Origin of the sequence: Rhodanobacter sp. A1T4, from assembly GCF_014207185.1 — a bacterium.
In the GTDB taxonomy this organism is placed as follows: domain Bacteria; phylum Pseudomonadota; class Gammaproteobacteria; order Xanthomonadales; family Rhodanobacteraceae; genus Rhodanobacter.
In genome coordinates this window covers 1-115343 of record NZ_JACHCP010000009.1, presented here as the reverse complement: position 1 = coordinate 115343, position 115343 = coordinate 1, and the positions used below count along the sequence as shown (strand labels likewise).

Annotated in this window: 99 protein-coding genes, 4 tRNA genes and 1 riboswitch; of the genes, 58 read left to right on the top strand and 45 right to left on the bottom strand. The window is 59.8% G+C overall.

Going from position 1 to position 115343, the window contains the following annotated elements:
- Nucleotides 1-4: 4 nt before the first annotated feature.
- Both HDE80_RS17755 and HDE80_RS17750 read left to right on the top strand, forming a co-directional pair.
- Entirely contained in the window at nt 5-223 is a 219-nt protein-coding gene (locus HDE80_RS17755) for a hypothetical protein (protein ID WP_184673110.1), read from the top strand.
- Between the two features lie 64 nt (nt 224-287).
- A complete protein-coding gene (locus HDE80_RS17750) occupies nt 288-1085 on the top strand; it encodes a MipA/OmpV family protein (RefSeq protein ID WP_184673108.1) in 798 nt (265 codons plus the stop codon).
- A 153-nt stretch (nt 1086-1238) separates the two neighbouring features.
- Here HDE80_RS17750 and typA read toward each other — a convergent pair whose 3' ends face one another.
- Nucleotides 1239-3065 carry a translational GTPase TypA gene (gene typA, locus HDE80_RS17745; RefSeq protein ID WP_184604648.1) on the bottom strand — a complete coding sequence of 609 codons (1827 nt, stop codon included), beginning with the start codon at nt 3063-3065 and terminating at the stop codon, nt 1239-1241.
- A 305-nt stretch (nt 3066-3370) separates the two neighbouring features.
- On the opposite strand from typA, the gene HDE80_RS17740 reads away from it, so the two are divergent.
- Both HDE80_RS17740 and HDE80_RS17735 read left to right on the top strand, forming a co-directional pair.
- Nucleotides 3371-3880, top strand: coding sequence for a peptidylprolyl isomerase (locus HDE80_RS17740; RefSeq protein ID WP_184673107.1), 510 nt, complete (start codon nt 3371-3373; stop codon nt 3878-3880).
- 180 nt (nt 3881-4060) lie between these two features.
- A complete protein-coding gene (locus HDE80_RS17735) occupies nt 4061-4489 on the top strand; it encodes a YidB family protein (RefSeq protein WP_184604644.1) in 429 nt (142 codons plus the stop codon).
- 92 nt (nt 4490-4581) lie between these two features.
- Here HDE80_RS17735 and HDE80_RS17730 read toward each other — a convergent pair whose 3' ends face one another.
- Complete coding sequence (locus HDE80_RS17730; RefSeq protein WP_184673106.1) at nt 4582-4839, bottom strand: GlsB/YeaQ/YmgE family stress response membrane protein; 258 nt, start codon at nt 4837-4839, stop codon at nt 4582-4584.
- A gap of 246 nt (nt 4840-5085) precedes the next feature.
- On the opposite strand from HDE80_RS17730, the gene HDE80_RS17725 reads away from it, so the two are divergent.
- From HDE80_RS17725 to HDE80_RS17705, 5 genes are all read left to right on the top strand, one after another.
- Entirely contained in the window at nt 5086-6285 is a 1200-nt protein-coding gene (locus HDE80_RS17725; RefSeq protein ID WP_184673105.1) for a pyridoxal phosphate-dependent aminotransferase, read from the top strand.
- 93 nt (nt 6286-6378) lie between these two features.
- On the top strand, nt 6379-7365 hold the full coding sequence (locus HDE80_RS17720; RefSeq protein ID WP_184673104.1) for a malate dehydrogenase: 987 nt from the start codon (nt 6379-6381) through the stop codon (nt 7363-7365).
- A gap of 164 nt (nt 7366-7529) precedes the next feature.
- Complete coding sequence (gene prpB, locus HDE80_RS17715; protein WP_184673103.1) at nt 7530-8423, top strand: methylisocitrate lyase; 894 nt, start codon at nt 7530-7532, stop codon at nt 8421-8423.
- 70 nt (nt 8424-8493) lie between these two features.
- Nucleotides 8494-9645, top strand: a complete 1152-nt coding sequence (prpC, locus tag HDE80_RS17710) for a 2-methylcitrate synthase (RefSeq protein ID WP_184604635.1) — start codon at nt 8494-8496, stop codon at nt 9643-9645.
- A 269-nt stretch (nt 9646-9914) separates the two neighbouring features.
- Nucleotides 9915-10703, top strand: coding sequence for an autotransporter outer membrane beta-barrel domain-containing protein (locus HDE80_RS17705; RefSeq protein ID WP_255483917.1), 789 nt, complete (start codon nt 9915-9917; stop codon nt 10701-10703).
- Nucleotides 10704-10821: 118 nt separating this feature from the next.
- On the opposite strand, the gene HDE80_RS17700 is transcribed toward HDE80_RS17705, so the two are convergent.
- Nucleotides 10822-11505, bottom strand: coding sequence for a TerC family protein (locus HDE80_RS17700; RefSeq protein ID WP_184673100.1), 684 nt, complete (start codon nt 11503-11505; stop codon nt 10822-10824).
- Nucleotides 11506-11805: 300 nt separating this feature from the next.
- On the opposite strand from HDE80_RS17700, the gene HDE80_RS17695 reads away from it, so the two are divergent.
- The 3 genes from HDE80_RS17695 to HDE80_RS17685 all read left to right on the top strand — a co-directional run bounded on the left by HDE80_RS17695 (nt 11806) and on the right by HDE80_RS17685 (nt 15706).
- Nucleotides 11806-13257, top strand: coding sequence for a bifunctional 2-methylcitrate dehydratase/aconitate hydratase (locus HDE80_RS17695; protein ID WP_184673098.1), 1452 nt, complete (start codon nt 11806-11808; stop codon nt 13255-13257).
- A gap of 345 nt (nt 13258-13602) precedes the next feature.
- A complete protein-coding gene (locus tag HDE80_RS17690; protein ID WP_184673096.1) occupies nt 13603-14790 on the top strand; it encodes an OmpA family protein in 1188 nt (395 codons plus the stop codon).
- A 148-nt stretch (nt 14791-14938) separates the two neighbouring features.
- Nucleotides 14939-15706, top strand: coding sequence for a pseudouridine synthase (locus HDE80_RS17685; protein ID WP_184673094.1), 768 nt, complete (start codon nt 14939-14941; stop codon nt 15704-15706).
- Between the two features lie 26 nt (nt 15707-15732).
- Here the strand turns inward: HDE80_RS17685 and kbl are convergent, their stop codons facing one another.
- The 4 genes from kbl to HDE80_RS17665 all read right to left on the bottom strand — a co-directional run bounded on the left by kbl (nt 15733) and on the right by HDE80_RS17665 (nt 22760).
- Nucleotides 15733-16932: a glycine C-acetyltransferase gene (kbl, locus tag HDE80_RS17680; protein ID WP_184673092.1), complete on the bottom strand. Its 1200-nt coding sequence runs from the start codon at nt 16930-16932 to the stop codon at nt 15733-15735.
- A 96-nt stretch (nt 16933-17028) separates the two neighbouring features.
- Entirely contained in the window at nt 17029-20679 is a 3651-nt protein-coding gene (locus tag HDE80_RS17675; RefSeq protein WP_184673090.1) for a DUF748 domain-containing protein, read from the bottom strand.
- A gap of 207 nt (nt 20680-20886) precedes the next feature.
- The gene (gene tdh, locus HDE80_RS17670) at nt 20887-21909 is read right to left on the bottom strand and encodes an L-threonine 3-dehydrogenase (RefSeq protein WP_184673297.1); all 1023 of its coding nucleotides are present in this window, start codon (nt 21907-21909) and stop codon (nt 20887-20889) included.
- A gap of 119 nt (nt 21910-22028) precedes the next feature.
- The gene (locus HDE80_RS17665; RefSeq protein WP_184673088.1) at nt 22029-22760 is read right to left on the bottom strand and encodes a hypothetical protein; all 732 of its coding nucleotides are present in this window, start codon (nt 22758-22760) and stop codon (nt 22029-22031) included.
- Nucleotides 22761-22923: 163 nt separating this feature from the next.
- Here HDE80_RS17665 and miaA point away from each other — a divergent pair, with 163 nt between their 5' ends.
- The 14 genes from miaA (at nt 22924) to HDE80_RS17595 (ending at nt 41108) form a co-directional block, all read left to right on the top strand.
- The gene (miaA, locus tag HDE80_RS17660; protein WP_184673086.1) at nt 22924-23871 is read left to right on the top strand and encodes a tRNA (adenosine(37)-N6)-dimethylallyltransferase MiaA; all 948 of its coding nucleotides are present in this window, start codon (nt 22924-22926) and stop codon (nt 23869-23871) included.
- 185 nt (nt 23872-24056) lie between these two features.
- Complete coding sequence (gene hfq / locus HDE80_RS17655; RefSeq protein ID WP_184673084.1) at nt 24057-24338, top strand: RNA chaperone Hfq; 282 nt, start codon at nt 24057-24059, stop codon at nt 24336-24338.
- 57 nt (nt 24339-24395) lie between these two features.
- The gene (gene hflX, locus HDE80_RS17650) at nt 24396-25763 is read left to right on the top strand and encodes a ribosome rescue GTPase HflX (protein ID WP_184673082.1); all 1368 of its coding nucleotides are present in this window, start codon (nt 24396-24398) and stop codon (nt 25761-25763) included.
- Between the two features lie 184 nt (nt 25764-25947).
- Nucleotides 25948-27033 (top strand): FtsH protease activity modulator HflK, encoded by a 1086-nt coding sequence (hflK, locus tag HDE80_RS17645; protein ID WP_184673080.1) that lies wholly within the window; start codon nt 25948-25950, stop codon nt 27031-27033.
- Nucleotides 27030-27899: a protease modulator HflC gene (gene hflC / locus HDE80_RS17640; protein ID WP_184673078.1), complete on the top strand. Its 870-nt coding sequence runs from the start codon at nt 27030-27032 to the stop codon at nt 27897-27899. The genes hflK and hflC overlap by 4 nt, the downstream gene beginning before the upstream one ends.
- A 305-nt stretch (nt 27900-28204) precedes the next feature.
- The gene (locus tag HDE80_RS17635) at nt 28205-29497 is read left to right on the top strand and encodes an adenylosuccinate synthase (protein WP_184604610.1); all 1293 of its coding nucleotides are present in this window, start codon (nt 28205-28207) and stop codon (nt 29495-29497) included.
- 134 nt (nt 29498-29631) lie between these two features.
- A complete protein-coding gene (locus HDE80_RS17630; RefSeq protein ID WP_184673076.1) occupies nt 29632-30612 on the top strand; it encodes a Fic family protein in 981 nt (326 codons plus the stop codon).
- 273 nt (nt 30613-30885) lie between these two features.
- Nucleotides 30886-32433, top strand: a complete 1548-nt coding sequence (locus tag HDE80_RS17625) for a class I SAM-dependent DNA methyltransferase (protein WP_221437690.1) — start codon at nt 30886-30888, stop codon at nt 32431-32433.
- Nucleotides 32430-33701, top strand: a complete 1272-nt coding sequence (locus tag HDE80_RS17620; protein WP_184673072.1) for a restriction endonuclease subunit S — start codon at nt 32430-32432, stop codon at nt 33699-33701. Before HDE80_RS17625 ends, HDE80_RS17620 begins: the two co-directional genes overlap by 4 nt.
- Nucleotides 33698-36907, top strand: coding sequence for a type I restriction endonuclease subunit R (locus HDE80_RS17615; RefSeq protein ID WP_184673071.1), 3210 nt, complete (start codon nt 33698-33700; stop codon nt 36905-36907). The genes HDE80_RS17620 and HDE80_RS17615 overlap by 4 nt, the downstream gene beginning before the upstream one ends.
- 203 nt (nt 36908-37110) lie before the next feature.
- The gene (locus HDE80_RS17610) at nt 37111-37599 is read left to right on the top strand and encodes a DUF6496 domain-containing protein (protein WP_184673069.1); all 489 of its coding nucleotides are present in this window, start codon (nt 37111-37113) and stop codon (nt 37597-37599) included.
- A 35-nt stretch (nt 37600-37634) separates the two neighbouring features.
- Nucleotides 37635-37889: a hypothetical protein gene (locus HDE80_RS17605; RefSeq protein WP_184673067.1), complete on the top strand. Its 255-nt coding sequence runs from the start codon at nt 37635-37637 to the stop codon at nt 37887-37889.
- 265 nt (nt 37890-38154) lie between these two features.
- Nucleotides 38155-39651: an amidase gene (locus HDE80_RS17600; protein ID WP_184673065.1), complete on the top strand. Its 1497-nt coding sequence runs from the start codon at nt 38155-38157 to the stop codon at nt 39649-39651.
- Between the two features lie 236 nt (nt 39652-39887).
- Nucleotides 39888-41108, top strand: coding sequence for a GAF domain-containing sensor histidine kinase (locus HDE80_RS17595; protein WP_255483914.1), 1221 nt, complete (start codon nt 39888-39890; stop codon nt 41106-41108).
- 5 nt (nt 41109-41113) lie between these two features.
- Here HDE80_RS17595 and HDE80_RS17590 read toward each other — a convergent pair whose 3' ends face one another.
- The 3 genes from HDE80_RS17590 to HDE80_RS17580 all read right to left on the bottom strand — a co-directional run bounded on the left by HDE80_RS17590 (nt 41114) and on the right by HDE80_RS17580 (nt 43215).
- A complete protein-coding gene (locus HDE80_RS17590; RefSeq protein ID WP_184673063.1) occupies nt 41114-41341 on the bottom strand; it encodes a hypothetical protein in 228 nt (75 codons plus the stop codon).
- A 305-nt stretch (nt 41342-41646) separates the two neighbouring features.
- Nucleotides 41647-41994, bottom strand: coding sequence for a hypothetical protein (locus HDE80_RS17585; protein WP_184673062.1), 348 nt, complete (start codon nt 41992-41994; stop codon nt 41647-41649).
- A 339-nt stretch (nt 41995-42333) separates the two neighbouring features.
- A complete protein-coding gene (locus HDE80_RS17580) occupies nt 42334-43215 on the bottom strand; it encodes a hypothetical protein (RefSeq protein ID WP_221437689.1) in 882 nt (293 codons plus the stop codon).
- A gap of 511 nt (nt 43216-43726) precedes the next feature.
- Here HDE80_RS17580 and HDE80_RS17575 point away from each other — a divergent pair.
- Nucleotides 43727-45688 (top strand): serine hydrolase domain-containing protein, encoded by a 1962-nt coding sequence (locus tag HDE80_RS17575; protein WP_184673060.1) that lies wholly within the window; start codon nt 43727-43729, stop codon nt 45686-45688.
- A 16-nt stretch (nt 45689-45704) separates the two neighbouring features.
- Here the strand turns inward: HDE80_RS17575 and HDE80_RS17570 are convergent, their stop codons facing one another.
- Entirely contained in the window at nt 45705-46511 is an 807-nt protein-coding gene (locus HDE80_RS17570) for a CHAD domain-containing protein (RefSeq protein WP_184673058.1), read from the bottom strand.
- Between the two features lie 157 nt (nt 46512-46668).
- Between HDE80_RS17570 and HDE80_RS17565 the strand changes: the two genes are divergently transcribed.
- A complete protein-coding gene (locus tag HDE80_RS17565) occupies nt 46669-48264 on the top strand; it encodes an inorganic phosphate transporter (RefSeq protein ID WP_184673056.1) in 1596 nt (531 codons plus the stop codon).
- 100 nt (nt 48265-48364) lie between these two features.
- On the opposite strand, the gene HDE80_RS17560 is transcribed toward HDE80_RS17565, so the two are convergent.
- Both HDE80_RS17560 and gcvP read right to left on the bottom strand, forming a co-directional pair.
- Nucleotides 48365-49408, bottom strand: coding sequence for a PHB depolymerase family esterase (locus HDE80_RS17560; RefSeq protein WP_184673054.1), 1044 nt, complete (start codon nt 49406-49408; stop codon nt 48365-48367).
- Nucleotides 49409-49603: 195 nt separating this feature from the next.
- A complete protein-coding gene (gene gcvP / locus HDE80_RS17555; RefSeq protein ID WP_184673051.1) occupies nt 49604-52531 on the bottom strand; it encodes an aminomethyl-transferring glycine dehydrogenase in 2928 nt (975 codons plus the stop codon).
- A gap of 39 nt (nt 52532-52570) precedes the next feature.
- A riboswitch (glycine riboswitch) is annotated at nt 52571-52685 on the bottom strand.
- A 223-nt stretch (nt 52686-52908) separates the two neighbouring features.
- Between gcvP and HDE80_RS17550 the strand changes: the two genes are divergently transcribed.
- Complete coding sequence (locus HDE80_RS17550) at nt 52909-53316, top strand: VOC family protein (protein WP_184673050.1); 408 nt, start codon at nt 52909-52911, stop codon at nt 53314-53316.
- 14 nt (nt 53317-53330) lie between these two features.
- Here HDE80_RS17550 and HDE80_RS17545 read toward each other — a convergent pair whose 3' ends face one another.
- Complete coding sequence (locus tag HDE80_RS17545) at nt 53331-53795, bottom strand: nuclear transport factor 2 family protein (RefSeq protein ID WP_184673049.1); 465 nt, start codon at nt 53793-53795, stop codon at nt 53331-53333.
- A gap of 106 nt (nt 53796-53901) precedes the next feature.
- Nucleotides 53902-53988 (bottom strand) — tRNA-Leu (locus tag HDE80_RS17540).
- 132 nt (nt 53989-54120) lie between these two features.
- Here HDE80_RS17540 and rnr point away from each other — a divergent pair.
- Genes rnr through HDE80_RS17525 form a run of 3 tightly spaced genes read left to right on the top strand, consistent with a single transcriptional unit; the run spans nt 54121 to nt 57892 of the window.
- The gene (gene rnr, locus HDE80_RS17535) at nt 54121-56859 is read left to right on the top strand and encodes a ribonuclease R (RefSeq protein WP_184604580.1); all 2739 of its coding nucleotides are present in this window, start codon (nt 54121-54123) and stop codon (nt 56857-56859) included.
- Nucleotides 56856-57602, top strand: a complete 747-nt coding sequence (gene rlmB / locus HDE80_RS17530; protein ID WP_184604578.1) for a 23S rRNA (guanosine(2251)-2'-O)-methyltransferase RlmB — start codon at nt 56856-56858, stop codon at nt 57600-57602. Before rnr ends, rlmB begins: the two co-directional genes overlap by 4 nt.
- Nucleotides 57599-57892, top strand: a complete 294-nt coding sequence (locus tag HDE80_RS17525; protein ID WP_184604577.1) for a hypothetical protein — start codon at nt 57599-57601, stop codon at nt 57890-57892. The genes rlmB and HDE80_RS17525 overlap by 4 nt, the downstream gene beginning before the upstream one ends.
- Nucleotides 57893-58023: 131 nt before the next feature.
- On the opposite strand, the gene phoU is transcribed toward HDE80_RS17525, so the two are convergent.
- The 6 genes from phoU to rnt form a co-directional block, all read right to left on the bottom strand.
- Nucleotides 58024-58749 (bottom strand): phosphate signaling complex protein PhoU, encoded by a 726-nt coding sequence (gene phoU, locus HDE80_RS17520; protein WP_184604575.1) that lies wholly within the window; start codon nt 58747-58749, stop codon nt 58024-58026.
- 104 nt (nt 58750-58853) lie between these two features.
- A complete protein-coding gene (pstB, locus tag HDE80_RS17515) occupies nt 58854-59624 on the bottom strand; it encodes a phosphate ABC transporter ATP-binding protein PstB (protein ID WP_255483937.1) in 771 nt (256 codons plus the stop codon).
- 31 nt (nt 59625-59655) lie between these two features.
- Complete coding sequence (gene pstA, locus HDE80_RS17510; protein WP_184604572.1) at nt 59656-60522, bottom strand: phosphate ABC transporter permease PstA; 867 nt, start codon at nt 60520-60522, stop codon at nt 59656-59658.
- A complete protein-coding gene (gene pstC / locus HDE80_RS17505) occupies nt 60522-61541 on the bottom strand; it encodes a phosphate ABC transporter permease subunit PstC (RefSeq protein ID WP_184673048.1) in 1020 nt (339 codons plus the stop codon). Before pstC ends, pstA begins: the two co-directional genes overlap by 1 nt.
- A gap of 157 nt (nt 61542-61698) precedes the next feature.
- Complete coding sequence (gene pstS, locus HDE80_RS17500; protein WP_221437700.1) at nt 61699-62730, bottom strand: phosphate ABC transporter substrate-binding protein PstS; 1032 nt, start codon at nt 62728-62730, stop codon at nt 61699-61701.
- 152 nt (nt 62731-62882) lie between these two features.
- Complete coding sequence (rnt, locus tag HDE80_RS17495; protein WP_184673047.1) at nt 62883-63557, bottom strand: ribonuclease T; 675 nt, start codon at nt 63555-63557, stop codon at nt 62883-62885.
- Nucleotides 63558-63947: 390 nt separating this feature from the next.
- Here rnt and HDE80_RS17490 point away from each other — a divergent pair, with 390 nt between their 5' ends.
- Nucleotides 63948-65294, top strand: a complete 1347-nt coding sequence (locus tag HDE80_RS17490) for a hypothetical protein (protein ID WP_184673046.1) — start codon at nt 63948-63950, stop codon at nt 65292-65294.
- A gap of 163 nt (nt 65295-65457) precedes the next feature.
- On the opposite strand, the gene HDE80_RS17485 is transcribed toward HDE80_RS17490, so the two are convergent.
- From HDE80_RS17485 to HDE80_RS17450, 8 genes are all read right to left on the bottom strand, one after another.
- Nucleotides 65458-66957 (bottom strand): efflux transporter outer membrane subunit, encoded by a 1500-nt coding sequence (locus HDE80_RS17485; protein WP_184673045.1) that lies wholly within the window; start codon nt 66955-66957, stop codon nt 65458-65460.
- Between the two features lie 4 nt (nt 66958-66961).
- Complete coding sequence (locus HDE80_RS17480; RefSeq protein WP_184673043.1) at nt 66962-68155, bottom strand: efflux RND transporter periplasmic adaptor subunit; 1194 nt, start codon at nt 68153-68155, stop codon at nt 66962-66964.
- Nucleotides 68145-71426: an efflux RND transporter permease subunit gene (locus HDE80_RS17475; RefSeq protein ID WP_184673041.1), complete on the bottom strand. Its 3282-nt coding sequence runs from the start codon at nt 71424-71426 to the stop codon at nt 68145-68147. Before HDE80_RS17475 ends, HDE80_RS17480 begins: the two co-directional genes overlap by 11 nt.
- 174 nt (nt 71427-71600) lie before the next feature.
- Complete coding sequence (locus HDE80_RS17470; protein WP_255483909.1) at nt 71601-73001, bottom strand: ATP-binding protein; 1401 nt, start codon at nt 72999-73001, stop codon at nt 71601-71603.
- Nucleotides 73002-73096: 95 nt separating this feature from the next.
- On the bottom strand, nt 73097-73762 hold the full coding sequence (locus HDE80_RS17465; protein ID WP_184604556.1) for a response regulator: 666 nt from the start codon (nt 73760-73762) through the stop codon (nt 73097-73099).
- 300 nt (nt 73763-74062) lie between these two features.
- Entirely contained in the window at nt 74063-74686 is a 624-nt protein-coding gene (hflD, locus tag HDE80_RS17460) for a high frequency lysogenization protein HflD (RefSeq protein ID WP_184673039.1), read from the bottom strand.
- A 10-nt stretch (nt 74687-74696) separates the two neighbouring features.
- Complete coding sequence (mnmA, locus tag HDE80_RS17455; protein WP_184673037.1) at nt 74697-75851, bottom strand: tRNA 2-thiouridine(34) synthase MnmA; 1155 nt, start codon at nt 75849-75851, stop codon at nt 74697-74699.
- Nucleotides 75848-76366, bottom strand: coding sequence for an NUDIX hydrolase (locus tag HDE80_RS17450; protein ID WP_184673035.1), 519 nt, complete (start codon nt 76364-76366; stop codon nt 75848-75850). The genes mnmA and HDE80_RS17450 overlap by 4 nt, the downstream gene beginning before the upstream one ends.
- A 131-nt stretch (nt 76367-76497) precedes the next feature.
- Here HDE80_RS17450 and clpS point away from each other — a divergent pair, with 131 nt between their 5' ends.
- Together clpS and clpA are read left to right on the top strand one after the other, a co-directional pair.
- Nucleotides 76498-76824, top strand: a complete 327-nt coding sequence (gene clpS, locus HDE80_RS17445) for an ATP-dependent Clp protease adapter ClpS (protein ID WP_184604548.1) — start codon at nt 76498-76500, stop codon at nt 76822-76824.
- 66 nt (nt 76825-76890) lie between these two features.
- Nucleotides 76891-79167 carry an ATP-dependent Clp protease ATP-binding subunit ClpA gene (clpA, locus tag HDE80_RS17440; protein WP_184673034.1) on the top strand — a complete coding sequence of 759 codons (2277 nt, stop codon included), beginning with the start codon at nt 76891-76893 and terminating at the stop codon, nt 79165-79167.
- Between the two features lie 117 nt (nt 79168-79284).
- Here clpA and infA read toward each other — a convergent pair whose 3' ends face one another.
- Both infA and HDE80_RS17430 read right to left on the bottom strand, forming a co-directional pair.
- On the bottom strand, nt 79285-79503 hold the full coding sequence (infA, locus tag HDE80_RS17435) for a translation initiation factor IF-1 (RefSeq protein WP_007508585.1): 219 nt from the start codon (nt 79501-79503) through the stop codon (nt 79285-79287).
- Between the two features lie 103 nt (nt 79504-79606).
- The gene (locus tag HDE80_RS17430) at nt 79607-79882 is read right to left on the bottom strand and encodes a polyhydroxyalkanoic acid system family protein (protein WP_184673032.1); all 276 of its coding nucleotides are present in this window, start codon (nt 79880-79882) and stop codon (nt 79607-79609) included.
- A gap of 114 nt (nt 79883-79996) precedes the next feature.
- On the opposite strand from HDE80_RS17430, the gene HDE80_RS17425 reads away from it, so the two are divergent.
- From HDE80_RS17425 to kdsB, 5 genes are all read left to right on the top strand, one after another.
- The gene (locus HDE80_RS17425) at nt 79997-80767 is read left to right on the top strand and encodes an FHA domain-containing protein (RefSeq protein ID WP_184673030.1); all 771 of its coding nucleotides are present in this window, start codon (nt 79997-79999) and stop codon (nt 80765-80767) included.
- A gap of 96 nt (nt 80768-80863) precedes the next feature.
- Complete coding sequence (gene serC, locus HDE80_RS17420; RefSeq protein WP_184673028.1) at nt 80864-81949, top strand: 3-phosphoserine/phosphohydroxythreonine transaminase; 1086 nt, start codon at nt 80864-80866, stop codon at nt 81947-81949.
- Nucleotides 81950-82024: 75 nt separating this feature from the next.
- On the top strand, nt 82025-83128 hold the full coding sequence (pheA, locus tag HDE80_RS17415) for a prephenate dehydratase (protein WP_184604539.1): 1104 nt from the start codon (nt 82025-82027) through the stop codon (nt 83126-83128).
- Between the two features lie 69 nt (nt 83129-83197).
- Nucleotides 83198-84514 carry a 3-phosphoshikimate 1-carboxyvinyltransferase gene (aroA, locus tag HDE80_RS17410; protein WP_184673026.1) on the top strand — a complete coding sequence of 439 codons (1317 nt, stop codon included), beginning with the start codon at nt 83198-83200 and terminating at the stop codon, nt 84512-84514.
- Nucleotides 84515-84741: 227 nt separating this feature from the next.
- Nucleotides 84742-85518 (top strand): 3-deoxy-manno-octulosonate cytidylyltransferase, encoded by a 777-nt coding sequence (gene kdsB, locus HDE80_RS17405; protein WP_184673024.1) that lies wholly within the window; start codon nt 84742-84744, stop codon nt 85516-85518.
- Nucleotides 85519-85596: 78 nt separating this feature from the next.
- Here the strand turns inward: kdsB and fabV are convergent, their stop codons facing one another.
- On the bottom strand, nt 85597-86799 hold the full coding sequence (gene fabV / locus HDE80_RS17400; protein WP_184673022.1) for an enoyl-ACP reductase FabV: 1203 nt from the start codon (nt 86797-86799) through the stop codon (nt 85597-85599).
- Between the two features lie 162 nt (nt 86800-86961).
- On the opposite strand from fabV, the gene HDE80_RS17395 reads away from it, so the two are divergent.
- From HDE80_RS17395 to HDE80_RS17365, 7 genes are all read left to right on the top strand, one after another.
- A complete protein-coding gene (locus tag HDE80_RS17395; protein WP_184673020.1) occupies nt 86962-87468 on the top strand; it encodes a low molecular weight protein-tyrosine-phosphatase in 507 nt (168 codons plus the stop codon).
- Between the two features lie 9 nt (nt 87469-87477).
- Nucleotides 87478-89319, top strand: coding sequence for an excinuclease ABC subunit UvrC (gene uvrC, locus HDE80_RS17390; protein ID WP_184673018.1), 1842 nt, complete (start codon nt 87478-87480; stop codon nt 89317-89319).
- A gap of 102 nt (nt 89320-89421) precedes the next feature.
- Nucleotides 89422-90042 carry a CDP-diacylglycerol--glycerol-3-phosphate 3-phosphatidyltransferase gene (gene pgsA / locus HDE80_RS17385; RefSeq protein ID WP_184604529.1) on the top strand — a complete coding sequence of 207 codons (621 nt, stop codon included), beginning with the start codon at nt 89422-89424 and terminating at the stop codon, nt 90040-90042.
- Between the two features lie 72 nt (nt 90043-90114).
- Nucleotides 90115-90190 (top strand) — tRNA-Gly (locus tag HDE80_RS17380).
- A gap of 148 nt (nt 90191-90338) precedes the next feature.
- Nucleotides 90339-90414, top strand: a tRNA-Gly gene (locus HDE80_RS17375).
- A 97-nt stretch (nt 90415-90511) separates the two neighbouring features.
- Nucleotides 90512-90585: transfer RNA gene (locus HDE80_RS17370), tRNA-Cys, on the top strand.
- 185 nt (nt 90586-90770) lie between these two features.
- Nucleotides 90771-93011, top strand: coding sequence for a beta-glucosidase (locus HDE80_RS17365; RefSeq protein WP_345776474.1), 2241 nt, complete (start codon nt 90771-90773; stop codon nt 93009-93011).
- Here the strand turns inward: HDE80_RS17365 and HDE80_RS17360 are convergent.
- A complete protein-coding gene (locus HDE80_RS17360) occupies nt 92980-93144 on the bottom strand; it encodes a hypothetical protein (protein WP_184604527.1) in 165 nt (54 codons plus the stop codon). The two genes, HDE80_RS17365 and HDE80_RS17360, sit on opposite strands and share 32 nt — an antisense overlap.
- Before the next feature lie 176 nt (nt 93145-93320).
- Between HDE80_RS17360 and HDE80_RS17355 the strand changes: the two genes are divergently transcribed.
- The 4 genes from HDE80_RS17355 to eat all read left to right on the top strand — a co-directional run bounded on the left by HDE80_RS17355 (nt 93321) and on the right by eat (nt 98013).
- Nucleotides 93321-94169, top strand: coding sequence for an alpha/beta hydrolase (locus tag HDE80_RS17355; protein ID WP_184673016.1), 849 nt, complete (start codon nt 93321-93323; stop codon nt 94167-94169).
- A gap of 310 nt (nt 94170-94479) precedes the next feature.
- Nucleotides 94480-95868: an ethanolamine ammonia-lyase subunit EutB gene (locus HDE80_RS17350; RefSeq protein ID WP_184673014.1), complete on the top strand. Its 1389-nt coding sequence runs from the start codon at nt 94480-94482 to the stop codon at nt 95866-95868.
- Nucleotides 95868-96671 carry an ethanolamine ammonia-lyase subunit EutC gene (gene eutC, locus HDE80_RS17345; protein WP_184673012.1) on the top strand — a complete coding sequence of 268 codons (804 nt, stop codon included), beginning with the start codon at nt 95868-95870 and terminating at the stop codon, nt 96669-96671. Before HDE80_RS17350 ends, eutC begins: the two co-directional genes overlap by 1 nt.
- Nucleotides 96655-98013, top strand: a complete 1359-nt coding sequence (eat, locus tag HDE80_RS17340) for an ethanolamine permease (RefSeq protein WP_255483907.1) — start codon at nt 96655-96657, stop codon at nt 98011-98013. Before eutC ends, eat begins: the two co-directional genes overlap by 17 nt.
- Here the strand turns inward: eat and HDE80_RS17335 are convergent.
- Entirely contained in the window at nt 97997-99922 is a 1926-nt protein-coding gene (locus HDE80_RS17335; RefSeq protein WP_184673008.1) for an alpha/beta fold hydrolase, read from the bottom strand. The genes eat and HDE80_RS17335 overlap by 17 nt on opposite strands.
- A 115-nt stretch (nt 99923-100037) precedes the next feature.
- Between HDE80_RS17335 and HDE80_RS17330 the strand changes: the two genes are divergently transcribed.
- Nucleotides 100038-101048, top strand: a complete 1011-nt coding sequence (locus HDE80_RS17330) for a DUF4105 domain-containing protein (RefSeq protein WP_255483906.1) — start codon at nt 100038-100040, stop codon at nt 101046-101048.
- 28 nt (nt 101049-101076) lie between these two features.
- Here the strand turns inward: HDE80_RS17330 and HDE80_RS17325 are convergent, their stop codons facing one another.
- Nucleotides 101077-102282 carry an MFS transporter gene (locus HDE80_RS17325; protein WP_184673006.1) on the bottom strand — a complete coding sequence of 402 codons (1206 nt, stop codon included), beginning with the start codon at nt 102280-102282 and terminating at the stop codon, nt 101077-101079.
- A 212-nt stretch (nt 102283-102494) separates the two neighbouring features.
- Entirely contained in the window at nt 102495-104372 is a 1878-nt protein-coding gene (locus HDE80_RS17320) for an aspartyl protease family protein (protein ID WP_184673004.1), read from the bottom strand.
- Nucleotides 104373-104499: 127 nt separating this feature from the next.
- Between HDE80_RS17320 and HDE80_RS17315 the strand changes: the two genes are divergently transcribed.
- On the top strand, nt 104500-104943 hold the full coding sequence (locus HDE80_RS17315; protein ID WP_184673002.1) for a helix-turn-helix domain-containing protein: 444 nt from the start codon (nt 104500-104502) through the stop codon (nt 104941-104943).
- Here HDE80_RS17315 and HDE80_RS17310 read toward each other — a convergent pair.
- On the bottom strand, nt 104895-105497 hold the full coding sequence (locus HDE80_RS17310; protein WP_184673000.1) for an NUDIX domain-containing protein: 603 nt from the start codon (nt 105495-105497) through the stop codon (nt 104895-104897). The two genes, HDE80_RS17315 and HDE80_RS17310, sit on opposite strands and share 49 nt — an antisense overlap.
- Nucleotides 105498-105580: 83 nt before the next feature.
- Between HDE80_RS17310 and HDE80_RS17305 the strand changes: the two genes are divergently transcribed.
- The 4 genes from HDE80_RS17305 (at nt 105581) to HDE80_RS17290 (ending at nt 109411) form a co-directional block, all read left to right on the top strand.
- Nucleotides 105581-106336: a DeoR/GlpR family DNA-binding transcription regulator gene (locus tag HDE80_RS17305; RefSeq protein ID WP_184672998.1), complete on the top strand. Its 756-nt coding sequence runs from the start codon at nt 105581-105583 to the stop codon at nt 106334-106336.
- Between the two features lie 619 nt (nt 106337-106955).
- Nucleotides 106956-107504 carry a helix-turn-helix domain-containing protein gene (locus HDE80_RS17300; RefSeq protein WP_184672996.1) on the top strand — a complete coding sequence of 183 codons (549 nt, stop codon included), beginning with the start codon at nt 106956-106958 and terminating at the stop codon, nt 107502-107504.
- Nucleotides 107505-107550: 46 nt separating this feature from the next.
- Nucleotides 107551-108465, top strand: coding sequence for an alpha/beta hydrolase (locus HDE80_RS17295; protein ID WP_184672994.1), 915 nt, complete (start codon nt 107551-107553; stop codon nt 108463-108465).
- 289 nt (nt 108466-108754) lie between these two features.
- A complete protein-coding gene (locus HDE80_RS17290) occupies nt 108755-109411 on the top strand; it encodes an alpha/beta fold hydrolase (RefSeq protein ID WP_255483904.1) in 657 nt (218 codons plus the stop codon).
- 162 nt (nt 109412-109573) lie between these two features.
- Here the strand turns inward: HDE80_RS17290 and HDE80_RS17285 are convergent, their stop codons facing one another.
- From HDE80_RS17285 to HDE80_RS17265, 5 genes are all read right to left on the bottom strand, one after another.
- Nucleotides 109574-110005 (bottom strand): UPF0158 family protein, encoded by a 432-nt coding sequence (locus tag HDE80_RS17285; protein ID WP_184672992.1) that lies wholly within the window; start codon nt 110003-110005, stop codon nt 109574-109576.
- Between the two features lie 520 nt (nt 110006-110525).
- The gene (locus tag HDE80_RS17280; protein ID WP_184672990.1) at nt 110526-110864 is read right to left on the bottom strand and encodes a hypothetical protein; all 339 of its coding nucleotides are present in this window, start codon (nt 110862-110864) and stop codon (nt 110526-110528) included.
- Nucleotides 110865-111194: 330 nt separating this feature from the next.
- On the bottom strand, nt 111195-111746 hold the full coding sequence (locus tag HDE80_RS17275; protein WP_184672988.1) for an STM3941 family protein: 552 nt from the start codon (nt 111744-111746) through the stop codon (nt 111195-111197).
- Between the two features lie 682 nt (nt 111747-112428).
- Nucleotides 112429-112851 carry a hypothetical protein gene (locus HDE80_RS17270; protein ID WP_184672986.1) on the bottom strand — a complete coding sequence of 141 codons (423 nt, stop codon included), beginning with the start codon at nt 112849-112851 and terminating at the stop codon, nt 112429-112431.
- Nucleotides 112852-112905: 54 nt separating this feature from the next.
- Nucleotides 112906-113310, bottom strand: a complete 405-nt coding sequence (locus tag HDE80_RS17265; RefSeq protein WP_184672984.1) for a hypothetical protein — start codon at nt 113308-113310, stop codon at nt 112906-112908.
- A gap of 147 nt (nt 113311-113457) precedes the next feature.
- On the opposite strand from HDE80_RS17265, the gene HDE80_RS17260 reads away from it, so the two are divergent.
- Nucleotides 113458-113826, top strand: coding sequence for a hypothetical protein (locus HDE80_RS17260; protein ID WP_184672982.1), 369 nt, complete (start codon nt 113458-113460; stop codon nt 113824-113826).
- Nucleotides 113827-113995: 169 nt separating this feature from the next.
- Here HDE80_RS17260 and HDE80_RS17255 read toward each other — a convergent pair whose 3' ends face one another.
- From HDE80_RS17255 to HDE80_RS17245, 3 genes are all read right to left on the bottom strand, one after another.
- The gene (locus HDE80_RS17255) at nt 113996-114400 is read right to left on the bottom strand and encodes a hypothetical protein (RefSeq protein WP_184672980.1); all 405 of its coding nucleotides are present in this window, start codon (nt 114398-114400) and stop codon (nt 113996-113998) included.
- A gap of 67 nt (nt 114401-114467) precedes the next feature.
- The gene (locus HDE80_RS17250) at nt 114468-114824 is read right to left on the bottom strand and encodes a hypothetical protein (RefSeq protein WP_158752837.1); all 357 of its coding nucleotides are present in this window, start codon (nt 114822-114824) and stop codon (nt 114468-114470) included.
- Nucleotides 114825-114873: 49 nt separating this feature from the next.
- Nucleotides 114874-115191, bottom strand: coding sequence for a hypothetical protein (locus HDE80_RS17245; RefSeq protein ID WP_184672978.1), 318 nt, complete (start codon nt 115189-115191; stop codon nt 114874-114876).
- Nucleotides 115192-115343 lie beyond the last annotated feature (152 nt).

The window sequence follows — 115343 nt, the reverse complement described above, 5'->3', positions numbered from 1 at the left end:
CAGCATGACGACGTCGCGTACCCGGGTCGAGTGGGAGCGAGCAGTCGTGCTTTCCGTTGCCAGGGGCATCGAACCGGATGCCGACAAGGTCATGCACTGGTTTAGCAGTGACGTGATCTGCGAGCTGGGCGGCAAGACAGCTCAGCAACTGGTCGAGGAGGGCGCCACGGCACGGCTGCTGGACATGCTGGTGACGATTCGAAGCGGTCACCGTGATCGCTGATATTGCGAGACGTTCCGTGCTCGCGAAACAACCTTTACAGCGATTACTCAAGGAAAGTTGTCCGATGAAAAAACTATGTTCCTGCCTCTTGATCATGCTGATGCCGGCAAGTGTATGGGCTCAATCGACGACCGCGTCGGACGATCAGGCGGATGCGGCAACAGCCTCGCGCTGGCGGCTTGGCTTGGGAGTGGCTGTTTCCGACAATGCCTATATCGGGCAGGGCTCGAAGGTGACGCCGTTTCCGCTGGTCGACTATGAGGGTGACCGCTTTTTCTTCCGCGGGATTACCGGTGGTATCCATTTGTTGAAGTCCGACGGCTTTGTCGTCGATGCCATCATCACGACCGGTTTCAACAACATCGATGCATCCGATTTCGACCGGGCCGCTCTGGCTCGCCGTGGCATCAACCGAAATGACCTGGAGGATCGCGATCGCAGCATCGATGCCGGTTTCGCCGCGTCATGGACCGGTCGCCTCGGGCAGCTGAAGGCGGTGGCCAAGACCGATATATCGGGCAGCAGCGAAGGCGCGGAATATTCGCTGGAATATGGCTATCCGCTGCAGTGGGGCGGCTTCCGGATTACCCCGACGGTCGGTGCCACTTTCCTGTCGTCCAAGGTTGCCGACTATTACTACGGCATCCATCTGGACGAAGTACGCCGCGGTGTGCCTGGCTATGAACCGGGCGGTGCGTTGATTCCGCAAGTGGGCGTCAATTTGACCCGGCCCATCGGCGCAAAGTGGGCGCTGATGATCGGTGCCAGATACAGCGTATTGCCGGACAAGATCAGCAATAGTCCGCTGATCGATGGCAGCCACGGAAGCTCCGTGCTGGTTGGTTTCAGCCGCGCACTCTGATTGGCCGCTGGCGGCGTTGTCTTTGTCCTCGCTGACCTTCGGGCGGCGGGGAGTTTTTCAATGCGTTGGTTGAAATGCTGGAACGTGGCGTAATGAAGTCCACGACATAAAAAAGCCGCCTTTCGGCGGCCTTTTTATGGATTGCGCGACAACTCAGCTGCGCGAAGAACGCTTGCGATCGCTCTCGGTGAGGTGACGCTTGCGCAGGCGGATTTCCTTCGGGGTGATTTCCACCAGCTCATCGTCCTCGATGAACTCCAGCGCCTGTTCGAGCGAGTACTTGATCGCCGGTGACAACTGGATCGCATCGTCCTTGCCCGACGCGCGCATATTGGTCAGCGGCTTGCCCTTGATGACGTTGACGGTGAGGTCGTTGTCCTTGGCATGGATACCGACCAGCTGGCCCTCGTAAACTTCGTCGCCTTCGGCCGCGAACAGCTTGCCGCGATCCTGCAGCGGTCCGAGCGAATAGGCGGGCGTGGAGCCGGTGGCGTTGGAGATCATCACGCCGTTCTGGCGCTTGGCGATTGCACCGTCGGCCTTCGGGCCGTAATGGTCGAATACGTGGAACAGCAGGCCGCCACCCTGGGTCAGCGTGCGGAACTCGGTCTGGAAGCCGATCAGGCCACGCGCCGGGATTTCATAGTCCAGACGCACGCGACCGCGGCCGTCCGATTCCATGTTCTTCAGCTGGCCCTTGCGCATGCCCAAGCGCTCCATCACGCCGCCCTGGTGAACCTCTTCGACGTCGACCACCAGCTGTTCGATCGGCTCCATCATCTTGCCGTCGATTTCCTTGATGATCACTTCGGGACGCGACACGGCCAACTCGTAGCCCTCGCGGCGCATGTTCTCGATCAGCACCGACAGATGCAGCTCGCCGCGACCGGAGACCAGGAACTTGTCCGGGTCCGAACCTTCCTCGACCTTCAGCGCCACGTTGTGCAGCGTTTCGCGCTCGAGGCGCTCGCGCAGCTGGCGGCTGGTGATGAACTTGCCGCCGCTCTTGTCCTTGTTGCCGGCGAACGGCGAGTTGTTGACCTGGAAGGTCATGCTGATGGTCGGCTCGTCAACGGTCAGCGCTTCGAGCGCCTCGGGTGTATCAAGCTGGCAGACCGTGTCGGAGATGCTCAGGCCTTCCAGGCCGGAGATCGCGACGATGTCGCCGGCTTCGGCCTCGGCCACTTCGCGGCGTTCCAGGCCCATGAAGCCCAGCACCTGCAACACCTTGCCGGTGCGCTTCTTGCCGTGACGATCGACCACCGAGACCTGCTGGTTGGTCTTGATCTTGCCGCGCTGGATGCGGCCGATGCCGATCAGGCCGACGTAGCTGTTGTAGTCGAGCTGGCTGATACGCATCTGGAACGGGCCGTCCGGATCGACGTTCGGCGCACTCACGTGCTGCATGATCGCTTCGTACAGCGGGGTCATGTCGCCTTCGCGCGCTTCGCTGCTGAGGCTGGCGTAACCGTGCAGGGCCGAGGCATAGACCACCGGAAAGTCGAGCTGCTCGTCGGTGGCGCCGAGGCGATCGAACAGATCGAATGTCTGGTCCAGCACCCAGTCCGGGCGCGCGCCAGGGCGGTCGATCTTGTTGATCACCACGATCGGCTTGAAGCCCATGTCGAACGCTTTCTGCGTCACGAAGCGTGTCTGCGGCATCGGGCCGTCCATCGCATCGACCAGGATCAGCACCGAGTCGACCATCGACAGCACGCGTTCCACTTCGCCGCCGAAGTCAGCATGTCCCGGTGTGTCGACGATGTTGATGCGGTTGTCGCGCCACTGGATCGCGGTGTTCTTCGCCAGGATGGTGATGCCGCGCTCTTTTTCCTGGTCGTTCGAATCCATCACGCGTTCAGCCAGCACCGTGCGATCGGAGAACGTGCCGGACTGCTTGAGCAGGCAATCGACGAGGGTGGTCTTGCCGTGATCGACGTGGGCGACGATGGCGATATTGCGCAGTTTTTCGATAGACATAAAAGACTCGGCCGGCGCCGGATGGGCCGCCTGATGGTTTAACAGAAGGATTAACTTGTCGATTATACGGACTTATGTGTCAGCTTGCCTGCGGTTTCGTCAATTCGTTCATTCGGTGGCTTTGGCGGTGCCGCGCTGCGTCACTGGGCCGGTCAGGAGTGGTCCGTCGATTGGTCAGCTCTCACCACCGTTGCCCGACCTCATTCCGGGGCATTTATGGGACCCTTCACGCGACTGCGGTATTCTTCCCGCCCCATCGCCGTGCCGGACACGGTGATGTTGTCAAGGAACCCCGAGGATTTGCGATGACCATCAACGTTACTTTCAGCACCAACCGCGGCCCGATCCATTTGCGTCTGCACGATGACAAGGCACCGCTCACGGTGGCCAATTTCGTCAATCTGGCCAAGCGCGGCTACTACGACGGCCTGTCGTTCCATCGCGTGATCGCGGACTTCATGGTGCAGGGCGGTTGCCCCGAAGGCAGCGGTCGCGGCGGCCCTGGCTACAAGTTCGAAGACGAATTCAACGCGTCGCTGCGTCACGACAAGCCCGGCGTGCTGTCGATGGCCAACGCCGGTCCGCGCACCAATGGCAGCCAGTTCTTCATTACCCATGGCGCCACGCCATGGCTGGATGGCAAGCACAGTGTGTTTGGTGAAGTGATCGGCGCGGAAGACCAGAAGGTGGTCAATGCCGTCCAGCAGGGCGACACGGTGGAGAAAGTGACGGTGGAAGGCGACGTCGATGCCTTGTTGGCTGCGCACGCCGACCGCGTGAAGGAATGGAACGCAGTGCTCGACAAGCGCGCCTGATTCCGTTGCTGTCCGATCTGTGACATTTAGATCTTTGCGATAGCCGCCATGCAGCAAACGAGTCACCCAGACCGCCGGTTCAGCCGGCGGTTTTTTTGCGCGCTTGTCATGGCGGCGACCGCGGCGCCGGCCTATGATCGGCGGGCAACAGACATCATCCACTCTTGAAGGAGAACGACCATGTCATTCCTCAACGATTTGCTCGGTGGTCAGGGACAACAGGCGGGTGCAGGGTCATTGATTTCGGCGGCTGGTCAGCTGATCGATCGCGCCGGCGGCGTGCAGGGCCTGGTCAGCACCCTGCAACAACACGGACTCGGCGGTGCGGTGCAGTCGTGGGTGGGTACTGGCGCGAATCAGCCGATTTCGAGCGACCAGCTCGGTCAGGCGTTGCAGAACGGCGGCCTCGGCTCGGTGGTACAGGAACAGGCGGCCAAACTGGGTGTGGATCCGAATGAACTGCTCGGCAAACTCTCACAGGTGTTGCCGCATGCGGTCGATCATCTGACACCCGATGGGCAAGTGCCAGACGCCTCGCAGGGCGGTGGTTTCAATCTGGGAGCACTGGAAGGCTTGGCCGGCAAACTGTTCGGCGGTTCGGCAGCCTGACTTAGTTGGCTTGCTCGGTTGGCTTGCAAAGCGGCGGGATCATTCCCGCCGCTTTGTTTCAAGCGAAGTGCTTATCTGCAACTTCCAATAAATTACATGTGGAAGGCGTAGCGAAGAATCAACAGCAGCACGATGGCGCCAACGATGGACATCAGAAAACCGGCGGGATGGAATTTGCTGCCCGGCGGCGGTCGGCTTATCAGATTGCCGATCACGCCACCGATCAACGAACCCACGATGCCGACAACCACAGTCATCCAGAATCCCAAGTGTTCCGCGCCGGGAATCAGCGCACGGGCAATCAGACCGATGAAAAAACCAACGATGATGGACCAGATCAGATGAAACATATCCGTGTGTCCTCCGCGAGAGTTGGGTAGATCTTTCTGAGGTTGGTTGGCCTGCATTTCGCCGGCCGGTGCCCCCGGGCTGGGATGTGTCGAAGCGCTGGTGGCGTGCGCATCATGCATGGGCTACCCGAGGAATGCACCGGTTGGCGTACACCGGCTTTTCTGTAGTCGATGGATGACGCGCTGCCGCATGCTAAAATTCTCAGGTTTTCTGCGTTCATATCCTTAAAAGGAACAGAGAAAGTCATGCCCCAACTTGCCCAACGTGTCGGTCGTGCCAAACCCAGCGCGATCATGGTCATTGCGGAAAAGGCAAAACAGCTCAAGGCTGCCGGCCGCGACATCATCAGCTTCTCGATCGGCGTGCCGAACTTTTTGCCAGGTGAGCATGTGTATGCCGCGGCGCGCGACGCTTTATCGCACGATAGTGGACAGTACGGCAGCAATCGCGGTCCCGATGACTTGCTGGATGCGTTCCTCAAGCACATCGAGGCGCTGGGTTTCAGTGGTTATGGCCGCACGAATGTTTCGATTGGCATCGGTGCCAAGCAAGTGCTGTACAACCTTGCTGAAACACTGCTCGACGAAGGCGACGAGATTTGTTTTCCGGCGCCCTACTGGACCACGTACCACGACATCGCCGACATCGTCGGTGCCAAGGTCAACGTGCTGCCATGCCCTTCGGTGCAGAACTACAAGCTTGCGCCTGCACAATTGGAAGCGGCATTGCAGCGCAAGCCGAAGATGTTTCTGTTCAACAACCCGTCAAACCCCACCGGCATGGTCTACACGCGCGAAGAAATCGCCGCGCTGGCTGACGTGCTGGCGAAGTATCCGGACACCTGGATTGTCACCGACGATATCTACAACTCGATGGTCTTCGACGGTATCGGCTATCACAACTTTGTGCTGGAAAAGCCCGAGTTGCGCGAGCGGTTGATCTTCATCGACTCCGTGTCCAAGACGTATGGCATGCCAGGCTGGCGCGTGGGACTGATTGCCGGGCCAGAGTCGGTGGCAAAAGCGGTCACTACGCTCAACTCCAATCACATCACCAGCCTGCCGGAAGTGATCACCGCCGCCGCGATTGCCGCCTTTAGCGGACCGCAAGACATTCCGCAGGCCAAGTGCGCCGAATTTGCCGGCAAGCGTGATGTGGTGGTCGACGCGCTGCGCGCGATTCCCGGTGTCATTTGCCCGCGGCCGCAAGGGGCTTTCTACGCGTTCCCGGACATTTCGGTGGCGTTCGGCAAGCGCCACAACGGAACGCTGATCAGCAACGACGTGGAATTCTGCGCTGCGCTGCTTGAAGCCAAGGGCGTCGCCTGCGTGCCGGGTTCGGCGTTTGGCGAGCCGCGGGCGCTGCGCATTTCCTACACCTGCCCGACGGCCCAGCTCGAGCCCGGCCTGCAACGCATTCAGCAGTTCTTTGCAGAACTGGTCTGAGCGCCTCGATACCTGCTGCGTGACCTGCGCGCGTCCCTACTAGATGTGTCTTCCCCCCGTAATCACTCATCGCTCACTCAAGGAGCCAACCCCATGAAAGCACCCGTTCGAGTTGCCGTCACCGGCGCCGCTGGCCAGATCGGTTATGCGTTGCTGTTCCGTATCGCTGCTGGCGACATGCTGGGCCCGGATCAGCCGGTGATCCTGCACCTGCTGGAGATCACGCCTGCGCTGCCAACCCTGCAGGGCGTGGTGATGGAGCTCAACGACTGCGCGTTCCCGACGCTGGCCGGTGTGGTTGCTACCGATGACGCCAACGTCGCGTTCAAGGATGTCGACTACGCGTTGCTGGTCGGCGCCCGTCCGCGCGGCCCTGGCATGGAGCGCAAAGACCTGCTGGAAGCCAATGGCGCGATCTTCGGTCCGCAGGGCAAGGCGCTGAACGATCACGCCAAGCGCGACGTGCGTGTGCTGGTGGTCGGTAACCCGGCCAACACCAATGCGCTGATTGCCCAGCAGAACGCGCCGGATCTCGATCCGAAGTGCTTCACCGCGATGGTGCGCCTGGACCACAACCGTGCCCTGAGCCAGCTGGCCGAGAAGACCGGTGCACACACTACCGACATCAAGAAGGTCACCATCTGGGGCAATCACAGCTCCACCCAGTATCCGGATCTGCACGAGACCACCGTGAAGGGCAAATCGGCGCTGGAGCAGATTGACCAGTCCTGGTACGAAAGCGATTTCATCCCGATCGTGCAGCAGCGCGGCGCGGCCATCATCAAGGCGCGTGGTGCGTCGTCGGCTGCATCTGCTGCGTCGGCTGCGATCGATCATATGCGCACGTGGGCACTGGGCACCGTCGACGGTGACTGGGTTTCGATGGGCATCCCCTCGGACGGTTCGTACGGTATCGCGCCGGGCGTGATTTTCGGCTACCCGGTGACGGTGAAGGGCGGCAAATATGAAATCGTGCAGGGCTTGAAGATCAACGCCTTCTCGCAATCACGCATCGACGCCACCGAAAAAGAACTGCGCGAAGAGCGCGCCGGCGTCGAGCATCTGTTTGCCAAGAAGTAAGCGCAGCGTTTAGTTTGAAGCACGGCGGGTCGGCTTTTCAGTCGGCCCGCTTTTTTGTTGCATGTCACAAGGGACCCGGAGAAGAGCTCATCGATTGCCGCTGACGCAGTGCGGGAGCGTGTAATTTGCCGGTGCGCTAAAATGGCATTTTGGATAAAGCAGCCATGACGAAGAACGCATCTCCCGGCGCCCGTTTTCGCGCGGCAGTCGCTGAAGAACAGCCGCTGCAGGTTGTCGGTGCGATTACCGCCTATGCAGCACGCATGGCCGAGCGCACTGGCTTCAAGGCAATTTATCTGTCCGGCGGTGGTGTCGCTGCCAATTCATTGGGTATGCCCGATCTCGGCATCAGCACGATGGAAGATGTGCTCACCGATATCCGCCGCATCACCGATGTCTGCGAACTGCCGCTGCTGGTCGACGTGGATACGGGGTGGGGCGGGGCGTTCAATATTGCGCGGACCGTTCGATCGCTGATCAAGGCCGGTGCAGGTGCGTTGCATATCGAGGATCAGGTTGCGGCCAAACGCTGCGGTCACCGTCCCGGCAAGGCCATCGTCTCGAAAGAGGAAATGGTTGATCGCGTGAAGGCTGCAGTAGATGCACGCACCGACGATCAGTTTGTCATCATGGCGCGTACCGACTCCATTGCAGTCGAAGGTCTGGCATCGGCGATCGAACGCGCGCAGGCCTGCGTCGAAGCGGGCGCAGACATGATTTTCCCCGAAGCTATCTACACACTCGAGCAATATCGCGAGTTCAAGGCAGCTGTGAAGGTACCCATTCTCGCCAACATCACCGAATTTGGACAGACTCCGCTGTTTACGCGCGACGAACTGGCCGGCGCGAACGTTGACATCATCCTGTACTGCTGCGGCGCCTATCGGGCGATGAACAAGGCGGCGCTGAATTTCTACGAGACGGTGCGTCGCGATGGCACGCAGAAGGCTGCAGTAACGACCATGCAGACTCGCGAAGAGCTATACGACTATCTCGACTATCACGCTTACGAGCGCAAGCTCGACGAGCTTTTTGCCGACGGCAAATCCGGCGACTGATTGCACAACGCGCTTTTCCTTCTTGCTTCGCCGGCCTACCGGCGCAGTTTCATCGATCGAGGGTTTATCCATGAGCGAAACCACGCAAACCGTGCCAAAGGCCAAGAAATCCGTCGCGCTTTCCGGCGTACCGGCAGGCAACACGGCACTGTGCACTGTCGGCCGCAGCGGTAACGACCTGCATTACCGCGGTTATGACATCCATGATCTGGCGGCCAAAGGCTGTTTCGAGGAAGTGGCCTATTTGCTGGTTCACGGTGTGCTGCCGAACTGGACCGAACTGAATCACTACCGCGCGCGCTTGAAGCGGCTGCGTGGACTGCCGGCGCCGGTAAAGAGTGCGCTGGAGCTGCTGCCGGCCGCTACGCATCCGATGGACGTGATGCGCACCGGTTGCTCGGTACTCGGCACGGTGCTGCCGGAAAAGGACGATCACAACGTCACGGGCGCTCGCGAGATTGCCGATCGCCTGATGGCAAGCTTCGGCTCGATGCTGCTGTACTGGTATCACTTCAGCCATAACGGCAAACGCATCGAAACGCAGACCGACGATGACTCGATTGCCGCGCACTTTCTGCACCTGCTGCACGGCAAGAAGCCCAGCGATCTGCATGCGCATGCGCTCGACAAGTCGCTGGTGCTGTACGCCGAGCACGAGTTCAATGCCTCGACGTTTGCGGCTCGCGTCATTGCCGGTACTGGTTCGGATATGTATTCCGCACTGACCGGTGCCATCGGCGCACTGCGCGGACCGAAGCATGGCGGCGCGAACGAGGTGGCGATGGAAATCATTGCGCGCTATCGCAATGCCAATGAAGCGGAGGCGGATATTCGCGCCCGCGTCGAGCGCAAGGAGATCGTGATCGGTTTCGGCCATCCGGTGTATACCGTGTCCGATCCGCGCAATGAGATCATCAAGGAAGTCTCGCGCAAGCTGTGCACGGATGGTGGCAATCCCACGCTGTTCGAGGTGTCCGAGCGCATCGAGAAAGTGATGGGTGAGATCAAGAAGATGTTCCCCAACCTCGATTGGTTCTCTGCCAGCGCCTACCACATGATGGGCGTGCCCACGGCGATGTTCACGCCGTTGTTTGTGATTGCCCGTACCTCGGGCTGGAGTGCGCATGTGATCGAGCAGCGCGAGGATGGCAAGATCATTCGTCCCAGCGCGAATTACATCGGACCGGAAGACCAGGCCTACGTGCCGATCGACAAGCGCTGAATTGATCGGCAGACGTATAAAAGGGGAGCCCATCGGCTCCCCTTTTACATGTGCTGCAATGGATTTCTGCATGTGCGCGAGTGGCATCGATTCTGCAGAACTGCGTGCAGATATCGCGCGCAACGAAAGGAAATCGGCTCCTCCACAGAGTCTGCACACGGCTCTCTTTAAATTGGCATTTCCTGCACTGCTCAGTACGGAAACGCCCAATGAGTTCACTATTTAAATTTAATCCTTCACGGCCTCGTTTGCGCCGCCATCACCTTTTGATGGCGCCCCTTCTTTTGGCGAGTTCCGCATCGTTCGCCGACGTGTCGCCAGCCCTCGATCGCTTCGACCTTTCACTCGGCGGCTACTACGCCAACACCGACACCACGATCGGTGCCGGCGACAAGAGCGGTCAGTTCAAGGGCAATGTGAATCTCGAGCACGATCTTGGCTTCGAAGACCACAAAACCGTTCCGCGTGTGAAGCTCGATTTTCTCATCGGTGATCATCAGGGGTTTTCGTTCGACTACTTCAGCATCAATCGTTCGAGAACCAAGACGCTCAGCGACGATATCAGCTACGGCGGCAACGACTACGACGCCTCGGCTTCGGTTCGCGGCAAACTCGATTTCGACTTCGGCAGCGCGGCGTATCGCTGGTGGTTTGGCAGTGGCAACGATGTCTTTGGCCTGGGCATCGGTGCGGCTTATTACCGTGTGCGCGCAGGCATTAGCGGCATTGCCACGCTGGATGGCGAAAGCGCCCAGGCTTCGACCAGCTATAGCGAAACCGCTGGAGCGCCTCTGCTACAGCTAGGCTGGCGCCATGCTTTCAACGACAGCTTACGCATGTACTTCGACGCGTCGGGCGTCAAGAAAAACGGCGGCGATCTCAACGGCCATATATATAATGCCGCCCTGGGCCTGGAATGGTATCCCTGGAAAAATCTCGGATTTGGTGCGGAATACGCGTATACCCGCATCAAGCTCAACGACGAGCAGGATAGCTACAACGCGAACCTGGACTTGAAGCTGCACGGTCCGTCGGCGTTCGTGAAATTCCGCTTCTGATGGCTACCGCTGAATGATTGACCTCGAAAGGTCACGGTTTCCTGACCGTGACCTTTCTTGAATGCCGAAGATTTCTCAGCCTGAAGTGATCAGCCTTGAAGTGATCAACATGCAGTAATCAGCACGAAGTGATGCGCCGTCGACAACGCTGCATCAACCAGCCACCGCTGCACAGGCTCACCACCAGCAAGACCTGCAGGCCGTATGCTGCCCAGTCATGGGCATCAAACCATCCGGAAATCAGATGGTCGCCAGCGATCATATGTGCGGCAGTCCACGCGATGGCTGCTGCGCCCAAGTAGATGATGATGGGGAAGCGCTCGATCAGTTTCAGGATCATCGTCGAGCCCCATACAATCAGGGGCACACTGATCAACAGTCCCAGCACGACCAGCCCGAGGTGGCCCTTGGAGGCGCCAGCGATCGCGAGTACGTTATCCATGCCCATGAGTGCATCGGCAACGATAATGGTGCGCAGCGCGCCCCAGAAACTCTTCGACGCGCTGATTTCATGCTTGGCATCATCGTTCTGCTGCAGCAGTTTCCATGCAATGGGAAGCAGCAACAGACCGCCTGCGAGCATCAGTCCCGGTAGCTCGAGCAGATGAATCACTACCGCCGTGAGCAGCAGGCGTATGGCGATGGCCCCAAAGCTGCCCCAGAACACTGCCTGTTTCTGCAGAGCTTTGGGCAAGCTGCGTGCGGCCATCGCGATGACAATGGCGTTGTCGCCGGCCAGCACGAGATCGAGCAGAATGATGGCCATCAGGCCAGAGAGAAAGTCGGTGCCGGTCAGTTCCATGAGCGTTTCCATGCGCGTCAGACAATGCGGCGAAAACGAGTGCGCGCGACCCGTTTTCACCGCAAAAGTCTCGTTCGCAACATGGCTGCCGCAGTGACCGGAGCAAGGCATTGCTCGTGTTGACGATCACTGCACTGACGCGATGACGACTGCGTCGGGAACTACTCCCTTTTGGGATGTGCGGTTCGATTGTCGGTGTGGATACCGTCAGGGTCAAGCGTTCGACGTCTGGCGGGCAAGAATGCTGTGGCGTGCGACAGTCGGCTAAAATGGCGGCTTTCCCTGCCGCGAGAACAGTTCATGAGTGCGCACGATATCCGTTCTGCCGTACGTCCCGATCCGGACCAGCCACTGGTCGACATCGCCGATTACGTGATTGATCACGCGGTCGATTCAAAAGAGGCATACGACACGGCGCGCTATATGCTGCTCGACTCGCTGGGCACCGCGATGCTGGCGATGAAGTTTCCCGAATGCGTGAAACATCTGGGTCCGGTCGTACCGGGCGCAACCTTGCCCGGCGGCGCCCGTGTGCCGGGTACCAGCCACGAGCTGGACCCGGTGCAGGCGGCGTTCGCGATCGGCACGCAGATCCGCTGGCTGGATTTCAACGACACGTGGCTTGCCGCGGAGTGGGGTCATCCTTCTGACAATCTGGGCAGCATCCTGGCCGTTGGTGATTACCTCAGCCGCAAAGCGGAGCGCGAGGGTGGCCAGCCGCTTACCGTGCGTGACGTCCTGGGTTATGCGATCAAGGCACACGAAATCCAGGGCTGCTACGCACTGTTGAACAGCTTCAACCGGGTGGGGCAGGACCATGTGATTCTGGTTCGCCTTGCCTCGACGGCTGTTGCCACGGCGATGCTTGGCGGCGGCAAGGAGCAGATTGTCACCGCCGTCTCGCACAGCTGGATCGACAACGGTGCACTGCGCACGTACCGTCATGCACCAAATACCGGCCCCCGCAAGAGCTGGGCCGCTGGCGATGCCTGCCGTCGCGCGGTGACTCACGCTATTAATGCTGTGTATCGCGGAGTTGCCGGCTATCCCTCGGCGCTGTCAGCCAAGACCTGGGGCTTCTACGACGTGGCCTTCAAGGGCAAGGCGTTCGAATTCGAGCGTCCGTTCGGCAGTTACGTGATGGAAAACGTGTTGTTCAAGATCAGCTATCCGGCCGAGTTCCATGCCCAGACGGCAGTGGAATGTGCGATGGAGCTGCATGGACAGGTAGCCGGGAAAATCGACCAGATCGAAAAGATTGTCATTGAGACCCAGGAAGCCGGTTGCCGCATCATCGACAAGACCGGGCCGCTGGCGAACTACGCTGACCGCGATCACTGCATCCAGTACATGGTCGCCGTGCCGCTGATCTTCGGCCGCCTGGTGGCTAGCGACTACAATGACGAAATTGCCTCGGATCCGCGCATTGATGCGCTTCGCGACAAGATGGTGGTCAGCGAGAACCCGCAGTTCACCAAGGACTACTTCGACCCGGATAAGCGCTACATCGGCAATTCGGTGCAGGTGTTCTTCAAGGACGGCACCAGCACAGACAAGGTATCGATCGATTATCCTATTGGGCACCGCAAACGTCGCGCGGAAGGTATTCCGGTGCTGCTCCGGAAATTCGAATCGGCCATGCGTGACCATTTACCAGCGCATCGTGTCGAGGCCATTCTCGAGGCGACCAAGACCCCGGAAACGTTGGACGCTATGCCGTTACATCATTTCCTCGGCCTCTTCACATTGTAAAGACGAGGTGACTGGAATATTAAGCGTGTGCGAAGGGAATCAGTGACTTGATTCGCTGGGTTGAATGAATTGGTTTAGCGCTGGCGTGGTTTTGAGGGATTATCTCGGTGGGTTGTCAATATCAAAGCCATCGAGGTTTCCTGAATGAAGTCTCACCGGGGTGATTAAGTTGCCAATGTGTTAACGTGCCAACCACTTAACGAATTTGCTACACTCTCCACCGCTTGTTGCATGAACGCCAGGCACGGGCTTGAAACCCTGAATGACGTACTTTAGTTCCGATACGCGATTTCCGGTTTGATTTGAACGGACGCGAAAAAAAACCTAAAAATGAGGAGACACCTGATGAATCGTAAGGGCTTATATTTTCTGATCGCGCTGGCCCTGGGCGGCGTAGGTGCCGTTCATGCGCAAGACGCAGCCGCTCCAGCCGGTGACAGCTCCGCCTCGACAGCTCCGGTCTCGAGCTTTGATGACCGTTGGTACATCGCGCCGACCGTCGGCGGTTACTACAACGATGACAAGCGCAACACCAACAGCCGTCAGTTCTACTACGGTCTGGGCTTTGGCAAATTCTTCACCCCGAACCTGTCGATCGACCTGTTCGTTGACCGCACCAAGCGCAAGATCGACAACGGTCCGGCAAACGGTGGTGGTCAGAGCAGCAATTCGTGGGCCAATAACAACGTCGGCGTTGCCGCTCGTTACTATGTCGGTGACTGGAACGCGTTCCGTCCGTACTTGCTGGCCGGTGTGCTCGGCAGCCACCATAACAGCACATATGCCAGCGGCTGGTCCCCGGCAGCTGAGCTCGGCGTTGGTGTGTCCAAGACGGTTACCGACAGCACAGATATTCGTGTCGAAGCCGGTTACCGTTATGACTGGGATGACAAGACCAGCGAGAACGCTGCTTTTGCCAATACCGGCAACAACAGCAACCGCAACGGTTATGGCGACGCATTCCTGGGCCTGAGCATCGTCTCGCGCTTTGGCGCTCCGCCGGCCGCTCCGGCTCCGGCCGTTGCTCCGCCGCCGCCAGCACCTGACTGCTCGAAGACCGTCGTCAACGGCGTGAACCTGTGCGACAACAAGTGCCCGAACCTGCCGGAAGGCACGATCGTTGGACCTGACGGTTGCCCGCAGAAGGTTGTTATCGACCTGCGCGGCGTGAACTTCAAGTTCGACTTCCCGAAGAAGGGCCACGTGAAGGCAAGCGAAATCGGCAAGGCACTGGCCGTTCCGACTGCTGACTCGTTGGCAGTGCTGAACCAGGCTGTGGATACCCTGCAGCGTTACCCGCAGGTGCACGTGACCGTTGCTGGCTATACCGACAGCAAGGGTACCGATGCGTACAACCAGAGCCTGTCGGAGCGTCGTTCGCAGATCGTGTACGACTACCTGACCAGCCACGGTATCGATGCTAGCCGCCTCGACGGCCCGATTGGTCACGGCAAGAACGATCCGATCGGCGACAACGCCACGGATGCCGGTCGCGCCCAGAACCGTCGTACCGAACTGCAGGTCAAGCAGTAATAGACCGCAGCAAGTAAGTAAAAAAACCCGGCTTCGGCCGGGTTTTTTTTATGCGCGATTGCCAAAAATTCGTTTATGAGGTCCCTGTCTGGGGAGTGTCGTTGATCAATCCTTGTAGTGCCGCAGTCAACGCCGATACGCTACCTGGATGCCTCGCCCCATTTCTCGTTCCGTGCAGACAACCGTACCCGCCAAATCACCGCGACACGGTTTGGCGCGTGTGCTGTCCAAAATGGGTGTCTCTTCGCGCAGTCAGGCCGAACAGTGGATACGCGAAGGTCGGGTAAGCCTTGACGGTCGGGTAGAGCGCGACCCGCAGTTTCCAACCTTGATCGATCGATCCGTGATTGCGGTGGATGGGGTCGACGTCAAAGCTGCCGCACATGTCTATGTGATGTTCAACAAACCGCGCGGGTTGGTCGTCAGCGCCATTGACGAACGCGGTCGGGACACCGTCTACACCGCACTGGCTGCGGCGGGTTTGCCGTGGCTTGGGCCGGTCGGGCGACTGGACAAGGCTAGCGAAGGCTTGCTATTGCTCAGCAATGACACGACATGGGCGTCCGGTATTACCGATCCAGTGACCCACCTGGACAAGACGTATCACGTCCAGGTGGCCGGGCAACCGGATGATTCAGTGCTTATCAAAATGCTCTCGGGTGTCAACGAGTCGGGCGATTTGCTGAAAGCAAAACGCGCGGTCTTGCTTCGTGTCGGTGAAAAGAACGCCTGGCTCGAAGTCGTGCTTGACGAGGGCCGCAATCGCCACATTCGTCGTCTACTCTCCGCACTGGGATTTGACGTGCTGCGATTGATCCGCGTCGCTATCGGCCCACTCGTGCTGGGCGACTTGGCCAAAAGTCAGTGGCGCCAGCTCACTGCCCAGGAAGTGCGTGAGCTGGATACACGGCGATAACAGTAAACGTTGTTCCGCGGTAAAGGTTATCCGCCGATCACGCCCAGCTGCTTTCCAACCTTGGTGAATGCGGCAATCGCCTTGTCCAGATGCTCGCGCGTATGCGCTGCGCTCATCTGCGTACGGATGCGGGCCTTGCCCTGCGGCACTACCGGGAAGAAAAATCCGATGACGTAGATGCCTTCCTCGAGTAGCGCCGATGCCATGGCCTGGGCCTTTGGTGCGTCGTAAATCATCACCGGCACAATCGGATGCACGCCAGGGCGAATATCGAAACCCGCCGCGCTCATCTGCTCGCGAAAGTAGCGTGTGTTGTCCTGCACCCTGGTGCGCAGATCGCCAGCGGAGGCCAGCATCTCGAACACCTTGATGCCAGCGGCGACTACATGGGGTGGCAACGAGTTGGAGAACAGGTATGGGCGCGAACGCTGGCGCAGCATCTCGATCACTTCCTTGCGGCCGGTAGTGAAACCGCCCAGTGCACCGCCCAATGCCTTGCCAAGGGTACCGGTGAAGATGTCGATCTTGTCCATTACACCATGTACTTCCGCCGCACCACGGCCATGCTCACCAAGAAAACCAGTGCAGTGGCATTCGTCGATATGCACCAGTGCGTTGTATTTCTTCGCCAGCGCGGTGATTTGATCCAGCGGCGCGATAAAGCCGTCCATCGAAAACGCGCCGTCACTGGTGATCAGCTTGGTGCGCGCGCCAGCGGCGTCAGCGGCCTGCAGCTGTGCTTCCAGATCGGCCATGTCGCAGTTGCCATAGCGGAAGCGCTTGGCCTTGCACAGGCGGATGCCGTCGATGATCGAGGCGTGGTTGAGCGCGTCGGAGATGATGGCATCTTCTTCGCCAAACAGTGGCTCGAACAGGCCACCGTTGGCATCGAAGCAGGCGGCATAGAGGATGGTGTCCTCGGTGCCAAAGAATTCGGCGATCTTCGCTTCCAGCTGTTTGTGCAGATCCTGTGTGCCGCAGATAAAACGTACCGACGCCATGCCGAAGCCGTGCGTGTCCAAGGCATCCTTGGCAGCCTGGATCACATCGGGATGATCCGCCAGGCCAAGATAATTATTGGCACAAAAATTCAGCACCTTGCGGCCATCGGCCAGAGTGATTTCCGCCGACTGCGGTGAGGTGATGATGCGCTCGGCCTTGAACAAGCCCTGTTCGCGGATGGATTCGAGTTCGCTCTGGTAGCGCGCCTGGCCGGGGTAGCTCATGGGGAATTCCGACGGTGAGAAAGCGCCCATTGTGAGCCCTCGGCGCCCATCGGAAAACCTCAGGCGTTCGTATCGTCCGGCAACGCTTATCAAACCTCAGTGCAAGCCGAAATCCACACGTGTGGTAAGCCCCTTGTCGTCAATGCCTTTTGCGTCGAGTTTCGGTGCCAGTACGAAAAGTCGCTTGTCGGGAACCTTGCCGCGAAGCCAGCTGCGCACGGCATCTGCACGCTGCTGGGCCAGATGACGCATCGCATCCGTATCCGTCGGAACATTGGCTTCCAGCATGCTTTTCATCGTATCGGGTGGCTGCGATTTGGTCAGGCCGATCAAGTCGCGTGGCTTTTTGAATTTGGCGTGTTTGTACGCTTTCGCCAGATACTTGTTGTAGTCATCGGGGCTCAGTGGCGCTTCGGCAGCGGGCGCCTTGGCATCATCCTTGTCACCTTCGTCGTCGCGCTGTTCGGCTCTCACCAACTGGTCGACCGTCACGGTGCGCAGGCCGCTTTCGTCCTTAGTCGGGTCGGTACGGCCGATGATGTCGAGGTTCAACGAGGGCTTGTCTGTCAGCGCTTTCACGATAAGGGTCAGCCTCTTCTGGGCGTCTGCACTTAGTTCACTGCTGCCCGGAGCAAATTCCACATAACCGAGATCCTGCCCGGAGCTGCCGCTGAATGCCGAAGCGAGCAGCCGGAACGGTGCAGTCACGGCCCGACCGATCAAGTTGACGAACGCGTGCCAGACCAGCCCGCCGATACTGAACTTCGGATCATCCAGCGAACCGGATACCGGCAGATGTACGTCGATGCGACCCTGTGAATCCTTCAGCAGTGCCACCGCCAGCTTGACGGGCAGGTGGCTGATGCCCTTGCCCTCGATACGATCACCGAAGGTCAGCTGATCGATGAAAATATGGTTGTCGGCCGAAAGCTTGCGTTGGTCCAGCTTATAGTGGACGTCGGCATTGAGCCGGCCCTTGGTGATGGGATAACCGGTGTATTTACCCGAATAGGCGCTGAGATTCGTCAGCTCGATGCCCTCGGCCTTGCCGCTGATGTCGAGAAACGCCACCGGCGCGAGCGGGTTGATCGAACCCTCGATATCCACTGGCGAGTTGTCGTCGAGCTGACCTTGCAGGCTAAGGTCAGCTGGCGGCCCGGCATCGGTACCAAAGCCACCGATCTTGCCGGTGAGCTGGGTGATATTGGCGGTGTAGTTGGGCTTGATGAAGTTGTCGGTGTAGTTGAGCTGGCTGTTGGCTACGGTGATGGCACCGATATGAACCTGTGGCGCTGGTATGTTGGCCGCGATTGCCGGGCTGGGTGTGCTCGCTGCTGGCGCCGGCACGGTCTCGGCTCGGGTCACCGACACCGGCGCGGCGGCAGCGGGATTGGTGATCACATCCTGCGTATTCAGCCGTCCATTGGCGTTGATGATCAGTCGTGCGTAGACCTGATCCAGCGCCAGCGTACCGATGGAAATCTTGGGTGCACCATCGCCAAGTTGCACGTTCAGGCCACTCAGTGTGAGCGCCTGCCAGCGCAGAAAATCGTCGCCGCTAACCTTGTCCTGCACGCGCACGCGTCCCAGTGTGACGCGGCCGCGGTAGTTCACTCGCGATTGGTCGCCGTGTTCCATATAACGCACGCGCCCATCACTGCTAAGCAACGCGCTGCTGACAAGTACATTGAGTGGCACGCTGCCGTAATTCTCGAATGGTGCCAGGTCAAGCCGTGTGGTCTTGATCTGCAACTGTGCATTCAGCGGCTGCGGCGTCACAGTGCCGCTGACTTGATAGTTGCCGCTTTTGCCGATCGTGCCCGATGTGTCGAGCTTCAGCAGCTGATGCATATCGTCGGACAGACCGTCGGCCTTCAGCCTGATCTTGCTGACCTTCAGCGTCTGTGGCTTGCCTGGTGTCTTGTGATCAGTCAGCGCCAGCGCACCGTCATCAAGAGTGAAATGATCGATATGCCAATGCCATACACCGGAATCGTTGGTTCCCTTGGGTGCTTTTTTATGACCAGCAGCGGCTCGTGTCGATGACGCTGATGTGGAGGAGCCCGCCGTCGAGGAAGCGAGTTCGGCCAGATCAATATTTCCATTGGCCAATCGCTGCGCGTTAACCGTCAGTCCCTGCATGCTCACCGTACCGAGCTTTGCCTGCTGCTTGATCAAGTCGAATTGGTCGAGACCCAGTTGCAGGTTTTTCCAGTGAACCTCCGAATCCTTGTGCTTCTTCGGCATCAGCGCGACATCGCTCAGCGTGATCTGCGTGGTGCTCAGTTGTGCATCGAATGGGCCACTCCACTGCGCTTGTAATTGGCCGTGCGCAGCAAGTTTGCCGCTAATGCTGGCGGCCAGCGTAGGGTCGCCAATGGCCTGTAGCGGCGCAATATCCACACCATCCAGGCTTACGGCACCGTGGAATTGGCTGGCTGCAATATCGACCGTGCCCTTCGCTTTCAGACTGCCGCCATTGAGCTGCGCGGCCATATCGATAGTGGCCGCCGGTGCTGCTACGGTCGACAATCCACTGATGCTGCCGTGCAGATTTTCCACGTTCAGCTGCGTCGGTGACGTGCCTGTTCGATCGACGTAGACCAGGTGACCACCGGTCAAGTCCATCCGCGCAATGCGTACGGCGGTTGTGCTGCCATCCGTTGGCTTGCCGCCGCCGAGCAACGGATCGAAGTTGCTGTGTCCACCGGCGAGGCTGACGTAGTGCAGTTCCGGCTGATCGAGCCGCAACGTACCAAGCGTGTAGCGCGATAACAGCGGTTGCACGTCGGTCAGCTGCGCCTGCGCCTGTTGCAGACTGAGCAAGGGCGTCGAGTCTTTGCTGTTCGCGGCCAGTTGATCCAGCTGCAGTGTGCCGGTGAGGCTGAGTTGCGGTGTCTTCGGATCGGCGATGAAGTGCAGATCCAGTTCACCCGACAGCTGCCCCTTTGCCACTGCCACTGGTAGCGGCGTAGGTACATAACCGAGGTAGCTGGGCAGGTCGAGATGATCGATATGGAAATGCATCACCGACTCGCGCGTGCTGGCGAATGGTTTGATCTGGCCGGCCAACCTGACTGCGCTGCCATCTACCGTCATGGCCAGCAGCGGCTGCACAAAAATATCGGTGTCGCTGGGCAGGCTGGCGATAAACGGAATGCCCAGCTCCAGCTGGGCGATTTCGTGATGCGCCTTCAGTACACCGTCGTCGAAAACAATATCGCCCTGATGCACGCTGATGTTGTAAAGAGCGAATCGCGCCGGCGACGCGTCCGGTTTCGCGGGACCGCCCGCAAACCTGTCGATCAGGTCGGAGAAGTTGAAGTGCTGCGGTGCATCCCGTGACAGCAGAATTCGCGGTCGATCAAGCTGCAGCTGATCGAGAATCGGCGCAAGCCGAAACAGCGAACTCCACGAGGCGTTGATGACCAGGTGATCGACATCGACAAAACGGCTGTGACCATCGCGATCGCCGATATGCAAACCGTCCAACGCCAGCCGCAGCGTGAACGGATTCAGATGCACCTGCTGCACGGTGACCGGTCGTTGCAATGCAATGCTCAGTCGACTCTGCAGCTGGCTGCGAATCAGCGGTGGTGCCGCAAAAAAGCCGAGCAGGCCGAACGCCACCAGCACGATGGCAATGATGCGTACTGTCTTGCGTGCCCGATGGGATCGATAGAGTTTGCCGGCTGGCTCGCGCCAGGCGGTGGGATGTGACCATGAGAGCAGCTTCCATTTCCGCATTTGACCGTGCTCCAGCTGTTTGCGAGTCGTCGCGCGCGGCCGGCATGGCGGCGCACCTGTCCCTTCGCTACGGCTCCCTGACTTCCTGATGATAAGTCTACGCCCGCCGCGCGTTGGTCGTCCGTTTGTCAGTGCGCTTTTTCACACAGCCAAAACGACAACACCCCGTCGAGGCGGGGTGTTGTGTTGAGGACTAAAGCGCCGGACTCAGTGCCAGGAACAAACCACCTTGCCGCATACGCCAGCATCCATCAGGTCAAAGCCCTTCTGGAAATCGTCGATGGCGATCTGATGCGTCAGCACCTTCTGCAGCGGAAAGCCGGTCAGCACCATCTGGGTCATCTTGTACCATGTCTCGTACATGCGACGGCCATAGATACCCTGCAGCGTAAGGCCCTTGAAGATCACCTTGTCCCAGTCGATGCCCGCACCGCGCGGCATGATGCCGAGCATAGCGATCTTGCCACCGTGGTACATGCAGTCGAGCATGTCGCCGAAGGCTCGTGGGTTGCCGCTCATTTCCATACCGACATCGAAACCTTCGATATGCAGGTCGGCGATCGCTTCCTTCAGCGACTGCTTGGAGACGTTGACCACGCGCGTGGCGCCCATATCGGCGGCCAGCTTCAGGCGATAGTCGTTGACGTCAGTGACGACGACGTTGCGTGCGCCGACATGCTTGGCGATGCCGGCGGCGATGATGCCGATCGGGCCGGCGCCGGTGATCAGCACGTCCTCACCAATCAGGTCGAATTCCAGCGCGCAGTGTGCGGCATTGCCATAGGGATCAAAAAACGCGGCCAGCTCGGATGGAATTTGATCCGGAATCGGCCACAAGTTCGAGGCCGGCATGGCCATGTACTCGGCGAATGCGCCGTTGCGATTCACGCCAATGCCTACAGTGTTTGGGCAAAGGTGCGTGCGCCCGCCGCGGCAATTGCGGCAATGGCCGCAAACGATATGTCCCTCGGCCGAAACGCGGTCACCAATCTTGTAGCCAGTGACGCCGGGACCCATTTCGACGATGCGACCGACAAACTCATGTCCGATGGTCAGGCCTGGCGTAATCGTACGCTGCGACCACTCATCCCACTTATAGATGTGCAGGTCGGTGCCGCAGATCGCGGTCTTTTCCATCTTGATCAGTACTTCGTTGGGGCCGATCTCGGGGATTGGCACCTCTTCCATCCAGATACCCTGTTCGGGCTTGCGCTTGACCAGGGCTTTCATTGTCTGCTGCTGCATGGGAGATCCAGGGATGGGAGTGAAGGCAATCTCGAATTATAGATCGCCTCGACCTTCCGGCGCCCTGATGCGCCGCATCATTGGTCAACAAATCCTGCGAAGGTTCAGATATCCAGGCGGTCGTAGCTGCGCTTGAACACGATGGGTTGCTTCACCGTTGGCGTGGTCCATCGCTCGGTCACCGTCAGATGATGGCCATCGGACGACTTCACCCAGTACTGGTCCAGATGCGTGCCGCCATCGAACTGCATGGTAATCAGCAGACCATCAGGGTAACTACGCGTTTGCACCACCGCACCGCCATTGAGCGATTGCTGCGCGACCCCATCGAGCCTCGCCTCCAGTCGATCGCTGTCACTCAGCGCCACCTGCACGTGCTTCGCGTCCTGCTGCACGTTGAGTATGGAGTCGTTGGCAAGCAGGGGCGGTGGTGTATCGACGATCGGCGACGTGCCGTCGCTGCTTGCCTTGCTCTGGTTGCGGTTGCCGCCGTGGCCGTGGCCGCCACCACCCGTACCTCCGCCCATGCCACCACCACCTCCCATGCCGTGTCCGCCGCCGCCACGGCCGCCCTGCGAATTGGAAGCAGTGCTTGCCGCGGGGGTGCTGCTTGACGAGGCGCTGGCCGGCAGTTGGGCGGCGGCTTCTTCACGTTTTCGCTCGACACGCAGGCGTGCGGCTATGTCCTCCGGGCTATCGCTCTGTTGATCATTCAATCGCCAGATGCCGCTGAAATCAGGCGGGGCCGGCGATGCAGCCCGCGCACGTTCCATCACGGCAAGCATGGTGCCGGCAAGTAGCAAAAAAGAGAGGCATAGCGACTTCGACAATGACATGGGCGGCTTCGTGATGATGGTGTCGGATCGTTCCCGTCACGCCTGATGCCGGCGTGGCGTGCGCCTCGATTAAGTACGAACGTATAGCAAAGCATGCAAACGCCCGGTCCGGGACATCCGTTGACGGTGCATCGATTGCGTAACAGACCTTTACAATGCGTCGATGCCCATCGATCAGCGCCCGCTTGCCATCTTTCTGATGGGTCCCACCGCCTCAGGCAAAACCGCGCTGGCGTGCGAGCTGAGCGAACGCTTTCCGCTTGATCTGATCAGCGTGGATTCCGCACTGGTCTATCGCGGGATGGATATCGGCACGGCGAAGCCGGATGCAGCCACGCTGGCGCGCTATCCCCATGCGCTGATCGATATCCGCGATCCATCGCAGCCATATTCCGCCGCCGACTTTTCCACCGATGCGCCGCCGGTGATGCAGCAGATAAGCGCGCGGGGCAGGGTACCGCTGCTGGTCGGTGGCACGGGGCTGTATTTCCGCGCCCTGCAGCAGGGGCTCTCCGATCTACCCGATGCCGATCCGATTGTGCGTGCACGACTATTCGCCGAAGCGCAGCAGATCGGCTGGCCGGCGATGCACGCGCGTCTGGCCACGCTCGATCCAGCGGCCGCGTTGCGCATCGGCGCCAACGATGCGCAACGCTTGCAGCGGGCGCTGGAGGTGATCGAAATCACTGGCCACCCGCTATCCGAACTCCAGCAACGCGGCCATACGCGCTTTCCCTGGCGCGTGCTCAAGCTGGCGCTGCTGCCGGAGGATCGCGGCGTGCTGCACGCGCGCATCGCACAGCGGTTCGACACGATGCTGGCTGAGGGCTTTCTCGACGAGATGCAAACACTACGTGCCCGCGGTGACCTGCACGCCGATCTGCCAGCCATCCGCGCCGTCGGCTATCGGCAGGCTTGGGAGCACCTGGAGGGGGCCATTGATGCTGCCGAGTTCCGCGACCGTGCGATCTTCGCCACCCGCCAGCTGGCCAAGCGACAAATCACCTGGCTGCGCAGCGATGTGGGTGCCCGCGTATTCGATCCGGATCGACCGCATCTGCTTGCCCGCGCGGCCGATGCCGTGCAGCTTTTTCTGGGCCAGCTTCCCTAGGTAATTTGGCTCAATCGGGAGCATCGTGAAAATCCGCAGGCGTCTCAGTTCCCCAGTCTGCGGTGCCCTACGCAAAAAGCCCCTTTCATCAGGCATTTAAAAGCGGTTAAGATCGAGGTCATGTTGGGCCGAGGCGCCTTTGGCGTTTTTTCTCGGACCTGGTCGCACCAAGGGGAGAATAAGAAATGTCCAAGGGACAATCGTTGCAGGATCCGTTTTTGAACGCGTTGCGTCGCGAGCGCGTGCCCGTAGCCATCTATCTGGTCAACGGCATCAAGCTGCAGGGCACGGTCGAGTCGTTCGACCAGTTTGTGGTGCTGCTGCGCAACCAAGTCAGCCAGATGGTCTACAAGCACGCCATCTCTACCGTGGTGCCCAGTCGCAACGTCAAGATCGGCAACGGCCATGATGGCCCGGATGGTCACGACGGCCATGCCGATGCGTCCTCGGCTGACTCCGACGCTTGATTGACGGGGCGTCAGCCCGCATGAAGTGGGTAGGTTTCCATCAGGCCACACCCAGACGTGTTTGATAGACAGAAAAGAGGCGATCGCGCCTTGCTTGTGCTGCCGCACTCCCGTGCCGAGCACGATACGGTGCGTCGCGGCGAAGAATTCGCCGAGCTGGTGAAGTCGGCGGGTGCCGAGGTGCTCGGTACCATCGCTGCCCGTGTCGAGAATCCCAACCCGCGCTATTTCATCGGCACCGGCAAGGCCGACGAAGTAGCCGAGGCTGCGCGGGCGGTCGGTGCCGATCTGGTGCTGGTCGATCACGAGCTGACGCCGGTGCAGGAGCGCAACCTTGAAGAGCACCTGGGCATTCGCGTGGTCGATCGCGCCGGCCTGATCCTCGACATTTTCGCCCAGCGGGCGCGTTCGCACGAAGGCAAGCTGGAAGTGGAGCTGGCTCAGCTCAAGCACATCGCTACACGGCTGGTGCGCGGCTGGACCCATCTTGATGCCCAGCGCGGCGGCGCTATCGGCAACCGCGGCCCGGGTGAAACCCAGCTCGAGCTCGATCGCCGGCTGCTCGCCGAGCGCGTCAAGATGCTCACCAAGCGGCTGGAAAAAGTGCAGACCCAGCGCACCCAGCAGCGCCGCGCGCGTCTGCGCAACACCGTGCCGCGGGTCGCGCTGGTCGGTTATACCAACGCCGGCAAGTCCACCTTGTTCAATGCGCTGACCACCGGCGAGGTTTACGCCGCCGATCAGCTGTTTGCCACACTCGATCCCACCGTGCGAAAGCTGGAAGGCCTGACCTGCGGCCCGGCTGTGCTGGCCGACACGGTCGGCTTTATCCGTGAGCTGCCGCACGATCTGGTTGCCGCCTTCCGCGCCACCCTGGCCGAGGCGCGCGATGCCGATCTGCTGCTGCACGTGTGCGACGCCTCGGATGACGAGCGCGACCGCCTGCATCACGTGGTCGATACCGTGCTCGAAGAAATCGATGCCGGCGGCCTGCCGCAGCTGCAGGTGATGAACAAGATCGACCTGGTACAAGGTCAGCCTGGCGACTCCGCGGGTGATGATCAGGCGGTGGCTCGTACTTTGCCGTCAAGCATCACACCGCGCATCGATCGCGACGCCGCCGGTAAACCGACGCGGGTCTGGTTGTCCGCCGCTACTGGTGAGGGCATCGAGCTGCTGCGTCAGGCGCTGGGCGAGCTGCTCGGCGGCGAGCGTATTCAGTCTGGGCTGCAGTTGCCGCTTTCCGCGGGTCGCTTGCACGCTCGGCTCAGGGCCGCCGGTGCGATCACCGGCGAAACGGTGGACGAGCATGGCTGGCAGCTGCGCATCGATGCCCCGCGCAGCGTTATCGCCCCGCTCAGTGGCGGCGATGCCACCGAGACCCAGCTATTGCGTGAACTGCTGGCCGAGGCACCCTCGCCGTAAGCCACTGAGCCCCAAGGTCGCGGACGACGGCAACACACTCTGGTAGAATCCACGGTGTTTGTGCGGCCAAAAACCTTTCGGGCAGCACCCCGTTTCGACAGTATTGGCTACCTCACATGCGCTATCCCCCTCAACGTGTGTTCCGGCCGTGGTTGCCGGCCTCCCGCCTCCAAGGAGACTGACAGTGGCATGGAATGAACCCGGCGACGGGCAGAAGCGTGATCCGTGGGGCAAGAACAACCGCAAGCCGGACGGCAAGTCGCCACTGGACGATCTGTTCAAGCAGGCCAAAAAGCTGCTCGGCTCGCCCAAGCAGATGTCGCGCAACCTGATCACGGGCGTCATCGTGCTGCTGGTTGTGGGCCTGCTGCTGAGCAGCTACACCGTCATCGAGGCCCGCCAAGTTGGCGTGGTGCTGCGTTTTGGCGGTTACTCGCGCACGCTCGGCCCGGGTTTCCATCTCAAGCTGCCGCAGCCATTCGAGTCGGTCGAAAAGGTCGACATCGCCCGCGTGCGCTCGGTCAATGACAAGGTCACCCTGCTGACACGCGACGAGAACATCATCGCGGTGGATTTCACCGTGCAATACCAGGTGACCGATGCGCAGAAATATCTGTTCTCGCTCAACGATCCGGACGGCACCGTGCAGGCGGCAGCCGAAGCCGCCGTGCGCAGCGTGATCGGTGGCAGCACCATGGATCAGATTCTTTCTGGCGGCGGCACGCCGCTGGTGGGGCAGGCCAAGCAGGCTGTGCAGAAAACCTTGGATGCCTATAGCGCAGGCATGCAGGTCAGCGACGTCAGCTTCCAGAGCGTGGCGCCGCCGAAGGACGTGAAAGACGCTTTCGACGACGTCAACAACGCCCGCGAAGACAAGCAGAGCAGCGAAAACGCCGCCCAGGCCTACGCCAGCAAAGTGCTGCCCATCGCCCGCGGCGACGCCTCGCGTATCGCGGCCGACGCCGAAGGCTACAAGGCCGAGCGCATCGCCCGCGCCGAGGGTGACACCACCCGCTTCAACCTGATCCTGAAGGAATACAAGGGCGCGCCCGAAGTCACCCGCCGCCGTCTGTACCTGGAAACCATGGAGCAGGTGATGGCCAACAACACCAAGGTCGTCGACGGCTCCGGTGGGCACAACATCATCAATCTGCCGGCGGTCAGTGGCGATACCACCAGCACGGTTCCAGCGACGTCGGCCACCGTCAACGCGGTTGTGCCGGCATCCGTCGATGCACCGGTAACCGACGACAAGGGCAAGCAGCCATGAACAGAATCATTATTGCTGCTGTCATTGCGCTGCTGATCATCCTCGGACTCAACAGCCTGTTCGTGGTCAAGCAGGGGCATAGCGCACTGTTGCTGCAGTTTGGCCGTGTGCTGCGTTCGGATTACCAGCCGGGCCTGCACGCCAAGATTCCGCTGATGCAGCAGGTGGTGGAATTCGATAACCGCATTCTGTCGCTCGATGCGCAGCCGCAGCAGTACATCACTGCCGAAAAGAAAAGCGTCAACGTCAACTTCTATGTGAAGTGGCGTATTGCCGATGCTACCGCCTATTACGGTGCCACTGGCGGTGATCCGTTGCAGGCAGCGCAGCGCTTGATGCCGCTGATCAACGACGCTCTGCGTGCGCAGTTCGGCGAGCACAAGCTGGACGAGATTATCGACGGTGGCAGCCAGCAGATTACCGAGCAGTCGCGCACCGTGGCCGACGCCGCGGCGCGCAAGAGCCTCGGCATGGAAGTGGTCGACGTGCGCATCAAGGGCATCGACCTGCCGGACGAGGTCAACGCCGCCGTCTACAAGCGCATGCGCGCCGAGCAGGTGCAGGTCGCCAACCAACTGCGCTCGGCCGGACAGGAAGAAAAAACCAGAATCCAGGCCGATGCCGATCGCCAGATCGTCGTACTGAAAGCCGATGCCGAACGCGACGCCGAAAAAGTACGCGGCGACGGTGACGCCCAGGCCGCCGCCATCTACGCACAGTCGTACGGTCAGGACCCGGAGTTCTACAACTTCTACCGCAGTCTCATTGCGTACAGCACCGCATTCAAGAACGGCAAGGGCGTCTTGATCCTCAAGCCCGATTCGGAATTCCTGCGTTACTTCGACGATCCGTCGCCGAAGCACTGAGCCGTCGGCGATCCCGGCAACACAAGCCGCATCGTAAACCGTGTCAAAGAACTCGCCCCTTCAACGGGGTAAAACATTTCGAGACTCAAGCGAAAAAATCATGGGTAAGTCAGTAGTCATTCTTGGTGCCCAGTGGGGGCGAGCCGGGGTTTAACGGAATGCCTTGAAGGGCATTCCGTTCCGGCGAGCGCCGGAGGCAGGATGCCGTAGGCCGGGTGACTTGATGAGCGATGGATCGCGAATCTAGTCACCGACGTCGCCCCACCGCGGGGTAAATCATTCTTGAGACATGAGCGAGAAACATCATGGGTAAGTCAGTAGTTATCTTGGGTGCCCAGTGGGGCGACGAAGGCAAGGGCAAGATCGTCGACCTGCTGACCGAGCGCGTCGGCGCCGTCGCCCGTTTTCAGGGTGGCCACAACGCCGGCCACACGCTGGTGATCAAGGGCAAAAAGACCGTGCTGCATCTCATCCCTTCGGGCATCCTGCGCGACGACGCGCTGTGCCTGATCGGTAACGGCGTGGTGCTGTCGCCCGCCGCACTGATGGAAGAGATCGCCGAGCTCGAGGGCAATGGCGTCGAAGTGCGCTCGCGCCTCAAGATCAGCCCGGCCACGCCGCTGATCATGCCGTACCACATCGCCGTGGATAAGGCGCGCGAGATCGCGGCCGGCGGTAAGGCCATCGGCACCACCGGTCGCGGTATTGGGCCGGCGTACGAGGACAAGGTCGCCCGCCGCAGCATCCGCGTGGCCGACCTCATGTACCCGCACGAACTGCCGACGCTGCTGAAAACCGCCGTCGATTATCACAACTTCATCCTCACCCAGTGGCTCAAGGCCGAGCCGGTCGATTACGACACCGTGCTCAAAGACGCGCTGGCCTGGGGCGAATACATCCGCCCAATGGTCGACGACGTCGCCACGATCCTGCATGACGTGCGCAAGAGCGGCGGCAACATCCTGTTCGAAGGCGCGCAGGGCGCACTGCTCGATATCGATCACGGCACCTATCCGTACGTCACCTCCAGCAACACCACCATCGGTGGCGCGCTGGCCGGTACCGGCGTCGGCGCCAGCGATATCGACTATGTGCTGGGCATCTGCAAGGCCTACGCCACGCGCGTCGGTAGCGGTCCGTTCCCGACCGAGTTGAACGATGAAATGGGCGAACGCCTGCGCAAGGTCGGCAACGAGTTCGGCGCCAGCACTGGCCGTCCGCGTCGCTGCGGCTGGATCGATCTGGTCGCGCTCAAGCGCGCTACCCAGATCAACGGCATCAACGGCCTGGCCATTACCAAGCTCGACGTGCTCGACGGCCTGGACACCATCAAGGTCTGCATCGCATACGAGTACCGCGGCAAGCGTCGCGAGCTGGCCCCGCTCGATGCGGATGGCTGGGACGAGTGCAAGCCGGTCTACCTGGAATTCCCCGGTTGGCAGGAATCCACCGCCGGTATCCGCGACTGGAACCAACTGCCGCCCGCGGCCCGCGCCTACTTGCGCGCCGTGGAAGAACTCTCCGGCTGCAAACTCGCCCTCGTCGCCACCGGCGCCGACCGCGAAGACACCATCGTGCTGGATGATCCGTTCGCCTGATTGTTTCACTAGAGTGGTTCACGCAAAGAGGCCCCGCACAGCGGGGCCTCTTTGTTTCCGATGGCGTATCCAATAGAGCAGGATGTCGCTGTTACGATGGTGGAATTCCAGACATCATCCGGTGCCATTGCGAAATGCCTCGCCGTTATCAGCCGCCGTTTCAGATTTCCACGACCGCACTCAACTTGGTCGCGCAGATCAGTGAATTGCTGGGGCGCTGGTCGGTGTCGGCTCATGCTGCACTGGCGCCGCAGTTGCGTCGCGACAATCGCATTCGCACCATCCAGGCATCGTTGGCGATCGAGAACAACAGTCTGAGCCTGGAACAGGTCACGGCGGTACTCGCTGGCAAGCGCGTGCTGGGTCAGCCACGCGAGATCCAGGAGGTGCGCAATGCCTTTGTCGCCTATGAACACATGGCGGATTGGCAGCCGGATTCACGCAACGACCTGCTGAGCGCCCACGGACTGCTGATGGCGGGGCTGGTGGATGCACCGGGTCTAATTCGCCGGGGCGATGTCGGCATCTATCGTGGTGACAAGCTGGTGCACATGGCGCCACCCGCCAGTCGTGTCGGCACCCTCGTTGATCAACTGCTCGGCTGGCTGGAGCGCACCGACACGCATCCGCTGATCGCCAGCTGCGTATTCCACTACGAATTCGAGTTCATCCATCCCTTCGCCGATGGCAACGGGCGCATGGGCCGACTGTGGCAGACACTGATGTTGAGCCGCTGGCAGCCGCTGCTGGCGTACCTGCCGGTGGAAACGGTGATCCGTTCGCAGCAGCAGGATTACTACGCGGCGCTGGCCGCATCGGACAAGGCATCCGACGCAACGCCGTTCGTGGAATTCATGCTGCGGGCTCTGCATACTGCCATGACGGAAGCTGTTTTGACCGGAGCACCTGATCAGGTGTCGGGGAAAATGTCGGGCAAAGTGTCGGGGAAAATCCTGGTCGCCGTCCGCAGCAATCCGGACATCACGATCCCCGAACTGGCCAAGCTGGCAAGAGTCAGCTCGCGAACGATCGAACGGAACCTGCAGAAGCTGCAGAAGCAAGGCCTGCTGCTGCGCGTCGGGCCAGCCAAGGGCGGTCATTGGGAGCTTGGCTGACTCCCGTATTGGAGTGGCTAGATCTATCCCCGTGAGCCGTCATTCCCGCGAAGGCGGGAATCGCCCTTCAACGACGAAGCCGATCATCTACTTTGATTGTTCTGTTCTAGCCATTGCCAAACAAAAGCCCGCAACGCGGGGCTTTTTCATTGATGCGCACACCGATGCTGTAAGCCCAAGCTGACAGACCGTCAGGCATTCGGGATACTGCGGTTTGGATTGGAGTCCGGCAGGGTGCTGGGCTCTTCGAGAATGTTCAGGAGTACGTGGAACGTGGCAGCCGATCTAGTCGCCGTCGAGAACCGTCTGTGGGCCACCGCAGACCAGCTTTGGGCCAATACGGGTTTGAAGCCCTCCGAGTTCTCCACGCCGGTGTTGGGCCTGATCTTCCTGCGCTATGCGGACAAGCGCTTTACCGATGTGCAGGCGGTGCTCACCGCCAAGGGGCTAACGCCGGACGATCTGGAGCCGTTCGAGTATCAGGCCGAAGGCGTGATGTATCTGCCAGACGAAGCGCGCTTCTCGCATCTGCTCACGCTCACCGAAGGCGACAACCTGGGCAAGGCCATCAACAATGCGATGGCGCTGGTCGAGGCGCACAACGAGGATCTGAAGGGCGTGCTGCCACGCAGCTTCAACAAGCTGCCCAACCCCACCCTGGTCGAGCTGCTGCGCCTGCTAGCGCCGCTGGAGCTGGAGGGCGATGCGTTCGGCAAGGTGTACGAATACTTCCTCGGCAACTTCGCGATGAAGGAGGGCCAGAAGGGCGGTGTGTTCTACACGCCCACCAGCATCGTGCGGTTGATCGTGGAAATCATCGAGCCGTATCACGGCCGCATCTTCGATCCCGCCTGCGGCTCCGGCGGCATGTTCGTGCAGTCGGCCGAGTTTGTGCGGCGTCACCACAAGAACGCCACCAGCGAGCTCACCGTGTTCGGCACCGAGAAGGCCAGCGACACCGTCAAGCTGGCCAAGATGAATCTGGCCGTGCATGGCCTGTCCGGCAAGATTGTCGAGGCCAACAGCTTCTACGAAGACCCACACAAGAGTGTGGAGCGCTTTGATTTTGTGATGGCTAATCCGCCGTTCAATGTCTCCGGCGTGGACAAGGATCGCCTGAAGGACGATCCGCGCCTGCCACTGGGCCTGCCCAGCACCGACAACGCGAACTACCTGTGGATTCAGTACTTCGCCTCCGCGCTCAATGCGAAAGGCCGCGCCGGTTTCGTCATGGCCAACTCGGCCGGCGATGCGCGCGGCAGTGAGCTGGAAATTCGCAAGAAGCTGATCCAGTCCGGCGCGGTGGATGTGATCGTCAGTATCGGTTCCAACTTCTTCTACACCGTCACGCTTCCTTGCACGTTGTGGTTTCTCGACATGGGCAAGGCGCGTGATGAGAAGCGACGCGATCAGGTGCTGTTTCTCGACGCGCGGGCGGTCTTCCGGCAGGTGACGCGGGCGGTACGCGACTTCACCGACGAGCAGGTCGAGTACCTCGCCAATATCGTGCGGCTGTATCGCGTCGAGAAGCCGGAGCTGGATGCGGGCAGCAAGGCGTTGCTCAAGGACGTGTTCCCGAAGATGCGCTATGCCGATGTGGCCGGGCTGTGCAAGGTCGCGACGCTGGAGGAGATCGAGGCGCAGGGATGGAGTTTGAATCCGGGGCGGTATGTGGGCGTGGGGGAGCGGGCGGCGGATGAGTTCGATTTCGAGGAGCGGCTGCGGGAGTTGAACGAAGAGTTTGAGGTGCTAGCTGGAGAAGCTCGAACGCTTGAGCTGCGCATTGCCGAGAACATTGCTGGGATAATCACACACCAATGAAGCTGATATCTATCGGAGAGTTGGAGCGACTTGGGGCCATCCGCGAAATTCAAGATGGAAATCATGGCGAACTTCACCCAAAGTCAGCTGAATATGTGAAGAGCGGCATCCCGTTTGTGATGGCAAGCAACATTCGTGATGGTCGATTGTTGCTGGACGCATGCGAGCATCTGCCCAAGTCGCGTGCAGATAGCTTACGGATAGGTTTTGCGCTTTCTGGTGACGTGCTCCTCACTCATAAGGGAACTGTGGGCGAAGTAGCCTTAGTACCTGATGTGCCGGACTACCTCATGCTCACTCCGCAGGTGACTTACTACCGAACGGAGGAATCAAAGCTCTCAAATCGCTATCTCGCTTTTGCCTTCCGGTCTACGTACTTCAAGGATCAGCTCGGCAGCATCTCGGCTCAGTCAACACGACCCTATGTCGGGATTACGGCTCAACGTCAGCTGAAAATCCAATATCGAGAGCTTCCGGAACAGCGTCGTATCGCCTCCATCCTTTCCGCCTACGACGACCTGATCGAGAACAGCACGCGGCGCATCGCGATTCTGGAGGAGATGGCGCGGCGCATCTACGAGGAGTGGTTCGTCCGTTTCCGCTTCCCCGGTCACGAGGTCGTGCGAATGGTTGATTCCGAACTGGGACTGGTGCCAGAGGGATGGGGGATCGTTGCCGCGACGCAGGTGATGGAGATCAACCCGACCACCAAGGTTTCCAAGGTGGGCCAGAAGCCATTCTTGCCGATGAACTGTCTATCCGACGGCTCCATGCTGATTGGCAGTCCGGGTGAGCGCGAAGGCAACAGCGGCTCAAAGTTTCGCAACGGCGATACTTTGTTCGCGCGAATCACACCCTGCCTGGAAAATGGCAAGACGGGATTCGTCCAATTTCTGCCCGACGACGAGGCCACGGCGTTTGGCTCCACAGAGTTCATCGTGCTCAGATCTCGAACTCTCTCACCAGAGTTTGTGTACTTGCTGGCGCGATCGGAACCGTTTCGCGAGAACGCAATCAAGAGCATGTCAGGCGCATCGGGAAGGCAGCGGGTACGTGAGGCGTGTTTCGATTCGTTCCTGTTGGCGCAGCCCACTCGCGAGCTGCTCTCGCAGTTCGAGAGCGTGGTTCGTCCGATGTTCAAGCTTGTAAAAGCTCTCGCGCTGAAGAACACCAACCTCCGCACAACCCGCGACCTCCTTCTCCCCAAACTCATCTCCGGCGAACTGGACGTCTCCGCCATGCCCGCGCCCGAGTCCATCGCCGCATGAAGCCCGTCTCCGGCATTCGCGAGGTCGCCGCGAGTTACGGCGAACTGCTGCTGGTGGAGCAGCCGTCGATTGCGTTGCTGGAGTCGCTGGGCTGGACGTATGCCAACCTGTTTGCAGAAACCTTCGGTGCGGCGGGCACCGAGGGGCGCAGCAGTGAACATGAGGTGATCTTGCTGCGTCGCCTGCGCGCTGCGCTGGAGCGGCTGAATGTTGAGCTGCCCACGGCGATTCGCGCCGAGGCGCTGGATCAGGCGGTCGAGCAATTGGCTCGCGACCGTTCCCGACAGATCGCGGTGAATGCCAACCGCGAGTTTTATCAACTGCTCAAGGATGGTGTGCAGGTCACCGTGACGGACGAGCACGGTGGACAGGTCAGCGAGACCGTGCGCGTGATCGACTGGATCACACCGACCAATAACGACTTCTTTCTCACCTCGCAGATGTGGGTGGCCGGCGACATGTACCGCCGCCGTTGCGACCTGCTTGGTTTCGTCAACGGCCTGCCACTGGTGTTCATCGAATTGAAGAAGCCGTCGGTGCCGCTGAAGAGCGCGTTCGACGACAACCTGCGCGACTATCGCGGCCAGTCGATCCCGCAGCTGTTCCATCCGAACGCTTTCATCCTGCTGTCCAACGGCTCGGATACGCGGGTCGGCACGCTCACCAGCGCGTGGGAGCATTTCTTCGACTGGAAGCGCGTACTGGACGAGGACGAGCCGGAGCCGCCGCGGAAGGTGTCGCTGGAAGTTGCCTTGCATGGCCTGTGCGAGCCGGCGCGCCTGCTGGACTACGTGGAGAACTTCACGCTGTTCGAGGAAGGCAAGGGCGGCTTGATCAAGAAGGTGGCGAAGAACCACCAATTTCTCGGCGTCAACAAGGCCATCGCGCGGCTGGTGGAGTTGAAAGCGGAGCAGGGCGCGGAGCGCAAACGGCTGGGCGTGTTCTGGCATACCCAGGGTTCCGGCAAGTCGCTGTCGATGGTGTTCTTTGCCGACAAGGTGCTGCGCAAGCAGTCGGGCAACTGGAGCTTCGTGATCGTCACCGATCGCGAAGAACTGGACGAGCAGATCAGCAAGACCTTCAAGGCGACCGGGGCGACGACGCGCGAGGATGTGCGCGCCAGCAGCAGCGAGCATCTCAAGGAGCTGCTGCGCGGGCATGAGCGTTACATCTTCACCCTGATCCAGAAGTTCCGGAATGAACCGGGCCTACCGTATCCGTTGCTGTCGGAGCGCTCCGACATCATCGTGATCACCGATGAGGCACACCGCAGCCAGTACGACATCTTTGCGCTGAACATGCGCCATGCCTTGCCCAACGCGGGTTTCATCGGCTTCACTGGCACACCGCTGATCAAGGGCGAGGACGAACGCACCCGCGAGTTGTTCGGCGACTACGTGAGCGTGTACGACTTCGCCCGCTCCATCGAAGACGGCGCGACGGTGCCGCTGTACTACGAGAACCGCATCCCCGAGGTGCAGCTGACCAACGAGCAGCTCAATACCGACATGGAGCGGCTGCTGGATGACGCCGAGCTGGACGAGGCGCAGCAGAAGAAGCTGGAGCGCGAGTTTGCCCGCGAGTACCACATCATCACCCGCGAGGATCGGCTGGAAGCGATCGCCGCCGATGTGGTGAGCCATTTCACCGGGCGTGGCTATCGTGGCAAAGCGATGATGGTGTGCATCGACAAGGCGACCGCCGTGCGCATGTTCGACAAGGTGCGCGCGCGCTGGCACACCGAGGTCGAACGTCTCAAGGCAGACCTAGCCAAGGCACATGGCGAAGATCGTGAGCCATTGATCGCACGCATCCGCCTGATGGAAGACACCGACATGGCGGTGGTGGTATCGCAGGGCCAGAACGAGGTGGAGGATCTGCAGGCAAAGGGCCTGGACATCCGGCCGCACCGCGAACGGATGGTGCGGGAGGAACTGGCCGAGAAGTTCAAGGACGAGAAAGACCCGCTGCGGCTGGTGTTCGTCTGCGCCATGTGGATCACCGGCTTCGACGTGCCGACCTGCTCGACTATCTACCTCGATAAGCCGATGAAGGCGCACACGCTGATGCAGACCATCGCGCGTGCCAACCGCGTGGCGCCGGGCAAGGAGTCCGGGTTGATCGTGGATTACGTCGGCATTTTCCGTGCGTTGCAGAACGCGCTGGCGATTTATGCGCAGCCTGTCGACGGCAAGGGCGGCAGTTCACCGATCCTGAGCAAGGACGCACTGGTGGCGGCGTTGCGCGAAGCCATCGGCGAAGCCCGCGGGTTCTGTCAGGTGCTTGGCGTGGATCTGGATGCGATTGCCTGCTCGCGCGGCTTCGAGCGCATCGGTTTTATCGATGATGCGATCGAGGCGATCCTGCAGTCGGACGCCAGCAAGAAACACTACGTGCAGATCGCCAATCGTGTGGCGCGCCTGTTCAAGGCGATCCTGCCCGATCCGATGGCGAACGAACTGGCACCGCTGGCGGTGCTGGTGGCCTATCTCGCCGCCAAGCTGCGCGCCGGGACGGAACAGCCGGATATCTCCGCGGTGATGGCGGACGTGGAGGAGTTGTTGAACGACTCCATCGCCACCGAGGGCTATCACATCGGCCAGACCGACAAGCCCACGCAACTGGTCAATCTCTCCGAAATCGACTTCGCGGCGCTGCAGGAGAAATTTGCCCAAGGCAAAAAGCGCACCGAGGCGGAGAAGTTGCGCCGTCTGATTGAAGGCAAGCTGGCGCAGATGCTGCAGCTCAATCATTCGCGTGCGGATTTCGCCGAGAAATTCCAGAAGCTGATCGATGCCTACAACGCCGGCAGCAAGAACATCGAGACTTTTTTCAAAGAGATGGTGGATTTTGTCGGCGAGTTGAGTGAGGAAGATCGCCGAGCGGTTGCTGAGGGCCTCACCGAGGAAGAACTGGCGCTCTTCGACATTCTCACCAAGCCCGAGCCAGTGCTTACAAAGAAAGAAGAGGCAGAGGTCAAGGCCGGCTGTCGCGAGTTACTTGAAACGCTCAAGCGAGAAAAGCTCGTGCTGGATTGGCGCGAGAAGCAGCAAGCCAAGGCTGGTGTGATGCAGACACTCAAAGTTGGTTTGAGAAAATTGCCGGCCCCTTTTACGCGCGATCTTCAGCAAGAAAAATTCGCGCGAGCCTTTGCACATATCTATGACTCATATTCTGGCGCGGGGCGTAGCGTTTATGGAGTTTGAGCATTGCTATATTTTCGAACACTGAAGATCGGATAGCAGGGTAGCCGTATTGCGTCTGTTCGACTGCGTGCATCTGTGTCCCATCGTAGTGAATGCAACAGTCGCCAAATCATTGTCAAACTCCTGATTGACACGACATCCACAGCGCCGCGCGCTAAATCGGGGCACTGTCGCCAGTCGACGCCACATGCGGGAGCATCGCCATGGCTATTGAGAAAGCGCGTGCTGCAGCGAAGAAGGATAAGCGTGAGGGCAAGTCCGCCAGCACGCAGGCGGGTGAGTATGTGCATGAGGTGATCGAAAATATTCGCAAGGGCAAGCACGGCGCGCGTTCGGCCAAGCAGGCGATTGCGATTGGTCTGTCCGAGGCGCGGCGCGACGGCGTCAAGTTGCCGGTGTCGAAAACGGCCAGCAAGACGGTAAAGAAAAAGGCCGCGCAGGATACGACGGCGGGTAAGCATCCGCACAAGCCGTCGGCCACACGATCGAAGGCGATCACCAAGGCGCTGAAGAAGGAAGGCCACAGCGCAGCGTCCACCAAGGCGCTGTCTGCGCAAACCAAAAAGGCCAGTGCCAAACGCACGGCTGCATCGCGTTCGGCTGCCGCGAAAAAGGCGGTGAAGACGAAGGGTGCAGCAGGGCGATCCGCCGCCGCGAAAAAGGCTGCGCGCACGCGCAAGAAAGCCGACTGAACGACCCGACCGATGTTCTGTCGAGGAGCAACCACGTGACACAGCAGCAACCCGGTGAAATTCCGATACCGCGTCATCCCGAACCGATTGATCCGCCGGTTGATCCGAATGGCCCGCGGCCCCCATTACCGCAGCAAGAGCCACCGGTTCCACATCCGTATTCTCCGCCACCGACCAGGCCCGAACCAAGCGACCCACGCAAGGCGCCGGTGATCACGCCGGGCGGCGTGCCGGAAACACCGATCAGCAAACGACCGATTCCCGGCAAGACGGGTGATGCGACGTCGTGACGTGCGGAAGGAATCGTATGGCTAGCAAATGCGGTGCCGACGCATGAGGTCAGAGTTCCTCATTAACGACCAGCGTGAAGCAATATGAAAGTTCGGTGCGACCCGGTTTTGCCTTTTGACCTTGATGCAGGCGCATGGTCTGTGCAATCGATGTGCAACAGATCCTGCACGAACAAGATTGTTTGAACGATCAAAGGCGCTTCAAAGGGAACCTGTGTAATCTGCGTGAGTTCAATCCACGCCATCCCGTTTTCATGAGGCGCCCATGTTCAAGGAATACACCCGCTACGACGCGAGCGGTCTGGCCGAGCTGATCGCCCGCGGCGATGTTTCGCCGACGGAGGTATTGGAGGCTGCGATGGCAAGAGCGGCCGAGGTGAATCCAAAACTTGCGGCGATCTGCATTCCGATGGATGCGATGGCGCGCGAGCGGGTGAAGATGTCTTTGCACGGTCCGTTCGCCGGCGTGCCTTTTCTGATCAAGGACATTGCGCAGGATTACGCTGGCGTGCCGACCACTGCCGGGAGCAGGGCGCTGCGCCACTGGACGCCGACCAGGCATGCAGAAATTGTGCAGCGGTTTCTCGATGCGGGGCTGGTGATCTTCGGCAAGACGTCGACGCCCGAGTTTGCGTTCAAGGGCGAGACCGCGCCGCTGATCTGGGGCAGCCCCACGCGCAACCCGTGGGATCTCGACCGTACATCCGGTGGTTCATCCGGCGGTGCGGCGGCGGCCGTGGCGGCGGGGATCGTGCCGGCAGCGGGTGCGTCGGATGGTGGCGGCTCGATTCGAATTCCTGCGTCTTACTGCGGATTGTTTGGGTTGCGCCCTTCGCGTGGTCGTGTGCCCAGCGGGCAGGCGCATGGCGAGTTCTGGGATGGCGCATCGAGCCAGCATGCTTTGACGCGCAGCGTGCGCGACTCGGCGCGCATTCTCGATGCCATTGCTGGCGCCGACGTCGGCGCACCGTTCGTGATCGCACCGCCCGAGCGCTCTTACGCGGAAGAGATACAGCGGCCGGCGGGCAAGCTGCGCATTGGCTACAGCGTGCAATCGCCGTTGGGTACGCCGGTGCATCCCGAATACGTGCAGGCGGTGATGCGCACGGCAAAGCTGCTCACGGATCTTGGCCACGATGTGGAGCCTGCCCAGCCCGAAGTCGATGGCCACGCGCTGGCACGCAGTTTCATCACCATGTATTTCGGCCAGGCGGCGGCGAGTATCGCGCAGGCCAGGCGTCTCACCGGCGCAGGTAACGAGGCGTTTGAACTGGAGACGCGCGTGCTCGCGTTGCTCGGTCGCACGCTTAGTGCCGGTGATTATGTGGATCAGCGCGCGCGCTGGAACGACTATGCGCGTGCGCTGGGTCGTTTTCATCAAAGCTACGATCTTTACCTGACGCCGACAGCGGCGCAGCCACCCAACCGCATCGGTGAACTAGCCACGCCGCCGCTGCAGCAGGTCGCGGCAAAAATCGTGCTGGCGCTGGGCGCGGGCAAGCTGCTTTTCAAAAGTGGCATGGTCGACAAATTGGTGGCGACGAGTTTGCAGCGCGTACCGTTTACCCAGCTGTCCAACCTCACCGGCACGCCGAGCATGTCGGTACCACTGCACTGGGCACCGGCAGAAACGGGTGGCGCAGAACTACCCTACGGCGTGCAGTTTGTGGCGCGCTTTGGTGATGAGGCGATGCTGTTGCGCTTGGCCGCGCAACTGGAGCAGGCGCAGCCGTGGAGTGAGCGCAGGCCGCCGCTGCAGTAAGGCGGATCCCTGATCCCTAATGGCGAAGTACCACTGCCGTTGGTGAGCTCGCTGAAGATCGGATGGCGGCGCTGATCTTCAGCGCGAGCTACAGACTGTTCTTCGCTTCTGGCATCATCACATCAACAACACTTCCAGAAAACAGACAATACAGGTGGACGTCTAAAGTGACGTATCGCCTTGTGGCGAAATGGATCGAGCTGTCAAAATTTCTCGGATGACCTTTGGGGGGCTTGTTGAAACAATATTCCACGCCAACTTTGCCGCCGTTGGTTGAATCCCGGCGACTATCGGTACTGCATTCCTACGATATTCTGGACACGCCGCGTGAGGCTGCCTTTGACGACATCGCTCGCATCGCGTCGATGGTCTGCGGCACGCCGAGGGCGTCGATTACCCTGATTGACGCCGAGCGGCAGTGGTTCAAATCAGAGATCGGAATGGGTGGGTCGGAGACGCTGATCAATGCGTCGATCTGTGTGCATGTCATGCTGGAACATGATGTGTTGATTATCCCCGATATCAGTGTCGACGCACGCTTTGCCAACAACCCCTTGTTCACCGACGATCCCGGTCTGAAGTTTTATGCCGGCGCACCGATCACGACGGCGGACGGCGTCTCAGTGGGTACGGTCTGTGTGGTGGATACGGTCACACGCATCTTGACACCTGAGCAGATAGACACGCTGCGCATGCTGGCGCGTCAGGTAATGCTGCTGCTGGAGTTACGCAAGATGCTGAAGAACAGCGAACGTAGCAGTGACTACCGTGCCCACCTGCTGGCGAATGCAGCGCACGAACTGCGTCAGCCGCTGTTTGTGGCATCGCTTTCGGTGCAAAGCCTGTTGCCGGACGCGGCTCCGCAGCAGATCAAGCGCCTCAAGCTGGCCGATGGCGGTATGGAAACCATCAAAAATGGCCTTAATCGCATGCTTATTGCGGCTAGTGTCAGGGCGACTTTTACGTTGGCCAATTTCGCCGATACAAACCTCGGCGATATTCTTGAATATATCAGTGCCAATTTTGCGCCGGCCGCCGAACACAAGGAGATTCGCTTTCGCGTGATGCGTACACGCCTGAAGGTGATCAGCGACGCCGCCAAACTCGAAACGCTGGTCGGCAACCTAGTGGCCAATGCGGTGAAGTACACCGAAGCGGGCGGACGGGTTGTCATTGGTTGCCGCCGTCACTCCGATCACGTCGCGCTGCATATCATCGATACGGGTATCGGCATGGCGAACGAAGCCATCGATGCGCTGTTCGAGGCTTTCCGGCAAGGGGAGGCGAGGTCCGGAGGGCATGGTTTGGGCCTATGGATCGTCAAGCGGACGGCCGAGGCGCTGGGTATTACGGTGCAGGTGCGGTCCATCCCGAGTCAGGGGACGCATTTCACACTGCGCATTCCTGCGTTGCCATCTCCTGATGTATCCGATGAACCGGCGATTCAAATAGTCTGAGCAGACTATTTGAACGGAAGCATGTCAGGGCCGAACGTGCGCCAATTGCCGTCGGCACCCTGAATGGCGATACACGCCTGGTCACCACATTTTTTGACGGCAGCGTTGGCTGATTGCATCGCGAACGCAAGTGCGGCGACACGGGAATCGAAGTCCTTGCGGCCTTCGGCCAATCCATCCAGATGCCACGTCTGTATGTTCCCCTGTTCGTAGGGAATCTCGTAAAAAATCATGGCTCACTATCCTCGAACACCACGTGCGGTGCGATTATCGAGATAGTCGATGCATTGCTGGCGTGAGGGCCAAGATGGCTGAAGCGTGTTGCGTACGCATAAAGCGTGATGGAGATCACTCATCACGAAGAGGCATTTCTGATTTCCGTATTGATGAATAATCGATTGGCGCTGAGTACAGGCTTGCTTCGAATCGGCAGATCAAGAAGTGCACCACCGATGAGGATCGGCGGTGCACGCTGAGCAGCATACAGCGTTGGCAGTGTCGGCCCCGATCGACACCCGGGATCGAATCAAGGTATCGATCAGTGCTTCTGACGACGGATGCGACGGCTGTCCTGATTCTCGGACTTGTTCAGGCGCTTGTCTTCGCCCTTGGTGAGATGGCCGTTGTGCTTGGCTTCGTCAGCACTCTCGCGCTGGGCAATATTGGAGTCCTGCTTCTCATCGCGGGCCGCCTGTTTGGCGTTCATCTTGCCATCGGCAACGCCGTTCTGGATGCGATTTTGTTGATTGCTCAGGCGCTGGTTCACTTCATTGACACGCGGATGGCCGGGAACGGCGGTGTCCTGTGCGATGACGGTGCCCGAGACGAATGCCGAAAAAGCCACCAGGCCGATCACGCTGAGGCGAAACGTTGCATTGGTTTTCATCACTTCATCCTATTTGGGTGAGCAAGAGTGAGTAAGGCTATGGACATTGGCGTCCTGCAAGGAAACACCATCTCATGTGTGTCTGATTTGGAATAATTACCCCGCGCGCGGCATCTCCCATGCCGCTATCGAGCTGGCCCGCTACGTTCGATGTGTGGCTGAGGGCGGGCGTGCAGGGTAGAGAACGTGAAGTGTCCGCAACACGTTGACTACACTTCTTTACAAATATCGCTACGGTTCAGACTCGCGGCAGTGCAGCAAATAGTGGGTCTTGGGACATGTGTGCAGATCAATTGCGCGATAGGCACGACAAACCATCGATTCAACTAATGCTACGCTTCAGTGTGATGGACTGAGTAGCGCCGCACGTGCCGTAGGCGAGGTGAATACGCAGGTCACATCATGCGCACAGTCGGGGATAACCACGACGGCTCGATGCTTGTTCGGCGCGAGAAGCTGGCGATCGTACGCAGCGTAAGCCAGCCCGCGCTGCAGTCGAAAGCTGCCCTGTGCTTCAGCGGCGCAGGATTTGTCGAGGATGTGCGAGTACGTACCTCTACCGGTGCCGCTGTCTTGTGCGGCTTCCAGATAGAAGATGTCAGCGCTGGCGTAATGCGCGCGTGCAACTGATGCTGCGCGCTTCAGTGAAGCAGGTAATCCATCGGTGCCGTATTTCCATTGATTGACGGTGGGGCAGGCATTGATCGGTGGAGCGAGATGGAAGCGGCAGCTCGCATCTGCACAAGTGGATTCGCTTGTCGGGTCCCCATCTGCGACAGGCCGTACACCGTCGAAATACAACCACGTTCCTGGATCGGCGACGACGTAGCGGAGGGCCACCTTGCTGGAAACATCCGCTGCCGCAAAGCCAATGTAGTGCTGCACCATCTGCGCACCGGCAGAGAAGCCAGCGATCGTTACCACGCTTACCGTTGGCCACCGTCGCGTGACTTCAACGACTAGCGCATCCAATGCGGTGAACGAGGTTATGCCGCGTGCGTTGTCTGCTTCACCACCATCCAGCCAGCTGGCACAGGTCCATAGAAGATCGCCGGTCTGCGCCGTGGGAACGCCGGCTGTCGAACACTTGCTGGCTTCATCAGGCGATACCTGGAAAACCGGCGCGATAATGACGGTGTTTTTCCTGGTGTCCGCCAAGCTTGATGCAGCCAGCGCTGCATTGAATGTGATGTTGGCATCGTGCGGATGGCCATGGATCACGATCAGTGCCGAACGGGGTCCAGTTGGCCCAGCTGCAGCTTCTGCTGATTGCGATGCGTAGTAGTGCAGCTGCCCCGAACCCGGTGCGGGTTGAAACGAAAAGTAGCAGTCATCGGATGCCTGCTGCTGGCAGGAAGGTACTGAGGCCGCATGAGCCGCTATCGGCAGCAAACCAAGCATTACCATGCCGATAACGGTGCGAAGAAAAAGCCGAACAATAGAACTCAAACCGTGAGCATGCATGAGGCGTCATCAAAGGCTTTGGTCTAGTCAGCGTAGAGCATGTTCAACGCGTGGGAGAAGGAGCCTTGCCAGAGCGTATTGGCTGCCTTCATAAACCTGACGAGTTGAGTTGTATCGGAAGTTTTCCTCAGGCGAAACGCGGTCTGAGCGCGTTTGATGCGGTGTGCGGTATCGCGGTGCATCGTAGACGCTTCGCCGATGCTAGGCTTTGACGCTATCGGGCATCGTATGCTCACACTGTCCCCGTTTCCGCTGGAGTTGCACTGTGATGAAACGCATCGTCCGCACCTTTGTCGCGTTGGGGCTTCTGCTGGTCGCATCGCTTGGCGCCGCACAGATCCAGATCAAACCGCTGAAGGATGCGAAGCCGAATATTCCGGTGACGATCGGCAGCCATCCGCTGACGGCGGACGATGCAGGCGCATGGCTCGATGGCCTGTTTCCCTACGGACTGGCCAAGAACAATCTGGCGGCGGCGGTCGTTGTGGTGGTGAAGGACGGCCAGATTCTGGTGTCCAGAGGGTATGGCTACGCCGACATTGCGGCGAATAAAAAGGTCGATCCGGCAACCACACTGTTTCGTCCGGGCTCGATCTCCAAGACGTTCCTGTGGACGGCAGTGATGCAGCTGGTCGAGCAGGGCAAGCTCAATCTCGATGCGGACGTGAACCAGTATCTGGATTTCACCATTGCGCCGCGCGACGGCAAGCCGATCACGATGCGCGATCTGATGACGCATACGCCGGGCTTCGAGGAGACGCTGAAGAATCTGTTTTCGCACGATGACCAGTTGCCGATGAGCAACGAGGCGTGGCTGAAGGAGTGGGTACCCGAGCGCGTGTTTGCGCCAGGCGAAGTATCGGCGTATTCGAACTATGGTGCGGCGCTGGCCGGCTATATCGTGCAGCGCGTTTCCGGCCAGCCATTTGACGAATACATCGAACAGCACATCTACCAGCCGCTGGGCATGCAACACGCCACGTTCCGCCAGCCGCTGCCGGCCAATCTCAAGGGTGACATGGCCAAGAGTTATGTATCGGCCAGCACACCGCCGAAGTCGTTCGAAATGGTCGTAAGCGACCCGGCCGGTGGCATGTCGGTGAGCGGCGAGGACATGGCGCGCTTCATGATCGCGCAGCTGCAGAACGGTACTTACAACAACATGCAGATTCTGCGGCCGGAGACGGCAAAGGCGATGCACGATTTCACGCACTATTCGGTGCCGGGGCTGATGCCGATGGCGTTGGGCTTCTATCACATGGATCGTAACGGCCAGACCATCATCGGCCATGGTGGCGATACCGAACTGTTCCACAGCGGGATGATGCTTTTTCTGCAGCAGAACGTCGGCATCTTCGTCTCGATCGATGGCGACAAGGACGGTGGTCTGCGTAAGCAATTACTGGATGGTTTTACCGATCGCTATTTCCCCGCGTTGCCGCAACTGCCGCAGCCGACGCTGGGTACGGCACGGGCGCATGGCATGTTGCTGGCCGGTCGCTATATCGGCAGCCGCGGGTCGTTCGACAATTTTCTGTCGATTGGCAATCTGCTGTCGCAGCCGAAAATTTTCATGACACCGGATGGCACGTTGATTACGCCGGACTTCAAGAATATGGCCGGGCAGCCCCGGCACTGGCGCGAGGTGAAACCATTTCTATGGCTGGACGATGCCAGCGGCAGCCATTTAGGTGCGCTGATGCAGAACGGCAAGCTGCGCTGGATTTCGTTCGATGAGGCATCGCCGGTGGCGGTGTGGATGCCGGTATCGTTTTGGCAGTCAGCCGCATGGAATCTGCCACTGCTGTATTTGTCACTGCTGGTGTTTCTGCTGACGGCGCTGCTCTGGCCTGTCGCAGCGCTGGTGCGTTATCGCTGCGGCAAAGCCTTTGCGCTGATGGGCGTGGCGCGGCGCTGGTATCGGCTCAGCCGAGTGGTAGCGATTCTGCATCTGCTGTTTGCCGCTGGTTGGCTGCTCGCGTTGCTGCAATTGAATATCGGCATCGCCCATTTCAACAACGCATTCGATGGCACGCTGCGCTTGATCCAGCTGATTGGCGTGCTGGCGATACTCGGCACGATCGCAGTGGTGATGAATGCCGTTTGCGCGTGGCGCCAGCCGAGCGGCTGGTGGCGCAAGACGAATAGTCTGTTATTGCTGATTGCTTGTCTCGCCGCGATCTGGTTTGCCTTCAGTCTGCACCTGCTCAACGTGCATCTGAACTACTGACTTGCATGCAGCTTGGTCAGTAGCGTGCGAGTTTGGTTTCCAGACGCAGCCGTTTGCGCAGGCTGGCGAGAATGCGCGGATCGGGAAAGGTCTTGAGCGCGGCGCGCAGTACCAGGATGTCCTGCCGCCAGCCCAGCTGATCGGCGAGGCGGGCCAGTGCCTTGGCGGATTTGCTTTTGTGCGTGTCGCTGGTCTGGATCTTGCTGCCGGCTAGTCGGTTCAGTGCATGAATCGTATTCAACTGCAGTCGCAGACGTCGCACGCGTCGTCGCCAGCGATGCAGGCTGGCGGGGGTTCCCTGTTCGGCGGCGTCGTGTTCGGACTTGTTGACCCGGCGATGGCTTTTCTTGATGGATAGCTGCAGCGATTTCTGACTGACGCGTTTCCAGCGCAACTTGTCGAACACGATGGCGATGTCACCTATCGCGGCGGTACGCCGAGCGAACGCAGGATCTTTGTCCAGCTCGGTTTCGAGGAGAAGGTCTCGCTGCACGGCCAGCACTTGCGCCGCGATTGCCCATTCACCCGTCTCGTCACCAATCGCCAGCTTTTCGGCCATCGCCACGACGACCTGCGAATCGCGCAGCGCCGAGAGGCGCTTGGCCTGATTTCGTAGCGCGATGTCGATCTTGGCCGTTTCGTGCCCAACCGCATCGCTGACCAGCGCGAGCAGGCTGCGCAGGCGGCGGATGGCCTTGCGTGCCTCGTGGATGCCGCGGTGCCGATCCTTCCTGTTGCCCAGTGCCTTGGCGATAGCCTTGCACTCCTTGCGGGCGAGGGCGGCCAGAAAAGTGCCTGTCACGGGTGGCGTATCGGCATTCATGAATCGGACGATCCTGGCTGACGAAGCGCCAGTGTACGTTGCAAACGCTCGAACCATGACAGTTTTATGGAGGTAAGCATCGATAAACCAACGGATGACATATGCAGGTCATATTCGGCTGCTTAAGTCGGGGACTCATCTCTACCGGTGCGCGACCATGAACAGCACGACCAGCTCCGACCTGATCGACAGCGTGAAGGGATCACCGAATCAACGGCTTTTCGGGTTCGGCATCTTTGGCCTGTGTCTGCTGATCGCCGCCATTTACGTGGGCGTGCAGCTCAATCACGACCTGACGATCATCCCGTCCGGCACGGCGACGAGCTATTTCCTGCTGGCCACCGCGCTGCTGATCGCGCTGGGTTTCGAGTTCGTCAATGGCTTCCATGACACCGCCAACGCAGTGGCCACGGTGATCTATACCCGCTCGCTGCCAGCGAGCTTTGCGGTGGTCTGGTCGGGCGGCTGGAATTTCGTCGGTGTGATGGTCTCCAGCGGTGCAGTGGCCTTCGCGGTTCTGCAGTTGCTGCCGATCGACCTCGTGCTCAACGTGGGGTCGGGTGTCGGCTTTGCGATGGTGTTTGCGCTGCTGATCGCCGCGATCATCTGGAACCTGGGCACGTGGTCGCTTGGCCTGCCGTCGTCCAGTTCGCACACGCTGATCGGCTCGATCATCGGCGTAGGCCTGATGAACCAGTTGATGCACGGCGGCGCGGCCAGCAGCAGCGTCGACTGGAGCCAGGCCTGGAACGTGGGCAAATCGCTATTGGTATCGCCGGTGGTTGGCTTCGTCTTCGCGGCGCTGCTGCTCTACGCGCTGAAACTACTGGTGCGCGTGCCGGCGCTGTATGCCGAACCGAAGGGCGAGCAGCCGCCACCGTTCTGGATCCGCAGCATCCTGATTCTTACCTGCACCGGCGTGTCGTTCGCACACGGTTCCAACGACGGCCAGAAAGGCATGGGCCTGATCATGCTGATTCTGATCGGCACGGTGCCCGCAGCCTATGCGCTGAACCGCACCGTGACGCCGAGCGAGACACAAACCTTTATCTCGGTGGCGCATCACGCTAGTGAAGTGCTGGGTCGTTACACCACCGGTGCCACGCCGGTGGCGTCGCCGCGCGACGAGATCGAGCATTACATCAATAGCCATCAGGTGACACCAACGACCTTGGTGGCAGTGCGTCAGTTGACCGATACCATCGGCAGTCAGGCCGGGCAAAGTCCATCGTTGTCGGACGTTCCGCAGACCCAGGTCAACAACGTGCGCAACAACATGTATCTGACCTCCGAGGCATTGCGCCTGATGGCCAAGACCAGGCAGCCGGCCTTCGCGCCGGCGGATCAGGCGGTGCTCGATAACTACCACACCTTGCTTGACCGCTCGACCAAGTTCATCCCAACCTGGGTCAAGGTGGCGGTGGCGATCGCGTTGGGCCTGGGCACCATGGTGGGCTGGCGGCGCATCGTGCGCACCGTCGGCGAGCGTATCGGCAAGCAACACTTGACCTATGCGCAGGGCGCTTCAGCGGAACTGGTGGCAGCGATTACCATTGGCGCAGCCGATCGCTTTGGTCTGCCGGTGAGTACCACGCATGTGCTGTCGTCAGGCGTTGCCGGCGCCATGGTGGCGAACGGTTCTGGCCTGCAGTGGAGCACCGTGCGCAGCCTGTTGCTGGCCTGGGTGTTGACCCTGCCGGTCTCCATTGCGCTGGCTGCCGGTCTATTCTGGGCATTCCGCCACGTGTTCTGAACTTGTGCGGCCGGTGCGGTGTTACACGTTTCTGCGGAGCCGCGCGTATCACGCGGCGTATCAATCGAGCCTGCGGCATCGGCCACACAGCAGCCACTGGTCAAGGCGGCTGCGCGTCGATTTGCCCCGTGAGTTCGATGCTGCGTGGCGCCGCCAGTCCGCCGTAATGGGCGTCGATCTTCTGGAGCAAGGTCCGCGCGTCATCACGCCTGCCATTGGCAAGCAGTGTACTAACCTGTTGCAGTTGGTCGGTCAGTTGCCTCTCGATGTGTGCGCGACAATCGGCGAGTTGGTCCGGGTTGTGTTGCGCATCTTTATCAAGCATATGCAATGCATGATCCAGAATTGCCGGATCGGCGACTGCATGCCATGCCCATGGCGCTGTCTCGACATCCACATTTGAAACGCACCAGGTCTGCATCGATTTTCGGCTGAGCACATCCATGGCGAGATTGGCATCGTCATGCTGACCGGTCACATAGACCAATCGTGTCGAATCCTGGAACTGTCGGAACAATTCCGCCGGAGGTAACGGGATCTGTTCGCCGATAGGATCGCTGCCGGCATCCAGCAGCACTCCGTGAAACAGATCCGGATAGCCAAGCGCAACACGCATGGCCACCCGTGAGCCGCCGGAAAATCCACCGATGTAAATCCGCTGCGGATCGACCGGATAGCGTCGGATGATGTTCTGCGCTGCAAGCAGGGCCAGCGGTTCGCGACGGTCGATTAGGTTGGCGTCATTACCCGAATTCGTCGCACTGACAAAGATCACACCGTGGCGATCCAGCGCCGCGATCCATGGTGCAGGAACGATGGCGCCTTGCCACGGCGGCACGAATACCAGCAGCGCATAACCGTGTGGAGGTACCTTGGCGGGTACATAGACGGCGAATCTTTCGTGTGCGAGATCGACAGGCTGTTCGCGCATGGCCTGATTCGAGCGCATCGATTCCCGATGTACGTGCAACGCGTTCAACGGACTCAACAGGCGCCGTGCCAGTTCGGCACTGCGCGAGAGCGGCGAATAGTCGGTGAACACCACATTGCGAAGCAGGCCGACGGCTGCTGTCGGCGTGTCGCTAGCGACCGCGTGCAGCGGCATCGACAAGGCACCAAGCATGAGCAGGCATCGCGCGATCATGCGGGTAAAGCTAGCACCGAAGACAAAAACTGGCGTGTGCCATGCGGGCGCCACAGACGGCTGAATGTGGTGGTTTCCGTCTGGACAAATCCATGGCGTGTCGGGCGCACCTGAGCAAGCACGGATCGACAAAGATGGCGGCAAAAAAAGGCCCCGCATGGCGAGGCCTTATCAAATGGAAAGATCGAAGGGGCGTCAGGCTTCCACTTCTTCCTTGTACGCATCGATCGGGATGCAGGCGCACATGATGTTCTTGTCACCGTAGACGTTGTCCACGCGGGCTACCGGCGACCAGTACTTCTGCAGCTTCAGGCTGGGCAGCGGAAAGGCCGCCAGTTCGCGCGGGTAAGCGTGCGTCCATTCGCTGGCCGACACGGCCGTCGCCGTATGCGGGGCATTCTTCAGCGGGTTGTCTTCGCGATCGAGCTTGCCTTCCTCGACGGCGCGGATTTCTTCGCGGATCTGGATCATCGCGTCGATGAAGCGGTCCAGCTCGTGCTGCGATTCGCTCTCGGTCGGTTCGACCATCAGCGTGCCGGACACCGGGAAGCTCAGCGTCGGCGCGTGGAAGCCGAAGTCGATCAGACGCTTGGCGACGTCTTCCGCACCGATCCCGGTGGTCTCCTTCAGCGGACGCAGGTCGAGGATGCACTCGTGCGCCACAAGACCGTTGCGGCCGGTGTACAACGTCTCGTAATGCGGAGCCAGTCGTTTGGCCACATAGTTGGCGTTGAGCAGCGCCACCTGCGTGGCCTTGCGCAGGCCTTCGCTGCCCATCAGGGTGATGTACATCCACGAGATCGGCAGGATCGAGGCCGAACCGAAGGGCGCCGCGGACACCATGCCGACTTGCGCTTTGCGATCTTCCTGATCGCCGCCAACACGGATGTCGGCATCAATAACCGTTTTAGGCAAGAAGGGGGCAAGATGTGATTTCACCGCGCACGGTCCCACGCCCGGGCCGCCGCCGCCATGCGGGATGCAGAAGGTCTTGTGCAGATTCAGATGTGACACGTCCGAGCCCCACTTGCCGGGCTTGGCCACGCCGACCAGCGCATTCATGTTGGCGCCGTCGGTATAGACCTGGCCGCCGTGCTGATGAATGGTTTCGCAGATCGCCACAATGTCTTCTTCGAATACGCCATGGGTGGACGGGTAGGTGATCATCAGCGCGGCCAGACGATCGGAATACTTTTCGGCCTTGGCGCGGATATCGTCGATGTCGACGTTGCCGTTCGCATCGCACTTGGTCACCACCACCGTCATGCCGCACATCTGCGCGGACGCCGGGTTGGTGCCGTGCGCGGATTCGGGAATCAGACAGATGTCACGATGGCCCTCGTTGCGCGAACGGTGGTACGCACGGATCGCCAGCAGGCCGGCGTATTCGCCCTGTGCGCCGGAATTCGGCTGCAGGCTCACCGCGTCATAGCCGGTGCACTCGACCAGCATCGCCTCGAGGCTGTCGATCAGCTGCGTGTAGCCCTGTGTCTGTGAGGATGGCGCCAGCGGATGGATATTGCCGAACTCGGGCCACGTGACCGGAATCATCTCGGCGGTGGCGTTGAGCTTCATGGTGCAGCTGCCTAGCGGGATCATGGTGCGATCCATCGCCAGATCCTTGTCGGCCAGTGTGCGCATGTAGCGCAGCATTTCATGCTCGCTGTGATGCGTGTTGAACACCGGGTGCGTGAGGAACGCACTGGTACGGCGCAGACCGGCTGGCAGGGCGTCGTCGGTGGCGTCGTCGAGCGCGTCGATGTTATCGATAGCCACGCCAGCGCCGAACAGTTTGGCCAATGCGATCACGTCCTCGCGCGTCGTGGTTTCATCCAGGCTGATGCCCAGGCTCGTGCTGTCGATGCGGCGCAGATTGAGATGAGCAGACTCGGCCTTCGCATGAATGGCATCGGCGTCGACGTTCACTACATGCAACGTGTCAAAGAAATCCGGACCGACGGCAATGCCGGCCTTGCCCAGCGCACCGGCCAGGATGGCGCTGAGGCGATGCACGCGGCGGGCGATGCGGGTCAGCCCTTCCGGACCGTGATACACGGCATACATGCTCGCCATGACCGCCAGCAGCACCTGCGCGGTGCAGATATTGGACGTGGCCTTCTCGCGGCGGATGTGCTGCTCGCGTGTCTGCAGGGTCAGGCGGTACGCCGGCTTGCCTTCGGCATCGATGGAGACGCCGATCAGACGGCCGGGCATCGAACGCTTATACGCGTCGCGACAGGCCATGAAGGCCGCATGCGGGCCGCCGTTGCCGAACGGCACGCCGAAGCGCTGCGAGTTGCCGACCACGATATCCGCGCCCCATTCGCCCGGCGCGGCGATCAAGGTCAGCGCAAGCAAGTCGGTGGCGACGGCAACCAGGCCGCCGCGCGCATGCGTGGCATCCGCGAGCGCTTTGTAGTCGTTGATCTGGCCGAAGGTGTTCGGGTACTGCAGTAGCACGCCGAAGCTATCGACGCTGGCGGCTTCGGTATCCTCACCGATGTGCAGCTCCAGGCCCATCGCCTCGGCGCGGGTGTTCAACACTTCGAGCGTCTGCGGATGCACGCCGCGCGACACGAAAAAGACGTTGGACTTGGACTTGCACGAACGCTTGGCCAGGGTCATCGCCTCGGCCGCGGCGGTGGCTTCATCCAGCAGGGATGCGTTGGCGATCTCCATGCCGGTAAGGTCGGCGCACAACGTCTGGAAGTTGATCAGCGCCTCCATGCGGCCCTGCGAAATCTCCGCCTGGTACGGCGTGTAGGCGGTATACCAGGCCGGATTCTCGAGGATGTTGCGCAGGATGACGTTCGGCGTATGGGTGCCGTAGTAACCCTGGCCAATAAAGCTGCGGAACACCTGGTTTTTGTTGGCGATGACGCGGATCTTGGCCAGCGCCTCGACTTCGGTGATGGCATGCGGCAGCGACAGTGGCGCGGACGATTTGATCGCAGCCGGCACGATAGCGTCGGTCATCGTTTCCAGCGACTCATGGCCGATGACGTGCAGCATCTGCGCGATCTCGGCATCGTTGGGGCCGATATGGCGCTCGATAAACGCGTGATGATGCTCAAGCTCGCGCAACGAAGGGGTACGAGAGAAAGACGAGTTGGACTGGGTCATGACTGGAGGCATCCAAAGGCAACGTGCCGTGCCGCACGTAGGCGCCCCTCTGTCCTTTTGCCTGAGAGTTTGGAAATGCCCACCGATCGATAGGATCGCGGCGTTTCGTGCACCTTCGGCGCCGGATTGAACCGGTCTCTCCAGAGTGTTTGCGCGTGGTGGTACAGGAGCCTGAGCGATTACGGGCGTTGCGTCTTCGGCAGCGGATTGGCCCAGCTTCAGGCCACCGCTTCTCCCACCATACGTTTACCCCGCTGATTATACAGGCCCTGCGGCCGCATGTTGCGATCCCACATTGTTGCTGTTGGGACAGCTCGATACACTGCCGGCCACACGCGTTACGTCTCACCCATTCGTTCGCACTGGAGCATGCCGCCGTGATTCGCATCGGTGAAATCGACCACATCGTCTTTCGCGCCGTCGACATCGAAGCCATGCAACGTTTCTATTGCGACGTACTCGGCTGTCATGAAGAACGCAGGCAGGACGAGATCGGCCTGGTTCAGCTGCGAGCTGGCGCTTCGCTCATTGATCTCATCAGCATTGACGGCAAGCTTGGACGCTTTGGTGGCGCCGCGCTGGGAGAGCAAGCCCACAACGTGGATCATGTTTGCCTGCGTGTGCAGAATTACGACGAAGCATCGATCCTGGCGCATCTCGCGGCGCATGGTGTGCGCATCGGCGAGGTGGGATCGCGATACGGTGCAGAAGGTGAGGGTCCGTCGATCTACCTGTTCGATCCGCAGGGCAATATGATCGAACTGAAAGGTCCGGCGACCATTTAGAACGTCACGGGCTTTTACAGGCCCAATGCGCTCAGTTCGGGCGCGTCATCCGGCCGACGGCCCAGCGGCCAGTGAAACTTGCGATCTGCCTCGGCAATGGGATGTTCGTTAATGCTGGCCAGACGACGCTGCATCAAGCCCTCCTCGTCGAATTCCCAGTTCTCGTTGCCATAAGCGCGAAACCAGTAGCCGCTGTCGTCGTGGTATTCGTAGGCAAAGCGCACGGCGATGCGGTTGTCAGCAAAGGTCCACAGTTCCTTGGTCAGTCGGTAGTCGAGCTCCTTCGCCCATTTGCGTGCCAGAAACGCTTCGATGGCTTCGCGGCCGTTGATAAACTCCGCGCGGTTGCGCCACTGGCTGTTGGGCGTATATGCCAGTGCAACCTTGGCGGGGTCGCGGCCGTTCCACGCGTCTTCGGCCATGCGCACTTTCTGGATCGCCGTGGCTTCGGTGAAAGGTGGCAGTGGCGGACGTGACATGGTCGAACTCCGTTGAGCAGAAGTTCTTATCGTATCGCTGATTGGCCCGCCAGCCGATCGCCCAAAAGACGAAGGCCGCCTTTGTGGGGCGGCCTTCGTTTACAATTGGTGCCCGGGAGAGGACTCGAACCTCCACGGAGTTGCCCCCGCTAGCACCTGAAGCTAGTGCGTCTACCAATTCCGCCACCCGGGCAGGGTGTCACCCGGCTGTACAAGCTGCGTGAGCCGCGTAATGTAGGCACCTGCCGGTGGCTTGTCAACTCTTTTTCACCCTATTCATCGCGTCGTGTCATCCTTCGCAGCGCGAACACCTCAAGGTATTTTAGTGACCAGAAAAACACCCCCCCAGTCCGGCAAGGGCCAGGCCGGAAACGGACAGGACTCCGGCCCGACCAAAGGCCGGGCGAAACCTGCCGGACGAGCCCCGCGCACCAGCGGCCCATCGAAACCGCGCAACAAGGCTTCCGGCGTTGCCGCGCGTGATCCGCATGCGGCGCGCGAAGCACAGAAGTACGAGCACCCGATTCCCAGCCGCGAGGCGATTCTTGCGTTGCTCGAGGAGCGCGGTGAGTTGTTGACTGAGGCGCGCATTGCCGAGGCGCTGGAAATCTTCGATGAGACCGATCTCGAGGCGCTGCGCAAGCGGCTCGGCGCGATGGTGCGTGACGGCCAGCTGCTGCTGGGGCGTCGCGGCGGCTATGCGCCGACGCAGAAGCTCGACCTGATCGCCGGCGTGGTGATCGCCAATGCCGAGGGCTACGGCTTTCTGCGTCCCGACGCGGGTGGCGATGACCTGTATCTCTCGCCACAGCAGATGCGCGCCGTAATGCACGGCGATCGCGTGCTGGCCAGCGTTGTCGGTATCGATCGTCGCGGTCGTCGCCAGGGCGCGATTGCCGAAGTGCTGCAGCGCCGCTCATCGCGGCTGGTCGGCCGCGTGATCGTCGAGAACGGCGTGACCTCAGTGACGCCGGACGACCGACGTATCCATCAGGAAGTGATGATCAAGCCCGGCGAAGAGCAGGGTGCTACTACGGGTCAGATCGTGGTGGTCGAAATCACCGATCCGCCGACCGCTCAACGCGGTCCGAAGGGTGCGATCCGTGCGGTGCTGGGCGAACGTCTGCAGCCGTCACTGGTGGTGGAGATGGCTATTGCCAGCCACGACCTGCCGCACGAATGGCCGCCAGAAGTGCTGCGCGATGCCGCGCAGGTCGAGCCCGAAGTCAGTGCTGCCGAGCGCGAGGGCCGTACGGATATCCGCTCGCTGCCGCTGGTGACGATCGATGGCGCCGACGCGCGCGACTTCGATGATGCGGTGTATGCCGAGCCCAAGCGTGGCGGTGGCTTCCGCCTGATCGTGGCGATTGCCGATGTTTCGCACTACGTGCGCCTGGGCAGCGCACTGGACAAGGAAGCGTACGAGCGCAGCACCTCGACGTACTTCCCTGGGTTCGTGGTGCCGATGCTGCCGGAGACACTGTCCAACGGCATCTGTTCGTTGAACCCCAAGGTCGAGCGGCTGTGCATGGTCTGCGACATGCAGGTCGATGCCGAAGGCAATGTAGTCAAGTCGAAGTTTTATGACGCCGTGATGCGTTCGCACGCACGACTGACTTACGACAAGGTTTGGCAGGCGGTGGGATTGCGCGAAGAAGATGCTTTGCAGGAAGTCGCCGACGTGCTGCCGCAGCTGGAAAATCTGCACGCGCTGTACAAGGCGATGGTGGCGCAACGCAAGCGGCGTGGCGCGATCGACTTTGAAACGCCGGAAGTGAAGTTCCGTCTCGACCAGACCGGCAGCGTGGAGTCGATGGGCGCGACCGAGCGCAACGACGCGCACAAGCTGATCGAGGAATGCATGATCGCCGCCAACGTACAGGCAGCGCTGTTCCTGGAGAAGAAGAAAATCCCTGCGTTGTTCCGTGCGCATGAGCCGCCGCCGGCAGAGAAATACGAAGATCTGCAGCAGTTCCTGCGTGAGTTCAAACTCAGCATGCCGTCGGTCGATCGCGTCACACCAGCGGACTTCTCTGAAGTGCTGCGCATGGTGAAGGATCGCCCCGAGCGCGAATTGATCCAGTCGGTGCTGTTGCGCTCGCAAAGCATGGCGGCGTATCAGCCGGATAACCGAGGTCATTTTGGTCTGGCGCTGACGGCTTATGCACACTTCACCTCGCCGATTCGTCGCTATCCCGATCTGCTGGTACACCGCGCCATTCGCTACGCGCTGACCAACGGCAAACCCAGCGATTACAGCTATAGTCCAGCCGAAATGGCGGCGATGGCAATTCACTGTTCGCAGCGCGAACGCCGTGCCGAAGAGGCCGAGCGCGATGTTGACGAGCGTTTCAAGTGCGCGTGGATGGAAAAGCACATTGGCAGCGAGTTCGAAGGTGTGGTGACCGGCGTGACCTCGTTCGGCCTGTTCGTGGAGCTGGACGAGTCAAAGGTGTCGGGTCTGGTGCACATCAGCCAGCTTGCCAACGACTACTACCACTTCGATGCGATCCGCAAACTGCTGAAAGGCGAGCGCACCGGCACGCAGTTCCGTCTCGGCGATCATGTGCGCGTGCAGGTGCTGCGTGCGAGTCTGGAAGATCGCAAGATCGATTTCAGATTGGTACCTACGCGAGCTGTTGCAGCTCCAGCCCAGGCACCTGGCAAGGCGTACAACTACGCAGCGAGTGGCGAGCGTTATTCCTTGCCGAAGAAGCCTGTAGCTGAAGCGAAAGCGCAGGGCATGTTTGGCCGTGCGGCCAAGGCCATCGGCCGCGCTTTCGGCCGCAAGGAATCCGAGGTTCCGGAAGCGCCCGTGCGCAGCGGACATGGCGATAACTTGCCGCCGACGCGTTCTTACTCGTCTACCAGACCTGCCGAGTCCGGCAATCGCCCGCGCCGTGGATCAGCTCCTGCCGATTCAGCGTCGAATCGATCGAGCGGACCGAGTCGCGGCAAGGGGCAGAGCCGATCCAGCCACGCCGCGCCTGCTCCTGCATCAACCCCATCGAGCGGCAACCGCAAGCGCGGCCCGCGTAAACCGAAACCGAAAGGTAAACCATGAGTGAGAGCTGGATCGTCGGGATCAACCCGGTCGAAGGTGCACTGAGTAACGATGCGGAGCGTGTGCGCGAGCTGGTCATCGAGCAGGGACAGCGCAATGCGCGCGTGCTGGAGCTGGCCGAGCGCGCCAAGGCGCTGAAGATTACGGTCAACCATCGTCCGCGCGAGCAACTGGACAAGCTGGCTGGGGAGGCTCGCCACCAGGGCGTGGCGGCCCTGTATGAGGCGCCGCCAATGGCGCATGAGAATGACCTGGCGGCACTGATGGAGCGCGACGGCAGCAATACGCTGGTGCTGGTGCTCGATGGGGTGACCGATCCCCACAATCTCGGTGCCTGCCTGCGCAGCTCGGCCGCCGCCAAGGTGACGGCCGTGATCGTGCCGAAGGATCGTGCTGTCGGCCTTACTCCCGTGGTGCGGCGTGCCTCGGCCGGCGGCGCCGATCGTGTGCCGCTGATTGCGGTGACCAATCTCGCGCGTACGCTGCGCGAGCTGAAGGACGCAGGTGTCTGGATCACCGGTCTGGACGGCGAGACGGAGACATCGATTTACGCGGTTGATTTCAAGGGACCGGTGGCTATCGTCCTTGGCAGCGAAGGCGAGGGTATGCGTCGCCTGACCCGTGAACTGTGCGATTTCGTGGCGAAGATTCCGATGCCGGGCACGATGGAAAGTCTTAACGTATCTGTCGCTACCGGTGTGGTTTTATTCGAGGCCTTGCGTCAACGGAGTGCAGTGAAATGAATCTTTTCTGGCATGACTGGGTCGGTTACATCGGTGTTTTTTTCGTGTTGCTTGCCTACTTGCTGTTGCAGGTGCACAAGATCCGCGGCAACGGCCTTATCTACCAGTTATTGAATGTGCTGGGTGCGCTCGGGGTGATTCTGTCGCTGGTGTTTGGACTGGGTCCGGTCAACTGGCCGGCGTTCCTGATGGAGCTGGCATGGATCATCATCGGCGTATTCGGCATTGTGCACGGCACGCGCCTGCGCAAGCGTGCGCGTGAAGAGGGTCGCACTTTGCCGCTGTGGTAGTTCATCGACTCAGCTGATCAATATTCCGTTGGTGACATGGATGGCCTTTATCGGCCAGCTAAAACAAAAAGGAAGCGCATCAGGCGCTTCCTTTTTGGATTCAGGCAAAGCAACGCACAGTGCGTTATTTTTTACTCGCCAAGCTTGCCGAGTTCGGGATTCGAGGTGAAATCGCGCTTGGTGCGCTGCTTGTTCAGCGGCTCGCCGGTGACCTGGAACCACACGTTCTCGGCGATGTTGGTGGCGTGATCGCCGATCCTTTCGATGTTCTTGGCCATGAACAGCAGATGCGTGCATGGCGTGATATTGCGCGGATCTTCCATCATGTAGGTGAGCAACTGGCGGAAGTAGCCGGTATAGGCATCGTCGAGTTCGGCGTCGTCCTTCCACACCTGATAAGCCTTCTCGGCATTCTGGTCGCGATAGGCAAGCAGCACGTCGCGTACTTCCGTGGCGGCAAGTTCGGCCAAGTAGCCCAGGCCGGCCGTGGGCGCCACCGGCGCCACCATCGACAGCGGGATCGAGCGCTTGGCCACATTGGCGGCGTAGTCGCCGATGCGTTCGATATCCGCGGCGATACGCAGTGCTGCAAACACGTTGCGCAGGTCACCGGCCATCGGCGCGCGCAGCGCCAGCAGGCGCACCACGTCATGGCTTATTTCCTGTTCGAGCTGGTCGATCGCGTCGTCATTGCCGACCACGCGCTGTGCGGCGCGCTCATCGCGACGGTCGATCACGTCGATGGCTGCTTCGAGTTGGCTCACCGACAACTCGCCCATGCGCACGATTTCGCCAGTGAGCCGTGTCAATTCGCCGTCGTAGCTCTTGATGATGTGTTCTTTGCCAGTGCTGCTCATAGGTGTTCTCTCATGCTTCGAGTATCGAGTGCGAGCCGGCTAGCGTCTCACTCAAACCTGTTCCTGTGAGGGATTTCCCCGCGAGGAAGAGGGACTGTTTCGACTCAGCCAAATCTGCCGGTGATGTAATCTTCGGTCTGCTTTTTGCCGGGCTTGGTAAAGATTTTTTCGGTGTTGTCGAACTCGATCAGCTCACCCATGTACATGAAAGCGGTGAGATCGGAACAGCGTGCCGCCTGCTGCATATTGTGCGTCACGATGACGATGGTGAACTCGCTTTTCAGCTCTTCGACCAGTTGCTCGATGCGGCTGGTGGCGATCGGATCGAGCGCCGAGGTCGGCTCGTCAAGCAGCAGTACTTCGGGTTTCAGCGCGATCGCGCGGGCAATGCACAAGCGCTGCTGCTGGCCGCCGGAGAGGCCGAGCGCATTCTGCTTGAGCTTGTCCTTCACCTCATCCCAGAGCGCAGCGCTGCGCAGCGCCTGCTCCACTCGACCTTCCATGTCGGACTTGGACAGCTTTTCGTGATGGCGGATGCCGTAAGCCACGTTTTCGAAGATGGTCATCGGAAACGGCACCGGCTTCTGAAACACCATGCCGACCTTGCTGCGCAGGCGATTCATCGAATAGCCCGGATCGAGAATGTTCTCGCCATCGAGCACGATGTCACCCTTGGCCTCGAGCTTGGGATAGATCGCGTAGATGCGGTTGAAGATGCGCAGCAACGTTGACTTGCCGCAGCCGGAAGGACCGATGATCGCGGTGACTTTCTTCTCCGGTATGTCCATGTTGATGCCTTTCAGCGCATGGAAACCGTTGTAGTAAAAGTGCAGGTTGCGCACCGTGATCTTGGTGTCAGCCAGCGGCGCGGCCATGGTCTGAGCCGTGTTTACGGCCAGGGCAGAATCAGTCATGGGACACCTTGTTGCGAGAGAAGACCAGACGGGAGCCGAGGCTCAACAGCAGCACGAACATGGTGACCACAAACGCGCCAGCCCAGGCCATGGCATGGGCTGTATCGCCCGGATCATTGGCGTATTGATAGATGATCTGCGGCAGGCTGGACATTTTGTCGATGGGATTCAGCGTCATGTAGTTGTTGCCGAACGCGGTGAACAGCAGAGGTGCCGTTTCGCCCGAGATGCGCGCCAGCGCCAGCAGTACGCCAGTGATGATGCCCGAGCGCGCTGCGCGGATGAGAATCTGCATGGTCAGCTTCCACTGCGGCACGCCCAGCGACAGCGCCGCTTCGCGCAGCGTGGAAGGTACCAATCGGAGCATCTCGTCGGTGGTGCGCACGATCACTGGCAGGGCGATCAGCGCCAGCGCGACGCCGCCGGCAAAACCTGAAAAGCTCGTCGAGCCATGGGTCAGCACCGTACTGGGCAGCACGATGATGGTGTAGACAAACAGACCCATCACGATCGACGGTGCGGACAGCAAAATGTCGTTGAGAAACCGGATGGTCTCACCCAGCTTGGTACGGTTGGCGTATTCGGCCAGCCAAGTGCCTGCCAGTACGCCGATCGGTGTGGCGATGGCGATGCCGAGGAAGTTGATGATCAGGCTACCGACCATCGCATTGGCCAGGCCACCCTCGTCACCGTTGGCGGTAATACCAGTGAACAGCTTGAAATTCAGCGCGCTGATGCCCTGGCGCAGGGTCTCCCAGAGAATCCAGGCCAGAAAGGTGAGCCCGATCAGCGTGGCCAAGGCACTGAATCCCATCGCCAGCCAGTTGGTGATGCGGCGGCGCAGATAGATGGAGCTCATCAGTTACCCTCCTTGCGCTTCAACTGGCGCAGCATCAACCGAGCGATCAGCAGCACGATAAAGGTGACCACAAAGAGCAGAAACGCCAGCGCCATCAGCGACGATTTCTGCAGGCCCGAGGCTTCGCTGAACTGGTTGGCGATGGTCGAAGCAATCGAGGTACCGGGATCGAGCAGCGATGCCGAAAACGTCATCGAGTTGCCGATGATGAAGGCCACCGCCATCGTCTCGCCGAGCGCGCGTCCGAGGCCGAGGAAAATGCCACCGATCACCGCCGAGCGCGTGTACGGCAGCACGATGTCCCAGGATACTTCCCACGTGCTGGAGCCCAGCGCATAGGCGGACTCCTTCAGCCGCGTCGGTACCGTCTGAAACACCTCGCGCATCACTGAGGAAATGAACGGGATGATCATGATCGCCAGCACGATGCCGGCAACCAGGATGCTGGCGCCGAAGGGGTAGTCGCTACCGAAGAGCTTGCCCACAAAGGGCACATGCTGGACCACCCACGACAGCTTGCCATCATCAGGCTTGTTGCCGAGGTTGCTGGTCAGCCACGGCTTAATGTGCTCGGAAAAGAACGGCGCGAAGACAAACAGTCCCCACATGCCGTAGATAATCGAAGGGATACCAGCCAGCAGTTCAATGGCTGACGACACTGGCGTGCGCAGCCAGGTGGGTGCTACTTCGGACAGATAAAGCGCAATGCCGAAACTCACCGGTACGGCGATCAGCAAAGCAATAAGTGAGGTGACGATGGTGCCATAGACCGGCACGAGCGCACCGTAGACGTCGTTGCCCGGATCCCACGCGGTGCTGACCAGGAAGTGCCAGCCAAACTTGGCGAAGGCCTCGCGACCGCCCCACAACGTGGCTCCTGCGGCACCGAGCAGTGAGGCCAGCACCAGCAGGGCACAGCCTTTGAGCAGCCATCGGAATAATTGCTCCTGGCGGGCGTCGCGGTGAGTGCGTTGCTCCACAACACGGGGAGGTGCGAGGGTGCCGGGTTGCGCTGACATGTGCGATGCAATCCTCAAGCAAACAGAAAACCGGATGTAGCGAAGCTGTGACAGCTGCTTCTAGCGAAAAGCCGCCCTTCCGGAAAAGGGCGGCGTTGCAGCAAGTATTGCTATGCAGCGGGCGATGAAGGCTGGAAGCTGATCACCGCCTGCGATATCACTGCTTGTAATCAGATGCCCAGTAAGCCTCGATCTGCGAGACCAATGCTGCCGGCAGCGGCACGTAGTCGAGTGATGAAGCGTCTTCCTGACCTTTTTCCAGCGACCACTTGAAGAAGTCGAAGGCTACCTTGCTGTTCGCGACGTTCTTTGGCGTCTTGTACATGATTACCCAGGTGGTGGCAGTAATCGGCCATGCCTGAGCACCCGGTGCATTGGTCATCACCAGATTGAAATCTTTTGCACTTTTCCAGTCGGCAGTTGCGGCAGCGGCGGCGAAAGCAGCGGCATTCGGCTTGATGAAATTGCCGCTGGCATTCTTCAGATCAACCCAGGCCAGCTTGTTCTTCACCGCGTAGGCATACTCAACGTAACCGATGGAACCCGGAATCTGGCGCACGTACTGCGACACGCCTTCGTTGCCCTTGCCACCCACGCCCGTCGGCCATTCCACCGCAGTACCAAACTTCACTTTGCTGGCCCAGTCCGCGTTGACCTTGGAGAGGAAGTTGGTGAAGTTGAACGAAGTACCCGAACCATCCGAACGATGGACCACGGTGATTTTGCCGGCCGGCAGTTTGAGGCCGGCATTCAACGCGGCGATCTTCGGGTCGTTCCAGTTGGTGATTTTGCCGAGGAAGATGTCGGCCAAAGTGGTGCCATCGAGCTTGACCTGATCTTCCGCGATGCCTTCGATATGGATCACCGGCACAATGCCGCCGACCACGACCGGGAACTGCCCCAGGCCCAACTGCTGCAGGTCTTCGGCTTTCATCGGGGCATCGGACGCACCGAAATCGATGGTGCCTTCCTTGATCTGTGCAATACCGGCGCCGGAACCGACGGACTGGTAGTTAAGATGATTGCCGGTCTTCTCGGCATACGCAGCCGACCACTTGGACATGACCGGATACACGAAGCTGGAGCCAGCGCCGGTGATATCGGTTGCCTGGGCGGCGACGGCAAACGTCGAAGACACGGCGATCGCGGCAACGGCCGCGAATCGGAACGAAGATTTGCGAGTGATCAACACGGTAGCTCCTTATGAGGGGCGGAGGATTGGACCCCGCCATTTCAGGCCTTTCGTGTTGCAATGAGATGAGATGAATGTTGCAAAAAGATGACAACGCAAGATATTGCTGTCAGGAATTGCGATAAATGCACCACGGCCAGCCGAAAAACCTAGCCCAAGCCTGCCTGTGGAGCGTCAATCGCAGCATGCTCCTGCTCCAGGAGTTCCAGTTGCCGCCAGCGATTGACCACCGTGCAGAACAGGTCTGCCGTCCGTTCGGCATCATAGACAGCCGAGTGCGCTTCACGACCATCGAATGTATGGCCTGCCGCCAGCACAGCCTTGCTCAATACGGTCTGACCAAAAGCGAGCCCACCAAAACTTACGGTGTCAAAGCAGCTGAAGGGGTGAAACGGATTGCGTTTATTGCCGCAACGACGCACCGCCATATTGAGAAAACCCAGATCGAAAGCCGCGTTGTGCCCGACCAGGATCGCTCGCTGACAATCGGCCTCGCGTACGGCCTGTCGCACCGCTTGAAAAATATGATCCAGCGCCAGGCGTTCGGTCAGCGCGCCACGTAGCGGGTTATAAGGATCGATACCGGTGATTTCCAACGAGCGCGGGTCGATATTGGCGCCTGGGAATGGCTCGACATGGGTCGATATGGTCTGGTGAGGACGCAGATAACCACCGGCATCCATGGTTACTGTCACAGCCGCAATCTCTAGCAGCGCATCGTGTTCGGCATCGAACCCTCCCGTCTCTACATCGACGACAACAGGAAGAAAACCGCGGAAGCGTTCCGCCATGCGGGCAGGGGAGGTAAGGGGGGTATATGACATGCGATGAGCATAGCATTCACCGTTCAATGCCTTGATCGGTGCATGCCTTTTAAGAAGGTTCTCAATCGTTGATTGCCCGTTTCCCGTGATTTGCATAGCTGTTTGTGTCGCAATGCAATCACGTATACATCTAGTCATGGCTCCCAAATGCTTCGATAGGAAGCGAGAATGACTCGAAGCGGAAGTGGCGGGGCATCAGTTGCTTATGGGATGCCCACGTTAAATGCTTGTGGTGTTTGCTGTCATCTAACTGTCATTATTTGTATACGTAAGCGTCACGTATGCGCGGCATGCTGCGCTTCGAGATGGGGCGTTAAGTGAATTTAACAGACACTTTTGAGTGTCGCCTCCGTCGTACGTCTTTACTAACTCGATGCGGAGCTTCTCATCATGCGCAATAAAATCGTCGCCGCAGCCATTGCTGCCGTGCTCGGCACACTCAGCGTAGTCGCGCACGCCGATGATGCCAATATCAATACCTTCAGTGACCTGTTCACGCAGGGTCATGTGGATGGTGAGCTTCGTCTTTACGACTTCAACCGCACCTATGATTATGACGTTGCGGCGAAGCCGAGCGCCCGCGCCTTTGGCGGCTCGATTCTGCTCAATGCACAGACCGCCTCGCTGGATGGTTTCAGTGCCGGCGCCTCGCTGGTCAGTGCGAATTCGTTGGGTTCGCTGGCCGACAATCCGAAGCGGGTCGATACCACGCTGATGGGGGCCAACGATTCGCTCACGGCGCTGAGCCAGGCCTACCTGCAGTACAAGAATGACTGGGTTATGGCGCGCGCCGGTTACCAGTATTTGAACACGCCGTGGATGGGTAACAGCGATGGCCGCTTGCTGCCTAACTCGTACGAAGCACTGAGCACTGTTTTCACGCCGATCACCGGCTGGAACATTATCGGAATCCGCGAGCTTAGCTACAAGAGCCGCACGTCCGATGACTACTTCAACGACAACAACTACTACGCTGCCCTCTATGAGGGCGACACGCTTTACGGTGGTAACCAGGGGTTGCCGTTGACCGCGAAACAAACCAGTGGCACGTGGGCGTTGGGTAGCACGTATGTCAACGGCGGCCTGAAGGCGCAGGGTTGGTACTACGACTTCCTCGATTTCGCTCGCATGGGCTATGCCGACGGCAGCTATGTTTTCGACACCGGTACCGGTTTCAACCCCGTCATTGGCTTGCAGGGGCTGACCGAGAGCGGCGGTGGTTCGGACAACGTGCTGGTGGCAAACAAGCTCAAGATCAACAACATTGCCGGCACCAACGTGAAGAGCCGTGTCTGGGGTGCCGACCTCGGCGTCGTGATCCCGAATGGCCGCTTCGACCTCATGTACAACAAGGTTGAGAAGGAGACCGGTTCGGTCATCGGTGACGGTTCGATCATCTCGCCGTTCACCGCCAGCTACGCGACTGATCCGCTGTACACGACCTCGATGATCCGTGGTCTGGTGGAAGCCGGCCCGGGCCATGCAACGAAGGCCAAGTTCTCCTATGACCTCTTCGACAAGAAGGTGCAGCTGGTTGCTGCGTATGCGAAGTACACCACCGATCTGAACGGCAGCTTCCACGATACCTACTTCGACATCATCTATAACTTTGATGGTTTCATGAAGGGCTTTCAGATTCGCGACCGCTGGGAAAAATCCTCGGGCGGCCTCAACAACCTGAATCCAGGAAACCAGCCGTTTACGTATAACCGCGTGATGCTCAGCTACAAGTTCTGATCGTCGTTCTCGGAGCAAGCGCGATGACAAGAGATTTGTCATCGCTCTGATGTCGTAGTGTCATCTGTGCGTGTCAGGCTTTAGCTGTAACGAGTTATCGGAAAGGAGTTCGACCCAAGGACGGAAAACGGCGGGCACGGCCCGCCGTTTGCTTTTGCGCGACTCATGGAACAGCCGCCACCGGTTGATCGGTTGGCGGCTTTTTCATGTCTGAGTCGCTCCAGCCGCCGCCCAGGGCACGAATGAGATTCACGCTGGCCTGTAGACGACGGGTACGAACTTGCTCGGCGTTGCGCTTGGCTTGCAGGTAGCTGGTCTGGGCCGTTACCACGTCGAGATAGTTGACGATACCTTCGCTATAGCGGTTCGTTGCAATCGTTGCCGCGTCCTGCGCGGCCGTTGCCGCATCATCCTCGTCATGCGCTTCGTGACTGAGATTGGTCAGTAGCGACAGGTTGTCTTCCACTTGCTGAAAGGCCGTCAACACGGTGACGCGGTATTGCCCGGCAGCTTCATCAAATCCGGCTTTCGCCTCGCGCTCGCGACTGCGCCGCAAGCCACCGTCGAACAGACTCAATGCACCGATCGGGCCGAGCGCCCACATGCGGTTGCCAGCACTGAGCAGGCTGCCGTTGCCGGTGTTCTGCCAGCCGAAAAGAGCGGACAGGCTGAAGCTTGGATAGAACGCTGCGCGCGCCACGCCGATATCGGCGTTGGCGGCGAATGTGCGTCGCTCGGCGGCAGCGATATCAGGGCGGCGCTGCAGCAGGGTGGAAGGTATTTCGGAGGGGATCATCGGCAGGCCGATCTGAATATCCGAAGATGGCAGCGAGAACTGAGACGCTGATACGCCCACCAGCGTGGCGATTGCGTGCTCGGTAAGCGCACGCTGCGCGGTTACTTCGGCGGCCTGTGCCATGGCGTCGGATAGCTGGTTCTTGGCGCGTGCAACCGACAGACCCGAGGCAATGCCGCCTTCCATACGGTTCTGCGTGAGCACGAGACCCTTGCGATAGGCATCCAGCGAATCGGCGAGAATGTGCGCCTGGATGTCATAGCCGCGCAGCTGGATATACAGATCGGCGAGCTGCGATTGCAGGCTCAGTTTTGCCGAGGCCAGGTCGGCATCAGCCGCTTGTGCCTGCGCCTTGCCGGCGGCTACTTCATTGCGTACGCGGCCCCAGAAATCGAACTCGTAGTCCGCCGAAAACTGCGCGGTGTTGGCGTCGTATTCGTTCGGCTGGTTGCTGCCGCGCAGCGGACGATTGTTCGACTGGCGATTGTTCGACGGTCCGCCGTCCACACCCAGATGCGGAAACAGACCGGAACGAAGCTCGCCCTCGTAGGCATGCGCCATGTCGTAGCGCGATAGTGCGACCGCCAGGGAAGGATTGCTGGCGTCCAGCTTGTGCTCCAGTCCATCCAGCGCCGTATCACCAAAGATCTGCCACCAGTCGCCCCGGGCGAGCGTATCGGCGGGCGCAGCAGGCGCCCACAGTCCGGATGCCTCCTTGTAATTGGCGGGTATGGCGATATCGGGACGATGGTACGTCGGCGCCAATGAGCAACCAGCCAGTGCGGTCAGCAGACAACCGGCCAATGCATGACGAGCACCAGTCTGCCAACGCGATCGCTGCTTGCGAATGGTGGATAGGATGCGCATGGTATCAACCCTGCTTCGGCTGTTCATGCGTGGCGTTCCCGCTCGAAGCCGCGGCCGCAAGCTGCACCTCGTCACCCTGCGACAGCGAATCCGGCGGATGATCGATGATGCGATCACCTGGCTGCAGGCCGTGATCGATTTCCAGCGCGTCACCCAAGTCCATGCCAATGTGGATATCACGCAGTTGTACGCGGTTGTCCGCACCCAGCACCGCGACCTGTGGACCGGCGGCGCGGAAGATCAGCACGGTTGCCGGCACGGTGATCAGATGCGTGTTGACCGCGACCGGCAGCGTCACTTCCGCGTAATCGCCAGGCAACAGTTCGCCATGCGGGTTGGGTGCTTCGAACTGCGCAAGCAACGAACCGGACTCCTGATTGACCGAGCCCGACGAGCCGATCAGCGTGGCTTTGTAGGTTTCACCCGGATGTTCGAGCACGCTGAGGTTGACTGTCATGCCGGGCTTGATCGATGCCGCGTAGCCTTGGGGAATGCGCACGTACAGACGCATCTTGCTGGTGTCGGCCACCGTGAACAAGGCAGGGCTGTTTTCACTGGTGGATGAAATCAGATCGCCAATGTCGGTATTGCGGCTGGTCACCGTGCCGCTGAAAGGTGCGGTGATGTGCTTGAACGACTCCAGCGCAGCAAGTCGGTCCACATCGGCCTGCGCCGAGAGCACGTTGGCGGCGGCCACTTCGGCCTCACCACTCTTTTCATCGGCTTCTTGTTTGGATACCGAGTTGGAGCTGAGCAGATGCTGCCAGCGCTGGCTGGTGACCTGCGCCAGCCGTTGATCGGCCTTGGCACGCACCAGCACGGCCTTGGCCTGTTCGAACTGTTGGTCGAGCTCCGGCGTATCGATGATGCCTAGCGTATCGCCGGCGTTCACCGTGCTGCCGATGTCCTTGTCCCAGCTTTTCAGGTAGCCGCTGACGCGGGCATGGATCGGTGCGCTGATCCACGCATCGACGCGGCCGGGCAAGGTCATCGCATGGTTATCGCTTTTGCCCGCTATCGGTGCCAGCTGCACCGTTGGCAGTTCCTGCGCATTGGTCCAGCTGACCAACTGGTGGTAGTCGTGCGCGCGCACGGCCAGCCCTATCGCCGTTGCCAGCACCGCCAGTACGAGAACGATGGCGATGGGACGGCCCAGCCGCAGCGGGCGCTGCGCTGGAGCATCGTGGTTAGGCGACATGAGGATTTTCTCCAGGCATCAGAACGGGTGAAATTGAATCAGGTGAATTTGGATCGGGTGAATTTGAGTCGGCGGAAACGGCGTGCTTTTCGCCGGCGTGCACGAGGCTGAAAATCACCGGTACGAACAGCAGCGTGGCAAAGGTGGCAAACAGCAGGCCGCCGATCACGGCGCGGCCCAGCGGTGAATTCTGTTCCTGGCTCAGTGCCATTGGCAGCATGCCCATGATCATCGCCAGCGCAGTCATGCAGACCGGACGGAAGCGGGTAAAGCCGGCTTCCATCGCAGCCTTTACCGCGTCGCCATGGATGGCCAGCCGCTCGCGACAGAAGCTCACCACCAGAATCGAGTTGGCGGTGGCCACGCCCATGCACATAATCGCGCCGGTCAGTGCGGGTACCGACAACGTCGTGTGGCTGACAAACAGCATCCATACGATGCCGGCCAGCGCGGCGGGGAGCGCCGTGATGATTACGAACGGATCGAGCCACGACTGGAAGTTGACCACGATCAACAGGTAGATCATCACTACCGCGCCGAGCAGGCCGAACAGCAAGCCGCTGAAGGCCTCGTTCATAGTGCCGACCTGTCCACGCAAGGTGACCAGGGTACCCTTGGGTCGGCTCTTGGCGAACTGCGCCAGCACCTTGTTGACATCGGTACTCACCGCGCCGAGATCACGATCCTGCACTGACGCATAGATGTCGAACGAGGGCAGGATGTTGTAGTGCGAAACGACTGCGGCGCTGGGTTCGCGCGTGAAGCTGGCGATGCCGCCGAGCATCTGGCTGGACTTGTCGGTAGACGACGTCACCGGCAGCCGCGCCAGGTCAGCCATCGAATCCATCTTGTACTGCGGCGTGGCGGCAACGATGGCGTACGACACGCCGTTCTTCGGATTGAGCCAGAACGCCGGCGCGACCTGACCGCTACCCGCGAGCGAGGCGACCATGCTGTTGGTCACGTCACGCTCGGTGATACCCAGGGCATCGGCGCGGGTACGATTCACATGCACGTTCAATTGCGGATAGCTGGTGCTCTGCTGCAACCGCACGTCGGCGATGCCCGGTACGGCGCGCAGCTTCTTCATGATCTGCATTGCATACGCTTCGTTTTCATCGCTGTTGCGGCCAGTGATCGATACATCGAGCGGTGCCGGCGCGCCGAAGTTGAGGATCTGGCTGGTCATGTCGGCTGGTAGAAACGCGAACTCGGTGCCCGGGAATGATTTGGGCAACTGCTCGCGCAGCTTCTTGACGAAGTCTGCCGTTGGTGAATGGCCTTCCTTCAGCGAGATCTGGATATCGCCGTCCTGCGGACCGATGGTGCCGGTGTTGCTGTAGACAAGGTTGACGCTGCTCAACGGCAAGCCGATGTTGTCGATCACGGTGTCGAGTTGGTCGGCGGGAATGATCTGGCGGATCGTCTGTTCGATGTGATCGAACTCTGCCGCGGTTTCTTCCACGCGAGTACCCATCGGTGCGCGAACATGCAGTGCGATCGATCCGGCGTCGACATTCGGGAAAAAGTCGCGTCCGAGGAATGGCACCAGCGCAAACGAGATCAGCACGAAGCCCAGAAAACCGAGGATGAAGTTACGCCGATGGGCGAGCGCCGCACCGAGCATCGCGTAATAGCCGTCACGAATCCTGGTGAAGCGATGTTCGAAGGCGAGCTGGAACGCAATCGCCTTGCGCACGATCACGTTGCGGTGGGCATGATGTTGATCGCCATCGTGGTGGTTGATATAGCCATCTTCCGGATGGTCGCCGCTGCCGCCCTCGATGATGTGGGGCTTCAGCAGAAACATCGCCATGGTCGGCACCAGCGTGCGTGAGAGCACGAACGAGGAGGCCATCGCGAAAATCACCGCCAGCGCCATCGGCCGGAACAGGAAACCGGCGATGCCGTCGAGCATGAACATCGGCACGAACACGATGCAGATGCACAGCAGCGAGACGAAGGCGGGCGTGACGATCTGCGCCGCACCGTCGAGGATCGCTGTCTTGACATCCTTGCCCTGCTCGAGATGCCAGTTGATGTTCTCGATGGTCACCGTGGCATCGTCGACGAGGATGCCGACGGCCAGCGCCAGGCCGCCCAGGGTCATCACGTTGAGCGTCTGCCCGGTGGCGGACAGCAGCGCGATGGCCGACAGGATCGAGAGTGGGATCGACACCGCGATGATGACGGTGGAGCGCCAGCTGCCGAGAAAGACCAGGATCATCACCGAGGTCAGCAACGCCGCAATGATGCCTTCGCGCGCGACCGAGGCGATCGCCGATTTCACGAACACGGATTGATCGTTGAGCATCGATATTTTCAGCGAGGGCGGCATCGTCTCCTCGATCAGTGGCATCAGCTTCTTGATGCCTGCGACCACGGCCAGCGTCGAAGCGCTACCGGTTTTCAGGATCGGCATCAGCACCGCGCGCTTGCCATCCACGCGCACCACGTTGTTCTGCGGCGGAGAACCGTCGCGTACGTGGGCGACCTGGCCGATGGTGATGGTGGCGCCGTTGATCGTCTTGATTGGCAGGTTGTTCAGATCGGAGAAGGCTTTCGGACTGTTGTTGAGCTGCACGTGATATTCGTACGTGCCAATCTTGGCGGTGCCGACCGGAATGATCTGGTTTTGCGAGGCCAGCGCGTTGGCGACGTCCTGTGCGGACAGACCTTTGGCATCGAGTGCCTGCGGATCCAGATCCATGGTGATCTGACGCTGCTTGCCGCCGTATGGCGTCGGAATCGCCACGCCGTTGACCGATACAAGCGTGGGTCGAACCTCGTTTTGCGCAATGTCGCGGATCTTGGATTCGGACAGCGTCTTGCTCGACAGCGCCATCTGCAGCACGGGAACCGTGGAGGCGTTGTAGTTGAGGATCAGTGGCGGCGTAATGCCCGGTGGCATCTGCTTGACCACCGTCTGCGAGATCGAGGTGACTTGTGCCGTAGCTGTACGAATATCGGTGCCGGGTTGGAAGAAGATCTTCACCACGCCGGCACCGGGCAGCGACTGTGATTCGATGTGCTCGATATTGTTGACCGAGGTGGTCAGCTGACGTTCGTAGTAATAGATCACGCGGCCGGACATCTGGTCGGGCGGCAGGCCGTTATAAGTCCACACCACGCTGATCACCGGGATGCCGATGTTCGGGAAGATATCGGTCGGCGTACGCAATGCGGCCAGCGGGCCAGCGATAAGGATGACCAGCGCCAGCACAACAAAGGTGTAGGGTCGTGACAGGGCTAAGCGAACAAGACCGAGCATGGAGGTTTTCCAGATGGCAGCAGCGTTCAATGACCACCACGGAGAGCTCCACGGTACGGTCAGCGATTGCCACGGATCATGGCAAGCCAGCCTTTGCTAAACCTTTTTGGATGCTTCGCGCGGCCTGCTGTCAGCTGAATGGCCGTTTGTCGGGTAGCTGGCAATCGGCTGTGATCAACGGTCCGCGCTGGCCATACGGATGCGCACCTGCAGCCCGCTACCGAATGGCGAGGCCAATAGCTCGATGTTTGCCTGATGCAGCTGGATCGCGCGCTGCACGATACTGAGGCCCAGACCATAACCGCGCGATTCGCTTTCCACCTCGCGATGAAAGCGTTCGAAGACTGCTTCACGCTTCTCGACCGGAATGCCCGGACCATCGTCGGAGATGGCGATGATGACTGCATCGCCTTCGCGCTGGATGGCCACGTCCACCTGGCCTCCCGATCCCGAGTAGCGCAGCGCGTTTTCGATCAGGTTGCGAAACATCGCGGTCAGCGCCACTTCGTGCCCACTGACCCAGACTTCATCGATGTCGTGTGTGAGGCTGAGCGCGATGTCCTTTTCGGCGATCAGTGCCGCCAGTTCTTCGATCACTTCGGTGGTGAGCGTGATCAGTTCAATCCGTGCGCGCTGCTCGGATGCGGCGCCAGCTTCCAGTCGTGCCAGTGCGAGGATCTGCTCGATCCGTCGTGCCATTCGTGCCAGACCCATCTGGGCACTTTGCAGCATGGCATCGACTTCCTCCGCACTGCCCGCAATCTGCGCGCTTTCCAGATGGATCATGGTGGCGGCCAGCGGCGTGCGTAGCTCGTGGGCCACATCGCCGGCAAAGCGGTGTTCGCGTTCGATGGTGTCTTCCAGTCGCTCGATCTGCTGATTGAGTTCCAGTACCAGCGGCGTGATCTCGCGCGGTGTGTCATCAACGGCAACGGGCTGCCGGCTGCCCGGCAAGCGACTGGCTAGCTGCTCCGTAAGACGGTCCAGCGGCCGCAGCCCGCGCCCGACCGCCCAGCTCACCAGCAACGCCAGCAACGGCAACCCGATGATCAGCGGCAGGCTGTGTTCCATGACCAGCGTGCGGGTGATGGCATGGCGGTTGTCGGAGCGCTCACCGATGCGGATCACCAGTCCAGCCTGATTTTTCAGCGTGAAGATACGCCACGTCTGATCCTGCAGGCTCAAATCGCGAAAGCCGCGCTCGTCGGCGGGAGGCGGCGACAGCGTGGCGAGATTGGCGGTGGCGGCGAGCAGACGTCCATCGGCGGCGTAGGCCTGAAAGCCGACTTCGGGCTCGAAGTTGCGCTCATGCACCCGAACCATCACGCCGCGCAGTGCATCAGCCGGCAGCACGGCGTTGCCCGCGTTGTGCCCCGGCAAAGAGGAGACATGTTCGATCAGTGTTCCCAGCGTGCGACCAGCCTGTGCCAGGCGTCCGTCCAGCAGGTGATCCATTTCGCTGAGCTCGCGCTGATAGCTCAGCACGCCCAGCGGAATCAGCACGCCGACCTGCACCGCGATGATCAGCCAGGTCAGGCGTGTGCGCAGGCTGGCAGCTCTCATCGGTGCGCTCATGCAGATGCGCTCATGGAGCCGCCATGATGGAGCTGCCCTGATAGGGGTGTTCTCATCGATCGGCTCTCCATGGAGCTGCACTCATCGCAGCGATCTCATTTTGGTTCGCGCGGCACCATGTAGCCAATACCGCGCACCGTGGTGATCACCTCGGGACTGAGCTTGCGCCGCAGCCAGTGCACTTGCACCTCGATCGCATTGCGTTCGACCACTGTATCGAGCCCATAAACGGAGTTTTCGAGCGCATCACGGCGCACGATGCGTCCGGCGCGCTCCATCAGCACCTGCAGCAGTGCGAATTCGCGCCGGGTCAGGCTGACCTTTTCACCGCGGAATTCGACTTCGGCGGTCGAAAGGTTGAGCCGCATGCCGCCCGCTTCGATCAGGTTGTCGGCCAGGCCCTGCGCGCGACGGGTCAGCGAGCGGATGCGCGCGGCCAGTTCGCCGAGATGGAAAGGTTTCACCAGAAAATCGTCTGCACCCAGATCCAGCCCGCGGATGCGGGTGTCGATGGCGTCGCGCGCAGTCAGCACCAGGATGGGCGTTTTCACTCCTTGGCGTCGAGCCTCTAGCAATACGTCCATGCCGTCCTTGCCGGGCAGGCCGAGATCTAGCAGCACCAAGTCGGCCGTGGGGTCGCGCAGCGCGCGAGCAGCCTCGTTGCCGTCACGCAGCCAGGTAACGGCATAGGACTGTTGCTCCAGCGCGTGCCGGATCGCTTCGCCGAGCTGGATGTCGTCTTCCACAAGCAGAATGTGCACGTCGGGCTACCGGTGGCTGCAACTAAGGCGGGCAGGGTTCCAATGCATGGTGGACGAGAATGCTTGTGCAGACCTTTTGGATGAGGACATCGTTAACTGACGTGTTCAGCTCAAGTGCGGCCCATCGATCGAGTCGTTATAGGGCAGTTTCAGGTGCCTGTGGCGAACCACGATCACCAGGATAAGCACGGCGCCGACCGTTCCAAGCAGATCCAGCACGAGCACTCCTGATCGACCCTCATGTACCGTGCCCGTCTTTGCATGGCGTTTCAGGAAGGTCGGCCGAGTGGACCGCAGCCGTCAGCGGTTGTCCAGTGTGGCTCCGGTCAACATGCCGCGTGCCAGCATGCTGCACTGGCGCCGATAGAGGATCAGCTGCCACTGCCGACCACCGACCTGCCGCCACAGCACCGCCGAGCGCACTGCCGCCAGCAGATTGCTTCGAACCTTCTCCACCACCGCCGGTTGTGCCAGTTGCTGCGGGTTGCCACTGACCATCACCCGGGGTTTCAGTGTGGACAGGGTGGAGGCGTACAGCTCGGCCAGCCGGCCGAAGACCTGGGTCGAGCCCTGACCGAAGTGCTCCACCTGACGCTGCGCGGCAACGATGCCCTGCTGCAGCTTTTCGAGCAGCTCCGGTCGCCGCGACAGGCTGCGCTCCAGCCGCATGACGGTCACCACCATGCGCGTGACCGACATGTCGCGGTCGCTTTCATCCAGCTGCGCAATCAGGTTGCGCAGGCCCAGCCGCACGCCGGAGATATTGCCGTATACGCCAACGACCGATGGCGCGTCGATTCGGAAAATGCTGGCCACACTGGCTTCCATGACGCCTTCATCGCAACGTCCTTCATTGGCGAGCTGCTGTGCCAGCGCACAGGCCTGGAACAGGCCGGCAAGGGCGAGCACGCGCTCTTCATTCATGGCAAAGGTTTCAAACACGAGCTTGCGGTTCTCCGGAAACAAACGTTGATGTAGGTGAGGGCGTGAATGCTGGCAGCAAGCCGCCGTACGGCGCGTCGGTGGCAGCGATGATCGCGCCGCCGAGGCAAACCTCACCTTCATAGAAGACGACGGATTGGCCCGGCGTGACAGCGCGCTGCGGGTCGTCAAAGCGTACTTCAAGCTCATCCTCCCGGACTTCGACAGTGCAGGGCTGGTCGATCTGGCGGTAACGGGTTTTGGCGGTGCACCGAAAGTGCGTGCCTGGGGTTGTGCCAGCCACCCAGGTGGGTGCCTCGGTCTGCAGCCGCTCGGAATACAGCCAGCGATTCTCGCCCCCCTGCGCGATGTACAGCACGTTGGCAGGCACGTCCTTGCCGACCACATACCAGGCTTCACCGCTGGCGCCGTGCCGGCCGCCGATCCCCAGCCCGTTGCGCTGGCCCAGCGTGTAATACATCACGCCCTGATGCTGGCCGATCAACTCGCCCTCAGGCGTGCGCATTTCGCCGGCGCGCGCAGGAATGTACTGCGCCAGAAAGCTGCGGAAATCGCGTTCGCCGATAAAGCAGATGCCGGTGGAGTCTTTTTTCGCATGCGTAGGCAGCGCGGCTTCTCGCGCCATTTCGCGTACGCGCGGCTTTTCGATCTCACCGACGGGGAAAAGCGTTGCGGCCAGCTGCTGCTGCCCCAGTGCGTGCAGGAAATAGGTCTGGTCCTTGGCTGCATCCACGGCGCGAAGCAGGCGATAGGCCCCGTCCTTGCCGTCGACGCGCGCGTAATGGCCGGTAGCAATTTTTTCGGCTCCCAGCGAGCGTGCTTCGTCGAGAAACGTCTTGAATTTGATTTCACGGTTGCACAGCACATCGGGATTCGGCGTGCGGCCGGCACGATATTCGGCAAGAAAGTGCTCGAACACGCCGTCCCAATATTCGGCCGCGAAATTGCGTGCATGGAATGGGATGCCCAGTCGGCCGCAGACGGCCACGGCATCCTTGCGGTCCGCATCGGTGGTGCACGGGCCGCTGCGGTCGTCTTCCTCCCAGTTCTGCATGAACAGGCCATCGACTTCATGCCCGGCCTGCTGCAGCAGCAACGCCGCGACCGACGAGTCGACGCCGCCGGAGATGCCGAGCATCACCTTCATACGGTCTTGCCCGCGGGCAGCGCAGCGTCGTGATCAGGGAGATAACCGAGCGCGTTCAAGGGTAACCGCTGGCCGGCAAGCCACGCATCGATGCTCATCAGTACCAGTGGGCTGCGCAGTCGGTCGCCCAGCGCGGCGATTTCGCTGCGGGTCAGCCACAAGGCGCGCTGAATGCCAGTGTCCAGCGGGCGTGCGGCATCATGCCTCAGCGCCCTGGCGGCGAAGCTGAAACGGATCACTGCATCGCCGTGTTCGGTGCTGCGCCATTGATGAATGCCGATAAGGTGTTCTAAAGCCACGGTCCAGCCGGTTTCCTCCAGCGTCTCGCGTACGGCAGCATCAAGCAGACTTTCGCCATCATCGAGGTGACCGGCGGGCTGGTTGTAGGCGAGCTGACCCTTCACCTCTTCCTCGACCATCAGGTAACGGTCGCCATCGGCGATCACACAGGCCACGGTGACGTGGGGGCGCCAAATATCAGCATTGGTATCGGCATTGGCAACGGGTTCGATCATGGACGCGTGACAGCACTGGAAAAGTGGCCATTGTGCCATCACCTAGGGGTGTGCCCGAGCCGCTGCAGCTCGAAAAAGCAGCATCCGCTGCGGCGTATACTTCGTATCAAAGATGAGCTACCCAAGAAACCATGGCCCACGAATCCGAACACGAACAAGGCGGCGGTCGCGGTCTGGCGGTGGAAGTCGCCAAGCCCGAAGTGGCTCGTCCACCACTTTTTCAGGTCTTTTTGTTGAATGATGACTTTACCCCGATGGATTTCGTGGTAGAGGTATTGCGAAGCTTCTTCAATCTCGATCAGGAGCAGGCGGTTCAGGTGATGCTGCACGTGCATACTCGCGGTAAGGGAGTTTGCGGCGTCTTTACACGGGAGGTCGCTGAGACCAAAGTGACTCACGTCAACGAATATTCACGCTCACATCAACACCCGTTGTTATGCACTATGGAAAAGCTCTGAGCGACCCCACTTCGTGATCATCGCGGCGCAACTGGCCGCTCAACTTTGCAAGCGGAGACGATCCGAATGTTCAGCAAGGATCTGGAAGTCACCATCGGCCATTGCTACAAGCAGGCCCGCGAACAGCGCCACGAATTCATGACAGTGGAGCATCTGCTGTTGGCGCTGACCGAAAACCAGTCGGCGCTCGGCGCACTGCGCGCCTGCGGCGTGGATCTGCCTAGGCTGTCGTCAGAACTCGAACGCATCATCCTCGAAACCGTGCCGGTGCTGCCGCAGGGCGACGAGCGCGATACGCAGCCGACACTGGGCTTTCAACGGGTGCTGCAGCGGGCCGTGTATCACGTGCAGTCCTCAGGCCGAAAGGAAGTTACCGGCGCCAATGTGCTGGTGGCGATCTTCGGGGAAAAGGATTCGCACGCGGTGTATTTCATGCATCAGCAGGAAATCACCCGACTCGACGTGGTGAATTACATTTCGCACGGTATTGCCAAGATTGGCGATGACGCGGCGACTAGCAGCCCGAGCACCGAGCGTGAAGGCGAAGAGAGCGGCGAGCCGAAGGGCAATCCGCTGCATGAGTTTGCCAGCAATCTCAACGAACTGGCGCTGGAAGGCAAGATCGATCCATTGATCGGGCGCGCCGACGAGATCGAGCGCACGATCCAGGTGCTCTGCCGCCGCCGCAAGAACAACCCGCTGTACGTTGGCGAAGCTGGCGTGGGCAAAACGGCCCTGGCCGAAGGTCTGGCCAAGCGCATCGTCGATGGTGAAGTGCCCGAGGTGCTGGAAAGCGCCACGATCTGGTCGCTGGACCTCGGCGCTCTGGTTGCCGGCACCAAATATCGCGGCGACTTCGAGAAGCGCCTGAAGGCGGTGATCGGCCAGCTGAAAAAGCAGCCAGGTGCGATCCTGTTCATTGACGAAATCCACACCATCATCGGTGCGGGTTCGGCGTCGGGCGGCACCATGGATGCCTCCAACCTGATCAAGCCCATGCTGGCATCGGGTGAGTTGCGCTGCATCGGTTCGACCACGTTCCAGGAATATCGCGGCGTGTTCGAGAAAGATCGCGCGCTGGCCCGTCGCTTCCAGAAGATCGACGTGGTCGAGCCCACCGTGGCCGACAGTCTTGAGATTCTCAAAGGCCTGCGCTCGCGTTTCGAAGAGCATCACCACGTCTCGTATACCAACGAGGCATTGAAGGCCGCGGTGGATTTGTCGGTCAAACACATCCCCGATCGTCTGCTGCCGGACAAGGCCATCGACGTCATCGACGAGGCTGGCGCACGTCAGAGGCTGCTGCCCGAAGACCAGCGCACCGGCAAGGTCGATGTGACCGAGGTCGAGTACATCGTGGCCAAGATGGCGCGTATTCCGGCCAAGCAGGTCTCGGCCTCCGATCGCGACGTGCTGCGCAATCTCGAGCGAAATCTCAAGATGGTGGTGTTCGGTCAGGATCCGGCGATCGAGGCATTGGCTGCTTCGATCAAGATGGCCCGTTCGGGTCTGGCCGATCCATCCAAGCCGATCGGCTGCTTCTTGCTGGCAGGCCCCACCGGCGTTGGCAAGACCGAAGTCACCAAGCAGCTGGCGATGCAGCTCGGTATCGAGATGATCCGTTTCGACATGTCGGAGTACATGGAAGGTCATTCCGTGTCGCGGCTGGTCGGTGCGCCTCCGGGTTATGTCGGTTTCGACCAAGGTGGCCTGTTGACCGAGGCGGTGGTCAAGCATCCGCACGCGGTGCTGCTGCTGGACGAGATCGAGAAGGCGCATCCGGATGTATTCAACATTCTGTTGCAGGTCATGGATCGCGGTGTGCTGACGGATACCAACGGTCGCGAAGCCAACTTCAAGAACGTGGTGGTGGTCATGACGACCAATGCGGGTGCTGCGCTGGCCTCACGCCGCAGCATGGGCTTTGTCGAGCAGAAGCATGATTCGGATGCGATGGAAGTGATCCGCCGCACCTTCACGCCGGAGTTCCGCAACCGGCTGGATGCGATCATTCAGTTCGGTGCGCTCGATTTCGAGCACATCCTGCGCGTGGTCGACAAGTTCCTGATCGAGCTGGAAAGTCAGCTGACCGAGAAGCATGTCAGCCTGGATGTCGATTCCGATGCCCGCCGCTGGCTGGCAGATCATGGTTTCGATCCGCAAATGGGCGCGCGTCCGATGGCGCGGGTGATTCAGGAGAAGGTGAAGCGTGCGCTGGCCGACGAGCTGCTGTTCGGCAAGTTGACGGATGGTGGCCTGGTTCGCTTGAGCGTTCGGGATGGTGAGTTGCAGGTGGATTGCGAAACCATCGAGCCGGCCGAAGTTACCGAGCCAGCAGCCTGAGCCTATAGCTGTTCGGGATCGGCGTCCGATTCCGGACAGCTTTCTTGCAACAACGCAAAAAGCCGCGCATTGCGCGGCTTTTTCGTGTCCAGAGAGATCGGCTTTACTGCATGCCGATTACTTCATGCGATACGTGATGCGTCCCTTGCTCAGGTCGTACGGGGTCATTTCGATCTTGACCTTGTCGCCGGTAAGGATGCGGATGTAGTGCTTGCGCATGCGGCCGGAGATATGGGCGATGATGACGTGCCCATTCTCAAGTTGCACGCGAAACATGGTGTTGGGCAGGGTCTCCTGGACCGTGCCTTCCATTTCGATGACGTCGTCTTTGGCCATGTGTTCCGGTAGTCACGCACAGCCGGCATGGCTGCTAAGCCGCCGATTATGCCATGGATAAGCGTTTGGTTAAAGAATCATCAACAAAGTCGGTAAATATCGATCAGGCGAAATATTCATCCAGTTTGCGCCGGATTTCCTGTTCGATCATGCCCTTCATCGGCGAGAGCATCAGCCCCAGCTCCGCGTGAACCACAACCGCGTCGCTGCCGACGGCAATGGTGCCGTTCACGCCGGATCGAGAGAATTTCAGCGTATCGCCTTGCCACTGGCTCTCGGTGGCAAATTTTTCACGCATCTTCACGGCAACTTTGTCGACCACGGTACGGGCCTCGGGTATCGAGAGCTGGTGTGGCCGACGTATATCGATTTGGGGCATAACGGACTCCTTGAACGAATGCCGATCTTAAACACAAAAATCTTAATGAGGGCGATGCGTCAGGACGTGATGGGCTGCATGGTAAAGTTTTGTTGTCTTTCTACTGGTTGATCCATGCGCATCGAATTTCCCAATGTGGCCCGCGAGGATTTCCATTGGACGCAGGCGCAGCTGACCATTGGTAGCGCGCCCGACAATGACCTCGTGTTGGCCACATCGCAGGCGGCGGCGAAGCACCTGCGCATTCAGCAGGATCGCCGTGGCCTGGTGTTGCAGGTATTGCCGGCGGCGAGCCGTATCCATGTGAATGCGCGGCCAGTGCGCGAGCGGGCGCTGTTGCGTGCGGGTGATGTGATCAGCGTGGGTGACTGCCGCATGCTGCTGCGTGCCGATCAGGATCCTGCGCTGCGATCCTCGCCTATTCTACCGAAACAGATACGTTGCACGGTGGCGCTGCGTGCAGTATCCGGTCCGCTTTCCGGGCGGGTATTGCCGCTGGAGACCAGCCTCGAACTGGGTGCACAAGGCCGTTATCCGCTGGAATTGCCGCAGGGCGAAATGGCCTCGCTGCGTATTCATTGGGAGGAAGGCAGGCTTTTGCTGGAGGTCACGCAAGACTCCGAGCGATTCCCGCTGCGGGTCAACGGGGTCATCGCGAAAAGTCTGGCGCTGCAACCCGACGATCAGATTGCTGTGGCCATGCACCGTTTCGTGGTCGATGCGCCGGGCATGGAGCCTGAGCCTGAGATCGTCATGCGCGAACCGCCTCCGGCGGCGAAACTGCCAGAAGAGACCGCTGGCCCAACGGGTGAAGTGTGGTGGCTGATCACTACGGCTGCCCTGATTGCGTTAGGCATTGCGTCGATACTGCTGATCCATTTCTAAGTTGTACTCCTCGGGCGCCAACAGCCTCCTGGTTAGCTATCGCGTTCTGCACCGCGTCATAATGCGTGGACAGTCAATCGATGGATGCAACCGCACGTGAGCAGAGTCTGGAATTTTAGCGCCGGTCCGGCCGCCATGCCGCAAGAAGTGCTCGATCGCGCCCAGCGCGAGATGCTGGAGTGGAATGGTAGCGGCTCCTCGGTGATGGAGCAGTCGCACCGCGGCAAGCGCTTCGTCGAGATGGCCGCGCAGACCGAGGCCGACCTGCGCACGCTGATGGGCATTTCCGCCGATTACGCCGTGTTGTTCCTGCAGGGCGGGGCGACCCAGCTGTTTGCGCAGATTCCGATGAACCTCGCAGCTGAAGGCGACAGCGCCGATTACATCGATACCGGCCATTGGAGCAGCAAGGCCATCAGCGAGGCGGCGCCGTATCTGCACGTCAATGTGGCGGCCAGCGCCAAAGCTGACGACTACCGCCGCATCCCCACGCGCGACAACTGGCAGCTCGACCCGGGCGCGGCTTACGTGCACTACACGCCGAACGAGACGATTCATGGCGTGGAGTTTCATGAGGTTCCCGATGTCGGTACGGTGCCATTGGTGGCCGACATGTCATCGAGCATTCTGTCCGAGCCATTGGACGTGTCGCGTTTTGGCCTGATCTATGCCGGCGCGCAGAAAAACATCGGTCCGTCCGGCCTTGTCGTGATGATCATTCGCCGCGATCTGCTGCAGCGGGCCGGCCGGCCGATGGCGAAGATTTTCCGTTTTGCCGAACAGGCTGCCAACGATTCGATGCTCAACACGCCCAACACCTGGGGCTGGTACTTGGCTGGGCTGACTTTTCAGTGGCTCCATGCATTGGGTGGGCTGTCGGTGATGGCTGAGCGCAATCGCGCCAAGGCCGAGCTGCTTTACGGCACGATCGATGGATCCAGCGGCTATTACCGCAATCCCATCGATGTTCCGGCGCGGTCACGCATGAATGTCCCTTTCACCCTGCACGACAGTGCACTGGATGCCACGTTCCTCAAGGAAGCTGAAACTGCCGGTTTGCTGGCGCTGAAGGGGCACAAGGCCGTGGGCGGCATGCGCGCGTCGCTGTACAACGCGGTGCCACTCGAAGCAGTGCAAGTGCTGACGGCATTCATGCGCGACTTCGCCAAACAGCACGGTTGACTGGCCGGCGATGGCGTTTTTCAGGCAAAATGCAATGTGTAATTTGGACTTCTTTACTTCCAGGCGGCAACACTAATGACTGATCGTGGTACGACCGATCCCAAGACTCCGCTGTCCGAAATGCGCGAGCGCATCGACAGCATCGATCGGCAGATCCAGCAGCTGATTTCCGAGCGTGCCAACCGCGCGCAGGAAGTGGCGAAGGTGAAGGGCGAGGGGCTGTCGGCGATCGATTATTACCGGCCCGAGCGCGAGGCCCATGTGCTGCGCATGGTGGTGGACCGCAACGATGGCCCGCTTTCCGACACCGAGATGGTGAGGCTTTTCCGCGAAATCATGTCGTCGTGCCTGGCGCAGGAAGATCCGCTGAAGATCGGTTTTCTCGGCCCGGAAGGCACCTTCAGCGAACAGGCCGTGCGCAAGCATTTCGGTCATGCCGCCTATGGTTTGCCTTTGGGCAGCATCGAAGAAGTGTTTCAGGAAGTCGCGGCTGGCCATGCCGACTTCGGCGTGGTGCCGGTGGAGAATTCCGGCCAGGGCATGATCCAGGTCACGCTGGACATGTTCCTCACTTCCAAGGCCACCATCTGCGGCGAAGTGGAACTGCGCGTGCATCAATGCTTGCATTCGCTGGCGGGTAAGCTTGAGGACGTCAAGCGTGTCTACGCGCATGCGCAGTCGCTGCAGCAGTGCAAGACCTGGCTGCGCATCAACCTGCCGGGCGTCGAATGCATTGCGGTGGGCAGCAACGCCGAAGCGGCGCGAATGGCGCGGCATGCAGATGACGCCGCGGCCATTGCCGGTGAGACGGCTGGCAAGATCTATGGGCTGAAGACGCTCGCCACGGGCATTGAGGATCGCGCCGACAACACCACGCGGTTCTTGGTGATCGGTCGCTCGCTGTTTCCGCCATCAGGCAATGACCGCACCTCGCTGCTGGTCACGGTGAACGATCAGCCGGGCGCGCTCTACGCCGTACTCAGCCCGTTCGCCAAGCACGACGTCAGCCTCAACCGCATCGAATCGCGGCCGGCGCATACCGGCAAGTGGCAGTACGCGTTTTTCATCGATGTGTCCGGTCATATCGATGAAGCCAAGCTGCAGGCGGCGGTTGGGGAAATCAGCGAAACCGCGGCTACCGTTCGCGTGCTGGGTTCCTATCCAGTGGCGTTGCCCTGAGATGATCGATGTGCGCAATACAGCATGGATCGTTGTCGAAGAAATCGTTCTGGAGAAAGTCGTTTGACCATGTCCGATCGAAGCAGTCTTGACTGGAGCAGTCAGCCGGGTCAGTCCCTGCATGGCGAACTCCGTGTGCCGGGCGACAAGTCCGTCTCGCACCGTGCCCTGATGCTGTCCGCGATCGCTGAGGGTACGTCGCGTATCCACGGTTTTCTGGAAGGCGAAGATACCCGCGCCACCGCGGCGGTGTTGTCGAAGCTAGGCGTGCGCATCGAGACACCATCGAGCGGCGAGCGAGTGGTCCACGGTGTTGGCCTGCACGGTTTGCGCGGTTCCTCCGAACCACTTGATTGCGGCAACGCGGGAACCGGCATGCGCCTGCTCACCGGCTTGCTGGCTGGGCAGACGTTCGACAGCGAACTGGTCGGCGATGCATCGCTGTCGAAGCGACCCATGCGTCGAGTGACTGATCCGCTGATACAGATGGGCGCGCGCATCGATAGCCGCGACGGGCTGCCACCGTTGATCGTGCACGGTGGTCAGGCCATGCGCGGCATCCGTTACGAATTGCCGGTTGCCAGCGCACAGGTGAAGTCGGCCCTGCTGCTGGCTGGCCTTTACAGTGAAGGCGTGACCGAGATCATCGAACCGCATCCGACCCGCGATTACACCGAGCGCATGCTGGCTGCCTTCGACTGGCCGATCGATTTTTCGCCAGGTCATGCCAGCCTGGAGGGAGGTCACACGCTGCGCGCCACGGACGTCGAAGTGCCAGCCGATTTTTCCTCGGCAGCATTTTTCCTGGTCGCTGCCAGCATCGTGCCGGGTTCACACCTGCGCCTGCCGGCGGTAGGCCTGAATCCGCGCCGCACCGGCTTGCTGCATGCGCTGCGCCTGATGGGGGCCGATATTGCGATCGAGTCGCCACGCGAGAGCGGTGGTGAGCCGGTAGGCGACCTCGTCGTTCGTTATGCACCGCTGCACGGCATCGAGCTGCCCGAGTCGCTGGTGCCTGACATGATTGACGAGTTCCCCGTGCTGTTCATTGCGGCGGCGGTGGCAACGGGAACCACGACGATCCGCGGCGCGGCCGAGTTGCGGGTAAAGGAATCCGATCGCATCGCGACGATGGCTACTGGGCTGCGTGCGCTCGGCGCGTGCATCGAAGAGACGCCCGACGGCGCGATCATCCACGGTGGCAAGCTTGGTGGCGGTTCGGTGCAAAGCCATCTTGATCACCGCATCGCGATGAGCTTTGCAGTGGCCGGTCTGGTCGCCGAAGCGCCGGTGCGGATCAACGATTGCAGCCACGTGGCCACGTCATTTCCTGGTTTTCTTGAACTGGCTAACGGCTGCGGTTTCGCGCTGCGGGCGATCGATTAAGTTCGCCGGTTCGCCTCACGCCGTCGTTGCGGCTAGGAGCCTGGACGGTAGAAACCAAGCGAGCGAGGCAAAGCACTTTTTAGTAAGGTTTTTCGCTCATTTGAGGCGAATAGCCGTAGCTATTCAACGAAAAGGAGCGGAAAAGCTGGCCAAAAGAGCGCAGCCGCAGCCGCTTGTGTTTCTGCTGCCCAGGCTCCTAGGCTTGGCTCCCATGCCGAGAGACTCTCATGACTGACGCTGTACCCGACTTCATTGTCGCCATTCCGGCTCGTTACGCGTCGACCCGCTTGCCGGGCAAACCGCTGCGAAGCATTGCCGGCGTGCCGATGGTGGTGCGGGTGGCCCAGCGTGCGCTGCAGGCTGGCGCGAGTCAGGTGGTAGTGGCAGTGGATGATCAACGCATCGCCGATGCACTGGTCGGGCAGGGTGTCGATATCTGCATGACGCGTCCGGATCACGCCTCCGGCAGCGACCGGCTCGCCGAATGCGCCGCTTATTACGGCTGGGCTGACGACGCCATTGTAGTGAACCTGCAGGGTGACGAGCCGTTTGCGCCGGCGGCGGGTATTCGCGAAGTGGCGCGCGCGCTGGCCGAGGATGACGCACCGATGGCCACGCTGGCCACCGCGATCGCCGAGGCGCACGAGCTGTTCGATTCCAACGTGGTGAAGCTGGTACGTGCCGAGAGTGGTCGTGCGTTGTACTTCAGCCGCGCGCCGCTGCCGTGGGCACGCGACGCCTTCGCGATCGATCGTGACACGCTGCCCGTCGAGCTGCCGTTTCTGCGGCATATCGGCATCTACGCCTATCGTGCGGGCTTTCTCAAGCAATACACCACGTTATCGCGCACGGTGCTGGAGCAGGCCGAGTCGCTGGAGCAGCTGCGTGTGCTCGAGCACGGCTACGCCATTGCCGTGCGCATGACGCCCGAACCGTTTCCGCCAGGCATCGACACGCTCGAGGACTTGCAGCGTGCTGAGCAGTGGCTGCAGGCGCAACTCTGATCAACCAGCGCTGATCAAGCTGTCCGCAGATTGAGATGTACGCCGTCGTATCGTTGAATCGACGGCGTAACAGATCACTCAAAGCTCGTCGCAATCAAAGGCGAGTACGGTCGGCACATCCACCTCATAGTCGACGTCTGCGCGTTCGAAGCCGAACAGCTTGAGGAACTCATGCTTGTAGCTGGCGTAGTCGCTGATCTCGAACAGGTTCTCGGTAGTGACTTGCGGCCACAGCTCCTTGCAGCGCGCCTGCACGTCTTCGCGCAGCTCCCAGTCGTCCAGCCGCAGGCGGTGCTCTTCGTCGGTCACCGGCGCCTGACCGTCGGCACGGTACAAATGCTCGCGAAAAAGGCGGTTGGCCTGCTCGATGGTGCCCTCATGCAGGCCTTTTTCCTTCATCACTTTGAACACCAGCGCGATATACAACGGCAGCACCGGAATCGCCGCGCTGGCCTGGGTCACGACGGACTTCATCATGGCCACGTTCGCGGCAAGACCTTTCGCTTTGTACCGCTCGCGCAATTCGCTGGCGGTGCGATCGAGATGCTGCTTGGCCCGGCCCAGCGCGCCATGCCAGTAGATCGGCCAGGTGATTTCGGTGCCGATGTAGCTGTAGGCGACGGTTTTGGCGTTGTCCGCCAGCACGCCGGCCTCGCTCAGCGCGTCGATCCAGAGCGACCAGTCCTCGCCGCCCATCACGGCGACGGTGTCTTCCACTTCCTGCTCCGTCGCTGGTTCCACCGAGACTTCGACCACGGCGTTCTTGTTGGTGTCGACCGTGGTGGCGGTATAAACCTCGCCGATAGTTTTGAGCGCCGAGCGCTTCAGTTCACCGCTGCCGGGCAGCTTGCGCACGGGCGAGGCAAGCGAATAGACCACCAGATCGATCTGGCCACCCATCTCATTGCGGATGATATTGATGGCGTGCTGGCGTGCTTCATTCGAAAACGCGTCACCGTTGATCGATTTGCTGAAAAGGCCGGCCTGCTTGGCCAGTTTGTCGAACGCGCCGGCGTTGTACCAGCCGGCTGTGCCGCACTTTTCCGTACCCGGCTTTTCAAAGAAAACCCCTAGGGTCGCCGCGCCATAGCCGAACGCCGCGGTGATGCGGCTGGCTAGGCCATAGCCGGTCGAAGCGCCGATCACCAGCACACGCTTGGGGCCGATCGATGGCTTGTCCAGCGCCTCGGTGATCTGGATCTGCTCCTGCACATTCTTCGCGCAACCCACGGGATGCGCGGTGATGCAGATAAAGCCTCGAACCTTGGGATGAATGATCACTCGGTGTTTCCTTTGACGTGGGCCGATCCCCATTTTAGCCTGCTCGATGCCGATGTGGTTCCGCATTGCGCAACACGGGGGAATCGTGTCCCGCAGTCCTTGCTCGCGGGGTCTACGGCCCCATCTAAAAAGCACAGCGGTTTCTTCGAATATCTTCACGCCATGACCTCATCGATACTCTTCGTCTGCCTGGGCAATATCTGTCGCTCGCCGCTGGTGGCTGCGGTCGCTCGCCAGCGGTTTGCTGACGCGGGGCTGTCGGTCGCGGTAGATTCCTGCGGTACCGGAGGCTGGCACGTGGGGCAGGGTGCGGACCCCCGCTCGATACGCGTCGCCGAGGAAGCAGGCTACAGCTTGCGCGATCATCGCGTGCGGCAGCTGGCTGCCGATGATTTCAGTCGCTTCGACGCAATTTTGGCGATGGACGATGACAACCTTGCCTTGCTGCGCGAACACAGTCCCGTCGATGACAAAGATCGTGTGAGCCTCTTTCTCGACGCGGCCGGCCTGGACCCGTACGTCCCACCGATCGTGCCCGATCCTTACTACGAGGACCTGGATGCATTCCGGCATGTATTGAAGCTGGCGGAGCAGGGTGTGGATGGTTTGATCGTTCGACTTCGGCGCGGCGAGTCGTTGGCAGCAGCATCACGCAGCGCGGCGCGCTAAAGTCTCGGCATGCAGGTTCCCCCACCGCAGCCGTTCGACGGCAAAGTCTTTGTTCAGACGCTGACGACCTCGTCTGGCGTCTATCGCTATTTCGATGACGAGGGCGAGCTGCTTTACGTCGGCAAGGCGGGCAATCTCAAGAAGCGCGTCGGCAGCTATTTCCTGAAGCCGCGGATGGAGCCGCGCATTGCGGCGATGGTGTCGCAGATCGCCCGTGTCGAGATCACGGTCACGAGGACCGAGGGCGAGGCGCTGCTGCTGGAATCGCAGCTGATCAAGTCGCTCAAGCCGCGCTACAACATCCTGCTGCGCGACGACAAAAGCTATCCATACATCTACCTGTCCAACGGTGAGGATTATCCGCGGCTGGCGTTTCATCGAGGCGCAAAGAACCTCAAGGGCAAGTTTTTCGGACCTTATCCGAGCACTTACGCGGTCCGTGAAAGCCTCAGCTTGATGCAGAAGCTGTTCAAAGTGCGCCAGTGCGAGGACAGCTATTTCCGCAACCGTTCGCGGCCCTGCCTGCAGCACCAGATTGGCCGCTGCACGGCGCCGTGCGTACAGCTTATCAGCGTAGACGATTACGCCAGCGACGTGCGCCATGCGCAGATGTTTCTCGAAGGCCGCAGCAATGCCGTGCTCGACGAACTGGGCGAGGCCATGGAGCAGTCCAGCAAGGCGTTGCAGTTCGAGCGCGCGGCGATCCTGCGCGATCAGGTCGCGGCCCTGCGCCAACTGCAGGCGCAGTATCACGTGCAGGGCGCCAGCGCCGACATGGATGTGATCGCCTGCAGTATCGAATCGGGCATCGCTTGCGTCAGCGTGCTGTTTTTCCGCAACGGCATCAGCCTGGGCACACGCGATTTCTTTCCGCGGTTGCCGCTGGATGCCGAATCGCCCGACGTGCTGGCGCAGTTCATCGCGCAGTACTACCTCGACCGGCCGGTGCCACGTGAGCTGATTCTCGGTGAGCCGATTGCCGACCAGGCCATGCTCGCCGAGCTGCTGGCCGAACAGTCCGGTCACGTGGTGGAGCTGAAATCCAGCGTGCGCAGCGATCGCGCGCAATTCCTGCAGATGGCTCAGCGCAATGCGCGCGCCTCGCTGACGGCTCGGCTGGCCAGCCGGCAGACACTGGGCACGCGCTTTGACGACCTGCAGAAAGTGCTTGAGCTGGATTTTTCGCCCAGACGGATCGAGTGCTTCGACATCAGCCATACGATGGGCGAGGCCACTGTCGCTTCGTGCGTGGTATTCGGGCCTGAAGGGCCGGAGAAATCGCATTACCGCCGCTTCAATATCGCGGGCATCACGCCGGGTGACGATTACGCTGCCATGCATCAGGCGCTGACCCGGCGGTTCCGCAAAGTCGCTGACGGCGAAGGTGCGAAGCCCGACGTGCTCCTGATCGATGGCGGTAACGGCCAGGTAGCGCAGGCGCTGGATGTACTGGGCGAACTGGGCGTCACCGGCATCGAAGTGGTTGGCGTCGCCAAAGGGCCAGGCCGGCGTGCAGGCGAAGAGACCCTGGTACTGGCGCGCAAGGCCGCCGGCAGTCTCGGTCGCGAGCTGCATCCCGGTTCGTCATCGCCGGCCCTGCATCTGGTGGCGGCGGTGCGCGACGAGGCCCACCGTTTCGCCATCAGCGGTCATCGCAAGCGACGGGAAAAGGCCCGCGAGCGCAGCGTGTTGGAAGACGTACCTGGCATCGGTGCACGCCGTCGCTCGGCGCTGCTGAAGGCATTCGGCGGTTTGTCTGGCGTCGAGAGCGCCGGCGTCGAGGAGTTGATGCAGATAAAGGGTATTGATCGTGGTCTGGCAGAGCGAATCTATGCCAGTCTGCATCCGTGAAATTTCTGGTCCGGATTTTGTATTTTCGGCTTGATCCCTGCAGCTTTTGTTCATCCGTTGAAGCTATGCCATGCGACACTGCAACAAACCATTGGACTTCAAATGCGCATCAACCTGCCAACCTGGCTGACCCTCTTCCGCGTCGCGTTGCTGCCGGTGATGGTCGCGGTGTTTTACCTGCCGTTTCCGGGACACAACATCACGGCGGCCATCGTGTTCGTGCTCGCGGCGATTACCGACTGGCTGGACGGTTACCTGGCACGCCGGATGAACCTGACCTCGGCGTTTGGTGCGTTTCTCGATCCGGTCGCCGACAAGCTGATGGTGGCGGTGACACTGTTTTTGCTGGTCGAATCCGATCCGACCAGTGGCTGGTCGAGCATCCTGCTGGCACTGACGTCGGCTGTCATCGTCGGCCGCGAGATCAGTGTGTCGGCATTGCGCGAATGGATGGCTGAAATTGGCATGAGTGCCACAGTGAAGGTGGCGCTGGTCGGCAAGCTCAAGACCATCATGCAGATGGTGGCGCTGGTGGTGCTGATCGTGCAGCACGAGAAGGAGGCCACTGCCTTGCGGCTGTATCACATCGGCGAAGGCCTGCTGGTGATCGCCGGCATCCTTACCATCTGGTCAGGCGTTTATTACCTGCGCGCTGCATGGCCGATGCTTCGCGGTGATGTGCCTGTGGCGCAAGGCGCCAGCAAGCCTGATCACGAGGCGTGAGGTCCATCGTGCGAAATCGGGAGATGCGGGGTTGACGATCCGCATTCACGTATTAGAATGCCCGGCTCCAATGCGGGAATAGCTCAGTTGGTAGAGCACGACCTTGCCAAGGTCGGGGTCGCGAGTTCGAGTCTCGTTTCCCGCTCCAGTTTTCAAGCAAAGCCCCGACTTGTTCGGGGCTTTGCTGTTTGGGACTTGCGTGCAGGTAGTTGCTCAAAAAGCGGCAAATCAGAGTGGCATTTGATGCGGCGGGTATTCACAGGCGAGTTGCTTCTGCTATGATTCGCCGCTCAGTTGCGGGAATAGCTCAGTTGGTAGAGCACGACCTTGCCAAGGTCGGGGTCGCGAGTTCGAGTCTCGTTTCCCGCTCCAGTTTTCAGCAAAGCCTCGGACTACCGGGGTTTTGTTTTTTAGAGGCAACCTGCGATCATTCTGATTCGATAAGGATGATCGCGAAGTAGCACGCAATGGCCTGGTGGCAGAGTGGTCATGCAGCGGCCTGCAAAGCCGCGTACGCCGGTTCGATTCCGACCTAGGCCTCCATTGCGTTGTGGCTGCAAGCAGCCCTGAAAACCCGCCGTCGAGCGGGTTTTTTGTTGCCTGTTTTTGTCATGCTGCAATGGCATTTGCGGTCTGTCAGCAGCCTCTGGGCTGAACCATGTTCACGGACATCGCCTGACCGAGCGTGGCATCCTTGGTTATCGGCTTGAACGAGAAAGGAGTTCGCTTTGGCACGCGCAAACCATTTTGGAGTTGGATTGTTCTTCGTCGGCAGCGTGGCTGCCATGGCATGGGCCACAGCCTCTAGCGCGCCAGTGGCGCGACCGTGGATGAATATGTCGCTCTCACCGGATCAGCGCGCGGCGCTGGTGCTAAAAGCGATGACGCAGGATGAAAAGTTCCGGTTGATCCGCGCCGACTTCGGTCAACCGAGCCAGGGCAGGGCGATGCCATCAGGCGCGCTTACTTCGGCCGGTTACTTACCGGCGTTGGCCCGCCTCGGCCTGCCGGCATTGCAGGAGACTGACGCCGGACTGGGTGTGGCAAAAGCAGACAAGAGCGGTGGTGCGACGTCGCTGCCAAGCGGTCTGGCGACGGCTGCCAGCTTCGATCCGCAGATCGCCTACGCTGGCGGCGCGATGATCGGCGGTGAGGCAAGAAAAAAAGGTTTCAACGTGATGCTGGTCGGTGGTGTCGACCTTGAACGCGATCCGCGCAATGGCCGCAATTTCGAATACGCCGGCGAAGATCCGCTGCTGGCCGGCACCATCGCGGGTAACGCGGTGCGTGGCGTGCAGGATCAAAAAGTCATCGCCACCGTAAAGCACTACGCGCTCAATGCACTGGAAACCGGGCGCAATACGCTCAGCGCGCAGATCGACGAGCCCGCCGCGCGCGAGTCCGATCTGCTGGCGTTCGAGATCGCCATCGGCATCGGCCATCCCGGTTCGGTGATGTGCGCCTACAACCGCTTCAATGCGGTGTACGCCTGTGAAAACGACTGGTTGCTCAACAGTGTGCTGAAGCGCGACTGGGGTTATCCCGGTTATGTGATGTCCGACTGGGGCGCTGTGCATAGCGCCGGCAAATCGGCACTGGCCGGGCTCGATCAGGAATCGGCGGGCGAAGTGTTCGACCCGGCGGTGTATTTCGACCAGCCGCTGCGCGCGGCCATTGCTTCCGGTGAGGTGCCGCAGTCACGCGTCGACGATATGGTCAGACGTATTCTGCGCAGCATGTTTGCCGTGGGGGTGATCGATCAGCCGGCAAAGGCAGCGCCCATCGACTTCGCCGCTGATGGCGAAGTCGCTCTGCGTGCGGAAGAAGCCGGCGCTGTGTTGTTGCGCAACGAGCACGGTCTGCTGCCACTGTCGGGATCGCTCAAATCGATCGCGCTGATTGGCGGTCATGCTGACAAGGGTGTGCTTAGCGGCGGCGGTTCGTCGGTGGTGTATCCGCCTGCCGGCAACGCAGTACCCGGCATGTCGCCGGATGGCTGGCCAGGGCCACGCGTTTATCAGCCTTCCGCGCCGCTGGAAGCGATCAGCCGCCGCTTGCCGGGTAAGGTCCAGTTCAACGACGGTCACGATACCGCGGCAGCCACCCAACTGGCGTCACACGCCGATGTGGCCGTGGTGTTCGTCGAACAGTGGGATGCCGAGTCGTTCGATCGACCGAACATGGTGTTGCCCGACAATCAGGATGCGCTGGTCACCGCCGTTGCCAAGGCCAATCCGCACACCATCGTGGTGCTGGAAAACAACGGGCCGGTAAACATGCCGTGGCTGGATCAAACCAGTGCGGTGTTGGAGGCCTGGTACCCGGGTGCGCGCGGCGGTGAAGCTATCACGCGGCTGTTGTTCGGTGAGGTGGCTCCGTCAGGCCGTCTGCCGTTGACCTGGCCGAAGGATGAGTCGCAGTTGCCACGAGCGCAGATTCCTGGTGCTGGCTTGGCGTCGATCGGTGTGCCTCCGCAAGGCCAGCCTGCCGACACGGTCGACTACCGCATCGAGGGTGCCGATGTCGGCTATCGCTGGTTTCAGCGGCAAAATATCGAGCCGCTGTTTCCGTTTGGCTACGGGCTGACGTATACAAACTTCGGTTACAGCAAGCTGCAGGCGAAATGGGAAAACGGAAAACTGACCGTCGCGTTTGATGTCACCAATCGAGGCACTCGTGATGGCATCGATGTGCCGCAGATTTACCTCACGCTGCCTGGGGAAAAGCATACGCGTCGACTGGCCGGTTGGAGTCGGATCACGTTGAAGAAGGGCGCGACGCAACATGTGGAAATCATCGCTGATCCGCACATCCTCGCCGAGTTCGATGCCACGGAGAAAAACTGGCGCCGGCCGGGCGGTAGCTATCACATCCAGTTGGGACATTCGGCGACCTCATTCGAGAGCGACACAAGCGTCGATCTCCCTGCAGCCACCTTCAGCGCCCGTCGCTCCCACGCATCGCCTTGATCATGACAACCATGCCAATCAACCCGATAACCAGCCCGATGCCGGCGCCCCAGAGCGCGCCGTGTTGGCCGTCGACGAAGTAGCCGATACCGAAGCCGATCAGAAAAAACAGAGGTACGGGTAGACAGCCCATGGGAAGTCTCTTCAAGCGCGATGGCTCAAAAAATATACATGACTAGGTGAAATATCGGTCGTTGCTCACACCAGATAGTGGCAACAGCAGTGCGGCTCGTAGCATGATGCGCAATCTCTGACTCAGGACCGGGCTGGACCATGGGCGTAGCGGCAAAATCTGGCGTGTGCAGTGCGATGAACAGCGCAGACGACGGACTGCTTGACGATCAGCGCATGGCCGACGGGCAGATACTTCGCCGTCGCAGCTGGCCACTGCCGGATGCCAAGCGAGCCGTGCTGTTCGTGCACGGTTTGGGCGAGCACAGCGGGCGCTATCGGCACGTTGCCGCCTGGTTCCAGGCGCGCGGCTTTGATGTGCGTAGCTACGACCAGCGCGGACATGGGCAAACACAAGGTCCGCGAGGTGCATTGCGCCACGACGACGATTTGTTGACCGATCTGACGGCTGTCTATAACGACTACGCCGCCGGGCATTCGAGACCACCACTGTTGCTTGGTCACAGCATGGGAGGCCTGGTTGCGGCACGTACCGTATTGGATGGCCGTATCAAACCCGGCGCAATGCTGTTGACATCCCCGGCGCTGCGCAGTTGGGAAGGCGCGGGCATGCGCAAGCTGGCCCATGTGCTGGCGTCGGTGCTGCCGAATTTGCCGCTGAGCAACGGTTTGAAGGTCGACGACCTTTCGCACGATGCCTCTGTCATCGCGGGCTACCTCAACGATCCGCTGGTCTTCAACAAAATTACGCCGCGCCTGGCCGACTTCATTTTCCGCGCAGGCGCCGCCTGCATTGCCGATTCAGCCCTGTTGAAAGTGCCAACGCTCTTGCTGGTCGCCGGTGCCGACAAGCTGGTGGATCCTTCTGGCAGCACCGATTTCGCCGCCGGAGCATGGGCGACCAACCAGCTGACCACGCGCCATTTCGCCGCGCTCTACCACGAGCTGATGAACGAGGCCGAGCCAGCGCGAATCCAGGTCATGAAGCAGATGGGCGACTGGCTGGATCGCTTGCCGACAGCATGATTGTTGCGATCATCGCGATGCTGTGCCCGAGACAATAAACATCGAGCCATCGCTGGGAAGCGGCAGGAGTTGTCGATAGAGTTGTAGCAGCGATAGCGACTGGGTGATGACGCTGATCGATGTGTACCCGGATCAAGTACCGTCCAACCCCAACGCGTATAGCACGAGGTGAGCAACGCCAGTTTCATCAGCCTGCCGGCGGTGGGTCAGGCACCACCCTGAGTAGGGAAATGCAGGGTAGAGCGATCTGTCGTTGCGCAATGCACAAAATGACCGCTAGTATCGAATCGACCGGCGAGAGGGCAAGTCGATGGCCTATACCGCGGCCGTGGGTTCCACCCATTATCGTTTCGAGGACCTGCGCGCGCTGATGGCGTGCGCATCTCCGCGTCGCTCCGGTGACGAGCTGGCGGGACTGGCGGCAACGAATGAAGAAGAGCGCGTCGCCGCTCGCTTCGCGTTGGCCGATCTGCCGCTGAAGACTTTCCTCGAACAGGCCTTGGTTCCCTACGAGGAAGACGAGGTGACCCGGCTGATCGTCGACACGCATGACGCCACTGCCTTTGCTGCCGTTGCGCACCTCACCGTCGGCGAGTTTCGCGACTGGCTGCTTTCGTACGAAGCGGATGCCGCCACGCTCGGCGCGTTGGCGCCTGGTTTGACGCCCGAGATGGTCGCGGCGGTGTCCAAGCTGATGCGCAACTCTGACCTGATCGCCGTGGCCGCCAAGTGTCGGGTAGTCACGGCGTTTCGCAGCACGATCGGTTTGCCGGGCACACTTGCCAGCCGACTGCAGCCGAATCATCCGACCGACGACCCGGCCGGCATCGCGGCGGCCGTGCTGGACGGTCTGCTGTTCGGCATGGGGGATGCGGTCATCGGCATCAATCCGGCCGGCGACAGCCTGTCCGACTGCATCACGCTGCTGAAGCTGCTCGACGATTTGCGCCAACGCTTCGATATACCGATGCAGTCGTGCGTGCTGTCGCATGTCACCACCTCGGTGCAGGCGATCGAGCGCGGCGCGCCGCTGGATCTGGTGTTCCAGTCGGTGGCGGGTACCGAGGGCGCGAATACCGGCTTTGGCGTCAACCTGTCGCTGCTGCGCGAGGCGCACGATGCGGTGCGTTCGCTCAAACGCGGCACGGTCGGCCAACACGCCATATATTTCGAAACCGGGCAGGGCAGCGCGTTGTCGGCCGGTCAGCATCATGGCGTCGATCAGCAGACGCTGGAAGTGCGCGCCTATGCGGTGGCACGCGCGTTCGATCCGCTGCTGGTGAATACCGTGGTTGGCTTTATCGGCCCGGAATATCTCTACGACGCCAAGCAGATTATCCGTGCGGGTCTGGAGGATCACTGTTGCGGCAAGTTGCTCGGGCTGCCGATGGGTGTCGACGTCTGCTACACCAATCACGCCGAAGCGGATCAGGACGATATGGACGTGCTGATGCATCTGCTCGCCAACGCCGGCGTCAATTTCCTGATCGCGGTGCCGGGCGCGGATGACGTGATGCTCAACTACCAGAGCCTGTCGTTCCACGACGTGCTCGGCCTGCGCCATGCGCGCGGATTGAAGCCGGCACCGGAATTCGAACGCTGGCTGGCGCAGATGGGCATGCTCGATGGTGAAGGTCGGCTGCCGCCGCCGCAAACGGGCGGGGCGCCGCTGCGACGGTTGCTGGGGGCGCCGACCTGATGAGTGACGAGCGTGCTGTCGATGGGCATGTCATTGACGAGCAGGCGCGCGATCCGTTTGCGCGGTTGCGCCAGTTCACCCGCGCACGCATTGGACTCGGCAGAACCGGCGATGCCTTGCCAACGAAGGAGCTGCTGAATTTCCAGGCTGCCGCGAGTCAGGCACGCGACGCGGTGCATGCGGCGCTGGACATCGACGTGCTGCGCAAGGCCCTGATGCCCCGTAAGTGCATCGAGGTCGGCAGTCGCGCCACCAACCGGCAGAGTTATCTGCTGCGGCCCGATTGGGGACGCGAACTGGGCGCGGGCGAAGATGCCCTTGACGCAGCCCGCGGCGAGTACGACCTCGCCTTCGTAATCGCCGATGGTTTGTCGGCGCGCGCGGCGATGAATCATTCGGTCGCGATGCTCGACGCCTGCACTGCACGACTCAGCGACTGGTCGATGGCACCGATCGTACTGGCGACGCAGGCGCGCGTCGGCCTTGGCGACGCCATCGCGCAACGGCTGGGAGCGCGCATGGTCGCGGTGCTGATCGGCGAACGGCCGGGCCTCAGCGTCGCCGACAGTCTCGGTGTCTATCTGACCTGGGCACCGCAGCCGGGGCAGGCGGATTCGCTGCGCAACTGCATCTCCAATATCCACACGGACGGACTCAGCTACGAACGGGCCGCCACGCTGCTGGCGTGGCTGGTCCATGAAGCACGCCAGCGCAAGCTGACGGGCACGGCACTCAAACCTGATCTTTCATCACAGGCGGGCATCTCGGATGAACACAGCAGCAGGCTTGAAGAAAACACTTAGCGGTTTTCACCTATGGGGCATTGCCGTGGGGCTGGTGATCTCGGGCGAATACTTTGGCTGGAGCTACGGCTGGGCCAGCGCGGGCACACTGGGATTTCTGGTCACTGCCGTGTTCATCACGGTGATGTATGTGACTTTCATCTTCAGCTACACCGAACTGACGACGATGATTCCGTCCGCCGGCGGGCCGTTTGCCTACAGCTATCGCGCGTTCGGCGCCTGGGGTGGGCTGGTCGCCGGCTTCGCTACGGTGGTGGAGTTTGTCTTTGCGCCGCCAGCGATTGCGCTGTCGATCGGTGCCTATCTCAACGTGCAGTTTCCCGCGTTGGAGCCGAAGCTGGTGGCAGTCGGCGCGTATGTGGTTTTCATGGCGTTGAACATCGCCGGCGTGACCATTGCGGCGACCTTCGAGCTGATCGTCACGCTGCTGGCGATCATCGAGCTACTGGTGTTTATGGGCGTGGTCGCCCCTGGCTTTGCCTGGCAGCATTTCACCGCCAACGGTTGGGCCGGTCATGCCATGCTCGATGCCAAGGCGTTGGGCGGCATCGTGGCGGCGATTCCGTTTGCGATCTGGTTTTATCTGGCGATCGAAGGCGCAGCTATGGCGGCCGAGGAAGTGCGCGATCCGCGGCACACCGTACCGATCGCCTATATCGCCGGTATCGGCACGCTGGCCGTGCTGGCTTTTGGCGTCATGTTGTTCGCCGGTGGTGTAGGCGACTGGCGCACGCTGGCCAATATCAACGATCCACTGCCGCAGGCAATGCGCGTGGTCGTGGGCAACCATAGCGGCTGGCTGCACATGCTGGTGGCGATTGGTCTGTTCGGACTGATCGCCTCGTTTCACGGCATCATCATGGGTTACTCGCGGCAGATCTTTGCGCTGGCGCGCGCAGGCTTTTTACCGACCATCCTGGCGCAGCTGGGTGCGCGTCGACGCACGCCGCACTGGGCGATTCTAGCGGGTGGCGTGGTCGGCGTGGCGGCGATCTATTCCGATCGCTGGGTGCAGATCGGCGGCCAGCCGTTGACCGCGAATATCGTCACGCTGTCGGTATTCGGCGCCGTCGTGCTTTATCTGGTCTCGATGCTGGCACTGCTGCGGCTGCGGCGCACCGAGCCATCGCTGGAGCGGCCGTTTCGCGCGCCGTGCTATCCGTGGTTTCCCTTTATCGCGCTGGTGACTGCGCTGATCTGCCTGTTGACGATGGTGTTTTACAACGCGGTGCTGTTCGCGATCTTTGTCGGCTTGTTTGTGCTGGCCGCGGCGTATTACTGGTTGGTTGTGCGCGGGCGCATAGCGCGTGGGCAGCCCGGTGAGTTCAGCGCGCGGCGCTGATCGTTGCCACCGGTGACGATGGTTTCGTCGTCGCTTCCTGCAGGCGAAGGATTCGACGCAGTTCGAGGATCGCCGCCGGCGTTTCCTGCACGCTGTGCCACGACGGTATGGCGAGTTCGGAGTCGGCGCCGGCCAGATGCGCGCTGGAGTAGGGCACAATCCCATCGCTGCTCGTGGCCAGCGGGCCGCCGTTGGATTTATACACGCCGACGATGGTGTGATAGCGCACGCGCGGCGAGATCGGCAGATTCTCGGTCGCCATGATGAAAGGATCCTTGTCGCTGAGGTTGTCGATGCTGTTGGGCAGACGGAAGGGCTTGCCGGTCGCCGAGGCATCCTTCAGTACGTCGGACAAATTCGTTACCTCCGCCAACAGGCTTGCTGGCAGCCGGATCAGTCCGCGAAACAGCAGCGCCAGTCGACCTTGCGCTAGTGGAGTACCGCGATGTGGCGAGGCCATGAATACGGCCCGGGTTACTTGCGGCATCGGGGTGAACTGGAGATAGGGTGCGAGTCGTTGGCGCAGCTTTTGACGCTTGGCTTCCGACAGGTTGGCGCGCACCGGTATCACGTTCCACAGCTGCTCGTTGCTCGACGACACCAGCAGTCGTGCGATCACGCCACCCATGCTGTGGCCGACCAACACCATGTTGTTTGACGCGCGTGCCTTGCCCGTCGGGTCGAAGTGCTTCAGCGTGGCATCGAGTGCCTTGCGGATATTCGCCAGGTTCACCGCGACCGGGGCATTCGTCGGATAGTAGACCTCCCACACCTGGTAGTTGCGGCGCAGGTCTTCGTCGCCCATGACTTCGTTCGAGACGTTGATCCACGCTTCGGGACTGCTCGCCAGCCCGTGCAGCATCACCACGGTCAGCCTGTTCGGATCGTATGGCTGCATCAGCAACACGCGCGGTGTGGTGATGCCGCCTTCGCGGCCCAGTAGTGAACGGATCGACTGGCTGGCAAATCCCGAGCGCGCCAGCCATACGCCATAGGCGGCCGTAAAGTTGGCGGCCAACGGTACGTCGCGCCCAGCGAGCGTGATGGTGTCGTCGCGATACGGATCCTTGGCCAGTAGCCGAACCTGTCTGGTCGCGAGTGCGTCGCCCAACGTCGCGCCGTCGAAAACCAGCGCACCGGTCATCGAGACATAGTCGGGATTGCGCCACGGCACGGCGTCGGAGTCGCTATCCGGCGGCGCCATGGCGACGAATTCCGAGCCAAAGCCATCCCTGGTGTAGGTATCGCGCAGTCCCTTGAAGCGCAGGCCTGCGGCGGGGATCAGCTCTACGGGCACTTGCGCGTCGCCCGACAGTCGCACATCGGTCTGCGGATGCGTGATGGTCCAGCCGGCGACCGAGGCCTGCGTCCAGTCCGAACCAAGCTTCGGCAGCTCTTCAAAAAAGCGCGTTACCGCGCGCTGCACGGAGAAATTGTAGAAGTCGATTACCTGCACCTGGCGCAGTTCGAACGCGCGATCCGACGGCTTGCGTGCCGTGTAGAAGAGATAGGCGTAGGCGTAGCGTGCGGACTGCAGATAAGCATCAAGCGCTTCGTCATCCATCGCAGCGGCATTCGACTTCGTGTTCTTGATAGCTTTCGCCAGCCAAAGCTCGGAGAGCGCCGAGAGCCGCTGCTCTTCGTTGAGGCCGGTCGATTGCAGGATGGTATCCGAACAGCTGACGAACGCTTTCTCGCAGCCGTCGGTGGTCAGCGCCACCACGTTCAATGCCTGCACCGTATTGTCGCTGAGGCGCTTGGCACCCAGCACATCAGCGCGGCGGTCGGTAACGTAGTCGCGCGAGGTGACGTGTTTCATGTCCACCATCGCGCAGGCACACAGGCCCAGGAGGCCGGCAAGGGCGATGCCTCGCAGCGTCCATGCGGCTATTCGATAGTTGATCGACATGCTTGCATTCTAGCGGCGCAAAGCCTCACCACAATGACAGCCAGCACCGTTGTGCGAATTGTCATTGCGCCGCCAAACCGGCACGCTTGCAACTATTGATGGGAGTTGTGGCGAAATGACCAAGAGACGCTGGATGATTGGCCGCACCGTGCTCAGTGTCTTTGTCGGCTTGGTCACGTTCGTTTCCGGCGTATGGGGGGCGATGGCGCTGTGGTTTCAATTACCTGGCGGCGCCGTGGTGCGGACCATCGGCAGCCTGGTCTGGGCGATCGTGGTGATTTCGCTGGCCGCTTTCGCGATCAGTCGTCGCAGCTGGTTGCCGCTGGCTTTCTACGTGTTGGTCTTTGGCGCGCTGATGGCGTGGTGGTCGACCATTGCACCCTCCAATAATCGCGTGTGGGCAGACGACGTGGCCCATCTGATGAGCGGCACGGTCGATGGCAGCCACGTCACGCTGACCAATGTGCGCGACTTCACCTGGCGAACCGAAGACGACCACGATATTCGCTGGTATACCCGCACCTACGATCTCGATCAGCTTGTCTCGGCCGATGCCGTGTTGTCGTACTGGGGCAGCGAGGCCATTGCCCACGCGATGATCTCGTTCGGCTTCAGCGATGGTCGCCACGTGGTTTTTTCGGTCGAGATTCGCAAGAAGCGCGGCCAGCAATACTCGGCTATCGGCGGGTTCTTCAAGCAGTTCGAAATGGTACTTACGGCGGCTGACGAGCGCGATATCATTCGTGTGCGCACAAATGTTCGTGGCGAGGATGACTATCTTTATCCGCTGCGGATGGACAAGACGGCGATGCGTGAGCTGTTTCTATCCTACGTGAAAGCGGCGAACCAACTGGTGACCACACCCGCGTTCTACAACACCATCACTTCCAACTGCACCACCATCGTCTATGGCATGGCCCGACGAATAGACCCAGGCTTGCCGTACGACGTCCGCCTGCTGCTTACCGGCTACCTGCCGGAGTACCTGTATGAAATCGGCGCACTCGATAAAAGCGTATCGATTGACGAGCTGCGCAGGCGTGGGCGCGTTACCGATCGGGCCAGAGCCAGTCTGCCCACGGATGATTTTTCCAGGGTGATACGTGTGGGTCTGCGCGGACCCTAGGATGAAACTGGCGTGGGCGCATTGAGGTTCAAGCGGAGATTTTTCTCCGGTCGAGCGCGAACGACCAGATCAGCACGCCGATACCAATGAGCGACAGGCCCAGACCCACCCAGCCGGTCGACGTCCATCCATAGCCGGCGGCAATGGCTATGCCACCCAGCCATGCGCCGAGGGCGTTGGCGATATTGAACGCGCTGTGGTTCAGTGCAGCAGCCAGCGATTGGGCATGGCCCGCGACATCCATCAGGCGTGCTTGAAAACTCACTGTCACCATCGTGCAGACACCGATCAGAAACAGTACGGCAATCATGGTCGAAGCCGAGTGCGCCACGAAGACCAGGATGGTCAGTATGAGCGCGGTAAAGGCGTACATACCGATCATCGTGCCCTTGAGCCAGCGGTCAGCGAGTTTTCCGCAGACGATGCTTCCCACCACCATGCCAATCCCGATCAAGCTCAACATCAGCGGTACACGCGTCAGCGGCAGATGGGTTACCTCGGTTAGCAGGGGTGTGATGTAACTGTAGACCGCAAATATGCCGCCGAAGCCGATAGCCGCCGCGAGCAGTGTCAGCCAGACCTGCGGCCGCTTCAACGCACCCAGCTCGGTCAGCGGGCTGGCGTTTTTATCTGCTGTCACGCTCGGCACGAAAACATAAATCATTGCGGCCGTAAGAAACGCGATAACCGCCACGGCCATGAATGTCGAGCGCCAACCAAACGTCTCGCCAAGCCAGGTCGCCGCCGGCACGCCAAGCACATTGGCCACGCTCAACCCCATGATGACCTTGCCGATGGCTTCGCCCCGTTTGGATGGCGGCACCATCGCAGCGGCCACCAGCGACGCCACGCCGAAATACGCACCGTGCGGAAGGCCGGCAACGAAGCGCGAGACGAGAACCGCGCCGTAGCTGTGGAAAATCGTTGTCGCAAAATTGCCCACGGCATACAACAGCATCAAGCCAACGAGCAACGCCTTGCGCGGTGTACGCGCCATCAGGATCGTGATCGCCGGCGCACCGACCACCACGCCCAGCGCATAGGCACTGATCAGATGACCTGCCTGTGGCACGGAAACGCCAAGATCCCTGGAAATCTCGGGAAGCACACCCATGGCGGCGAATTCGGCCGTACCGATCGCCAACCCTCCCAGCGCCAGCGAGATTTCGGCAATGCCGACACCGTGTGGCGCGACGGCGCGAATGCCGGGTTCAGCAGGTGGAGAGGATGACATGGCAGCAGATCCTTGGAGTCGGAGCGTGGTTCAAACACCAGCCCGTCGGACCTGTTTGAGACTTGCCTTATGTTAACCCGTGACGGCGCCCCAAAATTCCGTATCAGTCCGTCGGTACCGTTCCGCTATCGATCACGAATTCCGTGCCGTTGATTGAGGCGGCGCGATCCGATGTGAAGAAGGCGGCCGGTTTGGTTTTGACGTTGTGCGGATTATTTCATCGTGGCTGGAATCCGATCGGCCAAGATCAGTGTTGTGTCACTGCTTTTATTGCCGCGCTCAAATTCAACAGTCATTCTCGTGCCAACTGGCAGTTCGCGTAATTGACGGCGCCAGTCCGCGAGTGACTTTGTGGAAATTGGCGCACCATCGATTGATTGAATGCGGTCATCGACATGCAAACCTGCACGCTCAGCCGCGCTATCTTTGGCAACATCGGCGACTTTCAGCGTGTCATTGTCCGTGAGCAGCCACAGGCCGCTACGATCGAAAGCGTCGGGTTTGCCAAAGTCGGCGTTTGGTGCGAGGTACATTTTCTTGTTTGCATAATCGAATGCAACGACAAAATGCCATAACACGCCACCACCGAGATTGCCCGCCTGGTCGGGATTCGTGAAGCCACCCTTGGTGCCGGTGAACAAGTCGCCCGCAATATTGTTGATGCTCTGGTTGCCGAGCCGCAGCTCGCCCAGCCGAGCCGGGTGTCCGCGTGATGCTCCGCCGACCCCCCAACCAGTTACGCTTTCTGGCGCAGCCTGGTATTTTTCGATCAGACCGTGCGCATGTACAAACGGTGCGCTCATGGTTAGTGAGTCGCGCGAACCCGTGTCGACACTGAGTCGCACCGGTATGTTGTCCAATACACCGGACACGATCGGCATATGACCATCGAAGTCGAATGCCAGCGCAGTAGAGCCCGGCGGCGGTAAAAACTTCTTCGGGTCAGAAAGCGTCAGCTGCCTTTTTGCGTAATCTATTTTTACGCCGAATCGCTGGAACATCTCGTAGCCAACAAGACCATCTAACGTAACGCCTTCGACCTTCGGCAGTTCACCTAGATCAACTACCAAGAACACCGGATTTGCGAGGGTTGCCGTACCGACGCTTACTTGCTTCGCGCGAGCAAACGCCAGATCGATGTTTTTCTCTCCCACTCCACCTGCGGCCATTTTGCCTTCGCTGTTCAATCCGAATTTCTTCGCCGCCGATGGCGTGAGCAAGTTTTGACCGCCGGTATCGACCATGAAACGTGCTGGCTTGCCATCCACTGCGCCGTTGACATAAATATGGTTGTTGACCAGATCAAACGAAATGCTGGTGATGCCACTGGCGTCACCGATATGCGCAGTAGAGACCATTGCAGGGACGGCAAAGTCGCTATTGGATACCGCGATATTGGCATTGATGTGGTTGATTTGGATTTCTTCGTGGTTGCGCGGATCCGTGCGACCAGCGGCGTCGGTCAGGTCGGTAAGATAGCGAAACGGCAAACGCACGCCATCGACATCGCGATAATCGTCAAGCACCGTCGTTGAGATGTCCTGACCTTGACGTTGGACGATGCGTGCAAGGAGACCGGTGTCAGCCGCGATCCATAACGTGATTGGATCCCCCTTATCAGGCGTTGCTTCGATAACGCTATAACTCTTGCCCTCAAGCTCGCGTATTTCCACTTTTCCATAGACTGCGGCAATACGTTGCGGATACCAATAACCATGCGCATCGACCCACGCTGAGCTTCGCGCGCGCCTGATCGCTTCAGGAGCATCATGCACGGCGACTTCGCTGCCGGGCTCGCGTTCCCACGATCGCTTCCCGTCATAGCCTTGCGCACCATCAATCGGGCCGGCCTTGTAGCTTTCGCTGGAGCGGCCTGTCAGAAGATCCTGAGTCATATGGAATTCGCCGTTAAGCCCGCCTGCTTTCACTGTGCCGACGCTCTGCAGTGAATGTACGCCATCCCATATTGCACCACCGCTTGCTGCCTTGAAGCGCTCAAATACGGTATTTGCATCGTCGGCGTGAGCCATCACTGCAAGAAATAAAGCAACTGTGCCAAGTAATGCCTTTAAGGGCAGTCTGTGCGTCATGTTCATCTCCGTTTTGACGATTCAGGTGCTTGTGCGAAAAAATGCTTAATTGAATAATTTCATTGAATTTCAAAATGGACAAGCCAACTGATGGCATAGAGAAAACTCGTGAACAGTCTCATTGAGGATGCAAAAGATCGCTGCGCTGACCACGCCAATTCGTGCTGAACTTGCTACTGCGATTCAGGCCTTGGGTGTTGCAGCGATGGTTGCGGAACTCGCATCACAACTCGGTCGCCGCGAAGATGGCCTCTATTACCATCTTCGTGCACTGGTGCAAGTTGGTTTGGTGCAGGTGCGATCTAATGCTGCAAGCACGGCCCAGGCACACCGGCAAACTCATCGCCTTGCATTGGAACTGACTACGCTCGACATCACGTCGGCGCGGTGCAATCAAACGATACCAATGGTGAGAGTAGGGCGAGAGAAATTCAGCGACGCGCATGAGTTGCGTCGACGCACTGTAGTGTTTGTGGTGGTGCTGAGCTGTTACTTTAGCTCGCTGCTGGTGCTGTCATGGCGTCAAGGGACGTGCTCTGGCGCATCAAAAATATGCAGCGCCGCGTATTGAAGCAGCATGATGGTTTTGCCGTCGACGATCTCGCCGTGACGAACCATCGCCAGCGCTTCATCGAATGGAAGCTCCAGTACTTCGATGTCTTCGCCCTCGGCTTCAATGCCCCCGCCTGTGCCAACCTTCGATGTCGCATCGTACTCAGCGACAAAGAAAAACAATTTTTCGGTGACTGATCCGGGGCTCATGAACGCTTCGAAGACTTTGCGCACCTCACCGACGCGATAGCCTGTTTCTTCTTCCACCTCGGCGCGGATTCGCCGCTCTGGCGTGGCTTGATCGAGCAGGCCAGCGGGTGCTTCGATCATCATGCCGGTGTGGCCATTGACGTAGGTAGGGAAACGAAACTGACGGATCAGGACAATCTGCCGCGAGGTCAGTTGATAGAGCAATAACGTGGCACCGTTGCCACGGTCATAGGTCTCGCGTTGCTGGCGCTGCCAGCGGCCATCAGCGCGGCGGAAATCGAATACCGTCTTCTTCAATAGATACCAATCGTCGGACAGCACATGGCTCTCGATGACGCGTACCCGATCGGCGGTTTCAGTCATTGCACGACTCTTGTCTGGACAGGACACGCGAAAAACCTTATCGTGCATTATCATGCAATGTCAATTATTTTCGTGCAAATGTCATGCTGACGACTCATCGCAAAAAAGCCATTCTTGCCGCGCTCAAACGTGACGGTCAGGTTATTGCCAAGGCACTTAGCGAATCCTTCGGCGTGTCCGAAGACACCATTCGTCGAGACTTGCGCGAGTTGGCCAGCGATGGATTGCTGCAGCGCGTGCATGGTGGGGCATTGCCTTCATCTCCAGCTGCCGCCGATTTTGTACAGCGGCAGCAGATCAGTACGGTGGCTAAGTCGGCCATCGCGCGCAAAGCGGCAGAACTGATCTTGCCCGGACAGGTCGTCATCCTCGATGGCGGCACCACGTCGGTTCAGTTGGCAAAGCAGTTGCCTTCAACGCTTCAGGCAACGGTTGTCACGCACAGCCCCAGCATCGCCGTTGAGCTGGTTGGTCATCCCCACATCGAGGTGGTGCTGATCGGCGGTCGCCTGTTCAAGCATTCGGTCGTTACGGTAGGAGCCGTGGCAATCGAGGCTATCGGACATATTCGTGCTGACGTGTACTTCATGGGCGTCACCGGCGTGCATCCCACGGCAGGACTGAGTACGGGCGATCTGGAAGAGGCGTACATCAAGCGTGCACTGGCTGCGCGTGCCGCCGAGGTTGTGGTGCTTGCCTCGGCAGAGAAGATCAACTCTGCCTCCGCCTACGTCATAGCAGAAGTCACTGCGGCCAGCACCATTGTGGTTGAACGCGAAACGCCTGAAGCATTGACGGCGCCGCTGGCTGCATTGGGCATCACCATCCTACGTACTTAGATTTACGGCAACGAGCGATCCGGGATCGCTACTTGGTTCTTCTGTCAGCTGATTGCGTATTTCGATCAAAGCCGCCGTCGATTCCACACTCAAGTCGGCCACCGGAAATGCTGTCAAACCCACCAGCCAAAATGCTACCAAACCTGCCACCCCGCGGGCGATTGAACGGCATGCTCCAGTGATTCCTTCCGGTCGGCGAAGATCTGACAAGAGACCACCGCGAAGATCTGCGCGACCGATCCCAGATCGGCCGATAGTGTGAAAAACTCGCTTCGAAAACTTGAGATCGTTTAACAGCGAGAAAATCCGGCCGCGACAATCGCTTTCTGTCGACCTGAATGTGTAAATTTGTACAGAATCGAATTGTCGTTGCCGTCGCGATTCAAAATTTGGACGTCTATTTGTTAAGTCGGAGTTTTTCAACAGAATCGGCCAACAACGGCCGGTCAGGTGCTTCAAATGCGGGCCGCAAAACTGCCATTGCGGTACCTGTCAGATCGCACCAGTCGACGGTATGCGGCTAATCCCTGCAATGTCCAAAGTCTTGTGGGCATGACCCGTTTGACATCGGCAATATGATCGGACTACCGTTATCACAATTGATAACGATTATTTTCCTTTGGCCAAAAAAACCGTTCTGGATGTGTTGGTCCACCCGATCCGCCTGAGGATCGTGCGGGCTTTTGCAGGAAGAGCGAACCTTACCGTTCGGGACTTGGCAAAAGATCTTCACGACATCCCGCAAGCCACGCTTTACAGGCATTTGAACCGATTGACCGAGGCGGGCGTCTTGACGGTCGCTTCGGAAACCCCCGTGCGTGGTGCCTTGGAACGTAGCTATCGAATCGATCCCGGCACCGTCAGATTGACCAAAGAAGAAATTAAAGCCATCGATCCAGAAACTCACCAGAAGTACTTCTCGATCTTTGTCGCCTCGTTGCTAGAGGACTTTGGCCGCTATACCCGGACCGGTGATATCGATGTGGTGGGCGATGACGTTCACTATTTGCAGATTCCTATCCTTGCGACACCCGAGGAATTCGCCAGCTTCATGAAAGGGTTGGCGGCACTCGTCAAAAAGTTTGCTGAGCACAAGCCTGCGCAGCATCGGATACGGCGAACGGTATCTATCGTCACGCTCCCAGAAAAGCCCACGAAAGCGCGTTGAATCCATCGTTCATTAATTCAGTGAGCAATCAATCAAAGGAATGCCAATGCAAGACAATGTCATAAGGCTCAAGGACGGGAGAAAGCTCGGCTTCGCCGAATATGGCAAACCTGATGGCATTCCATTGCTGCTGTTTCATGGCACACCCGGCTGCCGCTTCATGACGCGGTTGGAGACCGCGTCATGGATCAAGGAAAACGACGCACGCGTGATTGTTCCCGAGCGACCTGGCTATGGGATTTCCGATCCAGCCCCCAGACGAACAATCATGGATTGGGCCACGGATGTAGAGGAACTGGCTGACCATCTCGGCCTTGCGTGGTACCACGTTGCAGGTGGGTCGGGTGGTGGTCCCTATGCCATTGCTTGCGCGATTCATGCCCCAGAACGAGTATTGTCTGCAACGCTGCTTTGCAGTGGGGGACCGCCCGAGATAATGCCTTCATCGAAGGAGATGAATTCAGGAAACAGAGTTGCTTTTTTTCTGGCGAACTACGCGCCGTTGATTTTGAGAGTGCTGTTCGCAATCAATGCCAAATCCATTAAGAAGCAACGGCCGGAGCTCGGTTCAAAGGACTCAGAGAAATTGGAACGTTTGAAGTCGAAACGGCTTGCAAGGTTACGATTGCCAGAATGGGACAGGCGTGTTTTTGAAGCGCAAGATCCTGAACACGCAAGGATGCAAGCGAGAGAAATTTTTCGCCAAGGCGGCGACGGCGCGTATCGCGACCTTTTACTTGTGAGCCGCCCTTGGCACCTCGACCTCAAAAGGCTGACGGTTCCGGTATTCATGTGGCATGGCACAGCGGATACGAATGTTCCCATATCAACAGCCCGCGCGTTTTCCGGCCTCATACCTGGTTGTGAGACCCACTTCATACCGGATGCGGGCCATCAGCTTCTTGCAAGTGAAGAGGTATGTTCACAGATGGTCGCTCGGATGTTGTCCGCCACTGCGTAACAGATTTCCTGCAGCCGATCGTCACTCTGCTCAGCCAGCTTTCGCCAGCTGTGCTTAAGCGTTGATGCATATGCCATCTCTGCGGCAGACAGCTATTGAGGAACGTCGACCACATCATGAGGATCCGCACACTTCTTCTCACGGTTGCAGCACTTGTGCTGATTTACTTCGTCGCAGGGGCATACTTGTTGCGATTCGCGCTTGAGCCAATGGTGTTCCGCACATTGCGCCCTCTGCGCATACAACCGCGCCAGTGCTCCAAACGATCAGCGGCGATGACGGCAATAGCATGTTGGTGCGGCGCTACGGAAAACCGACAGTCGGATGTGTCGTGTTCTTTCCCGGCCAACATGGCATTCTTTCGGCGTACGAGGAGGACATATTCCCTGCATTCGCCGCTAAAGGAATCGCCGTTTTGGCCGTCGCCTACCCGCGGCAAAATGGTGCCCACGGAACGTCTCACCTGAATGAGATCTTGGCACTAGGCGCTCGGGTCGTTGCTTCCGCCCAATCTACATGTCCAGGCCAGAGGGTCGTAGTGTACGGCCGCTCGTTGGGTTCCATGGTCGCCGCCTACGTCGCCGCAAGGTCACAGCTGACGGGGCTTATCCTCGAGAGCGCGGCACCCGCGCGCTCATCAGCGATTCGCCTTCGGCTAAGCGCTCGGTGGTATCTGGCGCCGCTGGCACTGCTACCTGTTTCAAGACTCCTCCCACACGACTATTCACTGGCTGAAGCACTTTCCAACACGCGGGGTGTGCCGGCTGTCGTATTCCAGGGCACGGCGGATAGCGAGACCCCGCTCTCGTTTCTGCGGGTTGCTGGCGTCCCTGACAATCTACGACTTGTCGTGGTTTCGGGCGGGTCGCATCCAACCACGTACCTTTTGGCGCGAGATCGGATCATAAAAGCGGCGCTATCCATGCTTTGGTCACAATGGTCCTGACACTTCTTAGAAAACTGCCCCAAAGCGGATGCTCGCGACGACAAAAATGCCTCGGACAGCGACACGGGGAGCGGTCGCTATCCGGCCAACACCGGCGGGTCGCCAGATACAAATGCATGCCGCAAAGCAGCCATTGCCGTGAGCGTAAAGGTTCTGGCGCGGCTAAGACTTGAGCTGCAGGTCGTTCTCCGCACTCCATCTTCGCAGGGCCTCTTCCACGGCCGTCTGCTCGAACGCGTACCAATCTTCAAGTCGGTCCTTTCGATCGAGCAATGCCTTAAATCGTTGATACGCGCCTCGGCTTTGAAAGTACCCATAGGTAAGTTCGTAGGACTCCGGCAAATGGGCCTCGACAAAGTGCAAGGCGAGCTCCCGCCCGAGACCAAGATCCCCCTTGCTCGGGAGTGCCAGGTAGACCTTGTTGTCTTCGATATCTTCCGGGAGATCCTCTTCTACATCGGCGCTACTCGATGAGCAGAAAACCTTACCGCTGATCCTGTTGACGTAAGCCTCGTTTTCGAAGGAACCTGCAGCGCTCGCCCACTCGAGACCTGCGAGGAGTTCATCGAAACTGACGGGCGTGTTCGTTTGCATTTTCGTTGCTGGTTAACGCTGGAGTTAAGCGGCGGCGAAGCCGTCCGCCTTGAACGAGATGTTAGAGCGCATCAGTCGACACTCCAGCCAAGACGGAAATATAAAGAAGAGCAAGCTGGCAGCTTGACAAAGCAGTGAAGCCTGTAAGCCCAGGAGCCCTCAAGCTCCTCAACCTGCAGATGGCATGAACCACCGGGAAACGCTTGCCCCAGTGCTGACGTGAAGCTCTTGAGGCAAGGCAAAGTTTCGTGTGTCCTCTCGCCTAAGCGGTTACCGCAGACACATGCAAAGAACTCAAGAAGCAACTCTTGTGTCGACTGAGCTTGCGGCTGCCATGTGATTGCCGAGTCGGCAGCGACGATCTCTAGCTGGAGGCCACCTTGATCCCAAACCGAGTTTGAGGCTGCGCTCAAGCCTTGAATGAATCCCGCAAGATATTCAGGAAGTTGCATATGCGCTCTAACGCTGGAGTTAAGCGGCGGCGAAGCCGTCTGCCTTGAACGATTTGTTAGGCGAAATGTCAAAATTGCCATAGGCCACACAAATCACCGAGTGCACCAAAAACTAGTACTGCCCCTAATAGTCCACTGATTGCAACTGACGTCCAGAAACCTGTCGAATCATCTGAACGTTTGAATTTGGACAGGACGAGCGTAGATGCACCGCTGCGAATATCCAATAAAGTTGCAAGCATGATTAGGGCGCCCGCCCCAACGAAAATCCAGTCCGTGCCGAGTCTACCCAACGAATGCGCACGAGATTGAGCGAAGAGCATGGAGGCCAGCGCAATGCACCAAATAAAGAAACGCATAGATGCATAGCCTGACTCAATACTTTCGCGTTGCTCCTCAATGTTCACAAAGTCCCCTTGTCGAGCTCGCCTAACGCTTGAGTTAAGCGGCGGCGAAGCCGTCCGCCTTGAACGAGTTGGCACGCCCTAAAGGCCTCGGAACGAACCACTGCACAGCCCACATGGGCATGAGTGTAGCCATGCAGAGGTTGGGTTGCCTCTAGCTTCAACTGAGATTGCGTGGCCACAGGTTGGACAAGTTGCCGTAACTGGCTTGCCCTCATTGAACTGGCCAAGCGCAACTAACACCGGCTCGGCTTGTGCCGGGAGCCGAGAAAAGTCAACTCCAGCAATGTATCGGTCTACATCGTCAGTCATCTGGAAGGCCTAACGCTTGAATTAAGCGGCGCCGGAGGCGTCCGCCTTGAATGAGTTGTTAGGCGCATCTAGCGACTGTGCCAACAGATACTTGTTGATAAGTTGGACCATGTCGTCGAATCCAATGGCTAAAGTGTTTGACGAAATGGCAACCGGACTAGGGATGCGGTTTTCCATCGCTTTCAGTGCGGCCCGCATTATTGGTCCACGTGATGCAATATATTTGTCTGGGTTCTTGAGTAGCACATAAAGAAGACGCTGGTTTTTGATCTGTTGCTCGCTCAGACCGGATATGTCTGACCAAGGAATAAAGCCACGTGGAAATATGCTCGAGTTGTCAGTCAATCCGCGGGTATCTAGGACGAGGCCCGGAGAGAAGTCAAATAGCTTGCGTAGAGCAAAGAGGAGAGCTAGGCCAAAGAAGACTATGCTGACAACGCCGAAACCACGCTCCAGCAAAGAGCCGTCAGGCTTTCGTATCAGAAAGCAACCCAGCGCTACGAAACCAGCGGCAGCTAATGAAAACAGAAGAATTTTCGTTTTGCTGAACGGGATGGTAGTTGTCTGTGCCATAGATGCCTAACGCTGGAGTTAAGCGGCGGCGTAGCCCGTCCGCCTTGAACGAGTTGTTAGGCCCAAGCATGCCAGCGCCCTAGAGCCGCTTGAACACATAGTAGAGGCGAACCAGTGGCCCACCAAATATACGATAAAGGGCCTCGCGTAACGATGGGGCGCTAGCGCTTGGATTGACTCGATCTCTGCGCTTACTTGCCCGGTCTAACTTTTGAGATGCGATAGCGCTTCGCTTTTGCTCAGCGCGCGACCGCCTCTCCTCGACGAAGCGAGCATGCCGACGTTCCTGCCGTGTGAGAGATGACTTCACTTCTTTTGGCCTAACGCTGGAGTTGAGCGGCGGCGTAGCTGTCCACCTTGAACGAGTGGTTAGGCCGGACGCTACACATTGTGCCGAGGATACCAAACACCCCGAACAACCATAGGCCCGGAATTTGGAACGACATGCTTTTGGTCTAGCTCTGCAAAGGTAATATTTTGCACGACATTGGTGAATTGAACTTCTTTTGGCGGATAACCAAATTGACGCAGTAGCTGCTCAGCTTCCGCCTCGGTGGAAGCCGTGACGCCGAAGCCGAGACCCTTAGTCACGTTGAACCAGAAAGGTATGAGCATTGAAGGCCTAACGCTGGAGTTAAGCGGCGGCGTAGCCGTCCGCCTTGAACGAACTGTTAGGCAAACTTTAGAAGCCAAGCTCATGGCCGGTCCATTTCTGTGTGACATCAGAAACCCCTGTGCCACGTCCTACCGCTGTAACTGTCACAGAAAAGCACGACGCACTATCTGCGTCGGCCGGAATTAAGATCCCTATGACGTTGTTCCATCGCCGCAAGTCAACTGCTGCAGCGCCCAGTCTTGGTGTTGCCTCGAAATCATTTCGGGTGGGCATTTCGTAACCCATACGGATGTTATACAGCTCCGGAATGTTCGCAAGCTGCGATATCCGACTGCACGCTACCGTTATGGTCAATTTATCGATCTGCCCTAACCGCTCGACATCGCGGCTTGGAAACTTTATGAAGCGAACTTCCGCCTGTGTGGCAGATGCAGAGGTGGAAATGATGAAGGTCGCAAGCAACGCTACTTTTTGGAAGAGTGTCTTCATGAGGCCTAACGCTGGAGTTAAGCGGCGGCGAAGCCGTCCGCCTTGAACGAGTTGTTATGCCTTGCCGAGAACTTGATTGCGATAAGCGAGCCAAGCAGCTTGACCAGATGCCGGCTCATTGGACTGCTCGAGAAACTCACCGCTGCCACAGTCCAAAGCTTGCCAGCCGTTTTGAATACACAGAGTAACGATAAGAGGGACGACTTGTTCCGATGCGCGGACGTGGAGCATGAAGCCGTTGTTTGACTCGGGCTTGCCCATGTTGAATTCGATCGAGCCGCCTGGGAAATCGTAGTTGCCCCAAGTCGGATCGCTCCAATCGGTGCCGTGAAAAACCTCAGAAATGGCAGCTCGCACCTCGACTTGCGAGCCAAGAGGGACACAACGCTCATCGTTGGGAATTTGCTGAATCGAAGTGTAGACGCGACTGAAGCGTTGAATGCTTATGTCCCAACTCACGAGGATGCTCCCTTTGAGGCATAACGCTGGAGTTGAGCGGCGGCGTAGCCGTCCGCCTCGAACGAGTGGTTAGGGCTCACTCGGATCAACTTTTTTGAGTGAGGTTGCCGTTGCTGGCGAAGCGCTGGCTGGCGATTTTGGTGCAGAGTGTCCAAAGCAAGAAGGTGCCACATCAGTCGGACCTTCAGTGCAATAGAGACCGTTTTTGTTGAAGCCCAGCTGCAAGCAACCTTCAAGCGCGAGGCCAGCCAACAATATGCAAATGGTTTTTGCGACAAGGGTGGAAACTCGTTTCATGGTGTTTGGAGTGAAATTGGTCAAGGGTTTTCGCCGATTGTGGCGGTACATGCGCTGTTGGGGGGCCTAACGCTGGAGTTAAGCGGCGGCGCAGCCGTCCGCTTGAATGAGATGTTAGACGATTGCGGCGAGGTTCGGTTGGGCGAGGCCGTTGGCCAGGACAAGCGAAGAACGCCGAGCAACCGCCCCTTACAAACTACCAGCTCTGCAGGCGCATGACTTGCCGTAACGCCGCGCTAAGTGCTGCTGCGGCGAGAGACAACAAGCAAGCGCGAAGCTGGGCGAAACACACGAAACGAAACACTGGCAGAGCAAACGCCTAACGCTGGAGTTAAGCGGTGCCGGAGGCGTCCGCCTTGAACGAGATGTTAGACAACTTCGCCGGGAGCTAAAAGATGGCGCTAGCTTTGGTGCAGACCGCATTGAGGATTTGGCGAGTTTGAAAACTGCCATCGGCGTTGACCGCGCCGGCTCTCTCCATGAGCGAAAGTTGACCACTGAAGCGGTTGAGAAAGCCGCTAAATGCTTTGTTTGAGTCCAGTTGGAAACCGACGCCATTGTCTTGCCGATTGATGACGGTGTAGGTTGCGTCAAGACCTGCCGCCCCCTGAACTTTGACACTATCGTTTGAGACTTGAATATATATGCCGCTTACAGGGGTTTCTCGTATGTCGGCCGACGCATAGTTGCTGTACGTGCCATGGCACCCGAGATTGGTTGTGCCGGGAGCACTTTGTGCAATGCAAAGCCCGGAAGGCAATGCAACGAGAACGATTGCAATCCATGTCCGCATGACACCTCCCATAGTTGTCTAACGCTGGAGTTAAGCGGCGGCGAAGCCGTCCGCCTTGAACGAAATGTTAGGCACCAAACTCACGCAGCACCTCAATCTTGCCAACAATGTTGTCATTGAGAGCCTCAAGCTCGCCGGCTGGAACCCACCACTCTGTATGAAGAGCCCCGCCGACCTTTTGAATGGGGTAGTTGGACATAAATGATGAGCGGACCGAGAAACGTGTGACCGCACCGTACCCACTGTCTTTGACGTTCCATTTCTCCGCAATCTCAGCAGCGTACTGCTCGTTAGTGACTGGATAGAAAATAGGTTGCCCGGGAAGCCTGGGTGGCCAGCGAGTGAAGCCGGAAGCTCGCAGAAGTTCGAGCTCCTCCGGCCCAACAGGGCGATACAAAATGGTGGTTTCGTCCGAATCTGTCATTTGGTGCCTAACGCTAGAATTGAGCCGCGGCAAAGCCTTGAACGAGTTGTTAGGCCTGGTACGTGATGCAAAAAAGAAGCTCACTGCCAGATACCTCCGGATTGTGGTGATGCTCAACTTGCGAGTCTTGCATGGTGCTGCGGAACCAAGCATATAACTCGGCCTGACTTAGCTGTGGAGCTGACGCGGTGCCTTGGTGTTGCTGTGAATGGCCGAGCTTACCATCGGGGTAGCGGAGCCAACCATCCCAGCCCAAAACAGAGACGCCCGATTGCGCCATAAGTTGCAACGCTTCGAGAGCCTCGGAAAGCGGCAGCACGAGCTCGCTTGACGAGGCTGACTTGAATTGAAATTCTGCGATGCTCAATGAAAGGCCTAACGCTTGAATTGAGCGGCGGCGTAGCCGTTCGGCTCGAATGAGTGGTTAGGGGTTGTCAGCGCAGACGAGAAACGCGTAATCACTTGGCGACACCTGATGGGTGAACTGTTTGCCTGCATAGTTGAGCACAGCAGCCGAAC

What these genes read in the sequence shown, in the direction of transcription:
- HDE80_RS17635 (WP_184604610.1), top strand. Translation starts at nt 28,205, where the DNA reads ATGGGTAAGTCAGTAGTTATCTTGGGTGCCCAGTGGGGCGACGAAGGC.
- HDE80_RS17695 (WP_184673098.1), top strand. Translation starts at nt 11,806, where the DNA reads ATGAGTGCGCACGATATCCGTTCTGCCGTACGTCCCGATCCGGACCAG.
- HDE80_RS17355 (WP_184673016.1), top strand. Translation starts at nt 93,321, where the DNA reads ATGAACAGCGCAGACGACGGACTGCTTGACGATCAGCGCATGGCCGAC.
- HDE80_RS17305 (WP_184672998.1), top strand. Translation starts at nt 105,581, where the DNA reads ATGCTGACGACTCATCGCAAAAAAGCCATTCTTGCCGCGCTCAAACGT.
- HDE80_RS17350 (WP_184673014.1), top strand. Translation starts at nt 94,480, where the DNA reads ATGGCCTATACCGCGGCCGTGGGTTCCACCCATTATCGTTTCGAGGAC.
- HDE80_RS17425 (WP_184673030.1), top strand. Translation starts at nt 79,997, where the DNA reads ATGCGCATCGAATTTCCCAATGTGGCCCGCGAGGATTTCCATTGGACG.
- HDE80_RS17525 (WP_184604577.1), top strand. Translation starts at nt 57,599, where the DNA reads ATGAATCTTTTCTGGCATGACTGGGTCGGTTACATCGGTGTTTTTTTC.
- HDE80_RS17285 (WP_184672992.1), bottom strand. Translation starts at nt 110,005, where the DNA reads ATGCAAACGAACACGCCCGTCAGTTTCGATGAACTCCTCGCAGGTCTC.
- HDE80_RS17485 (WP_184673045.1), bottom strand. Translation starts at nt 66,957, where the DNA reads ATGCGCATCCTATCCACCATTCGCAAGCAGCGATCGCGTTGGCAGACT.
- rnt (WP_184673047.1), bottom strand. Translation starts at nt 63,557, where the DNA reads ATGTCATATACCCCCCTTACCTCCCCTGCCCGCATGGCGGAACGCTTC.
- HDE80_RS17750 (WP_184673108.1), top strand. Translation starts at nt 288, where the DNA reads ATGAAAAAACTATGTTCCTGCCTCTTGATCATGCTGATGCCGGCAAGT.
- typA (WP_184604648.1), bottom strand. Translation starts at nt 3,065, where the DNA reads ATGTCTATCGAAAAACTGCGCAATATCGCCATCGTCGCCCACGTCGAT.
- HDE80_RS17690 (WP_184673096.1), top strand. Translation starts at nt 13,603, where the DNA reads ATGAATCGTAAGGGCTTATATTTTCTGATCGCGCTGGCCCTGGGCGGC.
- HDE80_RS17290 (WP_255483904.1), top strand. Translation starts at nt 108,755, where the DNA reads ATGTTGGTGCGGCGCTACGGAAAACCGACAGTCGGATGTGTCGTGTTC.
- HDE80_RS17335 (WP_184673008.1), bottom strand. Translation starts at nt 99,922, where the DNA reads ATGTCGATCAACTATCGAATAGCCGCATGGACGCTGCGAGGCATCGCC.
- prpC (WP_184604635.1), top strand. Translation starts at nt 8,494, where the DNA reads ATGAGCGAAACCACGCAAACCGTGCCAAAGGCCAAGAAATCCGTCGCG.
- tdh (WP_184673297.1), bottom strand. Translation starts at nt 21,909, where the DNA reads ATGAAAGCCCTGGTCAAGCGCAAGCCCGAACAGGGTATCTGGATGGAA.
- HDE80_RS17615 (WP_184673071.1), top strand. Translation starts at nt 33,698, where the DNA reads ATGAAGCCCGTCTCCGGCATTCGCGAGGTCGCCGCGAGTTACGGCGAA.
- eutC (WP_184673012.1), top strand. Translation starts at nt 95,868, where the DNA reads ATGAGTGACGAGCGTGCTGTCGATGGGCATGTCATTGACGAGCAGGCG.
- HDE80_RS17685 (WP_184673094.1), top strand. Translation starts at nt 14,939, where the DNA reads ATGCCTCGCCCCATTTCTCGTTCCGTGCAGACAACCGTACCCGCCAAA.
- HDE80_RS17725 (WP_184673105.1), top strand. Translation starts at nt 5,086, where the DNA reads ATGCCCCAACTTGCCCAACGTGTCGGTCGTGCCAAACCCAGCGCGATC.
- HDE80_RS17450 (WP_184673035.1), bottom strand. Translation starts at nt 76,366, where the DNA reads ATGATCGAACCCGTTGCCAATGCCGATACCAATGCTGATATTTGGCGC.
- rlmB (WP_184604578.1), top strand. Translation starts at nt 56,856, where the DNA reads ATGAGTGAGAGCTGGATCGTCGGGATCAACCCGGTCGAAGGTGCACTG.
- pheA (WP_184604539.1), top strand. Translation starts at nt 82,025, where the DNA reads ATGACTGATCGTGGTACGACCGATCCCAAGACTCCGCTGTCCGAAATG.
- HDE80_RS17665 (WP_184673088.1), bottom strand. Translation starts at nt 22,760, where the DNA reads ATGTCATTGTCGAAGTCGCTATGCCTCTCTTTTTTGCTACTTGCCGGC.
- HDE80_RS17600 (WP_184673065.1), top strand. Translation starts at nt 38,155, where the DNA reads ATGTTCAAGGAATACACCCGCTACGACGCGAGCGGTCTGGCCGAGCTG.
- HDE80_RS17610 (WP_184673069.1), top strand. Translation starts at nt 37,111, where the DNA reads ATGGCTATTGAGAAAGCGCGTGCTGCAGCGAAGAAGGATAAGCGTGAG.
- HDE80_RS17585 (WP_184673062.1), bottom strand. Translation starts at nt 41,994, where the DNA reads ATGAAAACCAATGCAACGTTTCGCCTCAGCGTGATCGGCCTGGTGGCT.
- HDE80_RS17490 (WP_184673046.1), top strand. Translation starts at nt 63,948, where the DNA reads ATGCGCAATAAAATCGTCGCCGCAGCCATTGCTGCCGTGCTCGGCACA.
- phoU (WP_184604575.1), bottom strand. Translation starts at nt 58,749, where the DNA reads ATGAGCAGCACTGGCAAAGAACACATCATCAAGAGCTACGACGGCGAA.
- HDE80_RS17720 (WP_184673104.1), top strand. Translation starts at nt 6,379, where the DNA reads ATGAAAGCACCCGTTCGAGTTGCCGTCACCGGCGCCGCTGGCCAGATC.
- hflD (WP_184673039.1), bottom strand. Translation starts at nt 74,686, where the DNA reads ATGAATGAAGAGCGCGTGCTCGCCCTTGCCGGCCTGTTCCAGGCCTGT.
- HDE80_RS17565 (WP_184673056.1), top strand. Translation starts at nt 46,669, where the DNA reads ATGAACAGCACGACCAGCTCCGACCTGATCGACAGCGTGAAGGGATCA.
- HDE80_RS17575 (WP_184673060.1), top strand. Translation starts at nt 43,727, where the DNA reads ATGAAACGCATCGTCCGCACCTTTGTCGCGTTGGGGCTTCTGCTGGTC.
- mnmA (WP_184673037.1), bottom strand. Translation starts at nt 75,851, where the DNA reads ATGAAGGTGATGCTCGGCATCTCCGGCGGCGTCGACTCGTCGGTCGCG.
- HDE80_RS17620 (WP_184673072.1), top strand. Translation starts at nt 32,430, where the DNA reads ATGAAGCTGATATCTATCGGAGAGTTGGAGCGACTTGGGGCCATCCGC.
- HDE80_RS17255 (WP_184672980.1), bottom strand. Translation starts at nt 114,400, where the DNA reads ATGCGGACATGGATTGCAATCGTTCTCGTTGCATTGCCTTCCGGGCTT.
- HDE80_RS17740 (WP_184673107.1), top strand. Translation starts at nt 3,371, where the DNA reads ATGACCATCAACGTTACTTTCAGCACCAACCGCGGCCCGATCCATTTG.
- HDE80_RS17310 (WP_184673000.1), bottom strand. Translation starts at nt 105,497, where the DNA reads ATGACTGAAACCGCCGATCGGGTACGCGTCATCGAGAGCCATGTGCTG.
- HDE80_RS17270 (WP_184672986.1), bottom strand. Translation starts at nt 112,851, where the DNA reads ATGAAGACACTCTTCCAAAAAGTAGCGTTGCTTGCGACCTTCATCATT.
- HDE80_RS17470 (WP_255483909.1), bottom strand. Translation starts at nt 73,001, where the DNA reads ATGAGCGCACCGATGAGAGCTGCCAGCCTGCGCACACGCCTGACCTGG.
- HDE80_RS17730 (WP_184673106.1), bottom strand. Translation starts at nt 4,839, where the DNA reads ATGTTTCATCTGATCTGGTCCATCATCGTTGGTTTTTTCATCGGTCTG.
- HDE80_RS17675 (WP_184673090.1), bottom strand. Translation starts at nt 20,679, where the DNA reads ATGCGGAAATGGAAGCTGCTCTCATGGTCACATCCCACCGCCTGGCGC.
- HDE80_RS17735 (WP_184604644.1), top strand. Translation starts at nt 4,061, where the DNA reads ATGTCATTCCTCAACGATTTGCTCGGTGGTCAGGGACAACAGGCGGGT.
- HDE80_RS17295 (WP_184672994.1), top strand. Translation starts at nt 107,551, where the DNA reads ATGCAAGACAATGTCATAAGGCTCAAGGACGGGAGAAAGCTCGGCTTC.
- pgsA (WP_184604529.1), top strand. Translation starts at nt 89,422, where the DNA reads ATGCGCATCAACCTGCCAACCTGGCTGACCCTCTTCCGCGTCGCGTTG.
- kdsB (WP_184673024.1), top strand. Translation starts at nt 84,742, where the DNA reads ATGACTGACGCTGTACCCGACTTCATTGTCGCCATTCCGGCTCGTTAC.
- HDE80_RS17320 (WP_184673004.1), bottom strand. Translation starts at nt 104,372, where the DNA reads ATGACGCACAGACTGCCCTTAAAGGCATTACTTGGCACAGTTGCTTTA.
- HDE80_RS17545 (WP_184673049.1), bottom strand. Translation starts at nt 53,795, where the DNA reads ATGTCACGTCCGCCACTGCCACCTTTCACCGAAGCCACGGCGATCCAG.
- kbl (WP_184673092.1), bottom strand. Translation starts at nt 16,932, where the DNA reads ATGAGCTACCCCGGCCAGGCGCGCTACCAGAGCGAACTCGAATCCATC.
- HDE80_RS17275 (WP_184672988.1), bottom strand. Translation starts at nt 111,746, where the DNA reads ATGGCACAGACAACTACCATCCCGTTCAGCAAAACGAAAATTCTTCTG.
- HDE80_RS17700 (WP_184673100.1), bottom strand. Translation starts at nt 11,505, where the DNA reads ATGGAACTGACCGGCACCGACTTTCTCTCTGGCCTGATGGCCATCATT.
- infA (WP_007508585.1), bottom strand. Translation starts at nt 79,503, where the DNA reads ATGGCCAAAGACGACGTCATCGAAATGGAAGGCACGGTCCAGGAGACC.
- clpA (WP_184673034.1), top strand. Translation starts at nt 76,891, where the DNA reads ATGTTCAGCAAGGATCTGGAAGTCACCATCGGCCATTGCTACAAGCAG.
- aroA (WP_184673026.1), top strand. Translation starts at nt 83,198, where the DNA reads ATGTCCGATCGAAGCAGTCTTGACTGGAGCAGTCAGCCGGGTCAGTCC.
- pstA (WP_184604572.1), bottom strand. Translation starts at nt 60,522, where the DNA reads ATGAGCTCCATCTATCTGCGCCGCCGCATCACCAACTGGCTGGCGATG.
- HDE80_RS17330 (WP_255483906.1), top strand. Translation starts at nt 100,038, where the DNA reads ATGACCAAGAGACGCTGGATGATTGGCCGCACCGTGCTCAGTGTCTTT.
- HDE80_RS17475 (WP_184673041.1), bottom strand. Translation starts at nt 71,426, where the DNA reads ATGCTCGGTCTTGTTCGCTTAGCCCTGTCACGACCCTACACCTTTGTT.
- hflC (WP_184673078.1), top strand. Translation starts at nt 27,030, where the DNA reads ATGAACAGAATCATTATTGCTGCTGTCATTGCGCTGCTGATCATCCTC.
- HDE80_RS17325 (WP_184673006.1), bottom strand. Translation starts at nt 102,282, where the DNA reads ATGTCATCCTCTCCACCTGCTGAACCCGGCATTCGCGCCGTCGCGCCA.
- HDE80_RS17560 (WP_184673054.1), bottom strand. Translation starts at nt 49,408, where the DNA reads ATGATCGCGCGATGCCTGCTCATGCTTGGTGCCTTGTCGATGCCGCTG.
- HDE80_RS17570 (WP_184673058.1), bottom strand. Translation starts at nt 46,511, where the DNA reads ATGAATGCCGATACGCCACCCGTGACAGGCACTTTTCTGGCCGCCCTC.
- HDE80_RS17705 (WP_255483917.1), top strand. Translation starts at nt 9,915, where the DNA reads ATGGCGCCCCTTCTTTTGGCGAGTTCCGCATCGTTCGCCGACGTGTCG.
- clpS (WP_184604548.1), top strand. Translation starts at nt 76,498, where the DNA reads ATGGCCCACGAATCCGAACACGAACAAGGCGGCGGTCGCGGTCTGGCG.
- pstC (WP_184673048.1), bottom strand. Translation starts at nt 61,541, where the DNA reads ATGTCAGCGCAACCCGGCACCCTCGCACCTCCCCGTGTTGTGGAGCAA.
- HDE80_RS17395 (WP_184673020.1), top strand. Translation starts at nt 86,962, where the DNA reads ATGACCTCATCGATACTCTTCGTCTGCCTGGGCAATATCTGTCGCTCG.
- HDE80_RS17315 (WP_184673002.1), top strand. Translation starts at nt 104,500, where the DNA reads ATGCAAAAGATCGCTGCGCTGACCACGCCAATTCGTGCTGAACTTGCT.
- miaA (WP_184673086.1), top strand. Translation starts at nt 22,924, where the DNA reads ATGCCCATCGATCAGCGCCCGCTTGCCATCTTTCTGATGGGTCCCACC.
- HDE80_RS17755 (WP_184673110.1), top strand. Translation starts at nt 5, where the DNA reads ATGACGACGTCGCGTACCCGGGTCGAGTGGGAGCGAGCAGTCGTGCTT.
- HDE80_RS17480 (WP_184673043.1), bottom strand. Translation starts at nt 68,155, where the DNA reads ATGTCGCCTAACCACGATGCTCCAGCGCAGCGCCCGCTGCGGCTGGGC.
- prpB (WP_184673103.1), top strand. Translation starts at nt 7,530, where the DNA reads ATGACGAAGAACGCATCTCCCGGCGCCCGTTTTCGCGCGGCAGTCGCT.
- gcvP (WP_184673051.1), bottom strand. Translation starts at nt 52,531, where the DNA reads ATGACCCAGTCCAACTCGTCTTTCTCTCGTACCCCTTCGTTGCGCGAG.
- HDE80_RS17590 (WP_184673063.1), bottom strand. Translation starts at nt 41,341, where the DNA reads ATGATTTTTTACGAGATTCCCTACGAACAGGGGAACATACAGACGTGG.
- HDE80_RS17630 (WP_184673076.1), top strand. Translation starts at nt 29,632, where the DNA reads ATGCCTCGCCGTTATCAGCCGCCGTTTCAGATTTCCACGACCGCACTC.
- pstB (WP_255483937.1), bottom strand. Translation starts at nt 59,624, where the DNA reads ATGGCCGCGCCGCTGGCTGACACCAAGATCACGGTGCGCAACCTGCAC.
- hfq (WP_184673084.1), top strand. Translation starts at nt 24,057, where the DNA reads ATGTCCAAGGGACAATCGTTGCAGGATCCGTTTTTGAACGCGTTGCGT.
- HDE80_RS17360 (WP_184604527.1), bottom strand. Translation starts at nt 93,144, where the DNA reads ATGGGCTGTCTACCCGTACCTCTGTTTTTTCTGATCGGCTTCGGTATC.
- HDE80_RS17250 (WP_158752837.1), bottom strand. Translation starts at nt 114,824, where the DNA reads ATGACAGATTCGGACGAAACCACCATTTTGTATCGCCCTGTTGGGCCG.
- HDE80_RS17430 (WP_184673032.1), bottom strand. Translation starts at nt 79,882, where the DNA reads ATGCCCCAAATCGATATACGTCGGCCACACCAGCTCTCGATACCCGAG.
- uvrC (WP_184673018.1), top strand. Translation starts at nt 87,478, where the DNA reads ATGCAGGTTCCCCCACCGCAGCCGTTCGACGGCAAAGTCTTTGTTCAG.